Origin of the sequence: Bradyrhizobium sp. 139 (genome assembly GCF_023074175.1) — a bacterium.
Classification (GTDB): domain Bacteria; phylum Pseudomonadota; class Alphaproteobacteria; order Rhizobiales; family Xanthobacteraceae; genus Bradyrhizobium.
The window spans coordinates 1-112,358 of record NZ_JADPKS010000169.1; the positions used below are offsets into that span (position 1 = coordinate 1).

General features: G+C 63.5%; 101 protein-coding genes, 2 tRNA genes and 3 pseudogenes. 59 read left to right on the forward strand and 47 right to left on the reverse strand.

The features are described 5' to 3' along the window. Positions 1 to 204: 204 nt before the first annotated feature. From IVA80_RS35595 to IVA80_RS35605, 3 genes are all read left to right on the forward strand, one after another. On the forward strand, positions 205 to 1,887 hold the full coding sequence (locus IVA80_RS35595) for a DUF262 domain-containing protein (RefSeq protein WP_247439783.1): 1,683 nt from the start codon (positions 205 to 207) through the stop codon (positions 1,885 to 1,887). 197 nt (positions 1,888 to 2,084) lie between these two features. After that, on the forward strand, positions 2,085 to 2,954 hold the full coding sequence (locus IVA80_RS35600; protein ID WP_247439784.1) for a hypothetical protein: 870 nt from the start codon (positions 2,085 to 2,087) through the stop codon (positions 2,952 to 2,954). Between the two features lie 393 nt (positions 2,955 to 3,347). Beyond that, positions 3,348 to 3,476 carry an MbcA/ParS/Xre antitoxin family protein gene (locus IVA80_RS35605; protein ID WP_346348059.1) on the forward strand — a complete coding sequence of 43 codons (129 nt, stop codon included), beginning with the start codon at positions 3,348 to 3,350 and terminating at the stop codon, positions 3,474 to 3,476. Positions 3,477 to 3,989: 513 nt separating this feature from the next. On the opposite strand, the gene IVA80_RS35610 is transcribed toward IVA80_RS35605, so the two are convergent. After that, entirely contained in the window at positions 3,990 to 4,925 is a 936-nt protein-coding gene (locus IVA80_RS35610) for an AEC family transporter (protein ID WP_247439786.1), read from the reverse strand. Positions 4,926 to 5,296: 371 nt separating this feature from the next. Here IVA80_RS35610 and IVA80_RS35615 point away from each other — a divergent pair, with 371 nt between their 5' ends. Together IVA80_RS35615 and IVA80_RS35620 are read left to right on the forward strand one after the other, a co-directional pair. Beyond that, on the forward strand, positions 5,297 to 5,650 hold the full coding sequence (locus IVA80_RS35615) for a hypothetical protein (RefSeq protein ID WP_247439787.1): 354 nt from the start codon (positions 5,297 to 5,299) through the stop codon (positions 5,648 to 5,650). A gap of 432 nt (positions 5,651 to 6,082) precedes the next feature. Beyond that, on the forward strand, positions 6,083 to 6,760 hold the full coding sequence (locus IVA80_RS35620) for a ParA family protein (protein ID WP_247439788.1): 678 nt from the start codon (positions 6,083 to 6,085) through the stop codon (positions 6,758 to 6,760). Between the two features lie 130 nt (positions 6,761 to 6,890). On the opposite strand, the gene IVA80_RS35625 is transcribed toward IVA80_RS35620, so the two are convergent. The 5 genes from IVA80_RS35625 to trxB all read right to left on the reverse strand — a co-directional run bounded on the left by IVA80_RS35625 (position 6,891) and on the right by trxB (position 10,765). Then, on the reverse strand, positions 6,891 to 7,037 hold the full coding sequence (locus IVA80_RS35625) for a hypothetical protein (protein WP_247439789.1): 147 nt from the start codon (positions 7,035 to 7,037) through the stop codon (positions 6,891 to 6,893). Between the two features lie 131 nt (positions 7,038 to 7,168). Continuing rightward, complete coding sequence (locus IVA80_RS35630; RefSeq protein ID WP_247439790.1) at positions 7,169 to 7,318, reverse strand: hypothetical protein; 150 nt, start codon at positions 7,316 to 7,318, stop codon at positions 7,169 to 7,171. A 182-nt stretch (positions 7,319 to 7,500) separates the two neighbouring features. Beyond that, positions 7,501 to 8,409 carry a 4-hydroxy-tetrahydrodipicolinate synthase gene (locus tag IVA80_RS35635; protein ID WP_247439791.1) on the reverse strand — a complete coding sequence of 303 codons (909 nt, stop codon included), beginning with the start codon at positions 8,407 to 8,409 and terminating at the stop codon, positions 7,501 to 7,503. Between the two features lie 461 nt (positions 8,410 to 8,870). Then, the gene (locus IVA80_RS35640) at positions 8,871 to 9,794 is read right to left on the reverse strand and encodes a LysR family transcriptional regulator (protein WP_028172837.1); all 924 of its coding nucleotides are present in this window, start codon (positions 9,792 to 9,794) and stop codon (positions 8,871 to 8,873) included. Between the two features lie 5 nt (positions 9,795 to 9,799). Beyond that, on the reverse strand, positions 9,800 to 10,765 hold the full coding sequence (gene trxB, locus IVA80_RS35645; protein ID WP_247439792.1) for a thioredoxin-disulfide reductase: 966 nt from the start codon (positions 10,763 to 10,765) through the stop codon (positions 9,800 to 9,802). Positions 10,766 to 11,029: 264 nt separating this feature from the next. On the opposite strand from trxB, the gene IVA80_RS35650 reads away from it, so the two are divergent. Continuing rightward, the gene (locus IVA80_RS35650; RefSeq protein ID WP_247439793.1) at positions 11,030 to 11,509 is read left to right on the forward strand and encodes an Lrp/AsnC family transcriptional regulator; all 480 of its coding nucleotides are present in this window, start codon (positions 11,030 to 11,032) and stop codon (positions 11,507 to 11,509) included. A 158-nt stretch (positions 11,510 to 11,667) separates the two neighbouring features. Here IVA80_RS35650 and greA read toward each other — a convergent pair whose 3' ends face one another. The 3 genes from greA to IVA80_RS35665 all read right to left on the reverse strand — a co-directional run bounded on the left by greA (position 11,668) and on the right by IVA80_RS35665 (position 17,129). Then, complete coding sequence (gene greA, locus IVA80_RS35655; RefSeq protein ID WP_027534300.1) at positions 11,668 to 12,141, reverse strand: transcription elongation factor GreA; 474 nt, start codon at positions 12,139 to 12,141, stop codon at positions 11,668 to 11,670. A 211-nt stretch (positions 12,142 to 12,352) separates the two neighbouring features. Further along, positions 12,353 to 15,817: a carbamoyl-phosphate synthase large subunit gene (gene carB, locus IVA80_RS35660; protein ID WP_247439794.1), complete on the reverse strand. Its 3,465-nt coding sequence runs from the start codon at positions 15,815 to 15,817 to the stop codon at positions 12,353 to 12,355. Positions 15,818 to 15,959: 142 nt separating this feature from the next. Next, positions 15,960 to 17,129, reverse strand: coding sequence for an MFS transporter (locus tag IVA80_RS35665; RefSeq protein WP_247439795.1), 1,170 nt, complete (start codon positions 17,127 to 17,129; stop codon positions 15,960 to 15,962). A 112-nt stretch (positions 17,130 to 17,241) separates the two neighbouring features. On the opposite strand from IVA80_RS35665, the gene IVA80_RS35670 reads away from it, so the two are divergent. Next, the gene (locus tag IVA80_RS35670; protein WP_247439796.1) at positions 17,242 to 17,619 is read left to right on the forward strand and encodes a transcriptional regulator; all 378 of its coding nucleotides are present in this window, start codon (positions 17,242 to 17,244) and stop codon (positions 17,617 to 17,619) included. 341 nt (positions 17,620 to 17,960) lie between these two features. On the opposite strand, the gene IVA80_RS35675 is transcribed toward IVA80_RS35670, so the two are convergent. Next, on the reverse strand, positions 17,961 to 18,662 hold the full coding sequence (locus IVA80_RS35675; RefSeq protein WP_247439797.1) for a class I SAM-dependent methyltransferase: 702 nt from the start codon (positions 18,660 to 18,662) through the stop codon (positions 17,961 to 17,963). 112 nt (positions 18,663 to 18,774) lie between these two features. Here IVA80_RS35675 and IVA80_RS35680 point away from each other — a divergent pair, with 112 nt between their 5' ends. After that, positions 18,775 to 19,299, forward strand: coding sequence for a DNA starvation/stationary phase protection protein (locus IVA80_RS35680; RefSeq protein WP_247439798.1), 525 nt, complete (start codon positions 18,775 to 18,777; stop codon positions 19,297 to 19,299). 123 nt (positions 19,300 to 19,422) lie between these two features. Here the strand turns inward: IVA80_RS35680 and IVA80_RS35685 are convergent, their stop codons facing one another. Then, entirely contained in the window at positions 19,423 to 19,944 is a 522-nt protein-coding gene (locus tag IVA80_RS35685; RefSeq protein WP_247439799.1) for a hypothetical protein, read from the reverse strand. Between the two features lie 218 nt (positions 19,945 to 20,162). After that, entirely contained in the window at positions 20,163 to 21,353 is a 1,191-nt protein-coding gene (carA, locus tag IVA80_RS35690) for a glutamine-hydrolyzing carbamoyl-phosphate synthase small subunit (RefSeq protein ID WP_247439800.1), read from the reverse strand. Between the two features lie 74 nt (positions 21,354 to 21,427). On the opposite strand from carA, the gene IVA80_RS35695 reads away from it, so the two are divergent. The 6 genes and pseudogenes from IVA80_RS35695 (at position 21,428) to IVA80_RS35720 (ending at position 26,479) form a co-directional block, all read left to right on the forward strand. After that, entirely contained in the window at positions 21,428 to 22,228 is an 801-nt protein-coding gene (locus IVA80_RS35695; protein WP_346348057.1) for an alpha/beta hydrolase, read from the forward strand. A gap of 33 nt (positions 22,229 to 22,261) precedes the next feature. Next, positions 22,262 to 22,717 carry a GatB/YqeY domain-containing protein gene (locus IVA80_RS35700; RefSeq protein ID WP_247439802.1) on the forward strand — a complete coding sequence of 152 codons (456 nt, stop codon included), beginning with the start codon at positions 22,262 to 22,264 and terminating at the stop codon, positions 22,715 to 22,717. 130 nt (positions 22,718 to 22,847) lie between these two features. Next, positions 22,848 to 23,987, forward strand: coding sequence for an epoxide hydrolase family protein (locus tag IVA80_RS35705; protein ID WP_247439803.1), 1,140 nt, complete (start codon positions 22,848 to 22,850; stop codon positions 23,985 to 23,987). 131 nt (positions 23,988 to 24,118) lie between these two features. After that, entirely contained in the window at positions 24,119 to 25,729 is a 1,611-nt protein-coding gene (locus tag IVA80_RS35710) for an acyl-CoA synthetase (RefSeq protein WP_247439875.1), read from the forward strand. Between the two features lie 37 nt (positions 25,730 to 25,766). After that, positions 25,767 to 26,023 (forward strand): annotated as a pseudogene (locus IVA80_RS35715) (DUF2189 domain-containing protein); the annotation flags it as partial. 276 nt (positions 26,024 to 26,299) lie between these two features. Further along, positions 26,300 to 26,479 carry a hypothetical protein gene (locus tag IVA80_RS35720; RefSeq protein ID WP_247439876.1) on the forward strand — a complete coding sequence of 60 codons (180 nt, stop codon included), beginning with the start codon at positions 26,300 to 26,302 and terminating at the stop codon, positions 26,477 to 26,479. 18 nt (positions 26,480 to 26,497) lie between these two features. Here IVA80_RS35720 and IVA80_RS35725 read toward each other — a convergent pair whose 3' ends face one another. Genes IVA80_RS35725 through IVA80_RS35735 form a run of 3 tightly spaced genes read right to left on the reverse strand, consistent with a single transcriptional unit; the run spans position 26,498 to position 27,784 of the window. Continuing rightward, the gene (locus tag IVA80_RS35725; protein ID WP_247439804.1) at positions 26,498 to 27,010 is read right to left on the reverse strand and encodes an SRPBCC family protein; all 513 of its coding nucleotides are present in this window, start codon (positions 27,008 to 27,010) and stop codon (positions 26,498 to 26,500) included. Beyond that, positions 27,007 to 27,477, reverse strand: coding sequence for an SRPBCC family protein (locus IVA80_RS35730; RefSeq protein WP_247439805.1), 471 nt, complete (start codon positions 27,475 to 27,477; stop codon positions 27,007 to 27,009). Before IVA80_RS35730 ends, IVA80_RS35725 begins: the two co-directional genes overlap by 4 nt. Continuing rightward, positions 27,470 to 27,784 carry a helix-turn-helix domain-containing protein gene (locus tag IVA80_RS35735; protein ID WP_247439877.1) on the reverse strand — a complete coding sequence of 105 codons (315 nt, stop codon included), beginning with the start codon at positions 27,782 to 27,784 and terminating at the stop codon, positions 27,470 to 27,472. Before IVA80_RS35735 ends, IVA80_RS35730 begins: the two co-directional genes overlap by 8 nt. Positions 27,785 to 27,978: 194 nt before the next feature. On the opposite strand from IVA80_RS35735, the gene IVA80_RS35740 reads away from it, so the two are divergent. The 3 genes and pseudogenes from IVA80_RS35740 to IVA80_RS35750 all read left to right on the forward strand — a co-directional run bounded on the left by IVA80_RS35740 (position 27,979) and on the right by IVA80_RS35750 (position 29,692). Next, positions 27,979 to 28,599 (forward strand): LysE family translocator, encoded by a 621-nt coding sequence (locus IVA80_RS35740; RefSeq protein WP_247439806.1) that lies wholly within the window; start codon positions 27,979 to 27,981, stop codon positions 28,597 to 28,599. A gap of 138 nt (positions 28,600 to 28,737) precedes the next feature. Beyond that, positions 28,738 to 29,103 (forward strand): annotated as a pseudogene (locus IVA80_RS35745) (DUF3592 domain-containing protein); the annotation flags it as partial. A 46-nt stretch (positions 29,104 to 29,149) separates the two neighbouring features. Further along, the gene (locus IVA80_RS35750; protein ID WP_247439807.1) at positions 29,150 to 29,692 is read left to right on the forward strand and encodes a DUF3592 domain-containing protein; all 543 of its coding nucleotides are present in this window, start codon (positions 29,150 to 29,152) and stop codon (positions 29,690 to 29,692) included. Here the strand turns inward: IVA80_RS35750 and IVA80_RS35755 are convergent. Next, positions 29,689 to 30,492: an N-formylglutamate amidohydrolase gene (locus IVA80_RS35755; RefSeq protein WP_247439808.1), complete on the reverse strand. Its 804-nt coding sequence runs from the start codon at positions 30,490 to 30,492 to the stop codon at positions 29,689 to 29,691. The two genes, IVA80_RS35750 and IVA80_RS35755, sit on opposite strands and share 4 nt — an antisense overlap. A gap of 205 nt (positions 30,493 to 30,697) precedes the next feature. Here IVA80_RS35755 and IVA80_RS35760 point away from each other — a divergent pair, with 205 nt between their 5' ends. Further along, positions 30,698 to 31,096 (forward strand): gamma-glutamylcyclotransferase family protein, encoded by a 399-nt coding sequence (locus IVA80_RS35760; RefSeq protein ID WP_247439809.1) that lies wholly within the window; start codon positions 30,698 to 30,700, stop codon positions 31,094 to 31,096. Here IVA80_RS35760 and IVA80_RS35765 read toward each other — a convergent pair. Beyond that, positions 31,093 to 31,656, reverse strand: a complete 564-nt coding sequence (locus IVA80_RS35765; RefSeq protein ID WP_247439810.1) for a chlorite dismutase family protein — start codon at positions 31,654 to 31,656, stop codon at positions 31,093 to 31,095. The genes IVA80_RS35760 and IVA80_RS35765 overlap by 4 nt on opposite strands. Positions 31,657 to 31,974: 318 nt before the next feature. On the opposite strand from IVA80_RS35765, the gene dnaG reads away from it, so the two are divergent. Continuing rightward, positions 31,975 to 33,990 carry a DNA primase gene (gene dnaG, locus IVA80_RS35770; protein WP_247439811.1) on the forward strand — a complete coding sequence of 672 codons (2,016 nt, stop codon included), beginning with the start codon at positions 31,975 to 31,977 and terminating at the stop codon, positions 33,988 to 33,990. 374 nt (positions 33,991 to 34,364) lie between these two features. Further along, the gene (rpoD, locus tag IVA80_RS35775) at positions 34,365 to 36,521 is read left to right on the forward strand and encodes an RNA polymerase sigma factor RpoD (RefSeq protein WP_247439812.1); all 2,157 of its coding nucleotides are present in this window, start codon (positions 34,365 to 34,367) and stop codon (positions 36,519 to 36,521) included. Between the two features lie 107 nt (positions 36,522 to 36,628). On the opposite strand, the gene IVA80_RS35780 is transcribed toward rpoD, so the two are convergent. Next, positions 36,629 to 36,865: a hypothetical protein gene (locus IVA80_RS35780; protein WP_247439813.1), complete on the reverse strand. Its 237-nt coding sequence runs from the start codon at positions 36,863 to 36,865 to the stop codon at positions 36,629 to 36,631. Positions 36,866 to 37,379: 514 nt separating this feature from the next. On the opposite strand from IVA80_RS35780, the gene IVA80_RS35785 reads away from it, so the two are divergent. The 5 genes from IVA80_RS35785 (at position 37,380) to IVA80_RS35805 (ending at position 41,916) form a co-directional block, all read left to right on the forward strand. After that, positions 37,380 to 38,186 carry a lytic murein transglycosylase gene (locus tag IVA80_RS35785; protein WP_247439814.1) on the forward strand — a complete coding sequence of 269 codons (807 nt, stop codon included), beginning with the start codon at positions 37,380 to 37,382 and terminating at the stop codon, positions 38,184 to 38,186. A 238-nt stretch (positions 38,187 to 38,424) separates the two neighbouring features. Next, positions 38,425 to 38,799, forward strand: coding sequence for a response regulator (locus IVA80_RS35790; protein ID WP_247439815.1), 375 nt, complete (start codon positions 38,425 to 38,427; stop codon positions 38,797 to 38,799). A gap of 55 nt (positions 38,800 to 38,854) precedes the next feature. Then, positions 38,855 to 39,466 carry a LysE family translocator gene (locus IVA80_RS35795; RefSeq protein WP_247439816.1) on the forward strand — a complete coding sequence of 204 codons (612 nt, stop codon included), beginning with the start codon at positions 38,855 to 38,857 and terminating at the stop codon, positions 39,464 to 39,466. Between the two features lie 580 nt (positions 39,467 to 40,046). After that, a complete protein-coding gene (locus IVA80_RS35800) occupies positions 40,047 to 41,270 on the forward strand; it encodes a GGDEF domain-containing protein (RefSeq protein ID WP_247439817.1) in 1,224 nt (407 codons plus the stop codon). Between the two features lie 25 nt (positions 41,271 to 41,295). Further along, positions 41,296 to 41,916 carry an N-acetylmuramoyl-L-alanine amidase gene (locus IVA80_RS35805; RefSeq protein ID WP_247439818.1) on the forward strand — a complete coding sequence of 207 codons (621 nt, stop codon included), beginning with the start codon at positions 41,296 to 41,298 and terminating at the stop codon, positions 41,914 to 41,916. Between the two features lie 124 nt (positions 41,917 to 42,040). Here the strand turns inward: IVA80_RS35805 and rpoH are convergent, their stop codons facing one another. Together rpoH and IVA80_RS35815 are read right to left on the reverse strand one after the other, a co-directional pair. After that, positions 42,041 to 42,940: an RNA polymerase sigma factor RpoH gene (rpoH, locus tag IVA80_RS35810; RefSeq protein WP_247439819.1), complete on the reverse strand. Its 900-nt coding sequence runs from the start codon at positions 42,938 to 42,940 to the stop codon at positions 42,041 to 42,043. A 219-nt stretch (positions 42,941 to 43,159) separates the two neighbouring features. Further along, positions 43,160 to 44,167 (reverse strand): RluA family pseudouridine synthase, encoded by a 1,008-nt coding sequence (locus IVA80_RS35815; protein WP_247439820.1) that lies wholly within the window; start codon positions 44,165 to 44,167, stop codon positions 43,160 to 43,162. Here IVA80_RS35815 and IVA80_RS35820 point away from each other — a divergent pair. From IVA80_RS35820 to IVA80_RS35835, 4 genes are all read left to right on the forward strand, one after another. Then, positions 44,166 to 44,510 (forward strand): hypothetical protein, encoded by a 345-nt coding sequence (locus IVA80_RS35820; protein WP_247439821.1) that lies wholly within the window; start codon positions 44,166 to 44,168, stop codon positions 44,508 to 44,510. The genes IVA80_RS35815 and IVA80_RS35820 overlap by 2 nt on opposite strands. Positions 44,511 to 44,567: 57 nt before the next feature. Continuing rightward, positions 44,568 to 44,642, forward strand: a tRNA-Glu gene (locus IVA80_RS35825). 85 nt (positions 44,643 to 44,727) lie between these two features. Then, on the forward strand, positions 44,728 to 46,284 hold the full coding sequence (locus IVA80_RS35830) for a site-specific integrase (RefSeq protein WP_346348058.1): 1,557 nt from the start codon (positions 44,728 to 44,730) through the stop codon (positions 46,282 to 46,284). Positions 46,285 to 46,534: 250 nt separating this feature from the next. Then, positions 46,535 to 47,884 (forward strand): hypothetical protein, encoded by a 1,350-nt coding sequence (locus IVA80_RS35835; protein WP_247439823.1) that lies wholly within the window; start codon positions 46,535 to 46,537, stop codon positions 47,882 to 47,884. Between the two features lie 255 nt (positions 47,885 to 48,139). Here IVA80_RS35835 and IVA80_RS35840 read toward each other — a convergent pair whose 3' ends face one another. Together IVA80_RS35840 and IVA80_RS35845 are read right to left on the reverse strand one after the other, a co-directional pair. Next, positions 48,140 to 48,886 carry a ParB/RepB/Spo0J family partition protein gene (locus IVA80_RS35840; RefSeq protein WP_247439824.1) on the reverse strand — a complete coding sequence of 249 codons (747 nt, stop codon included), beginning with the start codon at positions 48,884 to 48,886 and terminating at the stop codon, positions 48,140 to 48,142. Continuing rightward, positions 48,883 to 49,533, reverse strand: coding sequence for a hypothetical protein (locus IVA80_RS35845; protein ID WP_247439825.1), 651 nt, complete (start codon positions 49,531 to 49,533; stop codon positions 48,883 to 48,885). Before IVA80_RS35845 ends, IVA80_RS35840 begins: the two co-directional genes overlap by 4 nt. Positions 49,534 to 49,788: 255 nt before the next feature. Here IVA80_RS35845 and IVA80_RS38485 point away from each other — a divergent pair, with 255 nt between their 5' ends. The 4 genes from IVA80_RS38485 (at position 49,789) to IVA80_RS35860 (ending at position 52,195) form a co-directional block, all read left to right on the forward strand. After that, entirely contained in the window at positions 49,789 to 49,920 is a 132-nt protein-coding gene (locus IVA80_RS38485) for a hypothetical protein (protein ID WP_256467579.1), read from the forward strand. A 46-nt stretch (positions 49,921 to 49,966) separates the two neighbouring features. Continuing rightward, positions 49,967 to 51,178 (forward strand): hypothetical protein, encoded by a 1,212-nt coding sequence (locus IVA80_RS35850; RefSeq protein WP_247439826.1) that lies wholly within the window; start codon positions 49,967 to 49,969, stop codon positions 51,176 to 51,178. Positions 51,179 to 51,371: 193 nt separating this feature from the next. Beyond that, positions 51,372 to 51,551, forward strand: coding sequence for a hypothetical protein (locus IVA80_RS35855; protein WP_247439827.1), 180 nt, complete (start codon positions 51,372 to 51,374; stop codon positions 51,549 to 51,551). A gap of 287 nt (positions 51,552 to 51,838) precedes the next feature. Continuing rightward, entirely contained in the window at positions 51,839 to 52,195 is a 357-nt protein-coding gene (locus IVA80_RS35860; protein ID WP_247439828.1) for a hypothetical protein, read from the forward strand. Positions 52,196 to 52,234: 39 nt separating this feature from the next. Here IVA80_RS35860 and IVA80_RS35865 read toward each other — a convergent pair whose 3' ends face one another. Further along, positions 52,235 to 52,789, reverse strand: a complete 555-nt coding sequence (locus IVA80_RS35865) for a recombinase family protein (protein ID WP_247439829.1) — start codon at positions 52,787 to 52,789, stop codon at positions 52,235 to 52,237. Between the two features lie 229 nt (positions 52,790 to 53,018). Here IVA80_RS35865 and IVA80_RS35870 point away from each other — a divergent pair, with 229 nt between their 5' ends. Both IVA80_RS35870 and IVA80_RS35875 read left to right on the forward strand, forming a co-directional pair. Next, positions 53,019 to 54,299, forward strand: coding sequence for a hypothetical protein (locus tag IVA80_RS35870; RefSeq protein ID WP_247439830.1), 1,281 nt, complete (start codon positions 53,019 to 53,021; stop codon positions 54,297 to 54,299). Positions 54,300 to 54,527: 228 nt separating this feature from the next. After that, positions 54,528 to 54,602, forward strand: a tRNA-Glu gene (locus IVA80_RS35875). Between the two features lie 107 nt (positions 54,603 to 54,709). Here the strand turns inward: IVA80_RS35875 and IVA80_RS35880 are convergent. The 4 genes and pseudogenes from IVA80_RS35880 to IVA80_RS35895 all read right to left on the reverse strand — a co-directional run bounded on the left by IVA80_RS35880 (position 54,710) and on the right by IVA80_RS35895 (position 59,187). Further along, positions 54,710 to 55,738, reverse strand: a complete 1,029-nt coding sequence (locus tag IVA80_RS35880; protein WP_247439831.1) for an alpha/beta fold hydrolase — start codon at positions 55,736 to 55,738, stop codon at positions 54,710 to 54,712. 753 nt (positions 55,739 to 56,491) lie between these two features. Beyond that, positions 56,492 to 56,560 (reverse strand): annotated as a pseudogene (locus IVA80_RS38815) (SEC-C metal-binding domain-containing protein); the annotation flags it as partial. Between the two features lie 138 nt (positions 56,561 to 56,698). Further along, entirely contained in the window at positions 56,699 to 58,123 is a 1,425-nt protein-coding gene (locus IVA80_RS35890) for a hypothetical protein (RefSeq protein ID WP_247439833.1), read from the reverse strand. 692 nt (positions 58,124 to 58,815) lie between these two features. Continuing rightward, positions 58,816 to 59,187: a hypothetical protein gene (locus IVA80_RS35895; RefSeq protein ID WP_247439834.1), complete on the reverse strand. Its 372-nt coding sequence runs from the start codon at positions 59,185 to 59,187 to the stop codon at positions 58,816 to 58,818. Positions 59,188 to 60,249: 1,062 nt separating this feature from the next. Between IVA80_RS35895 and IVA80_RS35900 the strand changes: the two genes are divergently transcribed. The 3 genes from IVA80_RS35900 to IVA80_RS35910 all read left to right on the forward strand — a co-directional run bounded on the left by IVA80_RS35900 (position 60,250) and on the right by IVA80_RS35910 (position 64,043). Next, entirely contained in the window at positions 60,250 to 61,458 is a 1,209-nt protein-coding gene (locus IVA80_RS35900; protein WP_247439835.1) for an alpha/beta fold hydrolase, read from the forward strand. Between the two features lie 164 nt (positions 61,459 to 61,622). Beyond that, the gene (locus IVA80_RS35905) at positions 61,623 to 63,113 is read left to right on the forward strand and encodes an amidohydrolase family protein (RefSeq protein ID WP_247439836.1); all 1,491 of its coding nucleotides are present in this window, start codon (positions 61,623 to 61,625) and stop codon (positions 63,111 to 63,113) included. Positions 63,114 to 63,116: 3 nt separating this feature from the next. Next, positions 63,117 to 64,043: a GTP-binding protein gene (locus tag IVA80_RS35910; RefSeq protein ID WP_247439837.1), complete on the forward strand. Its 927-nt coding sequence runs from the start codon at positions 63,117 to 63,119 to the stop codon at positions 64,041 to 64,043. Positions 64,044 to 64,053: 10 nt separating this feature from the next. Here the strand turns inward: IVA80_RS35910 and IVA80_RS35915 are convergent, their stop codons facing one another. After that, on the reverse strand, positions 64,054 to 64,431 hold the full coding sequence (locus tag IVA80_RS35915; RefSeq protein ID WP_247439838.1) for a tautomerase family protein: 378 nt from the start codon (positions 64,429 to 64,431) through the stop codon (positions 64,054 to 64,056). Between the two features lie 110 nt (positions 64,432 to 64,541). On the opposite strand from IVA80_RS35915, the gene IVA80_RS35920 reads away from it, so the two are divergent. The 3 genes from IVA80_RS35920 (at position 64,542) to IVA80_RS35930 (ending at position 70,615) form a co-directional block, all read left to right on the forward strand. Further along, the gene (locus IVA80_RS35920) at positions 64,542 to 65,141 is read left to right on the forward strand and encodes a TetR/AcrR family transcriptional regulator (protein WP_247439839.1); all 600 of its coding nucleotides are present in this window, start codon (positions 64,542 to 64,544) and stop codon (positions 65,139 to 65,141) included. Between the two features lie 190 nt (positions 65,142 to 65,331). Continuing rightward, on the forward strand, positions 65,332 to 68,637 hold the full coding sequence (locus IVA80_RS35925) for a carboxyl transferase domain-containing protein (RefSeq protein ID WP_247439840.1): 3,306 nt from the start codon (positions 65,332 to 65,334) through the stop codon (positions 68,635 to 68,637). Between the two features lie 109 nt (positions 68,638 to 68,746). Beyond that, positions 68,747 to 70,615, forward strand: a complete 1,869-nt coding sequence (locus IVA80_RS35930; RefSeq protein ID WP_247439841.1) for a sigma-54-dependent Fis family transcriptional regulator — start codon at positions 68,747 to 68,749, stop codon at positions 70,613 to 70,615. Between the two features lie 200 nt (positions 70,616 to 70,815). Here IVA80_RS35930 and IVA80_RS35935 read toward each other — a convergent pair whose 3' ends face one another. Together IVA80_RS35935 and IVA80_RS35940 are read right to left on the reverse strand one after the other, a co-directional pair. Beyond that, positions 70,816 to 71,370, reverse strand: a complete 555-nt coding sequence (locus tag IVA80_RS35935; RefSeq protein ID WP_247439842.1) for a flavin reductase family protein — start codon at positions 71,368 to 71,370, stop codon at positions 70,816 to 70,818. A 57-nt stretch (positions 71,371 to 71,427) separates the two neighbouring features. Continuing rightward, complete coding sequence (locus IVA80_RS35940; RefSeq protein ID WP_247439843.1) at positions 71,428 to 72,525, reverse strand: LLM class flavin-dependent oxidoreductase; 1,098 nt, start codon at positions 72,523 to 72,525, stop codon at positions 71,428 to 71,430. A gap of 238 nt (positions 72,526 to 72,763) precedes the next feature. On the opposite strand from IVA80_RS35940, the gene IVA80_RS35945 reads away from it, so the two are divergent. From IVA80_RS35945 to poxB, 3 genes are all read left to right on the forward strand, one after another. Then, positions 72,764 to 73,678, forward strand: coding sequence for a 2-dehydro-3-deoxygalactonokinase (locus IVA80_RS35945; RefSeq protein WP_247439844.1), 915 nt, complete (start codon positions 72,764 to 72,766; stop codon positions 73,676 to 73,678). Between the two features lie 13 nt (positions 73,679 to 73,691). Then, the gene (locus IVA80_RS35950; RefSeq protein ID WP_247439845.1) at positions 73,692 to 74,324 is read left to right on the forward strand and encodes a 2-dehydro-3-deoxy-6-phosphogalactonate aldolase; all 633 of its coding nucleotides are present in this window, start codon (positions 73,692 to 73,694) and stop codon (positions 74,322 to 74,324) included. A gap of 80 nt (positions 74,325 to 74,404) precedes the next feature. After that, a complete protein-coding gene (gene poxB, locus IVA80_RS35955) occupies positions 74,405 to 76,141 on the forward strand; it encodes a ubiquinone-dependent pyruvate dehydrogenase (RefSeq protein WP_247439846.1) in 1,737 nt (578 codons plus the stop codon). An 88-nt stretch (positions 76,142 to 76,229) separates the two neighbouring features. Here the strand turns inward: poxB and IVA80_RS35960 are convergent, their stop codons facing one another. Further along, a complete protein-coding gene (locus IVA80_RS35960; RefSeq protein WP_247439847.1) occupies positions 76,230 to 76,595 on the reverse strand; it encodes a hypothetical protein in 366 nt (121 codons plus the stop codon). A gap of 67 nt (positions 76,596 to 76,662) precedes the next feature. Beyond that, complete coding sequence (locus IVA80_RS35965; protein ID WP_247439848.1) at positions 76,663 to 77,571, reverse strand: PaaI family thioesterase; 909 nt, start codon at positions 77,569 to 77,571, stop codon at positions 76,663 to 76,665. A gap of 148 nt (positions 77,572 to 77,719) precedes the next feature. Between IVA80_RS35965 and IVA80_RS35970 the strand changes: the two genes are divergently transcribed. After that, positions 77,720 to 78,037: a hypothetical protein gene (locus IVA80_RS35970; RefSeq protein ID WP_247439849.1), complete on the forward strand. Its 318-nt coding sequence runs from the start codon at positions 77,720 to 77,722 to the stop codon at positions 78,035 to 78,037. Between the two features lie 162 nt (positions 78,038 to 78,199). Here the strand turns inward: IVA80_RS35970 and IVA80_RS35975 are convergent, their stop codons facing one another. Further along, a complete protein-coding gene (locus IVA80_RS35975) occupies positions 78,200 to 79,669 on the reverse strand; it encodes an amidase (protein ID WP_247439850.1) in 1,470 nt (489 codons plus the stop codon). A gap of 111 nt (positions 79,670 to 79,780) precedes the next feature. Next, entirely contained in the window at positions 79,781 to 80,890 is a 1,110-nt protein-coding gene (locus IVA80_RS35980; RefSeq protein ID WP_247439851.1) for a ring-opening amidohydrolase, read from the reverse strand. Between the two features lie 317 nt (positions 80,891 to 81,207). Here IVA80_RS35980 and IVA80_RS35985 point away from each other — a divergent pair, with 317 nt between their 5' ends. The 4 genes from IVA80_RS35985 (at position 81,208) to IVA80_RS36000 (ending at position 86,176) form a co-directional block, all read left to right on the forward strand. Beyond that, positions 81,208 to 83,544, forward strand: a complete 2,337-nt coding sequence (locus IVA80_RS35985) for a Tex family protein (RefSeq protein ID WP_247439852.1) — start codon at positions 81,208 to 81,210, stop codon at positions 83,542 to 83,544. Positions 83,545 to 83,858: 314 nt separating this feature from the next. Continuing rightward, positions 83,859 to 84,323, forward strand: a complete 465-nt coding sequence (locus tag IVA80_RS35990) for a hypothetical protein (protein WP_247439853.1) — start codon at positions 83,859 to 83,861, stop codon at positions 84,321 to 84,323. A gap of 97 nt (positions 84,324 to 84,420) precedes the next feature. Further along, a complete protein-coding gene (locus tag IVA80_RS35995) occupies positions 84,421 to 85,113 on the forward strand; it encodes a response regulator transcription factor (RefSeq protein WP_247439854.1) in 693 nt (230 codons plus the stop codon). Further along, positions 85,100 to 86,176 carry an ATP-binding protein gene (locus IVA80_RS36000; RefSeq protein ID WP_247439855.1) on the forward strand — a complete coding sequence of 359 codons (1,077 nt, stop codon included), beginning with the start codon at positions 85,100 to 85,102 and terminating at the stop codon, positions 86,174 to 86,176. The genes IVA80_RS35995 and IVA80_RS36000 overlap by 14 nt, the downstream gene beginning before the upstream one ends. Positions 86,177 to 86,188: 12 nt before the next feature. Here IVA80_RS36000 and IVA80_RS36005 read toward each other — a convergent pair whose 3' ends face one another. Then, positions 86,189 to 86,560, reverse strand: a complete 372-nt coding sequence (locus IVA80_RS36005) for a helix-turn-helix transcriptional regulator (protein WP_247439856.1) — start codon at positions 86,558 to 86,560, stop codon at positions 86,189 to 86,191. Next, a complete protein-coding gene (locus IVA80_RS36010) occupies positions 86,557 to 87,423 on the reverse strand; it encodes a S1C family serine protease (protein WP_247439857.1) in 867 nt (288 codons plus the stop codon). The genes IVA80_RS36005 and IVA80_RS36010 overlap by 4 nt, the downstream gene beginning before the upstream one ends. Positions 87,424 to 87,784: 361 nt before the next feature. Between IVA80_RS36010 and IVA80_RS36015 the strand changes: the two genes are divergently transcribed. Together IVA80_RS36015 and IVA80_RS36020 are read left to right on the forward strand one after the other, a co-directional pair. After that, positions 87,785 to 88,660 (forward strand): dihydrodipicolinate synthase family protein, encoded by an 876-nt coding sequence (locus tag IVA80_RS36015; protein WP_247439858.1) that lies wholly within the window; start codon positions 87,785 to 87,787, stop codon positions 88,658 to 88,660. 150 nt (positions 88,661 to 88,810) lie between these two features. Further along, positions 88,811 to 91,132, forward strand: coding sequence for a xanthine dehydrogenase family protein molybdopterin-binding subunit (locus IVA80_RS36020; protein WP_247439859.1), 2,322 nt, complete (start codon positions 88,811 to 88,813; stop codon positions 91,130 to 91,132). Between the two features lie 94 nt (positions 91,133 to 91,226). Here the strand turns inward: IVA80_RS36020 and IVA80_RS36025 are convergent, their stop codons facing one another. Genes IVA80_RS36025 through IVA80_RS36035 form a run of 3 tightly spaced genes read right to left on the reverse strand, consistent with a single transcriptional unit; the run spans position 91,227 to position 94,446 of the window. Beyond that, positions 91,227 to 92,423 carry an acyl-CoA dehydrogenase family protein gene (locus IVA80_RS36025; RefSeq protein WP_247439860.1) on the reverse strand — a complete coding sequence of 399 codons (1,197 nt, stop codon included), beginning with the start codon at positions 92,421 to 92,423 and terminating at the stop codon, positions 91,227 to 91,229. 15 nt (positions 92,424 to 92,438) lie between these two features. Further along, on the reverse strand, positions 92,439 to 93,587 hold the full coding sequence (locus IVA80_RS36030; RefSeq protein WP_247439861.1) for an acyl-CoA dehydrogenase: 1,149 nt from the start codon (positions 93,585 to 93,587) through the stop codon (positions 92,439 to 92,441). Between the two features lie 4 nt (positions 93,588 to 93,591). Further along, entirely contained in the window at positions 93,592 to 94,446 is an 855-nt protein-coding gene (locus IVA80_RS36035) for an enoyl-CoA hydratase (RefSeq protein WP_247439862.1), read from the reverse strand. Positions 94,447 to 94,620: 174 nt separating this feature from the next. Between IVA80_RS36035 and IVA80_RS36040 the strand changes: the two genes are divergently transcribed. The 3 genes from IVA80_RS36040 (at position 94,621) to IVA80_RS36050 (ending at position 96,768) form a co-directional block, all read left to right on the forward strand. Then, positions 94,621 to 95,223, forward strand: a complete 603-nt coding sequence (locus tag IVA80_RS36040; RefSeq protein WP_247439863.1) for a LemA family protein — start codon at positions 94,621 to 94,623, stop codon at positions 95,221 to 95,223. Between the two features lie 132 nt (positions 95,224 to 95,355). Further along, the gene (locus IVA80_RS36045) at positions 95,356 to 96,267 is read left to right on the forward strand and encodes a YgcG family protein (RefSeq protein ID WP_247439864.1); all 912 of its coding nucleotides are present in this window, start codon (positions 95,356 to 95,358) and stop codon (positions 96,265 to 96,267) included. Positions 96,268 to 96,270: 3 nt separating this feature from the next. Further along, positions 96,271 to 96,768, forward strand: a complete 498-nt coding sequence (locus tag IVA80_RS36050; protein WP_247439865.1) for a TPM domain-containing protein — start codon at positions 96,271 to 96,273, stop codon at positions 96,766 to 96,768. Positions 96,769 to 96,901: 133 nt separating this feature from the next. On the opposite strand, the gene IVA80_RS36055 is transcribed toward IVA80_RS36050, so the two are convergent. Then, positions 96,902 to 97,714: an MBL fold metallo-hydrolase gene (locus IVA80_RS36055; protein WP_247439866.1), complete on the reverse strand. Its 813-nt coding sequence runs from the start codon at positions 97,712 to 97,714 to the stop codon at positions 96,902 to 96,904. Further along, positions 97,711 to 98,082, reverse strand: a complete 372-nt coding sequence (locus tag IVA80_RS36060) for a Crp/Fnr family transcriptional regulator (protein ID WP_247439867.1) — start codon at positions 98,080 to 98,082, stop codon at positions 97,711 to 97,713. Before IVA80_RS36060 ends, IVA80_RS36055 begins: the two co-directional genes overlap by 4 nt. A 289-nt stretch (positions 98,083 to 98,371) precedes the next feature. Here IVA80_RS36060 and IVA80_RS36065 point away from each other — a divergent pair, with 289 nt between their 5' ends. The 3 genes from IVA80_RS36065 (at position 98,372) to IVA80_RS36075 (ending at position 101,190) form a co-directional block, all read left to right on the forward strand. Beyond that, the gene (locus IVA80_RS36065) at positions 98,372 to 99,355 is read left to right on the forward strand and encodes a hypothetical protein (protein WP_247439878.1); all 984 of its coding nucleotides are present in this window, start codon (positions 98,372 to 98,374) and stop codon (positions 99,353 to 99,355) included. Between the two features lie 93 nt (positions 99,356 to 99,448). Beyond that, positions 99,449 to 101,008: a hypothetical protein gene (locus IVA80_RS36070; RefSeq protein ID WP_247439868.1), complete on the forward strand. Its 1,560-nt coding sequence runs from the start codon at positions 99,449 to 99,451 to the stop codon at positions 101,006 to 101,008. A 17-nt stretch (positions 101,009 to 101,025) separates the two neighbouring features. Further along, a complete protein-coding gene (locus IVA80_RS36075; protein WP_247439869.1) occupies positions 101,026 to 101,190 on the forward strand; it encodes a hypothetical protein in 165 nt (54 codons plus the stop codon). Between the two features lie 94 nt (positions 101,191 to 101,284). On the opposite strand, the gene IVA80_RS36080 is transcribed toward IVA80_RS36075, so the two are convergent. After that, positions 101,285 to 102,490, reverse strand: coding sequence for a CoA transferase (locus tag IVA80_RS36080; protein ID WP_247439870.1), 1,206 nt, complete (start codon positions 102,488 to 102,490; stop codon positions 101,285 to 101,287). Positions 102,491 to 102,601: 111 nt separating this feature from the next. Then, positions 102,602 to 105,601: a bifunctional proline dehydrogenase/L-glutamate gamma-semialdehyde dehydrogenase PutA gene (gene putA, locus IVA80_RS36085; protein WP_247439871.1), complete on the reverse strand. Its 3,000-nt coding sequence runs from the start codon at positions 105,599 to 105,601 to the stop codon at positions 102,602 to 102,604. A 114-nt stretch (positions 105,602 to 105,715) separates the two neighbouring features. Between putA and IVA80_RS36090 the strand changes: the two genes are divergently transcribed. Continuing rightward, entirely contained in the window at positions 105,716 to 106,177 is a 462-nt protein-coding gene (locus IVA80_RS36090; protein ID WP_038954741.1) for an Lrp/AsnC ligand binding domain-containing protein, read from the forward strand. A gap of 171 nt (positions 106,178 to 106,348) precedes the next feature. Here the strand turns inward: IVA80_RS36090 and IVA80_RS36095 are convergent, their stop codons facing one another. The 4 genes from IVA80_RS36095 to IVA80_RS36110 form a co-directional block, all read right to left on the reverse strand. Then, positions 106,349 to 106,549, reverse strand: a complete 201-nt coding sequence (locus tag IVA80_RS36095) for a cold shock domain-containing protein (protein ID WP_007596519.1) — start codon at positions 106,547 to 106,549, stop codon at positions 106,349 to 106,351. Between the two features lie 208 nt (positions 106,550 to 106,757). After that, positions 106,758 to 107,066, reverse strand: a complete 309-nt coding sequence (locus IVA80_RS36100; RefSeq protein WP_247439872.1) for a cytochrome c — start codon at positions 107,064 to 107,066, stop codon at positions 106,758 to 106,760. Positions 107,067 to 107,079: 13 nt separating this feature from the next. Beyond that, positions 107,080 to 108,279 carry a molybdopterin-dependent oxidoreductase gene (locus tag IVA80_RS36105; protein ID WP_247439873.1) on the reverse strand — a complete coding sequence of 400 codons (1,200 nt, stop codon included), beginning with the start codon at positions 108,277 to 108,279 and terminating at the stop codon, positions 107,080 to 107,082. Positions 108,280 to 108,603: 324 nt separating this feature from the next. Then, positions 108,604 to 110,337, reverse strand: a complete 1,734-nt coding sequence (locus tag IVA80_RS36110; protein WP_247439874.1) for an adenylate/guanylate cyclase domain-containing protein — start codon at positions 110,335 to 110,337, stop codon at positions 108,604 to 108,606. A gap of 371 nt (positions 110,338 to 110,708) precedes the next feature. On the opposite strand from IVA80_RS36110, the gene IVA80_RS36115 reads away from it, so the two are divergent. After that, positions 110,709 to 112,241 carry a glycosyltransferase family 39 protein gene (locus IVA80_RS36115; protein WP_247439879.1) on the forward strand — a complete coding sequence of 511 codons (1,533 nt, stop codon included), beginning with the start codon at positions 110,709 to 110,711 and terminating at the stop codon, positions 112,239 to 112,241. The last annotated feature ends 117 nt before the right edge of the window (positions 112,242 to 112,358 follow it).

A 112,358-nucleotide genomic window follows, 5' to 3' on the forward strand; every position in this document is an offset into this window, starting at 1 on the left:
TGCTGCCTTGGGACTGGAAGAAAACCCCTGTTCAGTCCGCGGCCTGATCGGGCCACCGCGCCAACGCGGTTATCCCGCGGCCCTCACCGGACGGTTACCTTCGCCCTCGCTTCAATCTTGTTCGTATTCTTCGACGTCCACTCGCAACCGCTAGCTGTGATCGACTATCGTCCCCAGCCAATAAATCGTTGCAGAGGGGGCAGCATGGCTGGAGGCAAAATCGGTTTTGAGTACACGGGTATCGGTGCCCTGTTACGCAGTGGGCGTCTAACTGTGCCTCCCAACCAGCGTTCGTACGCATGGGAAGAAGATCATGTGCTCGACCTTTTCACTGATCTCTCGGGCGCGATCAAGGACGGCGATACCGATTATTTTCTGGGAACGGTCGTCCTGACGGGCGAGGGAGTGCCGGACGTCTCTGATGGTCAACAGCGTCTGGCTACCACCTCCATTCTACTCGCCACGATACGCGACTATTTTCAGAAAGAGGGAAAGCCAAAGAAGGCGCGGCAAATCGATCAAGATTATCTACGCACGATCGACTTGAAAACGGATGAAACGAAACCGCGTCTTGGCCTCAATGCTGATGATCAGCAATTCTTCATCAATAATGTCCTTCTCGATGCAGAGGAAAGGACGGAGGTCGCGCCGCACGAGAACTTGAAGGAATCTAACCATCGCATTCTGCGCGCGGCTCAACTCGCTCAGCAGCATATCGCAAAAATAGTCGCCCCCTACAATCTCAAGGATGCCGAGGAAGTTCTTGTCCGTTGGGTCACTTTTCTGGACGAGAGCGCGAAGGTGGTAGTCGTGCGCGTCACCGACAGTGCTTTGACGTATCGTATGTTTGAGACGCTTAACGATCGTGGGCTTCGGGCTTCTCAAGCAGATTTGCTGAAGAATTACTTTTTCAGCAAGACAACCAAGATTGAGGAAGCCAATGCAAGATGGTCCTCGATTGCCGGCGCTGTTGAGTCAGTGGGCAGCGACGACCTACTTGTTACATATATACGTCATTTTTGGATTACGCAGCATGGCCCCACGAAGGAAAGAGAGCTAGCTGACAGCATCCGCAAAAAAATCTCCGGCGACCAGAAAACCAGAGACTTTCTGCGGCAGCTTGATGAGGCTGCACCCGATTACGTGGCGCTATTCAACCCCGGTCACAGCAAATGGAATAAGTACAAGGGCGTGGTAAGAACATACGTGCAGAACATCGATCAAGATTTAAAGGTCGAGCAAATCCGTCCCCTCCTCTTCGCCGTGGCAAGGAAGTTTTCTCCTGAGGAAGCTGTCAAAGCACTCAAGATGCTTGTTAGCTGGTCGGTCCGGTTTTTGATTTCGGGAGGAAGAGGCGGTGTTCTGGATCGCAATTACTCGCTACGCGCCCACGAAATTGGAATTGGGAAGATTACCAAAGCTAAGCAATTGCTTGCAGCGATGAAGGACCTGATCCCGAACGACGCAACATTTGAGGAAGATTTCAAGAAGGCGCGAGTGTCACAAGCGTTTTTGGCGCGCTACTATCTCCGAACTCTCGATCGCAAAATGCGTGGCGAAGATGAGCCGGAGTATGTTGCAAATCCCGAGTCCGACGTGATCAACCTCGAGCACGTAATGCCGAAAACGCCCAGCCAAGCTTGGAAGGTTGATCCCGAAGTTGCGGCAGCGTGCGAGCGCCGGATCGGAAACATGGTTCTTCTTCAGGCCACGAAGAATGTCGCGGCAGGAAACTCCTCCTTCTCCGACAAGAAAAAGACCTATCAGCAATCTAATTTTCTCGTCACCAAGGAGATTGCCAAATCTTCTGCTTGGTCTCTAGAGCAAATAAACGCACGACAAAGCAAGCTTGCCAAAATAGCCGTTAAGACTTGGCCGATAGGGTAATTATGGGACTGCGCGACGTTCGTCGCCTTGTAATGGCGCATGGGCTACTCCGTGGTTACGGGAGATGTCAGCGTATGCCATTTCCGCGGTGTCCAAGAAACTGCCGCTCCCGGACGCCGACACGATCAATCGAAGGTTTTAACAGCGGTTAACCCAGCTCAGGCAAGCTGCGGGTCACAAAAAGAGGGCAGGGCAAAATGGCGCTCGAACTGAAGAAGATATCTCCGGTCGAATTGCGTTCAGTTGGTCTGAACGAGAAGTGGCTACAGGAACAGATCAAGGCCGATACGACTATTCTCGGCCTCGGTGAACTCGACATCATCGGGAAAGAGCACAAACAGCAGCCCGGGGGGCGGATCGATTTCCTAATGCATCACGCCGACACTGATCTCTTCTATGAAGTCGAGATCATGCTAGGCACCCTCGACGAGAGCCACATCGTACGCACGATCGAATATTGGGACGTGGAGCGGCAGAGGCGGCCGCAATCCGATCACCGAGCCGTCATCGTGGCTGAGAACATCACCAGCCGGTTCTTCAACGTCCTCCGCTTGCTCAACCGCTCCGTCCCCATGATTGCGATCCAGCTGAGTGCGTTCAAGCTGGATGACAATAAGATCGTGTTGCACGCTGTAACCGTCCTCGACGTCGTTGAAGAGATCGTGGAGGAGGATGGCCCCGAAGAGATGGAGGAGACCGATCGGGCTTACTGGGAGAAGAAGCGCGACCCCGGGTCTATCTCTGTTGTGGACAAAATCGCCAGTGCTCTGCGAGCATTGGGAGTTGATTTGCAAATCGCTTACAACAAACACCACATTGCACTGCGTTCGACAGGCAAGAATTTCTGCTGGTTCCGCCCTCGGAAAACCCCGGGCTATTGCCATGTTGATTTCAAGCTCACTCCGGACGTTCGCGATCAAGCATTAGCCGCTATGCAGGCGAGGGGCATGGACGCGTCGTCACGAGGCGCGAGCCGCGTTACGTTCAGCATCACCAATAAGGCAATCGACGATCATCTTGAAATGGTCGTCGATGAGCTGAAAAAGGCGGAAGTTCTAAGCTTGTAGAGCGAGCGGTTAGTCATGACAATGATGGGCCAAGATGAGGTTGCGCAATATTTGAACGATCACGTGCAGCAATCATGGGATGCCGACGAAGATGATCGGGATTACTCAACGCCCGAAGAGATGATGACTTGGCCTAAAGACTATTTACGTGGGCGTCCGACAGCTTATCGGTCAGGAAACCCGAGAACTCTCCAATCATATTTGGAATTACGGTGACAGTGCACAAAACGTCCCAGGCCAGCATATTTATAATTGGCCGGACTGTGCTTGAATGGACCTACGGATGGCTATCGGGAGGCGAGACGTTAATGGTCGAAGACAGCGGTAAAGCCATACGGCTGGCGCGGGTCGATCGCCTGGCCGTCAACGTGTTCAGCGATACGGCCAAGGCACATCGCTGGTTGCGCAAGTCCAAGAAAGGCCTTGGGCGGCGAGACGCCGCTCGCTTACCTCGCGACGGAGGCGGGGGCGCGGGTCGTCGAGGAGATGCTGGATCAGATCGATCACGGCATTTGGGCGTGAGGCACTGGCGGATCTCCAATTTCGCCGGTCTGTCGGCGTGGTCGCCAAGTCGCCGGCTCACTGCGCCGGTCGGCATCGCCGCGACCAGCGCGACCATGCTGGCGGCCAGCGGCGGGCAGGTGCCAGTTTTGCCAGCACGAACGCGGCCGCCGGCATCGCCAGCAGTTTGAGCGCGCACGCCGCAACGATCAGCGAACGAAGTTAGCGTCTATGCCTGATCTCGTTGAGGTTGTGAGTGCGCGACATTAGCTCTGCTGGCCGTGTTCGGCTAGACCATGTTCAGCATTTGGAGTACCCTTTGGATACAGCAACATGTCAGCGGAGGTCCTCCGTGGAACATCGCGGCGTAAGCTTCTCGATCGTTGAAATGAGCTATTTGTCCGGTTGGCAGTGGACTGTCGGAAAGGGCCGTACAGTGTCAGTCGGTGTCTGTGCGACGAGGCGGGATGCGATTCGCCAAGCTCAGACCTTCATTGACGCGATTGTGGACTGGGCTGCCTAAGCGGCGCGGCGCTACTTCACCCCCGCCACCATCATCACCACCACCGGCAACGTCACCGCCGCCAGCAGCGTCCCCAGCGCCACCGCGCCCGACACCGGGTTCACCAGTCGCTGGTACTGAACCGCAAAAATATACGCGTTCGCGCCGGTCGGCATTGCCGCGAACAGCACGACCACGCCGGCAGCCGTCGGCGGCAGGTCGAGCAGCTTGGCCAGTGCGAAGGCGGCCGCCGGCATCGCCAGCAGTTTTAGCGCGCTCATGGCGAGGATGCCGATCTTCTCGCCCCTGACCTCGAACCGAAACAGGTTGATGCCGAGTGCGATCAGCGCCGCCGGCGATCCCGCCTGCGCCAGCAGTTCGATGGTCTTGTCGACGACGGGGTGAAGGCCGACGCCCGTGAAGCGCCAGAGCAGGCCGAGGCCGATCGCCAGCATGATCGGGTTGCGCGACAGATCCACGAGCACCGGCAGGATGACCGAGAGCGCCGAGCCGGTCTGCTTGCGGCTGACCCATTCCATTTGCAGCGAGCCGCAGAGCCAGAGCAGCGGCGTGTTCACCGACAGGATCAGCGCCATCGGCCCTGCGGCCTCGTTGCCCAGCGCCGAGAGCGTCAGCGGAATGCCGAGCATCACGATGTTGCCGTAGACCGAGCCGATCGCGAACACGACGCCGTCGTCGCGCCGCTGGCGCAGCAGGGCCGACAGCGCCAGTGCCGCGATCCAGGTGATCGCGAGCGCGCCGTAATAGGCGCCCCACATTCGCCAGGAGCTGACGTCGGAAAATTCCGACACGACGATGGTGCGGAACAGCAGGGCGGGGATGGCGATGCTGAAGGCGAATTCGGAGATGCCCTTGTGCGCGGTCTCGGAGACGAAGCGAAACAGCACCGCGGCATAGCCGGCCGCGATCAGGGCAAACACCGGCGCGACGATCAATACGGTGGCCATGCACCCCTCAACCTCACGGGGACATCAGCTGACCACCCCACACATCCTCGACGATGGCATCATGCCCCTGTTTTGCCCGACGAGTCAAATCGACTTCGTAAAATCCGTAAAGCGCAATCCGCGCTTGGACTTGGCTACTGTGCATGGGGTTGTTTTCGCGTTTTTTTGCCGGACGGCCGCTGAAGCCGCGGGCGGACCCGATCTCGCACGTCTTGCCAAAGGGTTGGCTGTCCGCCGCGGGATCGTGGCTGGTGCCGGGCTGCCGGCCTGTTGCCGAGAGCGCACAGCCATCGGGTTTCGCATCCCGGCTCGGTTGCCAACCAACCGGTGTTCACCCACTATCCGCTCCGACTCGACATTTGGGGGCATCGATGCTGGCGTTCCGTTTTCAGAAGTCCTTGGCTGCGGCCGTTGCCGGGATCGCCCTCGCCATCCTGGTCCACCCCGGCGCCGGCTTCGCCTACACGCCGGAAGAGCAGCAGGCCTGCACGCCGGATGCGATGCGGCTGTGCGGCGAGTTCGTTCCGAACGTCGACGCCATCACCGCCTGCATGATCCAGAAGAAGACGCAGCTCTCGCCGCAGTGCCGGGCGTTCTTCCGGCCGGGACCCGAGCCGGGCGAGGACCGCGCCGGCAAGCCGACCAGCATCGCGCCCAAAGCCGCCAGGAAGAGCACCAAGCCGGCGCCGAAGGCGGCCAAGACAAAGAAATCCAGCGAAGGCTGAACGGGGGGCTGCGTTCCCGCTTTGAAACTCGTCTCATCGGGCAAAAGCGCGAAAGCGTCTTGGCGTGGACGCCCCGGGCATTTGCGTGTCCGGCATCAGCTCCGCGACAGCCACCGGACTCCTTTTGTTCGCCTCCCGCGTGCGGACGCTTGCGACGATGACGAACGCGTTCGATGAAAGAGAGCTGCGAGAGGGAGTGCGCGGCGAGGTTGTATTCCATTTTTTCCCACGTCGCTGCTCAAAAAGCGCACGATCGCCGGTGTGAAGGGCGCTTCATTGCAGTTTGTGCCTTCGTCGCGCGAAGCAGTGTGACTCAAAAGCCAACACGCTTTGTTATTTCGTGGCTTCGACGCAACTCCCGATAAATTTTTCTTTCGCGAATCAGTGTGGTGATTCATTTTCGTCATCTGGGGTCAATCTGGAGGCAGAGGTATGAACGTTATTGTTTTTGCATCGCGTAAAGGTGGCTCGGGCAAGAGTACCCTGGCCGCACATCTCGCCGCGCAGATCAAGGCGACGAAGCCCATCCTGCTCGTCGATGCGGATCCGCAAGGCTCGCTCACATTGTGGCACAAACTGCGCGGCACGAACGAGCCGCCGATCAAGGCTGCCGTGAACTCGGTCAGCGGCATCGTCTCCGCTGCCAGGCGCGACGGTTATGAATGGGTGTTGATCGACACGCCGCCGAACCTGTCGGCCGTCGTCGACGACGCGATCCGCAATGCGACGATGGTGATCATTCCGGCGCGTCCCGGCGTGTTCGACGTCAACGCGGTGCAGGAAACCATCCAGATGTGCCGTGCGGCGCGCAAGCCCTATGCGGTCGTGGTCAACGGCGCCCCGGCGCGGCGCGACGAGTCCGAAAGCCCGATCGTCACCATCGCCCGCGAGGCGCTGGCGAAATTCCGTGCTCCGGTGTGGGGCGGCCAGATCACCAACCGTTCGGATTTGCTGATGGCGCTCAGCCACGGCGAAGGCGCGCGCGAGTATCAGGCCGAGAGCCGTGCGGCCCAGGAAATCGCAAGGCTGTGGGCGGCGATCGAGCGTTCCGTGAAGGCTATTCGCGGCACGGCGTCGGCATCCGGCGCAATGCACAAGCAGGCGGCATAATTTTCATAAATCATTCCCCGGACGAAAAACGCGCGGACGTCCGCGCGTTTTGCGTTTCTGGGCGAGCGCGATCCGGAAAAGTGTGCAGCGGTTTTCCGAAAAGATCGTGCTCAAAAAGTAAGAATGTTGGTCACGCCACCATCAGCATGTAGAACACGATGACCGGCGACAAAGTGAGGATCACCGACCAGATGCCGGCGGCCCAGAGAATGTCCTCGGTGGTAAAGCCCTGCTGTCCGGCGCCGTAATGCGACACCACTTCATTCTGAGTATTCACGAAACGCCCCCGCGATTTCTTCGCTTATGGACGTCAGTGATAGGCGGGATGTTTTAAGATTCCGGGGCGCAATTTCGTGGGCATTCGAACACAGGCGGTACCACGGATTAACCATCCGCGCGGTGCACGCTTCAGCCGGCCAGCCAGATGCGAAACACCAGCACCGGCATCAGGCCGAGCATCACCGCCCAGAACCCGAATGACGACACCACCAGAATTCCCTGCAAGAGATCGGCGGGCGCGAATTGGCTCGCGGCCGTAGGCCGGGTGCGATGCCCCATGGTTATTCCCCCTTTGGAAGACTTTGAATGAAAACGATAGGCGCGATTGCGTAAACGAGGCGTGGATGCGCTATGCCGCAGCAGCGAAGCCGATTGGGGCGAGGTTAACCACGGATTCCGCTCTCTCGCTCCCTCTCCCCGTTCTGACGGGGAGAGGGTGGGGTGAGGGGAGGGTAAGCAAGCTACGCCGCGACTTTCATTCGCCGCTCGATTTCGCGATCGAGCGCGGCGGCGAGCTCGCTGCCGACTTCGATCATCGGCAGGCGCACTTCGGGGCTGTCGATGAGGCCGCATCGCCATAGCCAGTACTTCGCCGGCGCCGGGCTCGGCTCGGCGAACAACAGGCGCGTCAGCTCCGCGACCTCGTGCCAGCGCGCCAGTGCCGCGTCGTGGTTGCCTCGCTTCAACTCGGTGTGCACAGCCGCAAATGTCGCGGTCTCGACATGCGCGGACAGCACGATGCCGCCGTCGGCGCCGTCGGTGAGTGCCTCGAGATAGTTCGCATCCTCGCCGGTGAGCACGCGAAAGCCCTTCGGCCGGTCGCGCAAGAGCGCGATGGATTGCTCGCGGCTCGCGCCGCAGTCCTTCAGCCCGACGATGTTGGGATGCTCGGCGAGCCGCAGCAGCGTCTGGTTCGTGATGTTGACCGAGGTGCGATAGGGAATGTTGTAGAGCGCCAGCGGCCAGGCGGCGTGATCGGCAAGCGCCTCGAAGTGCGCCAGGAGTCCGCGCTGCGAGGGCCGCACGTAATAGGGGCTCGCGATCAGATAGCCGTCGATCGGCCAGTCCGCGGTTTCATCGAGGCGATCCTTCAGCCGCGACGTATCCGCGCCTGACAGGCCGAGGCAGATCGGAATGCTGCGGCGGCCTGCGGCCATCTCGTCGCGCACGATGGCAACGAGGCGTTCGAGCTCGGCGTCCCTCAGCGTCATGCCTTCGCCGGAGGTCGCCCCCAGGATGAAGCCGTCGACGGCTTGCGTGCAGTAGTGCCGCGTCAGCCGCCGCAGCGACGTCTCGTCGAGGCGGCCGTCGCGAAACGGCGTCACCAGCGGCAGCCAGAGCCCGTGCAAATGATCTTGTAGGCCGGTCATGTTCCATCTCCTTCTCGTAAAAAACCTGAGACGGAGGGCACATCAAAAAACCCCGTCCAGGCGGCGGGGTTTTCGAAGAGTGCTTGCGATGACGAAGCTGGTCTAGCGCGCGCAACAATCCGAGGTCCCCGAATGGGGGCCTTTTTTCGAGGCGATTGCCTTCGCCAGGATTGCGCACGACTTCGTGATCATTCGCAAATGATGGGGGGTAGACGTGGAACTGTCAATACACGCAGAACGTGAAGCCGAACGGAACAAAAAAAAGCCGGGCTCAAGCGAGCCCGGCTTAAGGTATTGGCCACGTGAGGCCGACACAATCACCTTCCAAGAGGGATTACTGAACTCCCGCGCCACTGGAGGAGGGGGACAAATGCGCAACGCGAAAGCTCAGCGTGCAAGCAGTATGGGCTTGACGAGCGCCATGCATCAACCGTCCAAGCCGCATGTCAGACATGCGGAAATCAGGACGGCCAGCGCTGCGCCTTGCTCACTACGAAGTCGCGGAACACCTGCACGCGCGCGACTGTTTTCAATTCCTCGGGATAGACGAAATACGTGTCGAGCTGGATCGAATCCGATTCGCCGAACAGCTGCACCAGCCGACTCTGTTCTTCGATCAGATAATCCGGCAGCGCCGCGATGCCGAGGCCTTGCTGGCAGGCGCGCACGAGGCCGAGGATATTGTTGACCCTGAAATAGGCCTCGCGCGGACCGCTGCCGTTGCGGCCGGCCTCGACCAGCCAATTGCGGTTCTGAAGATGCGGCGCGAACGTGCCGTCGGAGAGCGTGATGATGCGATGGGAGTCGAGCTCCTCGAGCGTGCGCGGCGTGCCGAAGCGCTTGATGTAATCAGGCGAGCAATAGGCGTGGAATCCCATCGCGAACAGCTTGCGCTGGATGAGATCCGGCTGGGTCGGCTTGCGGGTGCGGATCGCAACGTCGGCCTCGCGCATCGACAGGTCGAGCTCCTCGTCGGTGACGATCAGCGAGATCCGAATCTCCGGATAGAGCGCGGTGAACTCGCCGAGCCGCGGGATCAGCCAGTTGATGCCGACGCCGGGCGTGGTGGTGATCTTGAGGTCGCCGCTCGGCCGCTCGCGGCTGTCGGTCAGCTTGGCGCGCGCCGCCTGGAGCTGCATGAACACGTCATGCGCGGTGCGGAACAGCAGGTCGCCCTGCTCGGTGAGGATCAGGCCGCGGGCGTGGCGGTGGAACAGCGAGACCGAGAGCTCCTGCTCCAGCGCCGAAACCTGGCGCGACACCGCCGATTGCGACAGGCCGAGCTGCTCGCCCGCATGCGTGAAGCTGCCCGCTTCCGCCGCCGCGTGAAACACCTTCAGCTTGTCCCAATCCATATCCGTAAATCCATCGCGTGTTCGAGGCATGATCTTTATTCCGCTGCCGCGCGCTCGCTGGCGCGCAGGGCCAAGAAACGTTCGGCTTCGAGCGCGGCCATACAGCCGAGGCCGGCGGCCGTTACGGCCTGGCGATAGGTCTCGTCGGCGACATCGCCGGCGGCGAACAGGCCGGGCACCGAGGTCGCGGTCGAGTTCGGGGCGACCTCGACATAGCCCGACGGTTTCAGCTTGACCTGGTCCTTCACGAGCTCGGTCGCCGGCGCATGGCCGATGGCGATGAACACGCCGTCGGCCTTCAGTTCGGTCAGCGCGCCGGTCTTGACGTTCTTCAGGCGGACATGGGTGACCTTGCCCGGATTCGTCTCGCCGCAGATTTCGTCGATGGCGTTCTCCCAGACAACCTTGATCTTGGGGTGCTTGAACAGGCGGTCTTGCAGGATGCGCTCGGCGCGGAAATGGTCGCGGCGGTGAACGATGGTCACCTGCGAGGCGAAATTGGTCAGGAACAGCGCTTCCTCGACCGCGGTGTTGCCGCCGCCGACCACGATCACGTCCTTGCCACGGTAGAAGAAGCCGTCGCAAGTGGCGCAAGCCGAGACGCCGAAGCCCTTGAAGGTTTCCTCTGAGCCGATGCCGAGCCAGCGCGCCTGGGCGCCGGTGGCGAGGATGACGGTATCGGCGAGATAAATGTCGCCGCTATCGCAGGTGAGGCGAAACGGCCGCTGCGAGGTGTCGAGCTTGATCACCAGATCGGTCTTGATCTGGGTCCCCACGTGCAGCGCCTGCTTCTCCATCTGCTCCATCAGCCATGGGCCCTGGATCACGTCGGCGAAGCCCGGATAGTTCTCGACATCGGTGGTGATGGTGAGCTGGCCGCCCGGCTGGATGCCCTGGATCAGGATCGGCTCGAGCATCGCGCGCGCGGCGTAGATCGCCGCCGTGTAGCCGGCGGGGCCGGAGCCAATAATGACGACCTTTGCATGGACAGGGGCGGGCATGTCGACGGACGCCTTTCACGGGGGATTGCAGCGCGGGCGCGGAACGTGCCGGGAGGCCTCGCGGAGGCGCTGAAATATCAGAGCTAATCTAAGCCTTCTGGTGAGCCATGCAAGAATTGCATTCCCTGTCGGCGGATTTTTCCAACAAGGAACAAAAGTCGATTGCGCTGCACGCGCAATAAAATTGCGCAATCGCTGCGGACTGGCTATGAGGATTGCCAGAAATTCACCCGATGCCCCCGCAAGGCCAGGAGTTCCAATCACGTGTCGCGGAACCTAGACGAGATCGACTTCAAAATTCTCGCCGAGATCCAGGCCGATGGTCGAATCACCAATGTCGAGCTGGCCAAGCGCGTCGGCATCTCGCCGCCACCTTGCCTGCGCCGCGTCCGGGCGCTGGAGGAGGAGGGCTACATCCACGGCTATCGCGGCCTCCTGGACGCCCGCAAGCTCGGCTTCGACGTCACCGTGTTTGCCGCGGTGCACCTATCCAGCCAGGCCGAGGCGGATTTGCGCGCCTTCGAGGAGTTCGTCCGCGCCGAGCCCCTGGTGCGGGAATGCTGGATGCTGTCGGGCGAGGTCGATTTCATCCTGAAATGCGTCGCGCCCGACATGGCCACCTTCCAGGATTTCGTCACCCACCTGACCGCGGCGCCCCATGTCCGCAACGTCCGGACCTCGCTGGTGCTGCATAACTCGAAATACGAGGCGGCGGTGCCGCTGGACGTGAAGGGACGACGCTAAGGCGGTCGGACCGAGCGCTGCTGTCACCGCGACGCCGGTGCGCTCCCTCTCGCGCAAGCAGGAGAGGTGCAGCGAGTCCGCGGCAACACGCAGAGACAAAAAAGGCCGCGCGAGGCGCGGCCTTTTTCAATTCGTCATCACGCGGCAACGGCAAATCCCTACCGCCACTCCACCTTGGTGATCTCATACGCCTTGGCGCCGCCGGGGGCGTTGACCTCGACGGTTGAGCCCTTCTTCTTGCCGATCAGCGCGCGCGCGAGCGGCGAGGTGATGGAGATGCGGCCCTTCTTGGCGTCGGCCTCGACCTCGCCGACGATCTGCCACACCGCCTTTTTCTCGGTGTCCTCGTCGACCAGCGTCACGGTGGCGCCGAACTTGATGGTGTCGCCGGACAGCTTCGAGATGTCGATGATATCGGCACGCGCGAGCTTGTCCTCGAGCTCGGCGATGCGGCCCTCATTGTGGGACTGCTCTTCCTTCGCGGCATGATATTCCGCGTTCTCCGACAGGTCGCCGTGGGAGCGCGCCTCCGCGATATGCTCGATGATGCGCGGACGGTCCTCCGACTGGCGCTTCTTCAATTCTTCCCCGAGCGCGGCAAACCCGCCCGCTGTCATCGGAACCTTTTCCATCTTCTCTCTCGTCCTTCGATCGTGCGCTCCAAAACGCGGATGGGCGCCCGCAACCTTGATTGGTCGGTCTTCCGGGGCCTAAGACAGGGCCGCCGGAGGTTGACAGATAGGGGCTGGGCAACGGAACAGAACTACCCCACGACCGGACAGTTCCTCCGGCCATTGTGGCTTCATCGCCAATCACTTAGCGGAGGCTTTGCCCCGCCGATGATCAGGTGTCCGAAAAATAGCTCTGCAGGGTACGAACCTCAAGGTCCCCGCCCAGATAGGCCCGGATGCCCTGCGCGGCCGCCACGGCCCCGGAAAGAGTGGTGTAATACGGCACTTTATGCAAGAGGGCCGCGCGCCGCAGCGACCGGCTGTCGGCGAGTGCCTGCGGGCCTTCGGTGGTGTTGAAGACGAGCTGGACGTCGCCGTTGGTGATGGCGTCGACGATATGCGGCCGTCCCTCCAGCACCTTGTTCACCTTCTCGGTCGGGATGCCCTGGTCAGTCAGGAAGCGGGCTGTACCCGAGGTTGCCAGCACCTTGAAGCCGAGCGAATGCAACTCGCGAACAGCCTCGGCGATGCGCGTCTTGTCGCTCTCGCGCACCGAGACGAACACCGTGCCCTTGCGCGGCACCCGCGTGCCGCCGCCGAGCTGGCTCTTGGCGAACGCCACCGCGAAGGAGCGGTCGATGCCCATGACCTCGCCGGTCGAGCGCATCTCGGGGCCGAGCACGGTATCGACGCCGGGGAAACGCGCGAACGGAAACACCGATTCCTTCACGCCGACATGCTTGAAGTCCGCCTTCTTCAGTTTGAAGTCGGCGAGCTTCTCGCCGGCCATGATGCGCGCTGCGATCTTGGCGACCGGCGTGCCGACCACCTTGGCGACGAACGGCACCGTGCGCGAGGCGCGCGGGTTGACCTCGAGCACGTAGATATCGCCGTCCTTGATCGCGTACTGCACGTTCATCAGGCCGACGACATCAAGGCCGAGCGCGAGCTCGCGCGTCTGCCGCTCCAGCTCCCCGATCATCCTGGCATCGAGCGAGTGCGGCGGCAGCGAGCAGGCGCTATCGCCGGAATGGATGCCGGCTTCCTCGATGTGCTCCATGATGCCGACGATGAAGGTGTCCTTGCCGTCGCAGAGGCAGTCGACATCGATCTCGGTCGCGTCAGACAGATAGCGGTCGAACAGCAGCGGGTTCTTGCCGAGCACGGTGTTGATCTGGCCGGTCTTGTCGTTCGGGTAGCGCGCCTTGACGTCGGCCGGCACCAGTTCCGGCAGCGTGCCGAGCAGGTAATCACCGAGCTGGTTCTCCTCGCGGATGATCTGCATCGCGCGGCCGCCGAGCACATAGGAGGGGCGCACCACCAGCGGCAGGCCGAGATCGGTTGCGACCAGGCGGGCCTGCTCGACCGAATAGGCGATACCGTTCTTCGGTTGCTTCAGGCGAAGTTTGTCGAGCACGCGCTTGAAGCGGTCGCGGTCTTCCGCAAGGTCGATCGCGTCAGGCGAGGTGCCGAGGATCGGCACTTCGGCGGCTTCCAGCGCACGCGCCAGCTTCAGCGGGGTCTGGCCGCCGAACTGCACGATCACGCCGTGCAGCGTGCCGTTCGTACGCTCCTTCGCGATGATCTCCAGCACGTCCTCGGCGGTGAGCGGCTCGAAATAGAGCCGGTCGGCGGTATCGTAGTCGGTCGACACCGTCTCCGGGTTGCAGTTGACCATGATGGATTCGTAGCCGGCGTCATGCAGCGCGAAGCAGGCGTGACAGCAGCAATAGTCGAACTCGATGCCCTGGCCGATGCGGTTCGGGCCGCCGCCGAGGATGATGACCTTCTTCTTGTCCGACGGCGTGCTTTCGTCCGCAGGCACACCCGCGAACGGCGCTTCGTAGGTCGAATACATATAGGCGGTGGGCGAAGCGAATTCGGCCGCGCAGGTGTCGATGCGCTTGTAGACAGGGCGGACACCGAGCGCGTGGCGCTTCGCCGTCACCTCGGCCTCCGTCGTCTCGGCGAGCACCGCAAGCCGTGCGTCGGAGAAGCCCATGGTCTTGAGCGATCGCATGGCGAAGGCGTTGCCCGGCAGGCCGTTCCTGCGGACCTTCTCTTCCATTTCGATGATGCCGCGCATCTCGCTGAGGAACCACGGATCGATCTTGCAGGAGTTGAAGATGTCCTCGTTCGACCAGCCGAGCCGCATTGCCTGGGCGACCTGGAGCAGCCGGTTCGGCGTCGGCGTGCCGAGTGCGGCGCGGATCGCGTTCTTGTCGTCGCCGCGGCCGAGGCCCTCGATCTCGATCTCGTCGAGGCCGGTGAGGCCGGTTTCGAGCCCGCGCAATGCCTTCTGAAGGCTTTCCTGGAAGGTGCGGCCGATTGCCATGACTTCGCCGACCGACTTCATTGACGTGGTCAGCGTGGTGGAAGCGCCGGGGAATTTCTCGAAGGCGAAACGCGGCACCTTGGTGACGACGTAGTCGATGGTCGGCTCGAACGAGGCCGGCGTGGCGCCGCCGGTGATGTCGTTGGCGATCTCGTCCAGCGTGTAGCCGACGGCAAGCTTGGCGGCGACCTTGGCGATCGGAAAGCCGGTGGCCTTCGAGGCCAGCGCGGAGGAACGCGACACGCGCGGGTTCATCTCGATCACGACCATGCGGCCGTCTTCGGGATTGACGCCGAACTGCACGTTGGAGCCGCCCGTCTCGACGCCGATCTCGCGCAGCACCGCCAGCGAGGCGTCGCGCATGATCTGGTATTCCTTGTCGGTCAGCGTCAGCGCCGGCGCGACCGTGATGGAATCGCCCGTGTGCACGCCCATCGGATCGAGGTTCTCGATCGAGCAGACGATGATGCAATTGTCTTTCTTGTCGCGCACGACCTCCATCTCGTACTCTTTCCAGCCGAGCACGGATTCTTCGATCAGCACTTCGTTGGTCGGAGACGCGTCGAGGCCGCGCTCGATAATGTCGAGGAACTCTTCCTTGTTGTAGGCGATGCCGCCGCCGGTGCCGCCCATCGTGAAGGAGGGGCGGATGATCGCGGGCAGGCCGATTTCGGAAAGCGCCATCAGCGCCTGTCCCAGCGCATGTTCCTGATAGCGCTTGCGGCGGTCGCTTTCGCCGAGCGTCCACTGCCGCTCGAGTTCTGCGAGCGCTGCACCGGAGGCCTTCGCGCGCTCCGCCTGGTACTTGTCGCGGAAGGACTTCTTCAGGGCGGAGGCGTTGGCGAGCCGCGACTTCGGCGTCTCAAGCCCGATCTTGGTCATCGCCTCGCGGAAAAGCTGGCGATCCTCGGCCTTGTCGATCGCGTCCGCGGTGGCGCCGATCATCTCGACGTCGAACTTCTCCAGCGTGCCCTGCCGGCGCAGCGACAGCGCGCAGTTCAGCGCGGTCTGGCCGCCCATGGTCGGCAGCAGCGCGAAGCCGCCGGGAACGACGTGGCGTTCCTTCTCGATGATTTTTGCGACGATCTCGGGCGTGATCGGCTCGATATAGGTCGCATCCGCCAATTCCGGGTCGGTCATGATGGTGGCCGGGTTGGAATTGACGAGGACGATGCGATAGCCCTCTTCCTTCAGCGTCTTCACCGCCTGGGTGCCCGAATAATCGAACTCGCAGGCTTGGCCGATCACGATGGGACCGGCGCCGATGATCAGGATGGTGGTGATGTCTGTACGTTTGGGCATCAACTCTCGCCGGACTGGAAGTTGGGCACAAAAAAAGGGCGCGCTAGCCGCGCGTCCCTGAGCCGAGAGCGCGGGGGTCTCCCTCGCGCGCGGGTGGGTCTTAGACCAGTTTTCAGGGCGGCGAAACCCCGAAAAACGCCCATCAACCGGCAATTTTGACGGGTTTTGGCCGCGCCTGCCAACCTCGGGCGAGATGCACCAGAAGCGAGGCCGCAACGCTCGATCCGCCGATCCAGCCAAGGTCGGTCGGCGAGAGGGTCGCCAGCACCGTCCCGCCCAGCGCCCCGCCGATGGCGAAGCCGAGATACATCGCGGAGGCGTTGAGCGAGAGTGCGATCATCGAGGCCTGCGGCTCGATCCGGATGATGCTGGCAATCTGGGCCGGATAGAACGCCCAGCCCGAGATGCCCCAGAGGAAGATCGCGCCCAGCACGGCGTAATGCGCCTGACCCGGCATCAGCTTCAGGACCAGCGAATGCAGGATCAGCGCGCTCGCCATGCCGGCGAGGCCGAGGGCTGCGGTCGCGCGCGTGCCGAACCGGTCTGCCAGAATGCCGCCGAGCATATTCCCGATCGCCGCCGCGCCGCCGAACACCAACAGTGCGAGGCTGATCTGCGTGGCATCGAAGCCGAGGCCGCGCAGCGGGACGGCGAAATAGGTGAATACGGTGAAGCCGCCGAGCGCCCATAGAATCGTGATCACAAGCGCGACCAGCACGTGGCTGTGGCGCGCCACTGCAAGCCGTTCGCTGAGAGAGGCTGTGTTTCGCGGCAAACCGCGGGGCAGCCCGAGCAGAAGCCCGGCAAGCGCCACCGCGCCGATCAGGGCAACCATGGCAAAGGTCGCGCGCCAACCGAACAGGCTGCCGACGAGATTGCCGAGGGGAACACCGACGACGGTCGCAACCGTGAGGCCCGACGTGACCAGCGCCACCGCGCGGCCGCGCCGTTCGGGCGCGGCAACGGCTATCGACACCGCGAGCGCCGTCGGCATGCACAGCCCGGAGCCCAGCGCCATCAGCATGCGTGAGGCCAGCAGCAGGGCGTAGCTGGACGCCACCACCGCCGCGAGGTTTCCGGCGATGAAGGTCGACAGCGCCAGGGCCAGCACGGTGCGGCGGTCGATGTTGTTCAGCGTCACCGCCAGGATCGGCGAGCCCACCGCATAGGTGAGGGCGTAGGCGGTGACCAATTGGCCCGCGGCCGAGACCGAAATCGACAGGTCGGTGGCGATTGCCGGCAAAAGCCCAGCAATGACAAAGCCTTCCGTGCCGATCGCAAACGCCGCGAGGGCCAGCCAGAACACGCTCATTAGAACAAAATCCCTATGTTCAACGTTTATTGAACTATGAATGTTGAGGTGTAGGAGTCAATTGGTTCAAGAACTATTGAACATGTTGGCCGCTTCGCTATGATTTCGGACCATGAGCCGCACGCCCCTTCATCCCACCCGCGAGCAGATCGAGCTGCCGATGGTTCTGGATTGCCTGAGCGATCCGATCCGATTGGCGATCGTCTACCAACTTGCCCAGCAGGAACGTGTCAGCAGCGAACTGCGCTGCGGTGACTTCTACGCGCTCAGCGGCAAGTCCAATCTCGCCTACCATTTTGCCAAGCTGCGCGAATGCGGCCTGATGCTGACGCGCGTGGCGGGCACGAACCGCTTCATGCGGCTCCGCCGCGAGGATCTGGACGCACGCTTCCCCGGCCTGCTCGATGCGGTGATCAGCTCCGCGGCGAAGGATGCCGATCGGCTTCAGCTGCTGTCCGACTGCGAAATGGTCGCCGCGGACCGAAACTGAGATGATTGCGCGCGGCGTCCGATTTGCCCGGCAGGTCAATGCCTTCAAGATCCAGCGAGCATCGCGCCGAAAGTCACCGGCTACTTTGCATACGGGTTGTTTTCGAGATCTTGTTTTGGTCGGGGCCGACCGAAGCCCGGCTTCGTCCTTCGGGCTTCGCCGCGGCGGCCTTCGCTAGGATAGGGCCTGCCGAGCCGAAGTCGGCGAAGGCTGGAGACCCGGCCTGGATTTGAACCAGGATAAAGAGCGATGCACCGCCCTCGCGTAGACGCTTCCGCCACCGGGCCGCGCTGATCATTGCCGATCGGCGTGTCACAAGCCACCTCAGGCAATCGTTATGCTTAACGGAGCAGAGGCGGCCGCGCGATGAAGGTCATGCGCCAGCGATTATGGCCGATATTGGTGTGGGCGCGCTGGGCAGCGAAGCCGGCCGCGGTCAGCTTGGCGACGATCTCGTTCTCGCTGTAGCGCTGAAGTCCGATGCGCGTGCGCAGATGACGGTAATCAGACAACGCGGTGCTGATCAGCCCGATCAGAGCATCCTTGAGGAAGCCGTGACGCAGGCCGAAACCGAGCAGCGCCATCACGTCCCTGATCATGCCGACATTGGGCTGCAAGATATCTCCGAGTACCAGCTTGCCGGATGGGGTCAGCAATCGCCTGATGTTGATCAGCGCGGCATCGAGCTCCTCGCCCGTCATATATTGCGCGACCGAGTTCATCACCGCGAGGTCGATGGACTGGTCCTGCATCTTGCGGATGTCGTCGAGCGAGCGGACGCGGATCTTGGTGTTCGGGGCATACCGCGCGATCAATCGGCCGCGCACGCCGGGGGCAGGCTCGGCCAGAATCAGCTTGCCGCAGGCCGCGGCCACCTGGCTCGCCGACAACGCCTCACCGCAGGCATAGTCGAGCACGGTCGCATCGGGCGATGAGATGTAGCCGATGATGTCCCGCGCGATGATCTGGAAGTGCAAATCGCGATGCAGCTTGCTGACATAGATCGTATGCGTGGAGTCGTAATAGTCGATCCAATCGTCCATGGTATCGAGGGCCCCGGCCAAGCGGTTCCGTTAAAGGAACAGGCGCTGCCCGCCTGCGTTAGGGGTGCGGCGGCGCGCCGTCAATGTCAGCGTCCTAACAGGAAGGTTTCCCGTGAGCAAAGCCCCCAGCAAGGTCTCGCCCGACCTCGACACTCCCACCGATCTGTCGCCCCAGGCGGTCAACAAGGTTTCGGAGGCGCTCAACGTGCTTCTGGCCGACGCCTTCGCGCTGTATCTGAAGACCAAGAATTTTCACTGGCACATCAGCGGCCGGCATTTTCGCGACTACCATCTGCTGCTCGACGAGCAGTCCGATCAGATATTCGCGACCACCGACCAGCTCGCCGAGCGGGTCCGCAAGATCGGCGGCGTGACGCTGAAGTCGATCGGCCAGGTCGCCAAGCTCCAGACCATCAAGGACAACAACGAGGACTACGTCCCGCCGCGCGAGATGCTGCGCGAGCTGATGCAGGACAACAAGCATGTCGCAGCTGCGATGCGCAAGGCGCACGATGTCTGCGACGAAGCCGGCGATGTCGCCAGCGCCAGCATCCTCGAAAACTTCATCGACGAGACCGAGCGCCGCACCTGGTTCCTGTTCGAGGCCACCCGCCAGGAAGGCGGCAACGAGGCGTAGGGGCACGGTGCCGTAGGGGGCAAAGGCGCGCTCTTGCGCGCCGTGCCCACCAAGTATCCTTACGGCTTAAGTCGATTGGTGGGCACACTTCGCTTTGCCCACCCTACGGCATCGCGCTTGTAGCTACCGCCACAGCCGCATCATCGCACCATCCTTGCCCGTGACCGGATCGGCGGGCGGCAGCGCCACCTTCGGAATCGTCGTCAACGCCCTGGCGTGGTTCTCGGGCGTTGCTCGCGTGATCTCCATCTTTGCGCCCGGCGGGTAGGCGCCGATCACGCAGAAATCATCGCTTGCGTTGATGCATTGGTGACCGGTACCGGCGGGCAGGATCGCGACGTCGGCCGACTTGATCTCCAGCTCCTGGCCATGGTCGCCGCCGAAGCGGACCCGCGCGCTTCCCCGCGCAACACCGAGCACCTCATGCACGGTCGCGTGGTAGTGCAGATAGTCGTAGACGCCATTGCGCCACGTGCCGCCCCAGCCGTTCGCTTCGAACAGGTTTTCGATGGTCTCTTCAGGGCGCTCCGGATCGAGCTTCACCGCGCCCTGGTAGACCAGGAACGGGAGGACGTTGTTCGGCACGAGCCCGTCATCCTCAAACACGATGGAGAGCGGTTCGGCGTTGTCGCGGACGACGGACATGGCGGGGCTCCTGCGTGAGCGTAGCAGGGATCAACGAGGGGTGAGAGACGATGTTCCTCACTCGGTGGTCGTTCCGGGGCGACGCGCAGCGTCGAGCCCGGAATCCATTTCGCCGCTGAGCGTGCTGTCTGATGGATTCCGGGCTCGCGCTACGCGCGCCCCGGAATGACAAAAAAGCCCGGGCTTTTGTGGTGGAAGCGTTTGCGCGAGAGCGCGCCTTACGCGCTCTTGTTCTGCCGCATCAGGTCGGCGAAGCGCCGGAACAGATAATGCGAGTCGCGCGGGCCGGGCGAGGCCTCGGGGTGGTACTGCACCGAGAACACCGGTTTGCCGTCGAGCCGGATGCCGCAATTGGAGCCGTCGAACAGCGAGATGTGGGTCTGGGTCGCGCCCTTCGGCAGCGTGTTCTCGTCCACGGCAAAACCGTGGTTCATCGAGGTGATCTCGACCTTGCCGGTGGTCTCGTCCTTGACGGGATGATTGGCGCCGTGATGGCCCTGATGCATCTTCCTGGTCTTGGCGCCGACGGCGAGGCCGAGCATCTGGTGGCCCAGACAAATGCCGAAGGTCGGTGTGCCCGACTTGATCACGTCCTGGATCACCGGCACGGCATATTTGCCGGTTGCGGCCGGATCGCCCGGGCCGTTGGACAGGAACACGCCGTCCGGCTTCATCGCCAAAATGTCTTCGGACGAGGTCGTTGCCGGCACCACCGTCACCTTGCAGCCGACGCCGGCGAGCAGGCGCAGGATGTTGCGCTTGATCCCGTAGTCGATGGCGACGACGTTGAACTGAGGCTCGTCCTGGCGGCCAAAGCCCTGGTCCCATGCCCACGGCGTTTCGTCCCAGGTGAAGCGCTGGCCGGAGGTGACCATCGGCACGAGGTCCATGCCCTCGAGGCCCGGCCATTCGCGCGCTTCTTCCTTGAGGCCGTGCAGGTCGAACTCGCCGTTCCTGGCGTGCGCGATCACGGCGTTTGGCATGCCCTTGCTGCGGATCAGTGCGGTCAGTGCGCGAGTGTCGATGCCGGAAAGGCCGATGATGCCGCGGGCCTTCAGCCACTGGTCGAGGTGCTTGGTGGCGCGGTAGTTCGAGGGATCGGTGATCGCGGTCCGCAGGATCACGCCGCGCGCGCCGGGCGTCGCGGCCATGTTCACCGTCTCGATGTCGTCGTCGTTGGTGCCGACATTGCCGATATGCGGGAAGGTGAAGGTGATGAGCTGGCCGGCATAGGAGGGATCGGTGAGAATCTCCTCATAGCCGGTCATGGCGGTGTTGAAGCAGACTTCACCGACGGCGTGGCCTTCGGCGCCGAGGCCAAAGCCTTCGAGCACCGTGCCATCCGCAAGCACCAACAGCGCGGTCGGTTTGTGGTCCGGCCAGGCGAGATCGTTGTCATGTTGTGTCATGAGCCCGGTTCATAGTCCCCGCGTGGGCCGCCGTCAAAGCGGGAAAGGGCGGATTCACATGCGTTTTTGCATATTTGACAGGTCGTCTCGGGCACTTAAGCTCGGCAGCACAATTTCCGACAAATTCCGGGGCTTGGGAGGCAATAATGGACCAGACGACGCCGATTGTGCTGGTTCCGGGGTTGGCCTCCTCGGCCCGCATCTATGCCCCCGTCGTCCCGGCGCTCTGGCGGTTCGGTCCGGTGATGGTCGCCAACCATATCCGCGACGCCAGCATGGCGGCGATCGCCCGGCGTATTCTGAGCGAGGCGCCGCCGCGGTTCGCGCTCGCGGGTCATTCCATGGGCGGCTACATCGCGCTCGAGATCATGCGCCAGACGCCCGAGCGGGTTTTGAAGCTCGCGCTGATCAACACCCAGGCGCGGCCCGATACGCCGGAAGCAACCGCACGTCGTCGCGGCCTGATGGAACGGGCCAGGCGCGGCGAGCTGCGTGCGGCGCGTGAAGAGATGTTTCCCGAGCTGGTGCATCCCTCACGCCGCGACGACGCCCGCATTCGCCAGCTCGTGCATGAGCAGGGCGAGGACGTCGGCGTCGAAGGCTATCTGCGGCAGCAGACCGCGATCATCGCGCGGGTGGATTCACGGCCGACGCTTGTGACGATCAAATGCCCGACGCTGGTGCTCACCGGCGATCAGGACAACACGATTCCGAATGCGTTCTCGAAGGAGATGGCGGAGGGCATTGCCGGCGCGAAGCTGGTCGTCCTCAGCGATTGCGGACATCTGCCGCAATCGGAGCAGCCCCAAGCCACGACCCGGGCGCTGGTCGAATGGCTGGGAACCCCGGTTGTCTCGGGGCCGCGAACGGCCTAGATCAGGCGTCGGATATTCGAAGGGATCACGATCATGCTGCGCGACGACATCAACAATGCGGTCAAGGAGGCCATGAAGGCCAAGAACGAGCGCAAGCTGTCGACGCTGCGCATGGTCAACTCGACCATCAAGAACGCCGACATCGCCGCGCGTGGGGAGGGCAAGCCGCCGCTGTCGGACGCCGACCTGCTTGGCGTGTTTCAGAAAATGATCAAGCAGCGTCAGGAATCGGTCGAGCTCTACGACAAGGGTGGCCGCGCCGAGCTCGCCGCGCAGGAGCGCGAGGAAATCGCGGTGATCTCGGCCTATCTGCCGAAGCAGATGTCGGATGACGACGTGAAGAAAGCGATCACGGCCGCGATCGGCGAGACCGGTGCTGCCGGCATGAAGGACATGGGCAAGGTCATCGGTGTGCTGAAAACGAAGTACGCCGGGCAGATGGATTTCGGCAAGGCCAGCGGCCTGGTGAAGGCCGCGCTGACGGGCTAGCTCTCGTCATTCCGGGGCGTGCCTCTTGGCGCGAGCCCGGAAGCCATCATACGGCGGGCTCTGTTGCAAAATGGATTCCGGGCTCGCGCTCCGCGCGCCCGGAATGACAAGAAGACGTGGGGAGCAACAGATGACCGGCGCCATCAATCCGTTTCGCATCGCCGTTAGCGAGGACATCCTCACCGACCTCAAATCCCGCCTTGCCCGCACGCGCTGGCCGGAGGCAGAGCTCGTCGATGACTGGAGCCAGGGCGCGCCGCTGAAATGGATCCAGGATATCTGTACCTACTGGGCCAACGACTACGACTGGCGCGCCCGCGAGGCCAAGCTCAACCGCTTCGACCAGTTCACGACCGAGATCGACGGTCTCGACATCCACTTTCTGCATGCGCGCTCGAAGGAGGCTTCGGCGCTACCGCTGATCATCACGCATGGCTGGCCGGGCTCGATCGTCGAATTCCAGAAGGTGATCGCACCGCTGGTCGATCCTGCCGCGCATGGCGGCAATCCTGCGGATGCGTTTCATGTGGTATGCCCCTCGCTGCCGGGCTTCGGCTTCTCCGCCAAGCCAAAGACCACCGGCTGGGGCGTCGACCGCATCGCCGCGACCTGGGCGAGGCTGATGGATCGGCTCGGTTACGCGCGTTACGGCGCGCAGGGCGGCGACTGGGGTTCGGCCGTGACGACCTCGCTCGGTATGCAGGATGCCGAGCATTGCGCCGCGATCCACATCACGCTCGCCTTCAATGCGGCGCCCAAGATCGAGGGCGAGCCGACGGCGGAGGAGAAGCGCGCGCTCGCCGGCCTCAAGCATTACGTCGACCTCGATTCCGGCTATTCGAGGCAGCAGTCGACCCGGCCGCAGACACTCGGCTACGCGTTGGCGGACTCGCCGAGCGGGCAGGCGGCCTGGATTTTGGAAAAGTTCTGGGCCTGGACTGATTGCAACGGTCATCCCGAGAACATCTTCACCAAGGACGAGTTGCTCGACAACGTCATGCTCTACTGGACGACCGAGACGGCGACGTCATCGGCGCGGCTCTATTGGGAGAGCTTTGGCAAGCGTCGGACCACGCCCAAGGTCACGGTGCCAACAGGTGTAGCGGTGTTCCCGAAGGAGATCATCACGCCGGTGCGGCGCTGGATGGAGCCGAATTTTACCAACATCACGCATTGGAGCGAGATGGAGAAGGGCGGCCATTTCGCCGCATTTGAACAGCCGGAGCTGTATGTCGGCGAGGTCAGGAAGTTCTTCCGAACGGTACGGTAACGGCGCACTCCGCCGTCGTGCCCGGGCTTGTCCCGGGCATCCACGAGCTTAAACTGGCTGCAAGAAGCAAGCGCGTGGATGGCCGGAACAAGTCCGGCCATGACGCCGAGAACACGGAAACGCCCGCCGCCATGCTCACCGAAGCCAAGACTTACGACGAGCTCTATCGCAACTTCCGCTGGGATATCCCCGAGCGTTTCAACATGGCGGAGGCCTGCTGCGATCGCCATGCCGACGGCACCGGCCGCCTCGCGCTGGTCTATGTCGACGAGAACGGCGCCATCACGCGCACATCCTTCGACGAGGTCGCGGAGATGTCGCGCCGCTTCGCCAATGTGCTGAAGGCGGATGGTCTTGCCCGCGGCGACCGCGTCGCGGTGTTCCTGTCGCAATCGCTGGAGCTGCCGATCGCGCACATGGCGGCGTTCCGTTCGGCGATGATCTCCATTCCGCTGTTCGCACTGTTCGGCGAGGACGCGCTGGAATTCCGCCTGTCGAACTCGCAGGCCAAGGCGATCGTCACGGACGAGGGTGGCTGGGAGAAGCTTTCGAAGATTCGCGACCGCCTGCCGGAGCTGAAGAATGTCTACATCGTTGGCGAACGAACGCCGGCGGGCACGAAATCGTTCTGGCATTCGGTCAAGGCTGCATCGCCCGACTTCGCGCTGGTGGACACATCTGCGGACGATCCCGCGCTGATCATCTACACCTCGGGCACGACAGGCAATCCGAAGGGCGCGCTGCATGCCCATCGTGTCGTGCTTGGCCATCTTCCCAATGTCGAGATGTGCCACAACTTCCTGCCGCGGCCGGGCGATCTGATGTGGACGCCGGCGGACTGGGCCTGGATCGGCGGTCTCGTCAACGGCCTGTTCGCGTTCTGGTATCACGGCATTCCGCTGGTCGGCCATCGCGCGCGAAAATTCGAGCCGCAGGCGGCGATGCAGATGATGGCCGAACTCGGCGTCCGCAACGTCTTCCTGCCGCCGACGGCGCTGAAGCTGATGCGGCAGGCCGGGGTGAAGCATCCGGGCGTCAAGCTGCGCAGCATTTTCACCGGCGGTGAATCGCTCGGCGGCGAGCTGCTGGGCTGGGTGCGCGAGACCTTCGGCGTCGATGCGCATGAAGTGTTCGGCCAGACCGAGTGTAATCTCGTGATCGGCAGCAACTCCAACCTGTTTCCGATCCGCCCCGGTGCGATGGGCAAGGCGACGCCGGGGTTTGACGTCCGCATCGTCAACGACAAGGGCGAAGAGCAGCCGCGCGGGCAGCGCGGCATCATCGGCGTGCGCCAGCCATGCCCGTGCACGATGCTCGAATACTGGCGCAATCCGGAGGCCACTGCGAAGAAATATGCCGGCGAATTCCTGCTGACCGGCGATCTCGGCGTGAAGGATGAGGACGGCTATTTCTGGTACGTCAGCCGCGAGGACGATGTCATCACCACCGCCGGGTACCGCGTCGGCCCGTCCGAGATCGAGCACACCCTGATGAAGCATCCGTCGGTGGCGATGGCGGCGGTGGTCGGTATTCCAGATCCGATCCGCACCGAGTCGATCAAGGCTTGGATCGTGCTCCGCCCCGGCTTCGCAGCTAGCGACACACTCGCGCGCGAGATTCAGGAGTTCGTCAAGGTGCAGCTCGCCGCCCACGAATATCCGCGCTTCGTGGAATTCGCGGAGACGCTGCCGATGACGGCGACCGGCAAGGTGCTGCGGCGCGAGCTGCGGGCAAGGGGTTAGGCAGGATGTAAAGGCCGGCATCTCGGGTCGAGGGCGAGCGGCCGGCGCGATCTGGTCGGCGACAAGTTCGCGAAGCGAAATCGGCTGGATGGCCTTCGTCACGCGGTTCGTGTTCGTGATCTGGACGGTGCGGCTGTTGATCGCGCTACTGCTCGTCCTGCGCGCTTCGTTCTCGAGCCTCCAGGAATTTATGACCGTAGGGCTGACGACCGCCTGCTGTTTCTCGCCATCGGCAACGCGGTCGGTGCGGCGCTGTGGCTGATCCTGTTCTTGCTCACCGTGGAGTCGCTTCCGAAGGCTTCGACGGTCTTATTCGGTCGAAAGCGGTATTTCGCGCTTCAAAGGCGCGGCGCGGGCGAGAAAACGATAGCTAATTGCAGTGATTGCGCGCACGGTGAGCCAATGTGGGAAAGAGCGGTCGTCTCTGCGCCCATGCGGCGCCACGACGATACATGCGCGACGCGACGCGGCTGCATCCTCGCACTTCGTGCTGCGGACACCCGCAAGATACCACTGCGGTTCGATATGAGATCGAACGCCAACCGAAAGCACCCAATGGAAGCTCTACCGATGCAAACTCTCTCCCCACGGCACGTCAAGACAGACGAAGCGCTTCGGCTCGGCGTGGAGTCGGGCTGGTACGCGATCAAGGTCAGCGGGACCTTTGTCTCAGGCCCGCACGGCTCGGAAGGGGATTGCCGTCGCAAGATCGACGAGATTCATCCGCCGCTGGTGAAGAAGAAACGATGAGGGCGCAGATTCCGGTCGCTATGGCGTCTTGATCCCCATCGCCTTCAGCGCCGCCAGCATCTGCGCCGGCGGTGCCATTTTGATCTGCGGCGCCTGCCCCGTCTCGAGCAGGCTCTTCAATCCCGACAGGATCGCGGGCCATCCGGTGCGGCCACCGGAGAGAATGTCGTCGCTGAGCGGGTGGTCGTGGCGTTCGCTCATGGTGAGGCGGACGGCTTCGCCGGCGGGCTCGATCTCGTAGGTGACGAGCGTGGTGCCGAGCCTTTCGACGAGCTCGGGCCAGTTGACGTTCCACGTCACCGTCAGCTTTTTTGGCGGGTCGTATTCGAACACTTCACCGATGATGTGCTCCGAACCGTCAGGCGCGCGCACGATGAACGTGCCGCCGAGCTTCGGCTCCATTTCGACCGCAAAGCCGGAAAAGTATTTGCGGCTGAACTCGGCCGAGGTCAGCGCTTCCCAGACCTTCTCCGGCGTCGCAACGATATAGATGGTGTAGACCGTCAGCGGCTTGAACCGATCGATGTTCATTTCGCGTCGAATCCCTTGTTGAGCGCGGCGCGGGGAATAGCCAGCACTTTGCCTCTCTCCAAGAGGCTCTTGAGCCCGGACAGGATCGCCGGCCAGCCGTTGGAGACGGCGCCGAGATATTTGCCGCCCTCGACGAAGCCGTCATGCAGCACGGTCAAACGCACCAGCGAGCCGAACGGTTCGATGGTGAAGACGACACGTGATATCGGTTCACCACGCAGTTCCTCGTATTTCTGGTGTTTGAAGCTGTAGGACAGGCGGCGCGGCGGATCGGCCTCCAAAATCTCGCCGGAATCGGTGATCTCCCCGTCCAGCGTGAGCGCGAAGGACGAGCCGATCTTCCAGTCCGACCGGATCTCGGCGCCGAACCAGTATTGCCTGGTGAATTCGCTCGACGTCAGCGCCTCCCACAGCTTCTCCGGCGTGGTCTCGATATAGCTCACATAGACGAATTGCGGCTTACTCATCGCGCTTCTCCAACTGACGTTTCAACTCGCTGAGTGCGGCGAGCTTGCCGCGCTCGAATTTCCTGATCCAGCGTTCGCCGATCTGATGGATCGGCACCGGATTGAGGTAGTGCAGCTTCTCGCGGCCATGCCTGATGGTCGTGACCAGGTCGGCCTCTTCGAGAATGACAAGGTGCTTGGTCACGGCCTGGCGTGTCATCGCGAGGCCTTCGCAGAGTTCGTTCAGCGTCTGGCCGTTTTTGGCGTGAAGCCTGTCCAGCAGCGACCGTCGTGACGGATCGGCGAGCGCTTTGAAGACCTCATCCATGGCAGCGATAATACGCAACCAAATGGTTGCATGTCAAGGTGCTGTCTTTGGCGCCCGCACATCGCTGTGCTAGCCTCGAAGCTCAGCCAACACAGATTGGAGACGCAGGAGATGAAAACGTGAGTGACGGCGGCGGTAGACGGAAACTGAGTGCCATGCATTAATACCCTCAACCGCCCACGCGAGTCCTCCCCATGATGTCCATGCAAGCCTATCTCGCCTTCGTCGCCGCCTGCATCGCGCTGGCGCTGCTGCCGGGGCCGATCGTCACCCTCGTCATCGCCAATGGCCTGCGCCACGGCACGCGCGCGGCGCTGACCAATGTCGCGGGCGCGCAAGCCGGCCTCGCCATCGTCATCGGCATCGTTGCGGTGGGCCTGACCTCGCTGATGGCGACCATGGGCTACTGGTTCGACTGGGTGCGCTTTGCCGGCGCCGCCTATCTGATCTGGCTCGGCATCAAGCTGATCTGGGCGCCGGTCGAAGGCCTCAATGTCGACGAGCCGCCGGCGCCGCCGCGCGGCGGGTTCTTCCTGCAAGGTTTCCTTGTGCTGCTGTCGAACCCGAAAGTGCTGATCTTCTTCGGCGCCTTCATTCCGCAGTTCATGGACATGAACCGCGACCACTTCCCCCAAGTCGCGTTGCTGGGCGCCACATTCATGGTCACTGCGGCGATGACCGATGCGCTCTACGCTCTCGCCGCCGGGCGCGCGCGAAAATTCTTCTCGGCGCGCCGGACGCGGCTGATGTCGCGCATCTCCGGCGGCTTCATGATCGGCGGCGGTATCTGGCTGGCGCTGACCAGAGCAAAATAACAGCCCCAAAATACTCTCCCTCGCACCGGTTCGCGCTTGAACCCTTCGCGGCGGCGCTGCGTCCAATTGCGTCCAATCGGGCGTTGCCGCTGACGAAGGATTTTGGCCGTGCCCGATCTGCCCTGGTTCGTCTATGCGATGCCGCTCGCACCGCTCGGGCTGCTATTGGTCGCCGCCGTTGTGAAGACCTGGCAGGCGCGCGTGGCGCGAAGCTGGCCGCAGGCACCACGCAAAATTGTCCGTTCGGTCGCTGAGGTGCGCGAGGTCAGGGTGTCCGACGGCGACCGCGAGGAAGGCTATCGGCTCGAGAGCCGCAATTTTGCCAACGTGACCTACGAATACTCGGTCGGCGGCCGCAAGCTGCGCTGCAGCCGCATCTCGATCGGCGAGGATCTCGGCAATTTTCAGGTCGTCGAGAAGCTCGCAAAATATCCCGCCGGCAGCATCGCCACCGTCTACTACAATCCGCGCCATCCTGATCAGGCCGTGCTCGAGCGCGACCTGCCCAAGGGGTTGTGGGGGTGCCTCGGCATCGGCACGGTGATCGCGCTTGGCATCGTGTTCGGCTCGGGCGTTCGGGCTCAACCAGACTTATGCCTACCTCGCGCACCACATCGGGCGGCCCGATCTCGCGGGCCTCGTGGTCGGCTTCGCCGCATTCGGCTTCGTCATCGCGCTGATGGGGTATGCGGTGCGGCGGCAGGCCTCGATGACGACGCGCTGGCCGGTGGTGCCGGGCACGATCAAGCTGTCGGGAATCGAGGAATATCACGAGGCCAGCGAACCGGGCGAACGCCGCGGCACGGAGATGTTCGGCAAGCGCGTGACCTACAGCTACTTTTATCGGAACGTCAGCTATACCAATGAATGCGCGCGCGTCGCGGCCGGAACGCCGTCGGGGTCCGATGAGATGTTGAAGAAGCTCATGTCGCGCTATCAGGACGGCGCGACCGTCGAGGTTCGCGTCAATCCCGACAACCCGGCGGAGGCAACGCTAGATGCAAGCGGCGCCGGCCACATCGCCTGGGTGCTGTGGGGCATCGCCGCCATCTTCGCTGCGCTCGCACTATTCGTCGCGACGCGCGGCAGCTAGACTTGGCTCTCCACCATGAACTCCACCTCGATCTGCGCGAAAATCCTCGCCAGCCGCTCGGCCCATTGCTGCTGGCCGGACTGGTCTGCGATCAGATCCTGGCGGATCTCGATGCCGGTGTTGACGAGGCCGCGGGCTTCGCCGTGGACGGGAATGGTATAGTCGCTGAGGTCGCTCACCGCATAGGGCTGGTTGTCGCCGACGACCAGATCGCTTTCGGCGCGGAGGCCTTTGAGCAGGAGCTGCGGCAGCACGGTGTCACGGTTATACAGCGCGCCAATGTGCCAGGGCCGCGCGACGCCGGCATAGACCGGCGTGAAGCTGTGCAGCGACACCAGCACCGTCGGCCGCTTGTCGTGCAGGCGGCGGTCGATCGCGGCATCGATGCGGCGGTGATAGGGCTCGAAGATCTCGCGCCGGCGCGCCGCGCGCTCGCCCTGGGAGATGCCCTCATTGCGCGGGATTGTGGTCGCTTCGGATATCAGGGGGATCGAGCTCGCAACGCCGAGTGGGCGGTTGCAGTCGATCACGAGCCGCGAATAGCGCTGCGCGATCAGATGCGCATCGAGCATTTGTGCCAGCCGCTCGGCCACGCCGGCAATGCCGATGTCCCAGGCGATGTGCCGCGTCAGCTCGCTTTCCGCAACGCCGAGGTCGCCGAGCGCGCGCGGCAAAATCCGTCCGTAGTGATCCGAGGTGAGCAGAAAGGGCGATGTCCCTTCCGCATTCGTCTCATGCACGGGCGGAATATCGCCGTCGCCGAGCAGTTGGTCGGCCGCCTCGGCTGTATCTAAAGTCATCCTGATTGCCTATGGAAAAAGCAGTTGCCATCTAAAATTGGGCAGCAATCGCTTGCGGGTCGATTGACCCAAAATCATCATGATCGCCAGACGATGCCGCTGCTTTCGATTCATCACAAGAGCGAATATCGCTTGCCCCCGGGCTTCGCTGGACGAAGGAGATGTGCGGCTGTCGTTTCGCTTAATTGACGGCTATAGACACCCCATGAACTCCGATCGTCTTTTCGTCTACGGCACCCTGATGCGCGGCTTCGACCATCCGATGGCGCGGCTGCTTGCGGGACATGCGGACTTTTTGAGCGAAGCGACCTGTTGCGGCCGGCTCGTTCTCGTGAAGCACTATCCGGGCCTATTGTTGTCGGACGCGGCCTCCGACATCGTGCACGGCGAACTCTTCCACCTGCGCGCTCCCGACGAGCTCCTGCGCGAGCTCGACATGTACGAAGCCTGCGGCGAAGGCTTTTCGGAGCCGACCGAATATCTGCGCAAGCTGATCGACGTGACTGGCTCGGACGGCACCACCGGCAAGGCCTGGACCTACATCTATAACTGGCCCGTCACCGACCTGCCGCGCATCGAGACCGGCCGCTTCCTCGGCCATTAACCCGACAGCACTTCCTTCACCACGCGCACATCCACTTCGCGCTCGACGTAGGTCCACTCCTCGGTCCGCCTGAGCATCGCCACCAGTTCCTCGAACAGCGAAGCATGTTCGGGTGCGAACTCGAACCAGGTCAGGAAGTCGAAGGGCTCGCCGAGGTCGCGGCAGTGGTAGAGCTGCCGGGCGATAGCGGGGAGGTAACGCAGGCTGCTCGCAATGTGGTGCGACTTGTCCTCAAAGATCCTGCGCCGCTCTTCCTGCGTCAGCTCCCACCAGGCTTGCGACTTGCGGATCGGGATCAGCGCCGCAGAGGTTGCCTCGAGCCGGCCGAGGCCGGCCTGCACCGCAATGAGCTGCTGCTTCTCGGCCCGCTCGGTGTAGCGGAGCGAACTGGGGACGCCGACCAGCCGCCAGCCGCTGCGCGAGGGCACCAGCGGCAACGAGACGGCGTCGCTGTCGGTGACCGACAGCGCCGGCATGAAGGGCAGGGGCTCGCCCGTCACGGGCGAAATCGAGGTCACGCGCCAGCCCCCGCTCTGGCCGCCTCGAAAGGTCCTGAACATGGGGGGTATGGAAGCGTGGAACCGGGCCGGGTTCAAGTGTTCTTGTCATTCCGGGGCTGTCCAACCCGTCATCCTGAGGTGCGAGGCTTGTGATGCAACGCATCGCAGCCGAGCCTCGAAGGATGAACGGCCGAGATGCAGCCGGGCCGTCGCCCTTCGAGGGCCGCTGAAGAAGCGGCCACCTCAGGGTGACGGGGCTAAGCCCTGTGCATAGGTCGAATAACTCGGATAATCCTGACAAACCTGACTTTTAGGCAGGCCGCACCTATATGCCTGATCCTTCGCCCGACTCACCCCGGTTCGCGCTACACAGAGCTCATGCGCTTCACGCCGCAATTCCTCGACGAGCTTCGTGCCCGGATTTCGGTCTCCGAGGTCGTGGGCAAGCGCGTGAAGCTGAAGAAGGCGGGGCGCGAGTGGAAGGGGCTGTCGCCGTTCCAGCAGGAGAAGACGCCGTCCTTCTATGTCAACGACCAGAAGGGCTTTTACCACGACTTCTCTTCCGGCAAGCATGGCGACATCATCACCTTCGTGATGGAGACCGACGGCGTGCCGTTTGCGGAGGCCGTGGAGCGGCTCGCCAACATGGCGGGCCTGCCGCTGCCGGCGGTGACGCCCGATGCGGCGCGGCACGAGCAGCGGCGCCGCACGCTGCATGACGTCATGGATCTCGCCGCAAAATATTTCGCGGAGACGCTGGCTTCGCGCGTCGGCGCCAAGGCGCGCGGCTATCTTGCCGATCGTGCGATCGCGCCGGCAACGCAATTGCAGTTCGGCCTCGGCTATGCCCCGCCCGATCGCTTCGCGTTGAAGGAGCATCTCGGCAAGCTCGGCGTCTCCGTCGACGACATGGTCGAGACCGGCCTTCTGGTCGCCGGCAATGACATCCCGGTCCCCTATGACCGCTTCCGGGATCGCGTGATGTTTCCGATCGCGGATCTGCGCGGCCGCGTCATCGCCTTCGGCGGACGTGCGCTGGAGAAGGACGTTCCGGCCAAATATCTGAACTCGCCGGAGACGCCGCTCTTCCACAAGGGCGACAATCTCTACAATCACCAGACCGCGCGAAAGGCGACCCATGACGGCGCATCGCTGATCGTGGTCGAAGGCTATGTCGACGTCATCGCCATGGTCACCGCGGGTTTTGCAGGCAGCGTCGCGCCGCTCGGCACTGCGCTCACCGAGAGCCAACTCGCGCTGCTCTGGAAGATGGCGGACGAGCCGATCCTCTGCTTCGACGGCGACCGGGCGGGGCAGAAGGCCGCCTATCGCGCGGCCGACCTTGCCTTGCCATTTCTTGCGCCGGGCAAGAGCCTGCGCTTCGCGCTGCTGCCCGAGGGGCAGGACCCCGACGATCTCGTGCGCTCCAGTGGCCGCGGTGCGATCGAGGAGGTGATCGCGGCGGCGCGTCCGCTCGCCGACATGATCTGGTCACGCGAGCTCGAGGGCGGCAATTTTGCAACCCCCGAGCGGCGCGCAGCGCTGGAGGGGCGCATCAAGGAGCTTTCCAACGGCATCCGGGACGAGGTGGTGCGGCGCTACTATCGCCAGGATCTCGCCGAGCGGCTTCAGCGTGCCTTTGCCCCCGAAAGCGGCCGCGGCGGCTTTGCCGGCCGGGGCAATTTCCGTCCCGGTCAGGCCGGCCGCCCCTTCCAGCCGCGTGCCGGCGGGCAGGCGAATCGATTCGGCGGCCAAGGCTTTGGTGGCCAAGGCCGCCGCGGCCCGCCGGGTCCCATCCAGCTGCCTTCCGGCCCTTATCAGGCGGCGAGCCCTCAGCTGGCGGCGAGCCCGATCATGCGGGGCCAGCGCAGCGCCATCTCCCGCCGCGAAGCGCTGATCCTGCAAATCCTGATCAACCACCCCTGGCTGCTGCATGAGCATCTGGAGGAGGTCGCCGCCCTGGAGCTGGCCCATCCGGAGGCGCACAAGCTCCGGGCCGCCATCATTGCTGCCTTCGCCAACGACCATCACCACAACCCGGATCCTGGCGAGCAGGCCGAGAAGATGCGCTCCGACATCGAAAAAGGTGGATTTTCTCAGCTTCTTCAAAGAGTTGAGAATGGCATTACGACCCAGGCGGTGTGGGGCGCAAGAGAAGGCGCGGCACGGGACGACGTTCTCTCCACTTGGCACCAGCTCGTTGCCTTGCATCGGCAGTGGCATTCACTACTTAGGGAGTTGAAGGACGCTGAGCTGGCCTTGGGAGAGTATCCCAGCGAGGCCAATATGGCGTGGCTGCGTGACGTCAAGGCCCGGATGGCCGAGGTCGACGGCACCGAGGCCCTGATCGAGGGTTTTGGCGAGCTGTCGGGCCGGTTCCAGAAGAGCGTGTGATGAAAGAATCATGCGGACGGCCGGGACCGGAACCGCTAAAAGACTCGCCAAATCCAAGGTTTGGCGGCAAAAACAGGGTTAATCGAGGCTTAACGGTCTTGTAGCACTTTGGCCATCAGGCGGCCGCAGGCAGAACAGACGCGTCAGGAATGAATCCGCGCAATTGCTGTTGGCACTACACCTGCTTCCGCTGCGACAAAGAGGCTCACGAAGCGTTAGGCAAATCCGGCGAGAGAAGGGTCGGGGTGGCGAGAGATAGGCGCGCCGCCCTTTCCGTGTCGAGATCTGGCGAAGCGAGAGCGTCGAACAACAGGTTCAAGTGATTTCAGGCAGGCGCGGCGAGCGTCTGCATGAAGCGCGTTTAGGAGCAATGGATGGCCACCAAGGCAAAGACGCTGCAGGCGAAGGACAAGGAAAAAGACGACAAGGCAGCGGACGCGCCGGAGAAGGACTCCCAGGACGCGCCGTCGCCGTTGCTCGATCTGTCCGACGCGGCAGTGAAGAAGATGATCAAGCAGGCCAAGAAGCGCGGCTTCGTGACCTTCGATCAGCTCAACGAAGTTTTGCCGTCCGACCAGACCTCGCCCGAGCAGATCGAGGACATCATGTCCATGCTCTCGGACATGGGCATCAACGTCACCGAAGCCGACGACTCTGAAGGCGAAGAGGACAAGGACGAGGGCGGCGAGGACGAGACCGACAACGAGCTTGTCGAGGTCACCCAGAAGGCCGTCACCGAGGTCAAGAAGAGCGAGCCCGGCGAGCGCACCGATGACCCCGTGCGCATGTATCTGCGCGAGATGGGCACGGTCGAGCTCCTGTCCCGCGAAGGCGAAATCGCGATCGCCAAGCGCATCGAGGCCGGCCGCGAGGCGATGATCGCAGGGCTCTGCGAAAGCCCGCTGACCTTCCAGGCCATCATCATCTGGCGCGACGAGCTCAACGAAGGCAAGATCTTCCTTCGCGACATCATCGATCTCGAAGCGACCTATGCCGGTCCCGACGCCAAGGCCGGCATGAACAACGCCATGATCGGCGCTCCCACCGGCGAGAACGGCGAAGCGCCGGCCGAAGGCGCCCAGGCCGCTGCGGCGACGGGCGCACCTGCGCATGTCGCGCCGCCCGCAGCGCCCCCGTCGCCGACCCCGTTCCGGCCCGCGCCCGCCGCCGGCAATGGCGTCGAAAGCGAGAAGGATCCCGGTGAAGCCGCCGCCGAAGCCGACATGGACGACGACGACGAGTTCGAGAACCAGATGTCGCTCGCGGCGATCGAGGCCGAGCTCAAGCCGAAGGTCGTCGAGATCTTCGACAAGATCGCCGACAGCTACAAGAAGCTGCGCAAGCTTCAGGAGCAGGACATCCAGAACCAGCTCGAGAGCACCTCGCATGGGCCCTCGCTCTCGCCGCACCAGGAACGCAAATATCGCAAGCTGAAGGACGAGATCATCGTCGAGGTGAAGTCGCTGCGCCTGAACCAGGCGCGTATCGACAGCCTCGTCGAGCAGCTCTACGACATCAACAAGCGCCTCGTCTCGCACGAGGGCCGCCTGATGCGCCTTGCCGACAGCCATGGCGTCGCGCGTGAGGACTTCCTGCGCAATTACACCGGCTCGGAGCTCGATCCGCGCTGGCTCAATCGTGTCTCGAAGCTCTCGGCCAAGGGCTGGAAGAATTTCGTCCATATCGAGAAGGACCGCATCAAGGACCTCCGCCACGAGGTGCATCAGCTTGCGGCGCTGACCGGCTTGGAGATCGTCGAGTTCCGCAAGATCGTGCACTCCGTGCAGAAGGGCGAGCGCGAGGCACGCCAGGCCAAGAAGGAGATGGTGGAAGCCAACCTCCGTCTCGTGATCTCGATTGCGAAGAAATACACCAATCGCGGCCTTCAGTTCCTCGACCTGATCCAGGAAGGCAACATCGGCCTGATGAAGGCGGTCGACAAGTTCGAGTACCGCCGCGGCTACAAGTTCTCGACCTACGCCACGTGGTGGATCCGGCAGGCGATCACCCGTTCGATCGCCGATCAGGCGCGCACCATCCGCATCCCCGTGCACATGATCGAGACGATCAACAAGATCGTGCGCACCTCGCGTCAGATGCTCAACGAGATCGGCCGCGAGCCGACCCCGGAAGAGCTCGCCGAGAAGCTCGGCATGCCCTTGGAGAAGGTCCGGAAGGTCCTCAAGATCGCCAAGGAGCCGTTGTCGCTCGAAACGCCCGTCGGTGACGAAGAGGATTCACATCTCGGCGATTTCATCGAGGACAAGAACGCGATCCTGCCGATCGATGCAGCGATCCAGTCGAACCTGCGCGAGACCACCACGCGCGTGCTCGCCTCACTCACCCCGCGCGAAGAGCGCGTGCTGCGCATGCGCTTCGGTATCGGCATGAACACCGACCACACCCTGGAAGAAGTGGGGCAACAGTTCTCGGTGACCCGCGAACGTATTCGTCAGATCGAGGCGAAGGCACTGCGCAAGCTGAAGCATCCGTCGCGGTCGCGGAAGCTGCGGAGCTTTTTGGATAATTAGTTCAGTCCGTCATGCCCGGGCTCGGCCCACGGCATCCAATCAAACGAGAACGGCGGGCCAAAAGCCCGCCGTTTTCGTTTGTGCCGGTTGGCAGCCGATACGCGAGCCTACTTCTTCTTCGCGCCGACCCGCTCGAGGCTCTTGATCTCAAGCGTCGGGCGGCCGGACTTTTCGGCGATCTCGCGGTCCTGCTCCATGATGAACGCGCGGGCGGGCTCGTCGCCGTCGAGGCCTCCGAGCAGTTCCGCGGGCACGCGACGGTTGGAGCGTTGCGAGCCGTCTTCATAGAAGACATTAAAAAAGGCGAATTCGCCTTTGGGATTGGTTCCAGGTTTCTTGGCCATGGCCGGCTTGTCGTCGATCAGGGCGCCATAGTCAAATGGCTTGCGAGTTGCCGGGGCAGCGCGCCGAAGCGCGGGAGGCGCGGCGGGATCGATCGAGGATGTCTTCTTGCAGGATGGAAGCTGAGAGCCCTGCGGGTCCGATGCCGCCTTCCCTCCATAAACGGCGGGCCACGAAAGCCCGCCGTTTATTTTGGGTCTTCAGCGTCGCCCGGGGCTGGCGGGGCGACAACCTAAAATAGAAGACTATCGCATGCGCTCTGCGGTAGCAAGATAAATTGTGGGCACGTCGATGCCGCAGCGTGCGCATCAGACATGCGTTGGTCGCGACATCGAGTTTCGAGGCGCGTCCAGATTATTTCGCCGTCAAACCACTTTGTTCACATTCGCGATTCTCGCGACGCCGCGAGAGCGAGCCTCGTGCGCGCGCCGCGCCAGCTTCTTTGACGCGAATCCGGTTCCCGGGCATGATCGCGCGCCCCGCTTTCCGCGCTCATCCTTCAGAGGATTTTCCCATATGCTGAGACATGCCCTAGCCACCGCCGTCATCGTCTGTCTGGCCGGCGGATCGGCGCAGGCCGCGCGCTGCGGCGGCGACTTCAACAGCTTTGTCGCCGGCATGACCTCGGAAGCGCAGGCCGCCGGCGTCTCGGCAAGCGTGACCAGCGCGGCCTTCAGCGGCATCGCCCAGGACGGCGCGGTGCTCGCCTTCGACCGGCGCCAGCGCTACACCTTCAACAAGAGTTTTGAGCAGTATGTCTCGACCCGCGTCGGTCCCGGCCGCATCAATGGCGGCCGTGCGCTGCTCCAGCGTCACGCCGCGCTGTTGTCGCGCATCGAGCAGCAGTTCGGCGTGCCCCGCTATATCCTGGTCGCGATCTGGGGCCTGGAGAGCGATTTCGGCAGGGGCGATATCGGCAAGCTGCCGGTGATCCGCACGCTCGCCACGCTCGCGCATGATTGCCGCCGCACTGACCTGTTCCAGGGCGAGTTGCTCGCTGCGCTCAAGATCGTGCAGCGCGGCGACCTGCCGCTGCGCGATCTCATCGGCGCCTATGCCGGCGAGATCGGCCAGACCCAGTTCCTGCCATCGTCCTACATCAAATACGGCGTCGATTTCGACGGCGACGGCCATGTCGACCTCCGCCACAGCGTGCCCGACGTGCTCGCCTCGACCGCGAACCTGCTCCACACGAGCGGCTTCAAGATGGGTCAGCCGTATGGCGAAGGCACCGCCAATTTCGAGGCGATGCGCGAATGGAACAGGGCGGTGATCTACCGCAAGACGATCGGCTATTTTGCGGATCGGCTGATGGGGCAGTGACGAGGCGCACTCGGCCACCACCTTGTGTGGCGAAAGGAATCCAGAGTGTGGCCGCGGAAAGCTTCGTCGCAAGAGCTTCTCGCAATGACGAGCTTGTTGCACGAGCACCACGCCTCGCTGTTATTCCCCTCAAGCCCCTCGTGTGGAACTATGATTTACATTTTTTTCATAATCGACTGAACCGCAGGCCAATTGGCTCCTTAACATACGTTACGCAAGCCAGTATTGGGAGGTGCCCATGGGCCAAGCCGAACCACTTCGCGCAACTGCGCTGATCGTTGAAGACGATGTCATGCAGCGGGAGATGCTCAGTCTGCTGCTGGAGGAGAGCGGATACCTAGTCATCCAGTGCGAAAGCGCCGAGGCCGCCGAGCGCGTCCTTGACAAGAGCGCCGGCGCTTTATGCCTGATGATGACCGACGTGCAGCTCGCCGGCCGCATGAACGGGGTCGAGCTCGCGCACGTCGCCAAGGACCGCAATCCGAAGCTCGATGTCGTCGTCACCTCAGGACGCCCCTTGATGCAGCCCTTGCCGAACGGCGCAAAATTCTGGGCCAAGCCATGGGCGCCGCTCGACGTGCTTCGCGAGGCCGAGATCGCGCAGCTGTCCTGACGGTCGATCCGGCAGCCGGCTTTCGTGATCCGAAACGCGGTGATAAGGTCCGTTCATGACCCTATCCTTCCTGCTGACCTCGCTCATTGTCGTCGCCTCGCCCGGCACCGGCGTGCTCTACACGCTGGCTGCAGCGCTGACACGCGGCTCGCGCGCGAGCATAGCTGCCGCCTTCGGCTGCACCCTCGGGATCGTACCGCACATGATAGCGGCGATGCTCGGGCTTGCCGCGTTGCTGCACACCAGCGCGCTGGCCTTTGCCGCGCTGAAATGGGGCGGCGTCGCCTATCTGCTGTACATGTCCTGGCAGGCGCTGCGTGAGACCGGAGCGCTGGCGGTCGATGGCGAGATCAAGGAGCGGTCGAGCCGCCGCGTCATCGTCACCGGCTTCCTGATCAACATCCTCAATCCGAAACTGTCGATCTTCTTCCTCGCCTTTCTGCCGCAGTTCATTGCGGTCGATGAAGCCCATGTGCTGGCGCGGATGCTGGAATTGAGCGGCACCTTCATGGCAATGACCTTTGCGGTGTTCGTCCTCTACGGCCTCTGCGCCGCCTCTGTGCGCGAGCGCGTCATCTCCCGCCCGCGTGTCATGGCCTGGCTGCGCCGCAGCTTTGCCGCGGGCTTTGCCGCGCTGGGTGCCAAGCTCGCGTTCGCCGAGCGGTAGCTTCTCTGCCCAATAAAAAAGCGGGCCCCGGCCCGCCATCTTCAAACTCTCTCAACCTTGCCCGACGCCCGGGCGGAGCGAGGCTCCACCCGGGCAAAGAAAAAGAAGCCTCGTTACTTCTTCTTCGCCTTCTTGGCCTTCTTCGCCTTCTTCTTCGCCGCCTTCTTCGCTTTCTTAGCCATAGTATCCTCTTAAGGGTTCATGGTTAAACGCGACACGAGGGATGCTCGGCGGAGGGCCAGCCTCGCAACATCCTCGACGACAAACTCAGCAGATTCGCGGGCGGCTGCCCCGTGCTGTCACATCTGTGTCATCGCGTTATCCACAGCTCAGATGCGTTTTCGGGTGATTTTTGCCTGCGAATTCGCATCAGCGCCGCAGCGGCGACACATCAAGCCTTGTTTAACGATGCCGAAAACCGATCGCGATTCATCAATCCAAAACCAAAGCCGATGTTTGCGCGATTGCAGTGAGACTCCATTAAGTGCAACCCGCGCATTGTCCCGCGTAAGAACACGGGGGTGGGTATGGACGAACTGCCAGAGACGGGGGGCGCGACGCTGCGCGTGTCGCACGCGCCATGCTGAACGTACCGACACTCTGGACGGTCTTCGTCGTCAACTTCCTGGCGCTCGGCCTGATCTGGGCCTATGTGACGCGCTCCTATCCCAAATTCGCGGCCGCGCGGTTCTGGATGGCGTCGGCCTTCGTCGGCGCCACCGGCGCGATGACGGCCCTGGTCCGCCTGTTCGTCGATTCTCCCCTGCCGCTTCTGCTTGGCGCTGCCGGTGTCATCGCGGCAAGCTGCCTCGCCGCCATGGGCATTCAGCGCTTCTATGACCGGCCTGTCCCATGGCGCGTCATGACGGCAACGGGAGCGCTAAGCCTGGCCGGCATCGTGTTCTTCATGGTCGGCTTCGAGCACATGCAGCTGCGCATGCTCAGCTACACGCTCGGTCAGGCCGTGCCACTGGTGCTGGCGCTGCGTCTGCTGCTGTCGCCGCCTGAAGGCCGCGTCAGCCCGGGCGCGCGGCTGTCCGGCATCGTCATCCTCACCATCGTCGCGATCCTTGTGGTTCGCACGGCGGGCAATCTGCTCGGTCACGATTTCTCGGCGCGCGGCGGCGGTCAGGCTCATGCCGTCATGGTGCTGGGCCTCCTGTTCCTGTCGATGACGCTCAATTTCGGCTTCCTGCTGATGGCGATGGATCGGTTGCGCAACGAGGTCGCCGACCTCGCACTGCTCGACGATCTCACCGGCGTCGCCAACCGGCGGCATTTGTTGCAGCGCCTGTCCGAGGAATGCGCCCGTTCGGGGCGCAGCGGCGAGCCGTTCTCGCTGCTGGTGATCGATCTCGACGGCTTCAAGACCATCAACGACACCCATGGTCATGCCGCGGGCGATGCCTGCCTGCGGCATTTCACGCTGATGGCGCAGACGCGGCTGCGGCCCGGCGACATGCTGGCCCGCACCGGCGGTGACGAGTTTTGCGTCGTGCTGCCGTCCTCCTCGCTGCGCGAGGCTGCCGCGATCGCCCGCCGCGTGCTCGAGGCCTGCCGCCAGGATGCAGCGACCTGTACGGCCAAGGACATTCCGATCGCGATCTCGATCGGCGTCGCCGAATGGGACCGCGGCATCGGCCAGATCCCGGACCGCCTCATCGCCCATGCCGATCACGCGCTCTACGCCGCCAAGAAGAGGGGCAAGAACGACTTTGCCGTTTACGATCCGGCGCCGCCGCTCTCGCCCCAACCGGAGGGGCCGGTAGAGGCCCCGCGAAAATTCGCCCACGGGTTATGCTAGGCTGGATCCGCATTGGACGTGCACGATGATGTCTCGCCTGCTCGCGGCCATTTTCGCCGCTCTCCTGATCGCTCCCGCCGCTGCAACGGATGCCGAACTCGCAAAGATCGCGCGCGGCTCCGGCACGCCTGACATTCCCGGTCTGAAAATGGTCTGGCTCGCGCCGTGGGGCGATGTCGGCAACGCCCATGCCTGGCGCAACATCATCGTGCACCAGACCGAGGGGCCGGCAGGCTCGGGACGCGGCGGCGCGCAGGAGCAGGCGAAGAATCCGACGCGGCGCGGCGTCACGGTGTGGGTCGAGACCGACGGCGCGGTCTATTGGGCGGTCGCGGAAAATTTGGTGCCGACCCATGGAGACGGTGCCAACCGCAACGACAACAAGTATATCGACAACAGACCGACCTATCGCCAGGTGGTGCGCGATAATTCGATCGGCGTGGAGTTCGCCGGCAACTATCCCGATGTCACGACGGGCCCGACCGCGGCGCAGGTCGCGGCCTGGAAAATCCTGGTCCAGGTCCTGCGCGCGCGTTATGACATTCCGCTGCACCACGTCTACGCGCACAACTGGATCGACTACAAGGATTCGCGCTATTGCGAAGGCTGCTGGCTCGCGACGCTGGCACGGATTTGGGGAGAGTGAGGCGCTCACTCGCCATTCCGGGGCGCGCATAGCGCGAAGAAGTCATCCAAACAAAAAGCCGGCGTCACCGCCGGCTTTCTGTCTTTTGTCGATCCGCCAAACTCTTACAGCGGCGAAGCCTCGCTTAGAGCGCGGCTTCCAGCGCGGCTTGTTCCGCCCGTGCGATTGTGCCCTTGACCGCGGACTGCACCTTCTCGAAGGCGCGGACCTCGATCTGGCGGACGCGCTCGCGCGACACGCCGAACTCGGCGGCAAGGTCTTCCAGCGTCATCGGCTCATCTGCGAGGCGGCGGGCCTCGAAGATGCGGCGTTCGCGCGGGTTGAGCACGCCCATGGCGCCGTTCAGGGCGTCACGGCGATGATCATACTCCTCGTGCTCGGCCAGCATGGCTTCCTGGTTGGGCGAATTGTCGACCAGCCAGTCCTGCCATTCGCCGGCTTCGCCGTCGTCGCGGATCGGCGCGTTGAGCGACGCGTCGCCGCCGAGGCGGCGGTTCATGTCGATCACGTCCTGATCGGTGACGCCGAGACGCTTGGCAATGATCTTCACCTGGTCGGGGCGGAGATCGCCCTCGTCCAGCGCGTTGATCTTGCTCTTCGCCTTGCGCAGGTTGAAGAACAGCTTTTTCTGGTTCGCGGTGGTGCCCATCTTCACGAGCGACCAGGACCGCAGGATGTACTCTTGAATCGATGCCTTGATCCACCACATGGCGTAGGTGGCGAGACGGAACCCCTTTTCGGGTTCGAAACGCTTCACCGCCTGCATCAGGCCGACGTTGCCTTCCGAGACGACCTCGGAGATCGGCAGGCCGTAGCCGCGATAGCCCATGGCGATCTTGGCCACGAGACGGAGATGGCTGGTGACGAGTTGGTGTGCGGCGTCGCGATCATCGTGCTCGCGCCAACGCTTGGCGAGCATGTATTCCTGCTGGGGTTCCAGCATCGGAAACTTGCGGATCTCGCCGAGGTAACGGGAAAGGCCGGATTCTCCATTAAGGACCGGCAGTGCAGCGGTACGGGCCATAGTGCGCCCTCCAAACAGGTTCAGGCCCCCGATAGCGGCGGGCCAGGCAGACGACCGCTTGGTTAAAGCCGATCGGTGCTGCGATGTTCCGCGTTGGTCATTTCAACGCAAGCGCAATATACCCCATCGTGGGGCAAAAAGGGAAGGATTGCTGACGTCACGTCCCCGTGTGGCAGCTATAACTTTTTGTAATGTAAAGCATTTCTGAAACGGCCTGCGTCATAGCGCCGCTTTCAGGGCGCCCTGAAGGAGAAGCAAATCCCCCGGCAGAGGCGCCTCCCAGTGGAGAAGTTCTCCGGTCCTCGGGTGCTCCAATACCAGCAGATAAGCGTGCAGGGCCTGCCGCCCGAGAGCGGCCAGGACTGCTTGCGACCCAGGGCCAAGCTGGTTCGCCTTGGTCTTGAAATGCGGGCCGTAGACGGCATCGCCCAACAGGGGGTGGCCGATATGGGCGAGGTGGACGCGGATCTGGTGGGTGCGCCCGGTCTCGAGCTCGCAGGCGAGCAGGGAGGCAATCGGCTTGCCGTCCCGCCCGGCAAAACTTTCCAGAAGCTCCCAATGCGTCACCGCCTCTCGGCCGCCCTGGCGCACCGCCATCTTCTCCCGCGCATGCGGATGGCGATCGATCGGTGCATCGACGGTGCCGCGATGGCGGCCCGGAAGCCCCCAGGCGAAAGCCATGTAGCCGCGCCGCATCGCACCCGTCCGGCCGTGGTCGGCGAACTGCGCGGTGAGCGAGGCATGCGCGAGGTCGTTCTTGGCGACCACCATCAGTCCTGTGGTGTCCTTGTCCAGCCGGTGCACGATGCCGGGCCGGCGCACGCCACCGATGCCCGACAGCGAGCCTCCGCAATGGGCGATCAGCGCGTTCACCAGCGTGCCGGTCTCGTGGCCCGCCGCAGGGTGCACCACCAACCCCCTGGGCTTGTTGAGGACGACGATGTCGTCGTCCTCAAACACGATGTCGAGGGCGATATCCTCGCCTTTCGGCTCCGGCGGGGCCGCTTCAGGCACGTCGATTGTGATCGTATCGCCGGATGTGACGTGATAAGCGGGGTCCCGGAGCGCGGCGTCCCTCAGGCTCACCGCGCCTGCCAGGATCAGGGCTTTCAGCCTTGATCGCGACAGCTCAGCAAGGTGCACCGCCAGCACGCGGTCGAGCCGGGTCGAGCCCTCGTCTCCGGCGACGACAACCTCCAACCTTTGCACAGAGCCAAAATTTTCCATGACGACGTCTGATACCGCTGTTCCCGAACCGAGCCCCGAGCAGGCCGCGCTGTTCGCGCGGGTGCGGCGGATGATGCTGATCGCTGGGTTGACCACGGCGCTGGCAATCTGCGCCGTCCTGATCGCGGTGGGCTACCGCCTTTTCAAGTCGGAGGGAAGGGCGGTCGAGCCCGTCGGCGACATCACCGCAACCCTGCCGAAGGGCGCCAAAATCGTATCGAGCGGCGTGGCCGGCGATCTACTCGTCATCACGATCGAGATCGGCGGGATCACCGAGATTCGCACCTTCAACCCCCACACCTTGAAACCGGCCGGAAAGCTGAAATTTGCCAATGAGCCGTAAAACGCCCGTTCGGGTCCTTGCGGCGGACAAATTTCGAGGTTATTGGCTAACCCTCACGCTCCCTTCGTCTAGCGGTTAGGACGCGGCCCTCTCAAGGCTGAAACAGGGGTTCGATTCCCCTAGGGAGCGCCATTTCCCTCCTAATTGCCTGACATCGCAACATCTATTCGGTTCGGCTTCCTCGTTTGCTACGTCTTCGTGCTACGGGAAGCGACGAATGCCGCGTGTCTCTCACCTGATCAGGCGTAACGGTATCTATTGGTTTAAGATCGATCTGCCCGACGACCTTGCTGGTCGGGCACTTCCACATTCAATCCCAGACAACATCAAGCGACTAGTAAGCCCGCTCCGACGCGGTCACCTCAAGACAGCGGTGTGGCTCTCACTGAGGACCACGTTGGATCGAGAGGCCAAGCAGCGCGTCGGCATTCAGATCGCACAGCATGCAAGCCTGTTCGACGTGGCGAGAGCATTCCTGACCGGCAGCGATCAGCGCTCCGAAGAAGCGGTGAGGTTGGGAGGTCAGGATCAGTTGCCTGCAAAGCAAGGCGTTTGGATTGAACCCTGCGCGGTTCGCCTGCCTCTCCCAATGCCAGCCTGTGCCTCAATTGGCGCTGAGGCCATCAACGGACGAACGGGACCAACTGTAGAAGGCTTGACGATGAGCAAGGCATTCCAGTCTTGGTCGAGCGCGGGCGGTGTGAAGGGCGCAAAGAAGCCAGCCTCCAACACTGTCACCGAAGCTGACGCTGCTCGTCGCCGCTTCGTCGAATTGTTCGGAGACTTGTCCCTCCATCGCATCCACAAGGGGCATGGCCGCGAATACCGGGATGCCATCTCCAGAATCCCGAAGGGGCTTCCTGCCGAACTGAAACGGCTCCCATTGACGCAACTTCTGCAACGCGACCTGAGCGCCTACGAACCGCGATCTGCAACGACAATCAACAAGTCCTTGACCCTGCTCGGTGCCGTGCTTGCCCGTGCTGAACAGGATGGCTATTTCGACGGCACAGGATGGCGCAATCCCTTCGATGTGGCGTTCGAGGTTGATCCCGCAGATGAGGACTATTACGAACCGTTCAGCAAGGATGAGTTGAACTTGTTGATGGCAAGCCCTGTGTTCTCTGCCCGTGTGCGCCCGGTGCGCGGACGTGGTGAGACCGCAAAATGGGCACCGCTGCTTGCCCTGTTTCAAGGTGCCCGCCGCACCGAGGTGATTCAGCTATTGGTTCAGGACGTCGCCAAAGACCCCGACACCGACGTATGGACGCTTCGATTCGACCGCGAAGGTGACAAAAGGATCAAGACCGTGTCCTCGGTCCGGCGTGTCCCAATCCATCCTGAACTGCTGCGGCTCGGCTTCCTGTTGTTCGTGGAGGAGCGCCGCAGGGCGGTTGGGCCGCTAGCAAGCCTCTGGCCCGAGTTTGAGGACAGGTGCAAGCTTGCAAGCCGCGCCAACAAATGGAGCGAATGGTTCAACGCCTATCTCGCACAGCATGTCATTGATGACCCCGTGAAGAAGTTTCATTCCTTTCGAGGAACCTTCAAGCGGTATGGCCGTGCTGCCGGAGTGGATGAGGTCGTGATCAACCACCTCGTCGGCCACTCGAACAGCAGCGTGGGCGCTCGGTATGGCCGCAAGCGAGACGCAGACGGAGTCAGGGATACCGGCTATCCGCTGCCCCGGTTAGCGGAAGAGATTGGCAAGGTTGGGTTTGATGGGGTGAATTTCGGTAGTCATGATCGAGGCGAGACTCCACCCCCAGAGTCCTAGCGAATCCGTTGGCGAGTTTTTCCTGTTGCCGCACCTTGCTACCCAACAACCGCGAAAACGAATCCACGGCCTTGTCTGGTCGATTGAGAGTCACCTGAGGAGCGGCCAACCCTGTGCATTGGTGTCGATCTGTTGCACGATAGGTTCCCCGTGAAAGCCGAAGTGGATTCAGGCGACCATCGCCTCACCATAGCCATGTTCGAGGGATCGATGGCCCGCAGTTCGCTCCGACATGAGACCGCGCCCCCTGATGCTGGACAAGACCAAGACGCCGACCTCGAAGCGACCGAGACCAACCAAGCATCAATGGTTTGACCCATGGCTAATCGCCCGCGGCGAGCCATTGAAGCACCTTGTGCGGCAAGTCACCGCTCTCGCTCAAAGCCAAGAGCAGCGCCAGCGAGCGCGGCGTCCAGACGACCAGAGGAACCACCTGCGCATCATCGAGGGCGTGGTCTGCAATCTGGCTTACGCGGTCATCAGCCCGCCGCCTACCGGCTGGCTTGCCATCAACACCCGCAATGGTGAGCGCGGCAAGGGCAGATACGACAACAGAGCTTTCGGCACCACGTACAGGAACCTCTTGGCGCTGCTGGAGGCCAATGGCCTGATGCAGCGTCAAATCTCCAACGCGATACGGGGAGAGGTGAGTTCGATAAAGCCGACCCGGCGGTTTGCCGACATGGTCGCAGCGGACATCACATTCGCTCACTTCGCCCGTGATCCGGCGCAGGAGTTGCTGTTGCTCGCCCGCGTGACTCGGAAGCAGTCGCCGGAAAGCCGCAAATGGACGAAGACCAAGAAGTTGGAGGACTACGCGGACACGCCCGTTACGTTGAGCTACCGGGCAGCAGTTCGAGACCTGAATGCGTTCCTGGACAGCGCGGACATCTCTTTCATCGACGATGGCCTTGAACCTGCGGTTGACCCCCATGGCCGGACACTGACCCGGCGCTTCACAGTCTTCGACGCTCAGGAACATCGGTATGATCAGGTCGGGCGGCTGTTCGGCTGTTTCTGGATGACGATCAAGAGGGAGCGGCGGAAGCAGATCAGGATCGATGGCGAGCCAGTGGCCGAACTGGACTACTCGACCATGTTCACCAGACTCGCTTACGCTCACCTGCGGCTAACAGCACCAGAGGGCGATCTCTACGCGATCCCCGGCCTTGAAGCCCACCGCGACGGCGTCAAGCTCGCCATGAACTGCTTCCTGTTCGATGAGACCCCGAAGCGCAGGACGTGGCCGAAGGACATGAGCCTCACTGCCGAAACGGGCGCTGAGGCTACGGAGGAGGACACCTTAAAGGGCAAGCTCCCTGACCGCTGGACCGTCAGGAAGACCAAGAAGGCCATTCTGGCCGTTCATCCCGCTCTTGAGCGAGCGTGGGGCCGTGGGCTTGGCTATCGTCTGATGTGGCAGGAGAGCGAGATACTGCTGGCGGTTCTGCGTGAGTTGATGGAGCAGAACGTCCCCGCGCTTGGCCTCCATGATGGTCTGCTTGTTCCTTCATCCAAGACGGAGATCGCTCTCAAGGCGATGCGGGAGCAGTCGAAGGCTATTGTGGGAGTGCCGCTACCCTGCTCGCGCAAGGCTTGAGGAGGGACGATCCTTACGCTTCCCATACATGGGTAAGCAGTAGGTCTACATCGTTCACCGTGTTGGAGCGGTAGCCTTGGTCTACACTGCTCGCTCAGGCTCACCCCATCGAACTTGATGATTATGAGGCCATCTCAACGGGTGTGGACACCGTAGACATGGTGGACAGGTGAACATGCGTGAGGGGATCCCCGATCATCATCTCTATTGAGCGATACGTAGGCTCCCACTGTTCAATTTGAACAGATGGTTCCATCAGAACTCAGGTGGAGGAGGCTCGGTCCAACCCGGTGAACCCTCCATCCTATGCAGTAGCTCACGTACCTCCACGATCATGATGCCGCGCTGCTGCGGGTCGCTTACCGATTGGAAATGGGTAAGCAGTGCGCCAGCCAGCCTACTCGCGGTGTCGGGAAGTTCAGGTGCCTTGCTGGCACGGCGTTGCCCTTCATAGTCATCGCTCGCCGTACTTGCCCCTCCCATGGCCTTGGCGATGTCGGGGTAATGCTCAGTCATCCAGTTGCGGATGGTGCCGTGGGATCGATTGATGGGGAGTTCGGCAGCGATATCGCGATAGGACTTGTACTTGATCCCCGTTAGGCTCTTGGCTTTGATGTGCCGCTCCGTCGCGATGTAGTTCTTGAAGACGTTCAGATGATCCTGCCTGGACAAGGGCACGCCGTGCTTGGCATTGGCTATCGATGCTGCCCATCGGGCATCATCCCTTGTCATCGGCTCAATTTCGGCATCGACGTAAGGTCTACCGAGCCGCTTGAGAGCGGTGATCCGGTGCCAGCCGTCGATCAGCATCAACATGCCATCGACTTCGGCCACGCGAACGGGGTCAAGCTCCCGTTCTAAGCGATACGCCTCCCTGTACTGCCCGATGGCCTGTTCGTTCAGCTTGCTGCGTACTTGGAAGGTTGGATCGAGGACCAGTCGATCGATTGAAATGCGCTCGCACCGCACCGCATTAGTCATGTTCTCTTTGGTGATCATCATTCCACCTCCGAGAGCGCCTCGTAGTAGACCAGCCTTTCCTTGCGCTGCTCCTCCTCCTCACGCCGCTCAAGCTGTGCCACCCTCACTCCAGCAGGGCCGAACAATTCCACCAGCAGGCCGCTCAGATACTCAACGGTCCTTGGCTCCAGTTCCTTTATGGCTCGCCGCTCACGACCATCGCTGGCCCCGCTCCAATGGGAGAAGCTGGTGCTGGAAAGGGTTCGCACCCGTCTAACAAGCTGGGTGCGGAAGCCGATCTCGTTCTTGAACAGGCGAGGATCGTGATCCTGGAGCAGGTACATCGCGATGACGGTGACCGCGACCTCGCGGCCTGAGACCGTGTTCGCCAAGCGCACCAATTCCTTCGTTCCCGCTCGGACATAGCGGTAGATCGTCTTGGGAAGCTCTGCTCGCCATTGGGCGGTCAGCATGTCCCAGCGCTGATCGCAGATCGACCAGAGCTTGGCATCAGGCTGCTTGGTAATCCTCGCCTGAACCTTGTCGATGAACGGTCTCAGGTCCGTCTTGCTGATGGTCCGCTGTTCTTCGTGACCGTGACGGCGCTTGCGGGACCTGTGCTTCGAGCAGAGGAGTGAGTGACCGGCGCGAGCATTCGCGCAGCCGTTTACACGGCAGCGTGGCTTCATAGTAAACCTGTATCAGCTTCCTGATTTCTGCGGCCCTACCCCAACAGACAGACGCAAACTGCTGTGGTCAGGCCAATCGCGTTCCCTTGATAGCGGGAAAGCGCGGGGACTTTGCTTCGCCAGCCAATACCCACAAATGAAGGGGGTCGTCAAGAATAATCGTGTGTTCCCAATGGGTTATCCATGTGTGGATGGCATTTCCCGAACAAGTTGATAGGTTTACAGTGATCGGGAAAAGCGGCACCGGGTCAATCGATGAAGGGCTATCAGGTACAGCTTGAGAAGCTGCGGAAGGATGCGGCGGAATGCGATCTGATCCGCGACTTCGCTGTCGATAGTGTGAGCGTGATCTATTTGACCGACTCGCCGGTCAGACGCTTCTCATAAAGACGGATTGACCGAATCGCATGTCGTGCTTCCAAGGACCTTGCGGATGACCATGTCTCGGTGGATTGGTTTGGTGGAAGTGGTGGGTAGTGTGATCAGGCAATTGTGGAATGGAATGCTGTTTCTAGCCCTCGTCTTTCTGCCATGCGACATTGACGCTCAAGCGCAGTCTCGTCGTGCGGTTGATCAAAAGGCCAACGCTTCGGCCAAGAGTGCGCCTGCCACGATTACTTCGGCAGGACGAGGCGCGTCGGAAGTTGCCGAACGAATGCGGTTCGATGGAAGGCCACCTGATCCAAAGCTGATCTTTTTGGCCGGGAATGCGTGGACCATATACGCGAGCGGCCCCATCGACGCGGAAGCTGGCAAGCGCCTAGAAGCGTATCTGGCTGCGAACCGAGTTCCTATGCAATCCCACTTTTATTTCGACTCGCCGGGTGGCAGTCTTCTTGCCGGTATGGAGCTTGGGCGGGTAATTCGAAAGCATGAACTCAGAACGAACGTTGGCGCGGCGAGGGTAGACAATTTGACTGGGCACAGCGCGGGTCCAGGAGGATGCTTTAGTTCTTGCGCACTGGCGTTTCTGGGAGGAAAATTCCGCTTCTTGAACAAGGACGCACGATACGGCGTCCATCGCTTTTCATTCAAAACCCCTGTTGCCAGCGCGGTGGATGTCGCCCAAGTAGCGTCCGCTGCAATCGTCCAATATCTGCGAGATATGGACGTTGATACCGGGTTGTTCACCCTCGCGAGTTCAGTCGGCGAATCCGAGATTTTCGAGCCAACTCAATCCCAGTTGACTACGCTCAATGTGGTCAACAATGGCTTCACGCGCCCAGTATGGACCATTGAAAGCGCTCCAAACGGAGAAGGAATCTACCTCAAGGGAGAACGAGACACCGTATTTGGTATGAACAAGTTCATGTTGCTGTGTGACTCAAAGATCATTCTTCTCTACGCAATTTTTGATCCTCAACAGCGCGAGGCCGAAGTCCTTACGTTCCCGGTCGATTATCTGGTTGTAGACGGGAGGCAAGAACGGATCGATCAAGCCAGAATCTTCCGCAAAGAAGTGCGAGGATGGATCAATGCCTCCTACAAGCTAACGACGGCACAAGTCACAGCGATCTCCCGTGCGCACACTGTCGGGGTTGCAATGATGCCAAGAGAAGATTCTCCAGCTTTTTTGGGCTTCGATTCGATGCCGGTTGACGCTGGGACAGCAAAAATTCGAGGCTTCATCCAAGCCTGCAAATAGGTGGTGAAAGTCTCGGTTAGGGTTGCTGCGGGATTGTAAGCGAGGATGCTGGCCCACATTTCGCGCCTTAGTAGATTACAAACGTGGCAGAAGCTATGAAATGGATGCTGGTGGTATTGGTAGGCGGTGTCTCGCCCGTCAACACCGATCTGGTGTTTGATAGTTCAGCGACTGTCTCGCCGCTGAGGAGCAGATGCGGCAGCACTACGCTGATGCGTTCGATGCGTGGGACCGCGTGGCTGCGGCAAGGATCGACCGGCGCAGGGACTATAAGAAAGCCCGCGATGTCGAAGCCAAACGGCTCTTGAGCAATGTCGAGACGTGCGTCCCGCATGGTGGCGGCGATCAGCAGCGTGTCACTGCACCGCAGTAGCAAGCTCCCACTACATCGCCGCGGCAGCCTGCTACGTCAGTTCCGCAGCCTGAACCAGCACCGCAGCCGACGTCGCCGCGAACATAGTGGCAGCGACTTACAGGTGAGACGGCAGGTTCGCCGCTCTAGCTTCTGATGTCTGTGGCTGTTGCAAAGTGCTTGTCGGAAAAGTAAGAGCCGAAACCTTGGTTGATGGAGACCGCATGCCTCGAACTATATCTTCACTATTTGTCGTACTCGCACTCTCAGCCGTAATCACGACACCATTTCCCGCTTCCGCAGCAAGTATGATGGATGCGTTTGCAAGTCTTCTCAGCCAAGAGAAAACGCCGGTTGATCGGTTGTTTTTTGCTCTAGGTTTGGACCATGTGCACTGTTTCGCGGCTTGGGAATATGCCAGAGCGGCAGGAAATCCCGCGTTCGCGGTCGATAAATGTACATCGGACATCGGTAATACGGGCATTTCGGAGTTCAAGCCGAACCTGCGCAACTCGGAAACTGAAACTACGCTCAAGGAACTGGTCGTCTATTGGCGGGCCGAGTTGGCAAGCATGGGCTTAAAGGACTATTCCGAAGAGGTAGCAGTATTACGCCGCATCAAGAGCATGACAGAGCGTATTCGTGTCCAAAACGAATGGCGGTAGGTGCGGAATGAGGCTGTTGAGGGCTTCATCGTAGAAATACTAATTGGCGGCATAGGCGTTGAGCGCCTTGTAGATCGCGCCGCGAGAACATCTCAGCTGCTTGGCGATAGCGGTCGCACCAAGTCCCTGCGAGTGCAGTGTCCTGATCTGGGTGTGATCGAGGCTTATGGGGCGACCTTTGTAAATACCCTTGGCCTTGGCCTTGGCGATGCCAGCGGCCTGCCGCTCTTTGATGAAGCCCAACTCCATCTCAGCGACCATGCCAAGCACGGTGACCACCATGCGCCCAAGCGGCCCTGCGGTGCTGACCTCTGGCTCAAGAATGCGGAGCGATGCTCCCTTCTGATCCAATTCGTGGACGAGGTTCAGGGCGTCGCGAGTTGATCTGCCAAGGCGGTCGAGTTTCACGACCACAAGCGTGTCGCCCGGTCTGATGAAGTCAAGGATGGTCTCCAACTCGGTTCGGCCCTCGCGGCTCCTGCCAGACGCCTTCTCCTGCCTTACGATGTCACAGCCAGCGGCCTTCAAGCGCTCAAGCTGCGTGTCGGTCTTCTGGTCTGTGGTGGAGACACGGGCGTAACCGATGAGAGACATTGGGCAATCCTGTTCACGATGGGTACACCCGCAGTGAGCGTTCATGATGATGAACCAAAGCGTTCACTGTGGGTTGGCTAAAGATATAATGAACATATTCCCCATTGGGTCAAGAGGCAAAATCAACATATCGAGGACTGGTTGCTGTGGATACGCGGTGCAATCCCCCGCGAGCGACCTCGTTTCGATGTACCTTCCGGGCCTTGAATAATAAGGGAGTTTGCCAGCGGTGGTGAAAGCTGTCGAAGTTTTTACGCCTACTGACGTACCCACGATCACATACGTGGAACGTTCCGCAAAGGACTACGAACGAGAACTGAGAACAGCACTCTCGATTCCGAAAATGATTGTCTCGATTTCCGGCCCATCGAAATCCGGAAAAACAGTGCTGGTGCGCAAGGTTGTAGCGCCCGACCACCTGATCCACATCTACGGGGCAACTATCAAGCGCCCGCAGGATTTATGGGAGAACGCAATTGCCTGGATGGGTGGTCCGATACAACGGAGCCAAACCAAAGCCTCGAAGACGGCAGTTGACTTGTCCGCGACGGGAGGAGGAAAGATTGGAATCCCCTTCGTAGCCGAAGGCAAGGCCGACGTGAAAGCCGGTGTGGTGCGTGACTGGAGTGGAAGCTCCACCGAGACTTACGCTCCAGTTGGTATGGAAGACATTGCAAAAGAGATTGGTGGCAGCGAGTACATTCTGTTTATCGACGATTTTCACTACATCGAAAAAGATGTCCGTGAGGAAATTGGAAAGCAGATTAAGGCTGCTGCTGAGCGCGGAGTGCGAATATGTACCGCGTCAGTACCACACCGCGCCGACGATGTTGTGAGGAGCAATACGGAGCTTCGGGGCCGGGTGACGGCAATTGACATGACGTATTGGTCAGCAGGGGAACTTGAGCTAATTGCCTACCGGGGCTTTCGAGAACTCAACGTCGATCTAGCTCCCGATGTCCTCACCGCCCTAGCGCAGGAAGCGTTCGGCTCTCCGCAACTCATGCAAGCGATCTGCCTCAATTTTTGCTTCGATACTGAGATTCTTGAAACGCTTGGAAGCCATCAACGCATTCAGATTGATGGATCGACTCTCCGACAGATTTTTGAGAGAACTTCTACTACAACTGATTTCTCGACAATGCTCTCCACCCTCCACGCTGGTCCTAAGCTCCGCGGCACTGAACGAAAAATCTTCGGTTTCGGGGACGGGTCGCAGGGCGATGTTTACCGATGTGTTCTTCTAGCCATGAAAGCTGACCCATCTCGCCTGTCATTCCGTTACGAAGAAATGCTCAGACGGTCACGGGAGGTCTGTAAAGATGAGAGTCCCGTAGGCTCAAGCGTTTCGGAATCCCTGTCGCAAATGGCCAAGCTAGCCAAGACCATTCAAACCGCTCCAGTGATTGAATGGGACGAGGATGTTCTCGATATCGTGGAACCGTACTTCCTATTCTTCCTACGTTGGGCGTCGAGCCTGACGCTTCTCGCGAAGGACATGGGCGTCTGAATGACCCCTCCCAAGGGGGGACAACAGGCCTCGAAACCAGCCGCTGCAATCTCGCATTTTTGCGGAGTTTTTTTGAGCCATCTCCGCCGCTGTTGAGAAGCATTCCTTGCTTGCGTTGCTACGTTCTGCTGCTACGTTGCGCGTGATAGTGGACGATTGTGAACGCGAAAGCATTGGACCAAGCGAGGTGGAAGGAAGCGGGAAACGAGGCTATGTCCTCTCCCTCACGCTCCCTTCGTCTAGCGGTTAGGACGCGGCCCTCTCAAGGCTGAAACAGGGGTTCGATTCCCCTAGGGAGCGCCATTTCATACGAGACTGGGTACTCCAAACCCCCGGCTGTTTTTCCACCTGAAGCCGCAACGAGCGTGCGCATGAGCGGGCTTTTCGCATGGCTAGGCGCAGGCGCTCTCTTACGCAGTCGTGCCGGCGATCGAGCGGCGGATCTCCCGCTGCACTTCCGCGCTCGATAGAAACAGATCGTGATTGATGATGCTCCAGCCTTCCTGCGAAGCATCGACCACGCGCACGCCGAGCCGCTGGATGACTGCCTTCTCGGCGGCGCCGACCCTGGTCATTCCACCTGCGATTTGTCCCGATAGAGCCAGAGCGCGATCGTTCGTCGCGGCGATCACGGTGATCTTGCCGGCAAGCGGACCGATGCGGTGGATCGCCGACGCGAACACGTCCATGTCGATGTCGGGCGCGGCAAACACGACCGTGCCGATCTTGCTCGTAACAGTGTCGCCGTATCGCGCATAGAGCTGACGCAGGCTTTCGAGCGTCAGCATGGTTCCCATGCTGTGCGCAACGATGTGCACGCGGCCGGCGCCTGAAGCGGACACGAGGGAAGAGAGCACGCGTTCGAAATCGTCGCGAGACCACATCGCGCTGTCGCGGTCATAGGCATAGTCGAACAGTCCTGCCTTGGAGGGCCAGGAGAACATCATGGTCCGCCCGCGGAACTTGATCCCATCGGAGAGATGTGCGGCATCGAGCGCGGCGGTTTCGAATGTCTGCTTGAAGCCGTGCACATAGATCAGCACGTCTCCTCCTCCGCCGGTCTGCGCGAGAAGGTCGCCAATTTCGGCCTGCACCGGTTCGACCTGATCGAGCCGCCAATCGCCCAGTCCGACCGAGGCGAGAGAGAGACGGCTCTCGTCCGGCGCCACCAGCTTTGCCCGCGCGACTGTCATTGTGGTCGCGCGTTCCGACCCGAACCAAGGCTTCGTGCGACCACCCTTCACGGGCTTGCGTGTGGTGGTGACGAGCAATGTGGGGTCAACGGAGAGCGACGATGCGTCGTAGCGCGCGCCGGTCGCGCCCAAGCCTGCGCATCCGCTGAGCGCGAGAGCGCTGCCTGCCGACACAAGCCCGCCCAGGAGCGCGCGGCGCGAAAGAGAATGATCAGAGTCGCGTTGCGGTAAATGTCGAACGATCACACGGAACCTTTGGGAACTTTGCCCACCGTAGCGCCACCCCGCCTAACTCCCTGAATGACAATGGGGGCGAGAAGACGGCGGAGTGGCTTCGCGGTCGGTTGCATGGTCTCTTACCGTTCCGTTGGATCTTCTTCATCAGCGGTGCGAGCACTCTCGGCCCGTTTCGAGGTCGAAGCGCGGCGTCTGGATGTGCGTCCGCTGGTGACGGGATGGGACTCACTGAGGTCTGGCAGGGAGCGCCATTCCAGCCCGAGTGTGTTGACGGGCTGATCAGCCGGACTGAAGCCAATCGTCCGCGGTGAAAGCTTCCAGCTCGGCGAAATACGCCTCGTTCGGATCGGACCTCGCGTCGGGGTCGCCGCCCGATTTGGCTCCGTGGATCAGATCGTGCATGTGGGCGGCAAGCACCGAGCCGATCGCATGAATGGCTTCGTGGCGGTCGAGCCCTTCGGACATCAGCCGCTCGGCCGTGCCGCGCACCGGCAGCGCGGCATCGGCAATCTGGCTCTCGACGACGGCATGAAAGACGGCGTGAGCTTGCTCCCGCGGAAAGCGGATCCCGGCGCGCCGATGGTACGCGACGACGAGATTGATCCGTTCCTGCTCGTCCAGCGCAAGCCACTGATCCGGGTCCGGCTCCACGAATGGATCATACTCCAGCATCGCTTCGTCTTCCTGAAGCGCCCATCCGGCAACGTCCGAGGCCCGCGCATCGACTTGGGGCAATCCGGATGACGGCTCATCCAGCCTTTGTGAGATGAGGCAGCACTTCTTGAACTTCTTGCCACTGCCGCAGGGGCAGGGATCGTTTCGTCCCACCTTGTTTGAATTCATCATTGCGAACACCAGCGACAGGGTCGAGCGTAAAAATGCTCTGCCGAGCAAAGAGACAATATGCGCGCCGGCGGCGAGTTGAGCAACTCCCCGGCCGATGGCGCAGCAGCCATGCGGCCGTCTCGTTTACCGTCTCATTCCATCAAGGCCCAGTTCCTTCCACAGCCAACCGAAGCTGTAACTGGCCATTGCGCGGTTGTGATCACCGGATTTGGCCGTCATGTTCTCCATCATTTTGAGCCATTCGACGACCTGCCGTCGTCCGTTGTCCGTCTTGACTGCGGCACGGGGCGTCAGGCCGCCGAGCGTGCCGACCGGTTCATCGAGCACGCTGCGGTAGTGCCGATCCATTTGATCATGGATCAGCGCAGTTTGTTCCTCCTCGGAGAGATCGACTTCCCGGACCTCGGCGGCATGGCACGTGGCCATCATGTGCTCGACAGTTTCCGTCTCGATCGAGGGGTTGCCGACGCGCGAGCCGAGTAGCCGCGATAGCAGGGCGCAGCCGCGGTCGCAGCGCTCACGGGAGTTCACGCTGAGGACCACCGCCTTCTTCTCCAGCTTCAAATCGCCGAGCACGAGCGTGCCGTCGTCGCGCCAGGTCTCGAATTTCAACGTGCGCCCCGGCTGCTCGCCGGCACTCGGCGCGGCCGGTTGTTCGCTGGCGATCCAGCTCCAGGTGGTCTTACCGGTGGCGCGAAATTCATCATGAGCCAGCAAGACGGCGCGGATCTCCTTGCTCGTCGCGCCGGTCGCGTAGGGGTAGTGCGCCACGCACAGGACCAGTTCGTCTCCTTCCGTGTTGCGCAGTTCGGGAATTTCCGGCGCGCGAATCCGCTCGATCACGTCGATCAGCCAAAAGGTGGTGAACATCGAGCCGCTTGCGCGCGCCATCTCGGTGGGAGAGAGGGCGGCAATCTCCTCGTCCTCGACGTCTTCTCCAAAGGTCTCTTTCAGCGCTTCTTTCGCAATCTGCCGTCTTTCATCCTCGCCGAGCTCTGCGAATGCACGCCAGGCTTCGAGAAGGTCGTCGGCTGTCGCGGGGGCGAATACCAGCATGCCGCCGCCGATCTGCATTGTGGTGCCCACCTGCACGACGCGTGCGGCGATCCGGTCCCACGGCTTGAGGCTGCGGGTTGCGCTCCGTTCGCTGATCAGGACCGGTTCGCCGTCTCGCATGAGATCTCGGGCGCGAAACGACGTTCCGGGAACGACGTCGCTCACCTCGTAGAGGCGCATCGTCGAATGCCGTAGCGCCGCCATGTAGGTGCGGAGGGACGCAGTCTCCTTCCAGCCGCGCCGTTTCACATAATCGTCGATCGCGTTCTCGCCGTCGTCGAATTCGCGGGTCAGGAAGTCCTCGAACGCGCAGGGCCAGACCGTGCTCATGAACAGGTCCTCGCCGACGACCGACACGATATCCTCCATTTCGAGGCCGGTCTCGTCGCAGGCGGGCAATACATGGTCTGCCAGGATCTCTTCGAAGCGTTCGGCCCAGACACCGCGCATCGACCATTTGATCAGCCCATCGAGTATGTGTTTGCCGGCCATCGTCCCACTCACGTCATAAAGGTCATTCGTCGTGACCCGCGACAAGTCTATCAAGCATAGGCGGCCAGTTCGACCGGGAACCGCACCTGCCACGAGAATTCACAAGGTTCTTCGCGGGTTACCCGCACTCGTCTGGCCAATGAGGCCGGCGAAGTGGGGCGGCGAGTATGCTGGAGATTGGGTGGCACCTTCTGTACCGTAGCAGCCTCGCAGGCTTGCTGCGCGTGGCACGCCATCTCTCGAAGCTGGATTTGGTTGTTCTCTCCGAAGGAGTGAGCCTGTGGCATTGGCGATCAACATCCGGGCCGACAATCGTTCGGCGGACGAGATCGAGCGGCTGTGGGACCAGGTCGCTGCGCTCGAAGTCGAGCCGTCGATGCGTGCGCTCGGCTATCGGCCGCATTTTACATTTGCCATCTACGATTCTCCAGCGGTCGACGAGAAAGCTGCATGGGACGCGATGCTGAGCGCCGTCGCGGACGGGAAGCCGCTGCTCGCCGACGAGCGGCGTGACGAGGCCATTGCTTTCGCGCGTTCATTCGGCGGCAAGATTGAAGTGCTGTCGACGTCGTCGATTGCGTGGTCTTTCCGCCGGTCCGGGTCATCGCTGAGCGAAAATTACCGCTGTTGCCCGGCCTGTGACCTTCTTTGCGGCGTGGGCAGCCGCGTCGCTCTCATACGGCAGAGCCGGCTCAGCCGACGATTTCGATCGCATTGTGCGTACACCAATGGCGCGATGCCCGCTCCGTCGCCTCATTCTCGAAGGCACGCCAGCGATCGGTCGCGCCGCGTCGGGCGAGCAGGGTCTTGAACTTCGGATAGGCCCCTCGTTTGTTGAAGAAATAGCGGACGTCGTCGAAATCGTCCGCCAGAAACTCGCCGGCGAAATCGAGGACGAGCGACTTGCCCAGGCCGAGTTCGCGCTTGTCCGGCAGGGCGACGTACTTCTCCTCGTCCTCAATGTCCTCCGGCAGGTCGTCGTACAACTCCGCGGCGTCAGGGAAATCGGTTTGATAGTGAATTGTCCCGGTCCGCTTGCAGACGAAGGCGCGAAATTCTCCCAAGTTTCCGCCGGTGTTGGCGAACTCGAAGGCTTTCGATGATGTCCTCGAACTTCACTGGCATAATGTTTGATCGCCATGTACTCGCGACTGCATCGCCGGGCGAGGCTTGTTTCGCTGTGTGATCGTCACGGCCTGCGCAAGGCCTCGGCGGTGATATCTCCCGAGTTGCGGCAAAGATCGCTGGTCGAAACCTTGGCCATGGCAGTCTCTATTGATGCTGCAAAACACAGCAAATAAGTAAATGCTGCAAGAGATGGGAACCGGCGCAGCCCGTTGCCCGTCGGGCAAAACAGTCCATACCGCAGTCAACCTCCTTCTCTCAAAATATTCCGCTTTACCGAAATTCGGGTTTGTCGTATGTGTGTGCCATCCTAGCCCAGCAAAGGGGCGGTCGTACGTCGTCACGAACGCGGGCTGGAGTGCGGTGGACGCGGGCGGCGTTAAAGGCGCGATTGTGCGTGCAGGGCGAGATGAACCTCGTGAGCATGTCACGAACCGCTATCGACGGACGGCGCTCAAACTGGCGGAACCCTTAGGCGGAGCGGGACCATGTCCGGCGAAGCCGCTTGGCGAAGCCGGAAGCTCGCGTACGGCGAAACCGTGTGGTCCTGGCCGTCGTTGCTACGGTCAAGCTTTTGCGAAGGCGTCATCGCGTCAACCGGCGCGGTGCCGTGCATTTCGTGGAGGTGACGGAGGCAAGAAAGAATTCGTCTCCGGGGAGAGCGCGGCATAGGCCGTCAAACCATCGCGCAGGGAAGGCCTGGTCTCGGCTGCCCTGTGTCTCCCCTGTGCATTGCGTGTGCAGCATTTTCGCATAGGGGCTTTGTGGGTGCCAGTCGGCGCCCGGTCTTCCCTGCGCCCTTTCTTCGGAGAGGGGTGAAGCGAGAAGCATAGCTCGGGCAAAACATGCCGCGAGGCTGCGATCGCGTATCTGCGATCAGGCTGCGTCAATTGCACTGCACGCTGGTCTGGCGGGTTCCCGACTGGCCTGAGGCAAGGCGAAACAGAATCTCAACCGAAACCCGCTAGGTCTGGCTCATCCTCTCTCCACAGGTCTTCGCAATGAAATTATTCTGGCGCTCCTCGGCCGTTATTCTGCTTTTGCTGTTCCCGAATCTTTCCGCCCAGGCGCAGGAAGACCGGCTCGTCAAACTGTCGCCGAGCATCCAATATCAGCGCATCGCCCGCTGGGATGCCGATCAGCTGAACAAGATTCTGCAGGTCGATACCCCCGCCTTCGCCGGCATCACGGCGACCTACACTCCGGCGCGCAATGCTGTGCGGCTCTATCGCGTGACCTATTCGTCCGTCGTGCCGGAGCGCGGCAACAAGCCGACGGTCGCGTCCGGACTTCTTGCCATCCCTGAAGGCGAGGGCACGTCGTTTCCGATGGTGTCCTATCAGCATGGCACCGTTTACGGAAAGCAAGAGGTTCCCTCGTTCCCGGATCAGTCGCCGGAAACACAGCTCATGATCGCGCAGTTCGCCGGGCAGGGATATGTGGTCATTGGCGCCGACTATTTCGGGCTTGGCACGTCCTCCGAGCCGGAAGGCTACATGGTGAAAGCGAGCCACCAGCAGGCGACCTACGACATGCTGATGGCAAGCCGCGTCGTGCTCGATCATCTCAAGCTTGCCACGCCCAAGCTGTTTCTTGCCGGCTGGTCGCAAGGCGGGTTCGTGACCATGGCGATGCTCGAGAAGCTCGAGCAATCCGGCGTCAAGGTCGACGCGGCCGCGACCGCGAGCGCGCCGCTCGACGTGTTCGTTGCGCTGAACGGATTTCTCAGTTTCCCGCGCAAGAACGATGCGAGCTGGGTGAATTCGCTGTTCATCCTCTCGGCGTTCTCCTTCGAGAACTATTATGGCGTGCCCGGGCTCGCGCGCTCGCTGATCGCGGATGCCTATTATGACGTGTCGCGCAAGGCCTACATGCGCGAACCCTTCACTCCCGCCGACGTGCCGACCGATCTGCACAAGTTGATCCGTGCCGATTATTTCGATCCGCAGTTCTTCGCGGCATCGGCTTACGGCCGGCTCATCGCGCAGACACAGGCGTATCGCTGGATCGTCAGGAGCCCGGTCCGCAACTATTATGGCGAGACCGACGAAGCGATCAGTGTCGGGCTCGGCCAGCTCGCCATGACCTATCAGCGCGCGATCGGCAGCAGCAACCCGGCCGTCGATGCCGTCTCGACCGGCAGCACGAGCCATCGCGGCACCTTCGCGACGGCCGTGCCGAAGTGGAAATCATGGTTTGACGGGCTCTGACGGCACGCGCGATTCCGCATGATGCGTCGGCATCGGCGGAGGTGGTCGTCGCTCCCGGAATCTGCCTCAATGCGAATGGAGCTGGCCCTGTGCGGCCGGTCTCCGCCTCCGAAGCTGCTGCCGGGCCTTTGGAGGTTTTGGCATCAGCTTTTCGGAGTGACGATATGAGCGGTTTGGTGATCTCGGGCGGCCGGGTGGTGGATCCCGCGAGCGGGATGGACGCCGTCGGCGATGTGGCAATCGTGGATGGCAAGATCGCCGCGGTCGGCTCCTCGCTCGGCGGCGCCGAGCAGGTGATCGACGCGGCCGGGCTCGTGGTCGCGCCCGGCTTCATCGACCTGCATGCGCACGGCCAGTCGCTCCCGGCCGACCGCATGCAGGCGTTCGACGGTGTGACGACGACGCTCGATCTCGAGGCAGGCGTGCTGCCGGTTGGGTCCTGGTATGAGCGCCAGGCCAGGAAGGGACGCGTGCTGAACTACGGCGCCGCCACCAACTGGGCCTTTGCGCGCATCGGCGCGATGACAGGCTCGAACGCCGAGAGCTCGCTGGAGGCGTTCGGCAACGCGATGCGTGACCGGCGCTGGATGGACAACGTCGCGAGCGATGCGGAGGTCGCCGGCATTCTCGAGCGTCTTTCGCGCGGCCTGAACGAAGGCGGCATCGGCATCGGCATTCTCAACGCCTATGCGCCGGGCGCCGGCGTGCAGGAGCTGACCGCGGTGTGTCAGCTCGCGGCTGCGCAGGACGTGCCGACCTTCACTCATGTCGCCTACATGTCGCGCGTCGACCCCGAGAGCGCGGCGGAAGCCTATATTCGCCTGATCGGCTATGCCGGCGCCACCGGCGCGCACATGCATATCTGCCATTTCAACTCGTCGAGCAAGACCGACGTCGAGCGCTGCCGCGTGCTGATCGCGAAGGCGCAGGCCCAGGGCCTGCCCATCACGGTCGAGGCCTATCCCTACGGCACCGGCTCGACCGTGTTGGCGGCTGCCTTCTTCAGCGACCCCGAGTTCGTCGAGCGCAACGGCACCGGTTACGATTCGGTGCAGCGCGTGACCGACGGCCATCGCTTCCGCGATCGCGAGGAGCTGCTCAAGGCGCAGGCCGACGAGCCGTCGTCGCTGGTGCTGTGGCACATCCTCGACACCGAGAACAATGCGCATCATCGCGACCTCCTCGACATGTCGGTGCTCTATCCCGGCGGCGCGATTGCCTCCGACGCGATGCCGTGGACGACGTCGGACGGCAAGACCTACACCGGTGATGCCTGGCCGCTGCCGGATGACGCCACCTCGCATCCGCGCTCGGCGGGCTGCTTCACGAAATTCATCCGCGAATGGGTGCGCGAGCGCAAGACCGTGTCGCTGCTCGAAGGCGTGCGCAAATGCGCGCTGATTCCCGCGGAAATCCTGTCGCAGAGCACGCCCGCGATGCGCGCCAAGGGCAGGCTTGCGAAGGACGCCGATGCCGACATCGTCGTGTTCGACTACGAGAAGCTTAGCGATCGCGCGACTTTCACCGCGATGAACCGCCCGTCCGAAGGCGTGCGGCATCTGATCGTCAGCGGCCAGCCACTGATCAGCGACGGTGTGCTGGATGTGGCGGCGCGGCCCGGCCGTCCCGTGCGCCGGCCCGTCATTGAGGGCTGATCCATGCCGATCCCCATTCTCCTGGTGACGGGCTTTCTGGGGGCTGGCAAGACCACGGTCGTCAACCATTTGCTGGCGAACGCGGAGGGACGGCGGATCGCCGCAATCGTCAACGACTTCGGCGCGATCAACATCGATGCGGAGCTGATCGCGGGCGCCAGCGACGGCGTGGTCAGTCTCGCCAATGGCTGCATCTGCTGCTCGCTCGAAGGCGATCTCTTGCGTACGCTCTCGACGCTGCTGCGGCGTGATCCGAAGCCGGAGTACATCGTCATCGAAACCAGCGGCGTCGCCGATCCCGCCGACATCGTCCGCAACCTGATGGACCCCGTGATCCTGCGCGAGGCGCCGCTGGAGACTGTGCTCTGTGTGATGGACGCGACGACGCCGCCGACTGCCCTGGACGACGCGCTACAGCGCTCGCAATTGCGCGTCGCCGATATTGTGGCGCTGAGCAAATTGGATTTGGCAGGCGAGGGCGCGGGTACGCGGATGCGCGAGGCCATCCGGGCGCAGCGCGTCCCTGCCGTGGTGGTCGATGCGCGGCATGGCGAGCTTCCTGCCGCGCTGCTGTTTCCCGCGATTGCGGATCGCGCGCCCGCATCGCGCGATCCGGGACCGAAACGGCCGGCAGAGGAGCGCTTCGAGACACTGAGCTGGACCTCGGAGCGTCCCATCTCGCTGCCGCGCCTGCAGCAGGCGATCGGCCGGCTGGCGCCAAAACTGGCGCGTGCGAAAGGCCTGTTCGAGACCATCGAGCAGCCCGGCCGCCTGATGGTGTTTCAATTCGCCGCCGGCCGCGCGACGCTGGCCCCCGGCGATGCGCCGGCGCCGGGCGTGCCGCGGACGCGGATCGTCTTCATCGCCGAGCTCGGGGTGCTCTCGAAGGCGGAGCTCGACGGGATCATGGAGACGTGCGTTGCGGGGTGAAGCTGGGGCCTCAAGCGAATTGCGCGACGCCGTGGCCGACGGACCAGTTCTCTGCCGGCGCATCGAGCACGTTGACGAACACGTCTTCGGGACGGATGCCCGGATTTTCGCCGAGCAGGTCCGCGATCCGCCGGTACAGGGCCTTCTTCTGCTCAGGAGTGCGCGAGGCAAATACGGTGATCTGGATCAGCACGGCGTCGCCGCTGCGCGTGACGCCGTAGGCATTGCCGCAGCGGAAGTTTGCGGCGGCATGTTCGCTGATGGTCATGAACTCGTCGCCCTCGGGCACGTTCAGCGCCTCGCGCATGGCGCGGTACAGGCCGTCGAGGATCGCCTGCCGGTAGGCTTCCGGCTTTCCGGCGCGCATCGAGATGTGGAGGAGAGGCATCGCGAATTCCTCATTGACGAACGGGCGCATCGGCCCCAATTTGTTTTTGACGCAGTGTCAAGAAACCACGTTCTTGACGTCGTGTCAAATACTCTTGACGGGAGCAGAGCTTGAGGCCGCGCGAGTTCGACCACGACGACGTTCTGCGCATCGCGTTCGAGCAGTTCTGGCGCAAGGGCGTGCGCGGCACCTCGCTGTCGGACATCGCGCGCGACGCCGGTGTCCAGCGCGGCAGCCTCTACAATGCCTTCGGCAGCAAGGAGGCGCTGTTCCTCCAGGCCTATGAGCGCTATGCGGGCGACTATCTCGTCGCCCTGCAAAAGGCGCTCGGTGCGGGCTCATTGCGAAAACGCCTCATCGCGTTCTTCGACCTGACCATCACCAATTTCCGCTCCGGCACGCCGCCGCGGGGATGCCCGACCACGCGCGGATTGATGGAGCTCGGCGCGGCCGAAGGCGAGGGGCTGGATGAGGACGCGCGCCAGGCCTTCGCGAACCTCATCTCGCGCATCACCGCTCTGGTTCAGGATGCGTTGTCGGCGGGCGCAAAGCGCGGCGAATTCAGCGGCAACCCCGCGGCCGCAGCGCTGCACATCATCACCGTGACGCGCGGCCTCGCCGTAATCGAGCGTGCCTTCGGTGACGAGCCGCAGCTGCGCAAGATCGCCGCCCACACCGTCGATCTCGTGCTCGACAAAAGGGGCCGCTAGGTGTCAGCAGAAAGCGAGCGCGATGCAGCAGGCCGCGCAAGGCAGCGCGCGCGACCAACTGATATTCCGGCTCGCGGGAGCGGGCATCGCGACCGGCGTCCTCCACCCTTGACGACCTCGGCTAAAGTGACGAAGCAGGACCATCGAACCTGCCGACCCGCGCCTCGGCGCGCGGGCATGGAGACGCTGCATGTCGTTCAAGAAGCTTCTGATCGCCAATCGCGGCGAGATCGCCATCCGCATCGCGCGCGCAGCGGCGGACGCCGGCATCGCGACGGTCGCGATCCATCCCGCTGACGATGCGCTGTCGCTGCACGTGCGCGTTGCCGACGAGGCGACCGAAATCCCCGGCCGCGGCGCGCGGGCCTATCTCGACATCGAGGCCGTGGTGAAGGCGGCGAAGAGCGCCAGCTGCGATGCTGTGCATCCCGGCTACGGCTTCCTCAGCGAGAACGCTGCGTTTGCGAAGGCGTGCGCCGATGCAGGCATCGCCTTCGTCGGACCGAAGGCTGCGGCGCTCGAACTGTTCGGCGACAAGGTCGCGGCGCGGCAATTGGCAAGACGTTGCGGCGTGCCGATCATCGCCGGCACCAGCGGGCCCTCCTCGCTGGAGGAGATCACGGCGTTCTTCACCTCGCTCGGTAGCAATGCAGCGATCGTGATCAAGGCGATGGCCGGGGGCGGCGGCCGCGGCATGCGCGTGGTCGAGAACGCATCCGATCTCGTGGAGGCCTATGCGCGCTGCCAGTCCGAGGCCATGGCGGCGTTCGGCTTCGACGGTGTTTATGCCGAGCGCCTGATCCGGCCGGCCCGCCATATCGAGGTGCAGATCATCGGCGATCGCCATGGCGCGATCTCCCATCTCTGGGAGCGCGAATGCACCATTCAGCGCCGGCACCAGAAGCTGATCGAGGTGGCGCCGAGCCCGTCGCTCGGCGAGTCCCTGCGCGGCCGCATCATCGAAGCTGCGAAGCAGCTCGCCGCAGCCGCTTCTTACGACAGTCTCGGCACGTTCGAGTTCCTGGTCGACGGCAGCGCCGAGGACAGCTTTGCCTTCATCGAGGCCAATCCGCGGCTCCAGGTCGAGCACACCGTCACCGAGGAGGTGCTCGGTCTTGACATCGTCCGCGCCCAGCTCGCGGTCGCCGCAGGCAGTTCGCTCGCTTCCCTCGGTCTTGCGCAGGGCTCCATCCCCAGGCCGCGCGGCTATGCCATGCAGCTCCGCGTCAACATGGAGACGCTCGACGTAACAGGCGCGACCCATCCAACCGGCGGCGTGCTCGCCGTGTTCGAGCCGCCGTCGGGCCCCGGCGTCCGGGTCGATAGTTTTGGCTATGCCGGCTACAAGACCAGTTCCGCCTTCGACTCACTGCTGGCCAAGGTCATCGTGCACACGCCGGGTGAAGCCTGGCATGACGTCGTCGCAAAAGGCTCGCGCGCCTTACGCGAGTTCAGGATTGACGGCGTCGTCACCAACATCGCATTCCTCCAGGCCGTGCTGGCGCATCCCGATTTCAGGACCAACCGCATCGCGACCGATTTCATCGATCGCAACATCGCAAAGCTCGTCGAGGCGGCCGATGACGCGGCAAAGCCGCTCTATTTTGCCGCGACCGAGCGAAGCGGCGGTCACGGCACCGAGACGCACGCCGCGCAAGTCGTGCCCGAAGGCGCGGTGATGGTTGGAGCGCCCCTGCAAGGAACCATCGTCGCCATCCAGGTGAAGGAGGGCGAGATCGTGCGCCCCGGCCAGCAGCTCGCCGTGATCGAATCCATGAAGATGGAGCATCTGGTCATGGCCGAGCAGGGTGGCCGCGTCATGACGCTCGTTGCCGGCGATGGCGTCACGCTGATGCATGGCGAGCCCATCATGTATCTCGAGCCGCTCGATGTCGCCGCCGACGCGTCGGCTGCGGAAGCGGACATCGATCTCGACCATATCCGTCCCGATCTCGCCGAGCTGATCGCGCGCCAGGCCAATACGCTCGATGCGAATCGTCCGGCATCGGTCGAGCGCCGCCGTAACACCAACCAGCGCACCGCGCGCGAGAACGTCGCCCAGCTCGTCGACGACGGCTCGTTCATGGAATATGGCAGCCTTGCGATTGCGGCGCAGCGGCGTCGGCGCAAGCTCGACGATCTCATCAAGAGCACGCCGGCCGACGGCCTCGTGATGGGTGTTGCGACGGTCAATGCCGAGAAGTTCGGTCCCGAGGGCGGCCGCTGCATCGTTGTGGCCTATGACTACACCGTGCTCGCGGGCACGCAGGGTCACATGAACCACAAGAAGATCGATCGCATGCTGGGGCTTGCGGAAGACTGGCGCGTGCCGCTGGTGTTTTATGCCGAAGGCGGCGGTGGCCGGCCCGGCGACACCGACCGGCTCGGCATGACGGGCCTCGACGGCCCGTCTTTCGTGCAGTTCGCTAAGCTCTCCGGCCTCGTGCCTGTTATCGGCGTGGTCTCCGGTTACTGCTTTGCCGGCAACGCCGCGATGCTCGGCTGCTGCGACGTCATCATCGCCACCAAGAACGCTTCGATCGGCATGGGCGGTCCGGCGATGATCGAAGGCGGCGGTCTCGGCGTCTATCACCCGGCCGAGGTCGGCCCGGTCTCGTTCCAGTCACCGAACGGCGTGATCGATATCCTCGTCGAGGACGAGGAGGAGGCGACGCGGGTCGCGCAAAAATACCTGTCTTATTTCCAGGGCGCCGTCACGAAATGGGAAGCAGCCGACCAGCGCCTGCTCCGTCGTGCAGTTCCGGAAAACCGCCTGCGCGTCTACGACGTCCGCGGCGTCATCGACCTCGTCGCCGACAAGGACTCCGTGCTGGAGCTGCGCCGCGACTACGGCGTCGGTATGATCACGGCGCTGATCCGCATCGAGGGCAGGCCGTTCGGCCTGATCGCCAACAATCCGCGCCATCTCGGCGGCGCGATCGATGCCGACGCCGGCGACAAGGCCGCGCGCTTCCTCCAGCTCTGCGACGCGTTTGACCTGCCGATCGTCTCGCTCTGCGACACGCCCGGCTTCATGGTCGGGCCGGAAGCGGAGAAGACGGCGATCGTGCGCCACGTCTCGCGCATGTTCGTGACAGGCGCGAGTCTCACTGTGCCGCTGTTCGGCATCGTGCTGCGCAAGGGCTATGGGCTCGGGGCGCAGTCGATGATCGGCGGCGGCTTCCACGCCTCCTTCTTCACCGCGGCCTGGCCGACCGGTGAATTCGGTGGCATGGGTCTGGAGGGTTACGTCCGCCTCGGCTTCCGCAAGGAGATGGAGGCGATCGCCGATCCCCAGGAGCGCGAGACCTATTATCGCAACAAGGTCGCCGAGCTCTATGCCAACGGCAAGGCGGTCTCGATCGCGTCCGTGTTCGAGATCGACAACGTCATAGACCCCGCCGAGACGCGGCGCTGGATCATGGCGGGCCTGCGGTCGGTGCCGAAGCCGGCGGTGCGAACGAAGAAGAAGCGGCCGTGCATCGATACGTGGTGAGGGCGGTGCAACAATTCTGATCGGGCTTCGCTGGGTTCCCGGTTCCCGATTGACATCCCCGCCCGTGATGCCAGACTTTGCACAATAATACAGGGTGGAGACGTCCGCGATGGCCAGCCTTTCGGCCTCGAACCATGTCGCCCGTGTCTTGTCCGTCGCCAATCACGTGGCCGACGTCGATGCCTCCTCGCGCATCGCCAATTCCTGGCGGCGTTGCCTGATCAGCCACAAGCTCGACCCGGCCCGTCAGGGGCCGCCGCAGACGCTCACCGAAGCCGAAATCCGTCACGTCGCCGAGCCGATGGAAGAGATGATCCGGCTCGTCACACCCGAGCTCGACGATCTCGCCCGCGTGCTGCGCGATGCCGGCTATTGCGTCAATCTGGCTGATGCGAACGCGACCATGCTGTTCAGCCGTCTGCCCGGTGAGTCCGACGCACGGATGTTCATGGACTGGAAGATCTACACCGGCTCGAATTTTTCGGAGACCTTCGAAGGCACCAACGGGCTCGGCACCGCGCTTGCCGAGCAGAAACCGATCCTGGTGCATCGTGACGAGCATTTCCGCGAGCAGTGGCACATGTTCTCCTGCGCCGTGGCGCCGCTGTTCGACCAGGCCGGCCGTCTCGCCGGCGCTGTTAATATCACGTCCTGCCGTGAGGATCTCGAACGGGCCGCGCATCAACTCGCGCTCGCGGTGACGATGGAGGCGACGCGGCGGATGGAGGGTGCGATCTTCCGTGGCCATTTCCGCAATGCCTGGATCGCCACAGTGCCTGGTGACGGCGGCAGCGGCCTGCTCGCCTATGACGACGACCGCCGCATCGTCGGCGCCTGCCGTTCCGCGCGTGCACTGCTGGGACTCACCGACGGCCTTATCGCATCCGGCATCGACCTGTCGCGCTACATCAAGTTCGACCATCACGCGGCGCGCAGCGCCGACATGGTTGTCGAGCTGCGCCGCGCCGATGGCAGTGCGTTAGGACAGGGTCATGTCGCGCCGCCGCTGCGCGCGAGGTCATCGGCGCGTCCGCCCGCGCCGCGCCGCGACGCAGCCATCGATCGTTTCGACCCGCTGCAGCGGCTCGCCGGCCGCGATCCCGGCTTGATCAAAAGCGTGAAGCGGCTCAGGAGCATCGGCGATCACAACCTGCCGGTGTTGCTGCATGGCGAGACCGGCGTCGGCAAGGACGTGTTCGCGCGCGCGATTCATGCGGCGAGCAACCGCGCCCGCAACAACTATGTCGCGCTGAACTGTGCGGCGATGCCGGAGAGCCTGATCGACGCCGAGCTGTTCGGCTATGAGGCCGGCGCCTTCACAGGCGCGCGCCGCGACGGCTCGAAGGGTCTGATCGTGCAGGCCGACGGCGGCACGCTGTTCCTCGACGAGATCGGCGACATGCCGATCGCGCTGCAGACCCGCCTCTTGCGCGTGCTCGAAAACCGCGAGGTCTGGCCGCTCGGCGCGCTCAAGCCGGTACCGGTCGACATCCGCCTGATCAGCGCCACGCATCGCGATCTAGGCCGCATGGCGGAAGAGGGCGCCTTCCGCGCCGACCTCTATTTCCGCCTGCGTGGCATGGAGGTGCGGCTGCCAAGCTTGCGCGAGCGTGCCGACAGAGATGATATCATCCGCCAGATCGCGCGCGAGGAGGCGCCGAACTGCCGCCTGTCGGACGAAGCCTGGACGCTGCTGTCGGCCTATCCGTATCCCGGCAACATGCGCCAGCTCCGCCATGTGCTGCGGCTTGCCGGCTGCACGGCAGAGGATGGTGTCATCACCGATGCCGACCTCGATCTGCCGCCGTTCGGCGGAAGGGCGGCGGAGCCGGACCTCGCTGCCGCGGAGCGTGCGACGATCGTCGAGGCCTTACGCAAGCACAGCGGCCGCGTCACCGAGGCTGCGCGTGCTCTGAAGCTCAGCCGCGCCACGCTGTATCGCAAGATCAAGCAGCTGAAGATCGAGACGGCGCAGTAGTATCGTCTGCTGGAGACGAATCGCGGAGCGTGCTCCGGGTTTCGCCTCGCCCCGCTTGCGGGGAGAGGCCGACGCGCGAAGCGCGGCGGGTGAGGGGGAGTCTCCGCGAGTCCAACTGTCACCTCCCTCGTGGAGAGTCCCCCTCACCCCAACCCTCTCCCCGCGTGCGGGGCGAGGGAGCGCACCGACGCCGCCGCTCCTTACGAAAAATCGCTCCAGCTCAGATGCCGCGAATCAAGGTCGCCGACTGTGACGGTGCCGCGGATTTCGTGAGGCACGTGGAAACTGCTGCGCAGGTACACGAGCGGTGCGGTCCCGTCGGAATGCGATGCGCCGCGCACCTCGCCGACGAAGATCGAATGCGTCGTGGTTTCGAATTCCTGCGCCAGCACGCAGTCGAACGCGGCCACCGCGTCCGTCAGCACGGGCGCGCCGGTCACCCCACGCCTCCACTGCCCGAAGGCAAAGCGATCATCGCCGTTGACACCCTTCTGGCCGCTGAAGGTGAGCGCCAGCACGGCGTGATCGGCGTGCAGGAAGTTGATCGCGAAGGCGCCCTCCTCGCGGATTCGCGCATGTGCGCTGGCGTTGCGGTTGACGCAGACGATCAGCGACGGCGGACTGTCCGACAGCGAGCAGGCCGAGGTCACCGTCAGCCCGGTGCGCGTGCCGTGCTCGGCGCCGACCGTCACCAGCGCCACGGCGCCGGCGCATTGGCGCATCGCCTGCTTGAAATCCTTTGCGTCGACGCTCACGCCGAAGTCTCCGAAATGGATGCGGGTGCGGCACGATCGCGCCGCACCCGCGTCGGGTCAAGCCGCCTTCTTCGCGGAGCCGAGATGCTTCAGGCGCGGCATCACCTCGTTCTTAAGCAGCGAGAGTGAGTGGTACCAGGACTCCGGCTTGTGCTTGTAGTCGAAGCCGAACACGCAGAGCACGCCGAAGCCGCCGACCTCGTCGTAGATCTTCTCGATCTTCTCGGCGACGGTCGCGGGCGAGCCGACGATCCAGTTCCGCTTGGCGCAATATTCGACCGTGACGTCGCTATCGGGCACATCGGGCGCGTGCTTCAGATAGTCCTTGAAGCCGAAATGGCCGAGCAGCGGCAGGAAGTACTCGCTCATCATCCGCCCCATCATGTCGCCGGTTGAAAGCTTCCACGCCTCCTCGTCGGTATCCGCGACGAACACCTCGCGCACCAGCCGCCAGTCCTGGCGGTTCGGCTTACGGCCGGTCTTCGCGGCGCCTGCTACCACCGAGTCCCAGTGGCTCCCGACATAAGCCGGATTGAGGTTGAGGCTCATCGGAATGAAGCCGCGCTCGCCGGCGAGCTTCAGCGTGTCCGAGTTCTTCGACAGTCCGGCGACGCCGATCGGCGGATGCGGCGCCTGGAGCGGCTTGATATGGGGCTTGAGGAAATCGAACATCGTGTCCGGCTTGGTCACCGTCCAGAACTTGCCCTTGTAGGTCCAGGGCGCCGGATCGCTCCACATCTTCAGGATGATCTCCAGCGCTTCGCGGGTCATGTCGCGGTTCTGGCCGCTCATGCCGTCGACGTTGAACATCGCCCAGTCGCTCGGCAGGCCCGAGGCGGCGACGCCGAAATTGAGCCGGCCCTCGGAGAGATGGTCCAGCATCGCGACGCGATTGGCGAGCTCGGCCGGGTGGTGATAGGGCAGCAGGAAGCCGCCCGGTCCGATGCGGATCTGCTTGGTCTGCATCAGCGCCTGCGCGATCAGCAGGTCCGGCGTGGGATTGGGTTCCCAGGGCGCGGTGTGGTGCTCGCCGATCCAGGCCTCCTGATAGCCGAGCTCGTCGAGCCAGCGCAGGACCTGCAGGTCCCAGTCATGTCCTTCCTTCAGGCCGCACTCCGGCGGATGCGAAGGCATCGTGAAATAGCCGATCTCCATGGGTTTCCTCATCTGATGTTGACGCGTCTTGTTTCGCGTTCCTGGACTTGAACAGGGCAGCTTTAGCAAGCGGTGTGCCACCGCTTCGCAAGTGCTGTGCCAGCGCCGCGTCGCCTCAGGCCTGCGAGAAAAAGCTGGTTTGCGGCGGCAATAGCCGATATCCCGGGGCAGATTTGCGGGGCCTCGTCTCATTGTCGCGAGACGGCGTCTTGCCGGTGAGACGAGGATAGGCGTTGAGATGACCGAACCCGCCTATGTCGCGGTGGACTGGGGCACCAGCAGCTTCCGGCTCTGGCTGGTCGACCGTGCCGGCCTGATTTTGGCTGAACGCCGTAGCGACGAGGGCATGCTGGCTGCAGCGAAGACCGGTTTCCCCGCCGTGCTGCAATCGCATCTCACTGCCGTGGAGGCACCGGATCACCTGCCCGTTCTCGTTTGCGGCATGGCCGGAGCCCGCACGGGCTGGGTGGAGGCCGGCTACGTTGATACGCCGGCGCCACTTTCTGCGATCCTGAAGCAGGCCGCGCGGGTGCCGGGCGAAGTGCGCGATATCCGCATCTTGCCGGGTATCGCGCAGCGCGATACCAACGCGCCCGACGTGATGCGCGGCGAGGAAACCCAGCTGCTTGGCGCACTCGGCTTGGATGCCGCCGTCGAGGCGCTGGTCTGCATGCCCGGCACGCACTCGAAATGGGTGCGTGTGAAGGATGGCACGGTCGCGCATTTTTCCACCTTCATGACCGGCGAGCTCTTCAGCGTGGTCTCGCGCGAGACGATCCTGTCGCTCGCGGTCGCCGGCGCCGACGACGCCGAGGATGTCGCGAGTTTCAAGGCGGCAGTGAAAGCCGCGTACGATGCGCCTGCCTTTGCGGCCAATCTCCTGTTCGGCGCGAGGTCGCGGCAGCTTCTGTTCGGCGGCACGCCGGCCGCCGCGCGCGAGACGCTGTCAGGCACGTTGATCGGGATCGAGCTAGCGGCAGGGCTCTCCGGCACTGTGCCGAAAGCGGGCATCACCCTGATTGCTTCGGGGCGGCTCGCGATGCTGTACCGGCTCGCCTTCGATGCACTGTCGGTCACCGTGAACCCGATCGATGCGGAGGAAGCCGTTCGCCGCGGCCTCTCGATGGCCGCTGCCGCGATCTGGACAAAATGAGAGGAATCTTGAGATGAGCGTTCCCTTTCCGCCGATGAAGCGGCCGCTGGTCGCGATCCTGCGTGGCGTGAAACCCGAGGAAACCGAGGCGATCGTCGGGGTGCTGATCGAGGCCGGCATGACCGCGATCGAGATTCCCTTGAACTCGCCCGATCCGTTCCGCTCCATCGCAACAGCCGTGAAACAGGCGCCGGCCGGTGTGCTGATCGGCGCCGGTACGGTGCTAAGCGCTGCAGACGTCGATCGTCTCAACGACCTCGGCGGCAAGCTGATGGTCTCGCCGAATGTCGACACGGAGGTGCTGGCGCGCGCGCATCAGCACGGGATGGTAACGATGCCGGGCGTGTTCTCGCCCACTGAGGCGCTGCTCGCAGCGCGCTCCGGCGCGTCGAGCCTGAAATTCTTCCCCGCGAGCGTGCTCGGCGCATCCGGTATTTCCGCGATCCGCGCCGTGCTTCCGGCCGGCGTGGTGATCGCCGCCGTCGGGGGTGTCTCCGACCAGAATTTTGTCGAGTATATCAAGGGCGGCGTGACCGCGTTCGGGCTCGGCTCCAGCCTCTACAAGCCCGGCATGTCCGCCGCCGATGTCGCCGCCCGCGCGAAAGCGACGATCACGGCCTACGATCGGGCGATTGCGAAAGACTGAGCCGGCAATAAACAAGCCGTGATGCCGTCACGGTCGCCCGTTATCCTATCTTGCTGCAGCAGCGAGACCAGGAGGCCGACATGGCGATCAACAATGTAGCCGATCTGTTCGTGGCAACGCTCGAACAGGCCGGCGTCAAGCGCATCTACGGCATCGTCGGCGACAGCCTGAATGCGCTGACCGAAGCGCTGCGGCGGCGCGGCACGATCGAATGGATCCATGTCCGGCACGAGGAGGTTGCGGCCTTCGCCGCTGCCGGGGAGGCGGAGATGACGGGCAGCCTTGCGGTGTGCGCGGGCTCGTGTGGCCCCGGCAATCTGCATCTGATCAACGGCCTGTTCGATGCACATCGCAGCCGCGTTCCCGTGCTGGCGATCGCCGCGCAAATCCCGACCGCCGAGATCGGCAGCGGCTATTTCCAGGAGACGCATCCGCAAAACCTGTTCCGCGAGTGCAGCCATTATTGCGAGCTGGTCTCCGATCCGAGTCAGCTTCCTTACGTGCTGGAAAACGCCATCCGCGCCGCGGTCGGCATGCGCGGCGTTGCCGTCGTCGCCATGCCCGGCGACGTCGCTTTCCGTAGCCCACCCAAGCGCGCGCTGTCGACGGCGCGTGGCCTTACGCTGTCGGCGCCAAAGGTCGCGCCGCAGGCCGATGAACTCAAGGCGCTCGCGGACCTGCTGAACGGAGCCGAGCGCATCACCTTGTTCTGCGGTCGCGGCTGCGCCGGCGCGCATGGGCCGTTGATGCAGCTCGCGGAAACCCTGAAGAGTCCGATCGTGCATGCGCTCGGCGGCAAGGAACATGTCGAATACGAAAATCCCTACGACGTCGGCATGACCGGCTTCATCGGCTTCTCCTCGGGCTATGCCGCCATGCACGCCTGCGACGCGCTCGTGATGCTCGGTACCGATTTTCCCTACAAGCAATTCTTCCCGACCGATTGCCAGGTCGTGCAGATCGATATTCGTCCGGAAAATCTCGGGCGGCGCTGCAAGATCGATCTCGGCCTCGTCGGCGACGTCAAGCTGACCATCGAGGCGTTGCTGCCGCTGCTCAAGGCCAAGACGCAGCGCAAGCATCTCGACGATGCCATCGCGCACTACAAGAAAGCACGCGAAGGGCTCGACTCGCTCGCCAGGGGCACGCCGGGAGCCAAGCCGATCCATCCGCAATATCTCGCAAAGATCATCAGCGACCATGCCTCCGACGATGCCGTCTTCACCGCCGATGTCGGCACGCCGACGGTGTGGGCCGCGCGCTATCTCGACATGAACGGCCGCCGCCGGCTGATCGGATCGTTCGTGCACGGCTCTATGGCCAATGCGATGCCGCAGGCGATCGGCGCGCAGGCCGCGCAGCCCGGCCGCCAGGTCATCTCGCTCTCCGGCGACGGCGGCTTCACCATGCTGATGGGCGATCTGATCACGCTGACGCAAATGAAGCTGCCGGTGAAGGTGGTCGTCTTCAACAACGGTGTGCTCGGCTTCGTCGCGCTGGAGATGAAGGCGGCCGGCTTCGTCGATACCAATGTCGATCTGGAGAATCCGGACTTCGCGGCGATGGCGCGCGCGATGGGCATCTTCGCGAGGCGCGTCGAGGATCCCGGCGAGCTTCCCGGCGCCATGAAGGAGATGCTGGCCCATGATGGACCCGCGCTGCTCGATGTCGTCACGGCGAAGCAGGAGCTGTCGATGCCGCCGACCATCACGCCCGAGCAGATCAAAGGCTTCAGCCTCTGGGTCTTGCGCGCCGTGATGAACGGCCGCGGCGACGAGGTGCTCGATCTCGCGAAGACAAATCTGCTGCCGCGCTGAACTTACGTGGACTTTCGTTGAGTCGGTGCGAACCAGGAGCTCGACCCACTCTCCCCGACGGGGAGAGGTGAAGAACGGTAGTCATTCGTTAGCCCCGCTTCACCGAGGGCGCGGGCAGCCGCTCGTGGCGGTGCTGGAAGCGTTGCCAGTGCAGCACGATACCGATCAGCAGGGCCGGCACGAAGCCGAGCGCGATCAGGAAATGCGGCAGCTGCGTCGGCGAGATGAACGCCATGGCGATATCAGAGATCAGCCAGAGCGCTGCGAACATCACCGCAAAATCCGTGCGCGGGCAGCGCAAATAGTAGAACACGGCGGTGATAATCACGGCGGGTCCGATCGCAATGCCGATCATGATTGCCGTCAGTTCCGTCGGCGTCAGCGCGTCGAGCACCATCGATGCCAGCAGCCAGAGTGCGGCGAACATGGCGATGATGTCGAGCGGATGCCGCAATCCAATACCTCTCGCAGGAAACGCGCTATCGTTGTGGCGCGACCTTCCGCCGTCAAGTAAAATACGCCTATTCCTCGTCGTTTCCGGGCGTCGGCCGCAGCATGAAATGACCAAAGGCGGAGGCGATCGGCTTGCCCGGATCGTCCTGCCAGGCGCGCGCCTCGAAGGCAACGATGCGCCGGCCCTGCTTCACGATCGAGACGTTGGCAAAGGTGTCGAGCGCGCGGCCGGAGCGCAGATAGTTGACGGTGAGCCCGATCGGCTTGGGCAGCGCGGCGATGCCGAGCTCACGCCTCACGCCGAGGATCGCGGTGGTCTCGAGAAAGGCGCCGGTCATGCCGCCATGGATCGCGGGCAGGATCGGGTTGCCGATGATCTTTGGCGAGAACGGCATCGTCAGTGTGCCGTTGTCGTTGACGCAAATGCCGAGGCAGCGCGCGAACGGGCTGCTCGCGAACGGCCCGTCCGGATCGTCCGGCGCCTCCAGCGTCGGGATGCTGCGCGAATCCATCCTGCGGTCGGCGAGCATGTTGGTGCGGTTGGCGCCGATCATGAAGCAGGCGGTCGCGGTCGCCACCGGATCGTCCTCGGACTCCTGATAGGCGGTGGAGCGTACGAACGCGATCGAGCGGGTGGTGCGGTAGCAGACGGAATGCGCCTTGATGTCGAGGCCGGGCGTTGCCGGTTTTTGATAGTCGATGCGCAGATCGAGGGTCGCGATTGCGCTTGTGCCGTCGAGCGCAAGTTGCACCGCCATGCCGCAGCTCTCGTCCAGCATCGCAGTGACGACGCCGCCATGCAGCACGCCGGTCTCGCTGTCGCCGACGAAGACGGGGCGGTAGGGCAGGCTCGACCAGGCCTCGGCGGGTGCGAAGCGGTCGAGCTGGAGCCCGCTGATATGGCCGTAATCGGAGCGGCGGCCCTTGATCGCCTGGGCGAGTTCCTCGAACGGGAGCGTGGTCGGAGAGTCGGACATGGCAACCTTCTAGACCAGTGTCGGGCGTCGCGCAAAACGCCGAACAGGCTTCGCTCGGCAGGTCTGCCGGGGCGGTTTGGCCTCGACAGGGCGGGCCGAAGCAACGATGGTGGGCGCTTCGTCTATCGACTAGCCGTAAGGAGTGCCCATGGCCGACCCCGAAACGCCCGCCACCAATCAGGGGCCCGTCACCATTTCGAGCTCAAGCTCGGAGCGGGCGCCGATCATCTATTTCGACGGTGCATCCTGCTTCGGCCATCACAATGGCGCGATCCAGATCGAGCTCGCGGCGAACCTCCTGATGCCGGTCGGCGCCGCCGTCAGAGTCGACGTGGTCCAGACCGCCCATCTGCGTTGCAGCGTGGCCGCCGCGCTGGCACTGCGCGAAGCGCTCGACAAGGCGCTGGCGATGTACAGGCAGGGCCAGCAGCAGCCGACGGAGGAAATTCCGACGGTGAAGAATTGAGATCGGCATTTTGAAGAACGTGCCGGGCCTAATGGGTCGAGACGCGCCGTAAGGCGGCGCTCCTCACCTTGAGGGTCTCAGATGTCGCCGCGAAACAAGACCTCATCCTGAGGGCCCGCCAACGGCGGGCGTCTCGAAGGACGGGCTGCTGGGTGCGGTCCCTCAGCTCACATGCACCGTCGGCTTCTTGCCGCCGTTCCACTTGCCGTCCAGCGCGCGCTCGATCTGGGCGGCGAGCTGCAAGAGCATGCCGTCGTTGGCCTGCTTGGCGATGGCCTGGATGCCGAGTGGCAGGTCGTGCTCTTGAGTCCCCATCGGCATCGAGATCGCCGGCATGCCGCAGAGATTGGCGAGGGGAGTGAAGGCGAAAAAGCGCCAGAGGTTGCCGAACCAGTCGAGCACATCCGGATTGTCTGAGATGGTGAGATATTCCCTGGTGCCGACCTTCGGCGTCGGCAGCGCGGTGATCGGCGTCAGGATCACGTCCCACTGCTCGAAGAAAGCGCCGAAGCCGCGCGAGGTCGTGTTGAACACGCCTTGCATCTTCGCCCGCTCGGCGAAGCTCGTGTGCCGGCCGGCCTCCCAGATCCGGATGTTGACGGGCTCGATCAGATCCTCCGGCGGCATTTCCAGCCCGCGCGCGGCAAGCATGTTGGAGATCACCACGGCAAAATTCGAGATGTAGCAGGTGGTCTGCGCCTCGAACGCGGCGCGGAAGTCGAGCTCGGGCAGGGCATATTCGACGTGATGGCCGAGGCCTTCGAGGAAACGGCCAGCCTTCTCCAGTTCGGCGGCGATGTGCGGCGTCGCGGTGTAGTCGCCCCATGTGTGCGACAGCGCAATGCGAAGTTTTGACGGATCGCGCTTGATCATCTCGGAATAAGGCTGCGCCGTAGTCCAGAACGGCATGAACTCCCCGGGCGCCGCTCCCCTTGCATGATCGACGAAGGCGGCTGTGTCGCGCACCGAGCGCGATTGGCAGCCCTGGATCGAGACGAGGCCGGTGAGATCGGACATATGCGGGGCGAGCGAGAACACGCCGCGCGAGACTTTCAGGCCGATATTGCCGTTGACGCCGGCGGGAATGCGGATCGAGCCGCCGCCGTCGGTCGCATGAGCGATCGGCACTACGCCGGCCGCGACCATTGCCGCGCTCCCGGCGGATGAGCCGCAGGTGGTGTAATCGGTGTTCCAGGGATTGCGCGTGACGTAGACGGCGGGATTGTCGGCCGAGCTGCACACGCCGAATTCCGGCGTCGTGGTCCGTCCGATCAGGTTCAGTCCGGCATGGCGGAGTTTGCCGGTCAGGAACGTGTCGGCGCTGGCGCGGTTGCCGCGCATCAGCAGCGAGCCCATCTCCTGGAGCCGGCCCTTCATGGTCGGTCCGAGGTCCTTCATCAGGAAAGGCAGGCCGGCAAACGGGCCGGCGAGATTGGCGCCGTCCTTGGCCGGGTCGGCGATCACGTCCTCGAACAGCTCGACGACGCCCGACAGTGCCGGATTGACCTTGGCCACGCCCGCGGCGGCCTGGCGCGCCAGTTCCTTCGCCGTCAGCTCGCCCTTGCGAACGCGCACCGCCAGTCCGACGCCGTCGTGCTGCGCCCACTCGTTCCAGCTCATCGGCAAAGTCATCAAATCCAAATCCCTTAAGGTGCGGCGCCACCTTCTTCGCAAGAGCCCGCGCGAATCAACTGAGTCGGCGCGAAGGGCAGGGTTGCGCCGGGCGGAGAGGTCGCCGCGTCATTAAGACAGCCGCGCGATCACCGCAACCGGGCCGCCGCCGGCCGGCCCCTGATGCTCGGCGCCGCCGGAGACATAGATCGCCCCGGTGCCGGCGAGGCCGGCGATCAGGCCGCCGACGGCCGCGCGGGCATGGCGCGTCGAGCTGATGTCGGTATCTTCCAGCATGATGTGGCGGAAGCCCCGCACGCTGCCGTTCGGCGAAGCCTCGGCCTTGGCGAAGATGTTGACGAGCTCGCGGCCGGCCTCTGCTTGCAGCGCTGCGCCAAGTCCGACGCTGTTCAGCGCGGACATGACCGCGGCGCAATCGATGGCATCTTTCATCACGGCGTGGCCGATCTCGAATTCGCTCGCTGAAGACGCCGAGTTGCCGAGCACGATCACGACGTTATGCATCAGCTCGATCCCCGACGAGGTAGACGCAACAGATGAGAACAGATCGTAGCGCCTCAGCACGTCTTCGTTGCTTATGTCTGGTGCGATCTCACCGAGCGCGACCGCGACGCCGAGCGCGGAAGCGCCGCGCGAATAGGCCATCGAGTTGTACGCGCTGGTCGTAACCGTCTTGCTGCCGCGCGCGTTTGATGCTTCGACACGGTCGCTGGTGAGCAGCGGACACTTGATCTGCACGAAATGGACGTCGCCCGGGTCTGAAATGCCGGCATCCTCCATCGCGGCCTTCACGGCCTTCGCCGTCTCCGTGATCTGTGCCGAGCGGCCGATCTCCTCGGGCAGGAAATCGCGGGTGTGCGCCATGCCGATGCTCAGTCGCTTGTCGGACATGCCTGCCGGGCGCTGCGGGACGTGCTGGCGCGTGAACATGGTGATGTGCGGGCTGAGCACGCCCTCGGTGCCGCCGGACATCACGAAAGCGATGCGCTGTTCGACCTCGTGCGGCGATAGGTTGAGCCGTGGCGCCAGCGCCGTACACAGCGCAGCGACGGCATATTCCCGGGTGAAATCATTGACGCCGCCATTGCCTTCGGTCTTGCCGAGGATGGCCAGGATCGTTGTCGGGTCGATCGCGCCGGAGCCGATCATGGCCATGAGCCCGGAGACGTCGCCGGGGCCCTTGGTGGCAATTCTGACCACGCCGACCGATGGTGTCTGCATTACTGGTCCTCACAGGGAGTTCGGTGGTCCGGCGAGTCAACCAGCCGTGGAACCGCTGCATCTGTCAAGCCACATGCGGCCATCCCTCACCGTCACTCTGACAGGCTGTCAGGAATGACGGGGCTGACATCTTTGCCGAGGCAGGCGCCGCGGCTGCTGTCACCCGCACGATTGTGGCGAGATCGCATCGTCATAACAAAAAATCCTCTGTCGACGGTTGCGCGGCGCACCTTGATGAATCAGCCTGGGTTGGTCCATAAGCGGCGTCCCGCGGCCGGTTTCGGTTCGCGTTGCGTGCTTGGATAGGGGGCTCTCGCGTGGCGAATATCAACCAGAAGATTGCGCAGGAGCTTGGGGTTCGGGCAGAGCAGGTCGAGGCGACGGTGACGCTGCTCGACGGCGGCGCCACGGTTCCGTTTATCGCCCGCTACCGCAAGGAAGCGACCGGTGCGCTCGACGACGCGCAATTGCGCACCCTGGAGGAGCGCCTGGTTTATCTGCGCGAGCTCGAAGACCGCCGCAAGGCGATCCTCGAATCAGTCCGCGAGCAGGGCAAGCTCGATGCCGCACTGGAAGCCAGCATTCTCGCCGCCGACAGCAAGGCGCGCCTGGAAGACATCTATCTGCCGTTCAAGCCGAAGCGCCGCACCAAGGCCGAAATCGCCAAGGAGGCCGGCCTCGAGCCGCTCGCCAATCAGCTGATTGCAGAGCCCACGAGCGATCCGAAGATCGTGGCTGAGGCCTTCGTCAACGCCGAGAAGGGTATTGCGGACGTCGCCGCCGCACTCGATGGTGCCCGCGCCATCCTGGTCGAGCGCTTTGACGAAGACGCCGACCTGATCGGCGCTCTGCGCGAGGAGATGTGGACCAATGCGCGCATGGCCTCCAAGGTGCGCGACGGCAAGAAGACCGAGGGCGAGAAATTCGCGGACTATTTCGAGTTCTCCGAGCCGCTGACGAAGCTTCCGTCGCACCGCATTCTCGCGATGTTCCGCGGCGAGAAGGAAGAGATCCTCGATCTCCAGATCCAGGCCGAAGCCGAAGCGCCGCCGCCGGGCGTGCCGGGTGCCTATGAATTGAAGATCATGAAGCGGTTCGGCATCGCCGACCTCAAGCGCGCCGGCGACCGCTGGATGATCGACACCGTGCGCTGGGCCTGGCGCACCAAGATCCAGGTGCATCTCAACATCGATCTGCGCATGCGGCTGTGGAACGCGGCCGAGACCGAGGCCGTGCGTGTGTTCGCCTCCAATTTGCGCGACCTGCTGCTGGCCGCGCCCGCCGGCACCCGCGTCACCATGGGGCTCGATCCTGGCTTCCGCACCGGCGTCAAGGTCGCGGTCACGGATGCGACCGGCAAGGTGGTCGATACTGCCGTGATCTATCCGCACGAGCCGCAGCGGCAGTGGAACGAGTCGCTTGCGATCCTCGGCAAGCTCGCGCTGAAGCATCGTGTCGAGCTGATCGCGATCGGCAACGGCACCGCCTCGCGCGAAACCGACAAGCTCGCAGGCGATCTCGTGAAGGGCTTGGCCGAGCTGAAGATGACCAAGATCGTGGTATCGGAAGCCGGTGCGTCGGTCTATTCGGCCTCGGCGTTCGCCTCGGAGGAATTGCCTGATCTCGACGTCACCCTGCGCGGCGCGGTCTCGATCGCGCGGCGGCTCCAGGATCCGCTCGCCGAGCTCGTCAAGATCGAGCCCAAGGCGATCGGCGTCGGTCAGTACCAGCACGACCTTGGCCAGGCCAAGCTCGCCAAGTCGCTCGATGCTGTGGTCGAAGACTGCGTGAACGCCGTCGGCGTCGACGTCAACACTGCCTCGGCGCCGCTTCTTGCACGCGTGTCGGGCGTCGGCTCCGGTCTTGCCTCGAGCATCGTGGCACACCGCGACGCCAACGGCCCGTTCAAGTCGCGCAAGGCGCTCAAGGACGTGCCGCGCCTTGGCCCGAAGGCGTTCGAGCAATGCGCGGGCTTCCTGCGCATCCTCGGCGGCGAGGACCCGCTCGATGCCTCCGGCGTGCATCCGGAAGCCTATCCGGTGGTGCGCCGGATTCTCAGCGCCACCAAGAGCGACATCAAGGCGCTGATCGGCAGCAGCGAGATCGTCCGCACATTGAAGCCGAAGGATTTCGTCGACGAAACCTTCGGTCTGCCGACCGTCACCGACATCCTGCGCGAGCTTGAAAAGCCCGGCCGCGACCCGCGTCCGGCGTTCAAGGCCGCGGTGTTCATGGAGGGCGTCGAGGAGATCAAGCACCTCAAGAAGGGCATGATCCTCGAGGGCACCGTGACCAACGTCGCAGCCTTCGGCGCCTTCGTCGACATCGGCGTGCACCAGGACGGCCTGGTGCACATCTCGGCGATGTCCAAGACCTACATCAAGGACCCGCGCGAGGTGGTGAAGCCCGGCGACATCGTCAAGGTGAAGGTGCTGGACTTCGAGGTCGCCCGCAAGCGCATCTCGCTGACGCTGCGGCTCGATGATGAGGTCGGCGCCAAAAAGGAGGCGCCCGGCATGCAGCGCGACAACAATTCGCGCAACCCCGCCCGCATGACCTCGTCGGCACCGCGCAAGCAGGAATCCACCGGCGGCGGTGCCCTTGCGGAGGCGCTGCGCCGTGCGGCCGAGAAGAACGGCGGCAACCGGGCGTGAGTCGATTGGCGGCGAATGTCTCGCCGCTTGCTCAACTTCACCTCTCCCGCTTGCGGGAGAGGTCGACGCGCTGAGGGCGATGCGAAGCATCGTCCCGAGTGCGGCGGGTGAGGGCTCTTTCCACGATGGGGCTCTCAATTGCGGAGGTACCCTCACCTCGCCCGTCTCCCGCAAGAGGGAGTGCGAGAGCGCCTCGTCCCTAACTCGGGCGTCAGAATCTGGCGCATTTGTAAGTTGAAGGAGACGGGCCGTTCTCCTCATCTGATCGTCCTGGTCCGGCGCGGTGGCCGCCGTACTGCAAGGAGGATGGTTCGATGAACAATAGGCTTCTCAAAGGCCTCACTGCGACGACGATCGTTGCGTTGATGGCGATCACTTCACCCGTGCTTGCGCGCGGCGGCGGTGGCGGGCATGGCGGCTTTGGCGGCGGCGGGCATTTTGGTGGTGGAATGCACGCGGGCGGCTTCGGTGGAGGAATGCGCGGAGGCGGCATGCATGTCGGCGGCATGGGCGGCGCGCGTTTTGCCCATGTCGGCGGACCGGGCTTCGGCGGGGCGCGCTTCGCGCATGCAGCGATCGGGCCGCGCTTCGCCGGCACCGGCTGGCACGGCAGGCCTTTCATCGGCCGCCATGCCTTCTTCCATCATCGCCATTTCCGTCGTTTCGCCGCCTTCGGCGCGCCCTTTGTCTACACCGGCTACTACGACGGCTGCTGGCGCAGGAGCTGGACGCCCTACGGATGGCAATGGGTCAATGTGTGCGGAGACTCTTGGTACTAGCATCGCCGTACCGCACCATTGTCGCGATCGTCATCGGGCGGTTCCGCTCAGCCCCGGAACGGGATAGTCTGGTGGCGATCGTCGCGCGGAGTTTGTCATGACCGGAGGTCACCGCCGTATTCTGGTTGTCGAGGACGATCCGGAGACCGCAGGCCAGCTCGTCGAGGAGCTGACCATTTCGGGCTATGACGTTGATCTCGCCGCAACCGGCCGCGAGGCCTTGAGCCACGGCGCCGCGCGCGACTATGCCGTGATCACCATCGACCGCATGCTGCCCGACATCGACGGCATCACCGTGATGCGGCAGCTGCGCGACGACGGCATCGCCGCACCCTTCCTGATCATCTCCGCACTGGGTGAGGTCGACGACCGCGTGCGCGGCCTGCGCGCCGGCGGCGACGATTATCTGGTCAAGCCGTTCTCCTTCGTCGAGCTGCTGGCGCGGCTCGAGGCGCTGGGCCGCCGTAGCGAGACCATTGTCAAGGAAACGCTTCTGCGGGTCGGCGACCTCGCCATCGACCTGATCGCGCGCAACGCCAGCCGGCGCGGGCGCAAGATCCCACTGCTGCCCCGCGAGTTTCAGTTGCTCGAATATCTCGTCCGTAACGAGGGGCGCGTCGTCTCCCGGGCGATGCTGCTCCGGCACGTCTGGGACTTGCACTTCGATCCCTCCACCAACATCATCGACGTCTATGTCGGGCGCGTCCGCCGCAAGGTCGACGATGCCCAAGCCTACCCGCTGATCCATACCATCCGCGGCATCGGATATTGCCTCCGTGCTCCTGGCTAAGACGCTTCGTTCCTCGACCTTCCGTCTGGCGCTGATCGCGATCGCGGCGTTCGGGCTGATCGCCGCGGCGATCATGGCCTACGTCTATTTCGGCACGATCGCCTACGTGCAGGGCCGGGTCGGCGATGCCGGCGATCACAGCGGCTTCACCGCGATGATCAAGCTTGCGATGATGGCGGTCGCCGTGCTCATGGTCGTTTTGGCCGGTCTCGCCGCCGTGCTGGTGACGCGGCGCACGGTCGGGCGGATCGAGGAGATCAATGCGACCAGCCGCGCCATCATGCTGTCCGGTCTGGACCGGCGCATCCCCTTGCGCGGCAGTCACGACGAGTGGGACCGCGTCGCCGAAAACCTCAACCAGATGCTCGACCGCATCGAGACACTGATGGGAGAGGTCAAGCAGGTCAGCGACAACGTCGCCCACGATCTGCGCACGCCGCTGACGCGCATGCGCGGCCGGCTGGAAAAGGCCTATCACGCTTCGCGCAACGGCGAGGCCGATGCGGCGCTGATCGGCGACACCATCGCCCATCTCGATTCCGTGCTCGGTATGTTCGCTTCCATCACGCGGATCTCGGAGATCGAGACTCGCGCCCGCCGGAGCGCGTTTCGCACGCTCGACCTCGCCGAGATCGCGGGGGAAGTCGTCGAGCTTTACGACGCCGCGGCGGAGCAGGTTATGACCCGCCTTAGTCTTGGCGGCGACCGCGAGGTGGCGATTACGGGGGACCGCGACCTGCTGTTCGACGCCATCGCCAATCTGGTCGACAACGCGATCAAGCACGGCCGCGCGGGCGGGCAGGTCGCCGTGACCTGCCGCGGCGCCGGCGGCGGGGCGGTGATTGCGGTCGCCGACGATGGTCCGGGTATTCCCGCCGACCAGCGCGATCACGTGTTCAAGCGCTTCTACCGGCTCGAACAGAGCCGTTATACGCCGGGCAACGGTCTAGGCTTGAGCCTGGTCGCGGCCGTTGCCGGCCTCCATGGCGCCGAGGTTGCGCTGCACGACAACGCGCCGGGCCTCACGGTTCGGCTCAGCTTCCCGACGTCACCGGCCCGATAAAGCCCGACGGCATCATAGCTCGATCACGCCGCGGCGCGCCGCATGCGCCACCGCATCGGTGCGGCCGGTGGCATCCAGCTTGTCGAGCAGCGAGCCGACATGGAATTTTACGGTGTGCACGGAAATGCCGAGCCGACGTGCGATCATCTTGTTCGAGGCGCCCTCGGCCATCAGCGCGAGCACGTCCATCTCGCGCAGCGTCAGCGCAATGTCCTCGGGCATGATGCGCGGATCGCGGGCAAGGATTGTCGCCACGGCCTGCTCACCCGGCGCGGCGAGGCGAAGCCCGGCGATATTGCCGAGCAGCGACGCGAGCCGATCGGCAAGCGCGGGATCATCGATCTCCAGGGACAGCACGATCTCGGGCGCCTTGTCCTCGCTCACGACTCCGGCCTCTCGCCGACCGTGACCTTGAAGCTGACCGGCTCGCCGCCGCGGCGCGCGGCGACATCGACCACCGCGCCGACGCTCGCCGGGCCCAGCGTTCGCAACAGCGCGCGTACGCCGGAGAGCTTCTGGTCGTTGACCGCCACGATGACGTCGCCCTGGCGGATGCCGGCCGCAGCCGACGGGCCGGTCTTGTCGACACTCATCACCATTGCGCCGATACCGTCGTCGAGCCGCACCGGCTGGAGCCCGAGGCCGAGATACCCGCGGGCGATGCGGCCGCGTGTCTCGAGCTGCGCCGCGACGCGCTCGATTGTCGCCGTCGGGATCACCAGCACCCGCCGCGGCCCGAGCACGGCCATGCCGAAGGCTTCGCCTGAAGCGTCGAGCGCTAGCCCGCCTTGCTGGGCGAAGCGCAGGCGCACGTCGAGCTCGATCCGCGCATCGATGTCGCCGCCGCGCAGGCTGCGCCAACTTTTGCCGGACAGCGACACCATCCCAAGCGCCGCGCTCGGCGTATCGCGATTGGTGGCGACGACAACTGAGAGCGCGCCGAGGGACGGGATCGTGGTGGCCAGCTTGACCGGCGCGAGGCCGGCATCAATGCGCAGCAGCGCGATATCGGTCGTATGGTCGCGGCCGGCGATCGTGGCGGCCGCGGTGCTGCCGTCAGGAAGGCCGATCTCGACCTCGCCTTCGTCGGCCAAGGCCTCGTCGGCGGTGACGATCAGGCCGGGTTTCCAGACGAAGCCGGTGGCCCGGGAGCGATGTGAATGCACGGCGACGACGGAGGGCGCGGTGCGCGCCACGACATCCGCGAGCGTGGATGACAATGAAGACAGGGCGGCGGGATCGGTCATGGAAAGCTCCTGTAAATTGCCCTCAATCTGGGATGTCGCGGGCATTTGCGAAACTGGCCGGGTGGCCAGGACCGGCCTCCGCAGGACCACGGCCGACGAACATGTGATTGGGCGGTGCTCACGGGAACGTGTAGCAATCCGAAAATTGCGCCGCACGGACTTGAGCGTTTCCAGCGAGCCCCACCGATGACCAATGTCTGGCAAAGCCAGGGCGCCGGTCGACGCAAGTCACGGCGCTCGCGAACGGCGTGGAGGCCGTCGATCCCTGGGGCACGCGGGCGGCTGATCAGGGTTTGATCGCCGGCGCGCGCGTTGGTAAGACCGGTCAGGCGCTAGCCAGCTTCCGGGATTCACACCTGACATGTCCGATTTTCGCGGCGTCTTTCCCTATCTCGTCTCACCCGTCGATAGCGATGGCGCGGTGCGGACGAACGTACTCGCAAAGCTGTGCGACGATCTCATCGGCGCCGGCGTCCACGGCCTGACGCCGCTCGGCTCGACCGGCGAGTTCGCCTACCTCAATGCCGCGCAGCGCACGGCGATCGTGCAGACCACGATCGAGGCCGCGAAGGGCCGCGTACCCGTCGTGGCCGGCGTCGCCGCCACCTCGACGGCCGACGCGGTGGCGCAGGCAAAGGCGTACCAGAAGCTCGGCGCCGATGGCATCCTGGCGATCCTGGAGGCTTACTTTCCGCTCGCCGATGCCCAGATCGAATCCTATTTCCGCAGCATCGCTGACGCGGTGGACATTCCCGTTGTCATCTACACCAATCCGCAATTCCAGCGCTCCGATCTGACGCTCGACATCATCGCGCGCCTGGCTGAACACCCGCGCATCGGTTACATCAAGGATGCCTCGACCAATACCGGCCGGCTGCTCTCGATCATGAACCGCTGCGGCGATGGCTTACGCGTGTTCTCGGCCTCCGCCCATATCCCGGCTGCGGTGATGCTGATCGGCGGCATCGGCTGGATGGCGGGACCGGCCTGCATCATCCCGCGCCAGAGCGTCGCGCTCTACGATCTCTGCAGGGCCGGCCGCTGGGACGACGCCACGGCGCTGCAGCGCAGGCTGTGGCGGATCAACGAGGCCTTTGCCCGCTTCAACCTCGCCGCCTGCATCAAGGCAGGGCTCAGCCTCCAGGGCTACGACGTCGGCAATCCCGTCCCGCCGCAGGCCGCGCTGACGGCCGAGCAGCGCAAGGTGGTGGAAGCGGCACTAAGAGAGCTGGGCTGAGCTTTCTCCGATCGTCATGGCCGGGCTTGACCAGGACGAGCCCGGGCATGACGAAATCGTGGATATACCGCCCAAAACCGCGGCTGGTCTCGCCTGCCTCGATCCGCTAAAAGGCTGCCGCATTTCAAGAGACCTCGAGGACCCCACGGAATGAATATTCTTCCCGGCAATTTGCGTTTCGGAGCGGGCCAGCCCGTCAAGCGTTTGGAAGACCAGCGGCTGCTCACCGGGAAGGGCCAGTTCATCGACGACAAACCGGAAGACGGCGCGCTGTGGTTGCATATGCTGCGCTCGCCGCACGCGCACGCGAAGATCGTCTCGATCGACACCAGCGCCGCGGCATCGATGCCGGGCGTTATTGCGATCTACACCGGCGCGGATCTCGTCAAGGACGATATCGGCACCATTCCGACCCTGGCCATCTTCAAGCGCCCTGATGGCAGGCCGATGACGGTGCCGCCGCGCCGCCTGCTCGCCCATGAGATTGTCCGCTACGCCGGCGAGGCGGTGGCCGCAGTGGTGGCTTCGTCGCGGGCCGACGCGCAGAGCGCCGCCGAAGCCATCGTAGTCGAGTATGACGTGCAGCCTGCGGTGGTCGATCCCGTCGAGGCCGTAAAGCCCGGGGCGCCCGTGGTGTGGCCCGAGGCGCCCGACAATATCGTCGGTGCCATGAGCTATGGCGACGCGGCCAAGGTGGACGAGGCTTTTGCCAAAGCGGCGCATACCGTCGAGCTCGATCTCGTCAGCCAGCGCCTGGTGCCGTCGGCGATGGAGCCGCGCTCGACCATTGCCGAGATCGACAAGAAGTCGGGCCGTCTCCTCTTGTACGTGCAGTCGCAAACGCCGGCCTCGACTCGCGACGTGCTGGCGGAAGCGGTGCTCAAGCGCCCCAAGGACAGCGTCCGCGTGCTGGTCGGCGACATCGGCGGCGGTTTTGGCCAGAAGACCAACCTCTATCCGGAAGACGGCATCGTCGCCTATGCCGCGACCAAGCTGAACAAGAAGATCCGCTGGCGCGGCGACCGCACCGACGAGTTCGTCGGCGGCACCCATGGCCGCGATCTCACCTCGACGGCCTCCTTCGCGCTCGACGAAAAGGGCAAGGTGCTCGCCTATCGCGTCAAATCGATCGGCTGCACCGGGGCTTACTCCTCGGGTGCGGCCAACATCATTCCGCTGGTACTCGGGCCCTTCGTGCAGACCGGCGTCTACGATTTGCCGCTGGTGCATTTCGAGGTGAAGTCGGTGATGACCCACACCGCGCCTGTCGGGGCCTATCGCGGTGCAGGCCGCCCGGAGGCCGTGTTCATCGTCGAGCGCCTGTTCGACGCCGCCGCACGAAAGACCGGCATGGATCCGCGCGCGATCCGGAAAGTCAACTACATCAAGCCGGCGCAGCTGCCCTACACGAACGCAGCCGGCCAGGTTTATGATTCCGGCGCCTTCGCCCACATGCTCGATCGCGCCGTGAAGCTCGCGGATTGGGACGGTTTCGCCGCGCGCAAGAAGGCCGCGAAGAAGAAGGGCCTGCTCTACGGCCGTGGGCTGACCTCCTATATCGAGTGGACCGGCGGCCGTGCCCACACCGAAAAGGTCAGCCTGCACGCGACCTCGCAGGGCCGCGTGGTTCTGCACTCCGGCACCATGGCGATGGGGCAGGGGCTTCAGACCACCTACACCCAGATGATCTCCGATAGCCTCGGCATTGCCATGGACAAGATCGACATCGTGCAAGGCGATACCGATCTCGCCATGGGCTTTGGCAGCGTCGGCTCGCGCTCGCTGTTCGTCGGCGGCACGGCGGTCGCGGTCTCCTCCAACGATCTGATCCAGAAGGCGCGCGAGAAGGCGGCGAACGTGCTCGAGACCTCGGTCGATGACATCGAATATCGGGGCGGCATGCTCACCGTGGTCGGCACCGACCGCCGCATCAGCCTGTTCGATCTCGCCGAGAAGGAGGGCGGCGCCAAGCTCAGCGTCGATTCCGAAGGTGAGGTCGACGGCCCCAGCTGGCCGAACGGCACGCATATCTGCGAGGTCGAGATCGACCCCGAGACCGGCGTTTCCCGTGTCGTGCGCTACACCACGGTCGACGACGTCGGCGTTGCCGTGAACCCGATGCTGGTGACGGGGCAGATTCATGGCGGCGTCGCGCAGGGCATCGGGCAGGCGCTGTATGAAGGCGTCTCCTACGATGCGGAGGGACAGCTCCTCACCGCGAGCTACCAGGATTATTGCATCCCGCGCGCCGATGACGTTCCGCCGATCGTGGTGACGCTGGACGATTCCGCGCCGTGCCGCACCAACCCGCTCGGCGCCAAGGGCTGCGGCGAATCCGGCGCCATCGGCGGTCCGCCCTGCGTCACCAACGGCGTGATGGACGCACTCGCCGAGCTCGGCATCACCCAGCTCAACACGCCGCTGACGCCGCAGAAGATCTGGAAGGCGATCCGGGACGCGAAGGCGGGCTAGTCGCTCGGCCTGTAGCCCGGATGGAGCGAAGCGAAATCCGGGGCCGCTTGCGGTTGTTGTCCCGGATTGCGCTGCGCGCCATCCAGGCTACAAGCTAAATCCCCAACATCATCTTCGCGATAATATCGCGCTGGATCTCCGAGGTGCCGCCGAAGATCGTGTACGCCCGTCCGTTGAGATATTCCGGCACCACCGTCAGCATCTCCTCCGGAAGCGCCGGCTCATGGTTGAGCTTGTAGAGCGGGCGCATCGGCTCGACCGCGAGGGCGTCGTGGCCGATCACGTCGACGCCGAGCCGCGTCACGGCCTGCCGGATCTCACTGTTGCGCAGCTTCAGGATCGATGACACCGCGCCGGGATTTTGCCCGGTCTGGAGCGCCGACAGCACGCGCAGCTCCGTCATCTCCAGCGCGTCGATGTCGATTTCGACCTCGGAAATGCGCGTGGCGATATCGGGACTGCCGATCGCCCGTCCCGTCAGGTCCGACTCGGCGAGCTCAGCGATCGCCTTCAGGCCCTCGCGCAGCTTCGCCGACGCAATGCCGGAGCCGCGCTCGAACTCGAGCAAATATTTGCCGTAGGTCCAGCCCTTGCCCTCCTCACCGACGCGGTTGGCCACGGGCACGCGCACGTCGTCGAAGAACACCTGGTTGACCTCGTGGTCGCCGCCGATGGTGAGAATCGGGCGTGTGGTGATGCCCGGCGTCTTCATGTCGATCAGGACAAAGCTGATGCCGTCCTGCTGCCGCGGCCCGTCACCGGTGCGCACCAGCGCGAACATGCGGTTGGCGTGATGGGCATGCGTGGTCCAGATCTTGGTGCCGTTGACGATGTAATCGTCGCCGTCGCGCACCGCGCGCGTCTTCAGCGAGGAGAGGTCGGAGCCGGAGCCCGGCTCGGAATAGCCCTGGCACCAATAATCCTCGCCGGAGAGAATCCGCGGCAGGTAAAAGTTTTTCTGCGCATCGTTGCCGAAGCCGATGATGACGGGCCCTACCATCTTCACGCCCATGACGTTGACATTGGGCACGCCGGCCCGCGCGCTTTCGGTCTCGAAGATCCAGCGCTGCGCCGGCGTCCAGTCCGGCCCGCCGTGCTCGACCGGCCAGCCCGGCGCGCCCCAGCCCTGCGCGTGCAGCGCGCGCTGCCAGGCCATGCCGATGTCGGGATCGGAGAACACCGATGGTGTCAGCGCGGTCGCGCGCTTCATCTCGTCGGTGAGGTTCTTGGCGATAAAGCCGCGCACCTCGTCCTGGAAGGCGCGCTCTTCGTCGTTGAACGACAGGTCCATGATGCGCTCCTCTTGTCAGGCCGGCACGGTGGTGCGGCCAAGCTGGGCATGGCGGCCATAATGGTGCGCGCTGCCGCCGAACAGCGTGTCGAAGGCGACCAGCCGCTTGAAATAGGCGCCGACCTCGAGCTCGTCGGTGACGCCCATGCCGCCATGGAGCTGGATCGATTGTTCACCGACGAAACGCGCGCATTTGCCGATCTTCGCCTTCGCACCCGAGGCGGCCCGCGCGCGCTCGACCGGCGCGCTATCTGCCTTCAGCGCGGCGCGCAGCGCCATCGAGCGGGCCTCGTCGACCTGCATCGCCATGTCGGCGAGGCGGTGGCGGATCACCTGGTTGGCCGACAGCGGTCGGCCGAACTGTTTTCGGATCTTGGTGTATTCCAGCGTGGTCTCCAGCAGCGTCTGCATGATGCCGACGGCCTCCGCGCCGAGCGCGGCCATGGCGCGGTCGACGGCCCATTCGATCGCGGGCAGCGCGTCGTGGTCATCGCCTAGGAGGGCGTCCTCCTGCAGATGCACGTCGGATAGTTCAATGTTGCAGGTCCTCCCGCCGCCGAGGCGATGATAGTCGGACATCGCGAGGCTTCGCGTCTGGGCCGGCACCAGGAACAGGCCGATCCGTCCCGATGGCCCCTGATGGTCGTGGATATCGGCGGAGACGATGATCTCGTCGGCGGCTTGGCCGTCGAGCACGGCGACCTTGCTGCCGGCGAGGCGCCAGCCGTGCGCCGTCTTGTTGGCGATGGTTGCGACCTTGGCAAGATCGAACCGCGCCGTGCGCTCGGAATGCGCAAAGGCGAGTTTCAATGATCCGTCGGCGATCTTCGGCAGCCTCGCTTGTTTCTGCACGGCGTTGCCGCACCTCCCGATTAAGCCAGCACCGAGCACCACAGTGGCGACATAAGGCTCCGACACCAGCCCGCGGCCGAAGGCTTCCATCAAGATGCCGGTCTCGACCGCACTGCCGCCGAGCCCGCCAAATTCTTCCGCGATCGGCAGCGCCAGCCAGCCGAGCTCGGCGAACTGCTCCCACACCGCCGGGCTGAAGCCGGACGGATCGTTCGCCATCTTGCGGCGGTGATCGGCATCGTAGCTTTCGGCCACGAAGCGTTCCGCGCTTTCGCGCAGCAGCCGTTGCTCGTCGCTGAGATTGAGGTCCATGTCGTTACTCCGCGAGCGCCGGCGGCTTGCGCACGGAGGGATGCAGGCCGGATGGATCGACCACCATGCCGAACTCCTGAAGATTATGGGCGTGGCAGAGCTGATGCAGTGCAAAGGCCTGATCGATCGCGGCCGGCTGGCCCATCACGTCGACCGAGCGGTTCACCGCCTCCTTGGTCAGCTTCAATGCGAAGGATGGCTTTGCCGCGATCCTGCGCGCCAGCGCCAGCACGGATGATGACAGCTCCGCGCGCGGCACAATTTGGTTGACCATGCCGAGCTGATGCGCCTCCTGCGCGCTCCAGCTATCGGCGGTGAACAGGAATTCCTTGGCCTTGCGCGGGCCGAGCTCCCAGGGATGCACGAACCATTCGACGCCGCAGACGCCCATGGTCACCACGGGATCGCAGAACTGCGCATCGTCGCTGGCGACGATGAGGTCGCAGGCCCAGGCCAGCATCAGCCCGCCGGCGATGCATTTGCCGTGCACCTCCGCGATCATCGGCTTGGCGAGGTTACGCCACCGCCGCGTGATCTGGAGATAAATTTCCTGCTCGCGTGCGAAGCGGCCATGTGCATTGGGTTCAGCAAAGCCGCCCCAATTTCCAATCGGCGGAAAATCGACACCCGCGGCATTCTTGCCGCCCGGACGCAGATCGTGGCCCGACGAGAAATGCGGGCCGTTGCCCGCGAGGATGATCACCTTGACCGTGTCGTCCTGCACCGCGGCGTCGAAGGCGGCATTGAGATCGTAGGTCATTTGCAGGTTCTGCGCGTTGCGCGCGTCGGGCCGGTTCATCACGACCCGTGTGATTGCCGGCTCCGGCCTCTCCACGAGGATGGTCTCGAACGAGGACATCGCGTTTCCCCTGGGCATTTCCGGTTTGATCTTGTTGTTTCGCTAAGTTGACTATGTCGGGCAGTGATAGGCAAGAGGCTTGCGTCAATCGGCTGCTTTTCGCGCCTTCAAGACGTCTGGCGCCTCGCGTGCTCAATCTGATAGTTTGCGCCAGATTCCACCGGGAGAAATTTGATGCGCAAGATCCTGACCGTGCTGGCGGCGCTGGCCTCGCTCAGCCTCACCAATTGCGGCTACAACGCGATCCAGAGCGAGGACGAGCGGATCAAGGCCAACTGGTCCGAGGTCGTGAACCAGTATCAGCGCCGCGCCGATCTCGTGCCCAACCTCGTCAATTCGGTGAAGGGCTTTGCGCAGCAGGAAAAGGACGTGCTGCTCGGCGTCACCAATGCCCGGGCCAAGGTCGGCAGCATCCAGGCGACGCCCGAGGTGCTGAACGATCCCGCCGCCTTCCAGAAATTCCAGGCCGCCCAGGGCGAGCTCTCCAGCGCGCTGTCGCGGCTCCTGGTCGTCACCGAGAACTATCCTCAGCTCAAATCGGACGCGTTGTTCAAGGACCTGATGTCCCAGCTCGAGGGCACCGAGAACCGGATCACGGTGGCGCGCAACCGCTACATCAAGGCGGTGCAGGACTATAACGTCACCATCCGCTCGTTCCCGAGCAACCTCACCGCGATGATGTTCAGCTACAAGGAGAAGCCGAACTTCTCGGTCGAGAACGAGAAGGAAATCTCGACCGCGCCGAAGGTGGATTTCAATCCGGCGCCGTCGAAGTAGCACCGTAAGCTGAAAATGCGCACCATTCCCACCACTGTCATTCCCCGCGAAGGCGGGGAATCCAGTACGTCGCGGCTTCTCCGCATCGCGCCGCCGTCTCTGGAATACTGGATCGCCCGGTCAAGCCGGACGATGACAGCGAGGTTGTGGCGCGCTTGTTTTGCCTTCTCGCATGTTGCTCTCGTTGTCGCGCTCTTCCTCGCGATCGCGTCTGCTGCCTCGGCCGACGTCGCCGTACCGCAACTCACAGGTCGCGTGGTCGACCAGACCGGCACGCTTTCGAGCGCGGACGTCGCCGCGTTGTCGCAAAAGCTCCGTGACTTCGAGACGCGGAGGGGCAGCCAGGTCGCCGTCCTGATCGTGCCGACCACGGGCCCGGAGACGATCGAGCAGTTCTCGATCCGCGTTGGGGAAGCCTGGAAGGTCGGACGCAAGAAGGTCGACGACGGCGCGATCCTCGTCGTTGCCAAGAACGATCGGCATCTGCGGATCGAGGTCGGCTACGGCCTCGAGGGCGCGCTCACCGACGTCACCTCGCGCCGGATCATCGACGAGGTCATCACTCCAAAGTTCCGAACAGGAGACTTCGCCGGCGGCATCGCGGATGGCGTCGATCGCATGGTTCGCATCATCGACGGCGAGCCTTTGCCGGTTCCCTCGCGCAGCGTAAATTTCGGCAATTTGGAAAACATCGGGGCGATCATCCCGGTCACGCTGTTTGCCTCATTCATCGTCGGCGGAATTCTGCGCACCTTGCTGGGGCAACTGCTGGGCTCGGTCGCGACCGGCAGCCTGATCGGTGTTTTGGCGTTGTTCTTTGTCGGATCTGTCGGCGTTGCCGTGATCGTCGGGTTCATCGGTTTCGTCCTGGCGTTCATCGCCGATCTTTTTCCGAAATCCACGGGCCCATCGCGCGGCGGGTCCTGGTCGAGCGGTTCCTCATCGGGCGGCGGCTGGAGCAGCGGTTCGTCGTCCAGCGATAGCGGCAGCTTCAGCGGCGGCGGCGGCAGCTTTGGCGGCGGCGGTGCCTCGGGGAGCTGGTAGGTCATGAGCATCAGGCGCATTGGCAGGCATCTGCTCCAGCATCATTGGCGGGCAAAGCGGGTGTTTCCGAAGAGCGTGCTCGATCGCATCGAGCAAACGACCAAGCGCAGCGAAGCCACCCATTCGGGTCAGGTCCGCTTCGTGGTCGAAGGTGCGCTCGACGGCGCACCGCTGTTCCGCAACCAGCCGGCCCGCGCGCGCGCGCTCGACGTGTTTTCGCATCTGCGTATCTGGGACACCGCGCACAACAACGGTGTCCTCATCTATCTCCTGCTCGCCGATCGCGATGTCGAAATCGTTGCCGATCGCGGCATCGACGCGAAGGTTGGGACCGAGCGTTGGGAGAGCATCTGCCGTGAGATGGAGGTCGAGTTCGGGTCAGGCCAGTTCGAGCGCGGCGTCATCAAGGGGATCGAGGCGGTGTCCCGGGAGTTGGCAAAGCACTTCCCGCCGCAAGGTCCGCATCGCAACGAGCTGCCGGACGCACCGGTGGTGATGTAGCCCCGGCTGATAGCCCACACTCCGTCATTGCGAGCCAACGGGGCCGCGCTTTGCGCGGACCCGTTGGCTCGCAATGACGATGTGGAAGCGCCGTGCTCCGTTTTGCGAACAGGCACACGCGGCCGCACGCCCCCTAATCATCCAGCTTATTCAAATCCCGCACCGACTGCATGATCGGTTCGAAATTCGAGCGCGCATCCAACGCATCGAACAATTGCGCGGTGTCGTCCAGCAGACCGTGCGACCTCGCAATCGCGATGCGCACGTCTTGCTGTGGCGTATCCGACAGCCGCCCGTGTCCCGACAGCAGAATCTTGGTATCCAGCCCCTTGATGCGCTCCAGCGACTGGAGGTAGTCGGAGATGCTGCCCGAGCCGAACACGCCGCCCATCACGCCGCCGGGCATCAGGGTGTCGGCGGCGAACAAAAGGCCCTTGTCCTGGTCGAACAGCGTGATGCAGGCCGAGGTGTGGCCCGGCGTGTGCATCACGTTGAGGCGGAAATTGCCGAGATCGATCAAATTGCCTTCCTCGAGCCAGATGTCGACGTTGATCGGAACGTTTGGCTCGTTGAACATCTTTCGCAGCATCGAGAAATCGTCGCGCAGCATGATCTTGTTGGCGGCGAGGCGATGAGCCGCGATGAATGTGCGATGCCTATTGAAGTGCCAGGCGGCGCCGATGTGGTCGAGATGCTCGTGGCTCAGCACGACCATGTCGATCTTCTCCGGCGGGCAGCCGGCGAAGTTCAGGCATTCCACCATCGCCGGATAGTTCGATGACAGGCCGACATCGATCAGGATGCTGCGTGCCGAGCCGCGCACCAGATAGGCGTTGGCGGCGCGGTTGGAGAACCGGATCTGGTAGACGTTGTCCGCCGCCTGGATCAGCGAGCAGACGTCGTTCTTCATCAGGATCGGGAAGGCCGTCGGTTTGCGGTCGGTCATGACTGCGCTGCCCGGTAAGTGACGGCGTTGGACGCACGCAGGCGCCTGGAGAGTGCGTCCATCACCATCAGCGCAAACGCCGGCTGCTGGCTGACGAGATAGACGAAGCGGGCGTGGTTGATCCTCATCACCTTCGTGTTCGGCGCCGCCGCGATCGCGGTCGCCGAGCGCGCGGAGCCGTCGATCACGGCCATCTCGCCGAAGAATTCGCCCTTGCCGAGTTTGATGACGCTGGTCTTGCTGGCGCCGCTGATCTTGGCGATCTCGACCTCGCCTTCGAGGACGACGAACAGCTCGCGTCCGGTCGAGCCCTCCTCGAAGATGACGTCATCGACACCAAACTCGTTGATGCACTTGTCGATCGCCATGATACCCCCAAGGACCGTCTGGAGCCCTTCTGGCTGACGGGACAGACATGTTAGCCGGGTAACAGGGGCGGGCAAACAGCCTGTTCGGCGAGATCGTGGCCTGCCGCGGGGCAGCATCGGCTTACAATTTGTTGCGCGCCGCCACGCCGGTTCCACTTTCCGGGCCAAATTCGGCCCCGGATGAGTTCCTAAAACTTCGGTAAGCGGGTCCGAAGGTAAGGAATTCGCAAGCAATGAAAGTTACCAAAAGGTCAATCCAGACTGGAGTATTTGAGCCGTGAGCGAACCAATGCCCGAGCAGGCCGCCCAGGAAACTGCCGTCGAAGCCGCCGCTACCGCGCCGCAGGCCGTCGAGGCTGCCACGGCCAGCTTCGAAGCCCCCTCGATCGCCCCCGATCACGAGGCGCCGCCCAAGCCGGACGCCCCCAGGGTCGAGCCGCCCAAGATCGAGGCTTCAAGGATCGAAGTGCCGAAGTTCGGCGCCAAGCCTGAGGCCGAAGCCAAGGCCCGGATCACGCCCGAGACGAAGCCGGGCAAGCTCATCGTCATGGCGTCCTCGGAGCGCTCCTGGGAGCGCGAGGAGTTTGCCCCGCATGTGAAGGCGGACGAGGCGCGCGAGACCGGCGGCAAGCGCCGGCTGTCGGCGATGGCTGCGGTGGCGGCGATTGCTGCCACCGTCGGCGCCATCAGCGGCGCACTTGCGACCGTCGGCATGCTGCATTTCGCAGCCCCCGCGCCGGCGCAGGTCGCCGACACCAGCGCGCTGGATGCTTCTGTCGCCCGGATCGATGCCGATGTCGTCGCGCTGAAGGCCAACATCGAGCACACCTCCAAGACTGGCGTCAGTCAATTCAACCGGACCAACGACCGCCTCGACAAGCTCGAGAAGGCGCAAGCCGAGCCGATAGCCAAAATCGCAAAACTGTCCGAGACCGTCGACAAGCTCCGCGCCGCGCCGCCCGCCGTTCCTGCGCAGGCCGCCGCAGCCGCCGCGAAGGAGACCACCGGCTCGATCGCGCCGACCCAGGTTGCGACGGCCGCGCCGGCTCCGGTCCCCGCCGCCCCCAAGACCGAGGTCGGCCGGTTGCCGATGGTCGAAGGCTGGGTGCTGCGCGAGGTCACCAACGGCGGTGCGCTGATCGAAGGCCGTGGGGGCCTTTACGAGGTCTATGCCGGCGACCCCATCCCGGGAGTGGGCCGCGTTGATGCGATCCGCCGCCAGGACGGCCGCTGGGTCGTCGTCACCAGCAAGGGCCTGATCGTCGCGCGCTGAGCGTTCGATATCCGATCTTCAAAGAGGCGCTTCACCACCATGTGAAGCGCCTTTTTGCTTGAATAGGCCGGCTTGCACGGTGTTACTGGAGACATGAGCCGCGCGTTGCGAATTCTCGTTGTCGCCGCCGCATTGTTGGGCGGCGCCGTTTCGCTTTTCGCAGCGGAGAACGCGCCGCTGACGCGCGGCACCGCGATCACCGATCCCGGTCTCCTGCGCGAGCTCGACCAGCACGACGCGCTCACGATCTCCCGCTTGTTGTGGCCGGGGCGGAACGCGGACTTTCCGCTGACGACCGACCTGATGTTTTCCTGGCTGCCGCAGCTCAAGCAAATTCCCGCCGCGATCGACGCGGAGTTCGACCGCTACATCGCCCGGCAGAAGGCGGCCTATCCGACCGAGACCATCGGCGTCGGCGAAGGTTTTGACGTGCAGCTGTTCGACCGGGCCAATCTGAAAACCCGTGACACGCGCTTTGTCCTGGCGGGCATCATCAACCGCATGGACCGCGCCTATGTCGCGGAAGACTCCTGCGGCGAGATCCGGCTGATCTATCGGCTGGCGCATTTCGAGACCAGGCCAGACGGCAGCAAGACCGCAACGCGGCTACCGATGACGCTCAATCTGGTGGTGAAAGCCAGGGATGCGCGCCAGACGGACGGGAGCGGCAAGCCCATGACCTGTGCCGAGGTTGCGCGGCGCTGGCTCGAGAATGGCGACTGGCAGGGCCTGATCGGCAGCAGCTTTGATCCCTACGACGCCATGCTCGATCGCATCGAGACCGATATCCAGATCTCCATCGCGGCGAAATCGGCGCTGCACGATTTCCGCGCCGACTATCTGCTCAAAGTGTTCAAGTATGACGCCGCCAGGAAGCGGTTCGAGGAATCGACGCTGGAGAACCAGATCGACCGCGACAGGATCCTCGCCGACGACGCGCTCCGGCGCGACTTCAGGGACTGGCTGCTCGCGCCCGACCATCTTCGCGAGTTCGATCGCGGCACGGTGCTGATCCCTGAAAAATTCCTGGCCAAGGCCGCGGTGGTGCCAACGCCCGCCGGCCTCGACGCTTCGTCGTTGCAGCCGGAGTTCGGCATGATGCAAGGAGAAGGAACAGGGGAGGGCAGAGACAATAAGGGCGAGCCGGTCTTCACCGACAATGACGTGGTCGGCGCCCTGAAGCAGGCGGCGGCGCATGGCATCGATATGCAGAACATCCGCTCGGTCGCGGGCTTCCAGCGCCGCCTCAACGACGTCACCTGTGCCGGCTGCCATCAGACCCGCGGTATCGGCGGCTTCCATTTCCCGGGCGTCGACTGGCTTGCGGACAAGCCGTCCAATTCCAACATCGTGCCAGCCTCGCCGCATTTCTTCGGTGACCAGCTCCGCCGCCGCGATATCCTGACCGCATTCGCCGCGGGCAAACGCCCTGATTTCTCACGCGGATTTGCCAGCCGGCCGCAGACTCGCGGCGGCAGCGAACTGGCCAGCACCGAATATCAGGATGGCTGGGGCGCCCATTGTTCCCTGCAAAATGCAGGATCGGGAACGCTGGATAAGAGTTTTACGTCATGGAGCTGTGCTAAGGGTCTCGCCTGTCAGGCTGCCGCGGCCTCGAGCCGCATCGGCATGTGCTTCATCAAGACGCGCTAAACCGATTTGGATGACCCATGACTGATACCAGTGACGCCAACAAGGAGCGCAATCGCGAGATCGCGCGCAATGAGGAAGCCAAGCAGGTCACCGGCAGCATCCGCGTGAGCACCTGGGCGGTCGCAGTGGTCGTCATGGTCGGAGGGATTTTGTTCACGCTTGGCTGGCTGGCGTTGCGGTAACTGCGCTTTCTTTCGTCATGCCAGGGCTTGTCCCGGCACCACGCGAAGCGACGGGATACGTTGCCGATTGTTATACCGAGATGGTCCCGCGCCCTTACCCCACCGCTCCTTTCGACCGCAGCTGCTTGATCGCGTTCTCGTCGTATCCCGCCTTGCGCAAAATCTCGTCACTGTGCTCGCCGACGCCGGGCGGTTTGCGCGGCTGCACTTTCTTGGCGCCGTCGATCCAGATCGGGCTGGAGATGGTGAGCATGGTGTCGTTCTCGAACGGCACCAGCACCTCGTTGTCGAGCATCTGCTTGTCGTTCGGGATATCGTCCAAAATGCCGACGACGCCGAACACGAGGCCGTTGCCGTCGAGGATCTTGCGCCATTCGGCCAGATCCCTGGTGGCGAAGGTGTCGTCCAGAATCTTGATCAGCTCGACCGAGCGGGCATGGCGGTCGGCTTTGGTGGCGAAGCGCGCATCTGCGATCAGGTCTTCGCGCCCGAGGCATTTGGCCAGCGTCGGCCACTGCCTCTCCTCGTTGAGCAGCGACAGGATCAGCCAGCGGCCGTCCTTGCACTGGTAGTGGTTGGCGACTGCATTCAGTGCGCGCTCGCGCGGGCGCCGCTCGCCGAATTTGGCGCCGCAGAGTTTTGCCTGCGCCAGCACGCTCGCCGCCCACACCCCGTTCGCCATCAGATTGGAGGCGACATGCGAGCCCTTGCCGGTCTTCTCGCGCTGATAGAGCGCGGTGACGATCGCGCCGTAGAACGCCATGGCGCAGGGGTGATCGCCCATTCCGGCGACCGAGCGGGCCGGCGTCGTGTCGGTATCGGCGCGGACGAGGTCCATCAGGCCGGAGCGCGCCCAATAGGCGTTGCTGTCGAAGCCGGGCTTATTGGCTTCCTCGCCCTTCTCGCCGTAGCCGGTGAAGGAGGCGTAGATCAGCCGGTCGTTGAGATGAGCGAGGTGGTCATAGGTGATGCCGAGCTTGGCGCGCACCGGTGGCGGCATGTTGGTGATGAAGACATCGGCCTCTTCCACCAGCTTATAGAGCACGGCCTGCGCCTCCGGCTTGGAGAGGTCGAGCGCGAGACTCCTTTTGTTGCGGGCCTCCAGCAGCCAGGCGAAATTGTGCTCGCCGGTCGGATAGCCCGGCAGGTTGGGCAGATTGCGGTAGGGGTCGCCGGCGCCGGGCGGCTCGATCTTGACGACGTCGGCGCCGAAATCCGACAGCACGGTCGCAGCCGCAGGCGCAGCGATGAAGCTCGCGCAGTCCAGAACCTTCAGCCCGGCAAAAATGCCCTTTTCCATCGCGGCGCCGCTCCCTCGGTCTTGTCGTTTCCCGCGCGCTGGAATTGGCGCGGGCACATCATGGGAGCATTAGACTGATGTTTCGGTGGGATGCAACGCTCCTCGCGGGCCTCACTCCTCGCCCGCGAGCAGGGCAGCATTGCCGCCAGCTGCCGCGGTGTTGATCGTCACCGTCTGCTCGGTTGCAAAGCGCGCAAGATAATGCGGGCCGCCGGCCTTCGGGCCGGTTCCGGACAGGCCGTTGCCGCCGAACGGCTGCACGCCGACCACGGCGCCGATCATGTTGCGGTTGACATAGATGTTGCCGACCTGCATGCGGTCGATGATCGCCTCAACGGTGTCGTCGATGCGGGAATGGACGCCGAGCGTGAGGCCATAGCCGCTGCGCTCGATCGCTTGCAGCACGCCGTCGAGGTTTTCCGCGCGATAGCGCACGACATGCAGGATCGGGCCGAATACCTCCTCGGTGAGCTGGCTGGCTTCCTTGAGTTCGAAAATGTGCGGGGCGACGAAGCAGCCGTCGGGCGCGGTGCCGGCAAAGTGCAATCGCGCTTGCGACTTCGTCCGCGCAATATGCGCATCGAGGCGCTGCTTGGCCTCGAGGTCGATCACCGGACCGACATGGGTTGCGACATCGCTTGCATTGCCGATCCTGAGCTCGCGCGCCGCGCCCGCGATCATCTCGATCATGCGGTCGGCGACGTCCTCCTGGACGAACAGCAGCCGCAGCGCCGAGCAGCGCTGGCCGGCAGAACGGAAGGCCGATGTCACGACGTCGTCGGCGACCTGCTCGGGCAGCGCTGTCGCATCCGCAATCATGGCATTGATGCCGCCGGTCTCTGCGATCAGCGGCACGATCGGTCCGTCCTTGGCCGCAAGCGTGCGGTTGATCGCGCGGGCGACCTCCGTCGAGCCGGTGAAGACGACGCCGGCGATGTCGGCATGCGCAGTCAGCACCGCGCCGATGCGGCCGTCGCCAGTGACGAGATGCAGCGCGCTTGTGGGGATGCCGGCCTCGTGCAGGAGCCGCACGGCGTCAAGCGCGATGCGGGGGGTCTGCTCGGCGGGTTTCGCCACCACGCTATTGCCGGCCATCAACGCCGCCGTGACCTGGCCCAGGAAGATCGCCAGCGGAAAATTCCAGGGCGAGATCGCCACGAAGACGCCGCGGCCGCGCATGGCGAGCGCATTGCTTTCTCCGGTCGGGCCCGGCATCGCCGCCTCGCTGCCGAACAGCTTTCGGCCCTGCGCGGCATAATAGCGGCAGAAATCCGCGGCCTCGCGCAGTTCCGACAGCGCATCATCGAGCGTCTTGCCGCCCTCGACTTGCAGCAACGCGATGAAATGGGCGCTGCGGCTCTCCAGGAGATGCGCCGCCTGCTCCAGTGCCGCCGCGCGCGTGGCCGCCGGCGTTCGGCTCCACGCGGTAAAACCCGCGCGCGCGGCGGCCACCGCGGCACTCGCCCGATCCGGTGTTGCGTCGGCGACTGGATTGAAGTCGAGCGTCTCGGCCTTGACGTCCGCCAGCAGCAGATCGAGCGCGGCGCGCTCGCCAAATTCGATGCCGCGCGAATTCCGCCGCTCCGGTGCGAACAGGTCGCCCGGCAGGGGAATCTTCGCATGATGCGCCTGATCCGGCCGCACGATCAGGTCTGGCGGGCGCTTCAGCAGCGCCGAAACCGGCACCCGGTAATCTGCAGCCTGTGCCACGAAGGATGAATTGGCGCCGTTTTCCAGCAGCCGCCGCACCAGATAGGCGAGCAGGTCGCGATGACTGCCGACCGGCGCATAGGTGCGGTAGGCGATCTCGGGGTGATCCTTGGCAAGCTGCTCGTAGAGCGCTTCGCCCATGCCGTGGAGGCGTTGGAATTCGAATCCGCTGCTGCCGCCCGCAAGCTCCAGCACGGTCGCGACGCTCAGCGCGTTGTGGGTGGCGAATTGCGGGAAGATGCGCGGCCGCAAGGCAAGAAGCCTCGAGGCGCAGGCGACGTAGTTCAGATCCGTCATCGCCTTGCGCGTGAACACGGGATAGCCGTCGAGCCCGCGCTCCTGGGCGCGCTTGATCTCGGTGTCCCAATAGGCGCCCTTGACCAGCCGCACCATCAGCTTGCGGTCATGCGCGCGCGAGAGTTCATCGACATAGTCGATTACCGCGCTGGCGCGCTTCTGATAGGCCTGGACCGCAAGCCCAAATCCGTCCCAGCCCTCGAGCGAGGGATCGGCGAGCGTTGCCGCGATCACGTCGAGCGACAGCTCGAGCCGATCGGCCTCCTCGGCATCGACCGTGAAGTTGAGCTCGTAGGACTTGGCGCGCCTGGCGAGATCGAGCAGGAGCGGCACCAGCTCGGCCATCACACGCGCGCGACTGATCGCTTCGAAGCGCGGATGCAAGGCCGAGAGTTTGACCGAGATGCCGGGACGGTCGGGCAGGGCATGGCTGCCGGCCGCCTTGCCGATTGTTTCGATCGCGCTCGCATACGCGTCGAAATAGCGCTTCGCGTCCGCAGCCGTGCGCGCGCCTTCGCCGAGCATGTCGAAGGAATAGCGCGGCTTCTGGCCGGAGCGCGGCCGGCCCCGCTCCAGCGCCTGCTCGATGGTCTCACCCAGCACGAAATGATTGCCCATCAGCCGCATCGCCTGGCGCGTGGCGGTGCGCACCGCCGGCGCGCCGAGCCGCTTCACCAGCCGGCCGATGGTGCCGTCCGGCGTCTCGCCGGGCTGGATCACCCGCGCCGAGAGGCCGAGCGCCCAGGCCGAGGCGTTGACCAGGAAGGCGGTCGACTTGGTCTCGTGGTGGATGAAATCGCCCTCGCCGAGCTTGTCCTCGATGAACTGGTCCGCCGTGCGCGCGTCCGGCACGCGCAGCAGCGCCTCCGCCAGCACCATCAGCGCCAGCCCTTCCTTGGTCGAGAGTGCGAACTCCCGCAGCATGTCCTCGACCCCGCCAAGCCCATCGTCCCGCTTGCGGATCGCCTCGACCAGCCGCGTCGCGGTGCGGTCGATCCGTGCCTCCTGCGGCGGGGACAGATGCGAGGCCGGCAAGAGGCGCGCGGCAATGTCGGCATCATCGGGCGCGTAGGGGGCGGAGAAGGGAGGCGGGATGTTCGGCATGGCATGTCCTGTCGTTGAGATCCAGGATAAGATCCACGTTACCGTAGTTCGATAGACAATTTAGCCATTTTGCCTTAGAAAATGAAGACCATATCCACCTCGGCCGTATAATATATGGAACTCGATCGAATTGACCGTAAAATCCTCTCGATTTTGCAGCAGGACGGGCGAATCGCCAATGTCGAACTCGCCGAGCGCATCGGGCTGTCGCCGACGTCGGTCGGTGAGCGGCTGAAGCGCTTGCAGCGTGAGGGCTTCGTCGAGGGCTATGGGGCACGGCTCAATCCGCATCGGCTCGGCCTTGGGCTTCTGGTGTTCGTCGAGGTGCTGCTCGACAAGACCACGCCCGACAATTTCGAACGCTTCGCGCGCGCGGTGAAACTCGCGCCCGAGGTGCTGGAGTGTCACATGGTTGCAGGCGGCTTCGACTATCTTGTGAAGGCGCGGCTCGCGGACATGACCGCGTATCGGCGCTTCCTCGGTGAGACCCTGCTGTCGATGCCGGGGGTGCGCGAGACGCGCACCTATGCGGTGATGGAGGAGATCAAGCGCGACGCCCCGTTGCCGGTGGACTAACGAAGTGCCGCCGCGATTGTCATTGCTGTGGCGTTGAACAAGCGGTCTTCGCAGAAAAAATAGCTCTCCTCGTGCAACCACAACGCCTGTCGTCGAATGCACTGACCGTCTTCTAAAATTGTCTTGGCCCGTTCCCGGACAAATCCGGGAGGCAGAAAAAGGCTGGCGGGCTTATACTTTGAGGTTCTCCGCGGAGCTCTTGCCCCGGTTTGCGATCTCTTCGTATTCCACCGTCTGTCCTTCGTTGAGCGAGGACAGGCCGGCTTTTTGCACTGCCGAGATATGCACGAACACATCCTTGCCGCCCGACGCAGGCTGGATAAATCCATAACCCTTCGTCGGGTTGAACCACTTGACCGTACCTTTAGCCATCACGTCTTCTCCGCGGGTCTTCCTCCGAGATCTCGAACCGCCAGTCCCCGCCAACCGGCCGGTTCGGTCCTAACACGATACGCGGAATGTGGCCGGCTTGGTAGCTCAAACCACATCGGCATTTTGCCGAATTCCGCTCAACTTCGCGGCGTTTTTGCCGAGTTTGCCCGTTTCGCGGTCAATTGATCCGCACGCCGCGAGCCATCGGTCAATAAGTCGCGGCCAGATAGTCGACGATCTTGCCGACATCGGCATCGTCGATCGGGGCGCCATAGACCTTGATCATCTTGGTCACCTCGGCCTGCCAAAAACCTTTCTTGTCCTTCATCGGCGGCTGCGTGTTGATGTAGTCGGCCGAGTGGCAGGCGCTGCAATTGCCTTGCACCACCTCGAGATTGGGACCGGGCTTGAAGGCGGCGATCTCGTCCGGAAGCTGGTAATTGACGGGCGCTGCGGTCACGGCGCTGATGCCGGCGGCGAAGGCGAGCGAGATGGCGAGGAGAACGGTGCGCTGCATGATCAATTCTCCCTCAGGCCACGCTGACGCGGACGGTTTCGACGACGTTGCGTAGATAACCCGCCGGATTCCAGCGCGGCGCATCCGGCTGGGTCTCGCCGCCATTGCCGGTGGCGCGCACCTTGAACTCGTAGGCGCCCGCCGCGAGCTTCACCGGCAGTGTCCATTCACGGAATGAGTATTTGCCAAGATCCTTGCCGAGCTTGGCGCTCGTCCAGGTCTTGCCGCCGTCGGTGGAGACCTGGACGTCCTTGATGCCCTTGCCGCCGTCGAAGGCGATACCGCGCAGCGTCGTGCCGCCTGCTTTCAGCTTGGCCCCGTCACTGAGACTGGTGATGAAAGAGCGGATGGTGAAGCGGTTGATCGGGATCGTCGCCTTCGGTGCGGTGCCCGGCTCGACCGCATTGTTCGGCGTGTCTGGAATGCGATAGGCCGACTTCATCCAGAAGCCGTCATAGATGGTGTCGACGACGGTGATCTCGTTGAGGTGCTTGACCCAGTAGGTGCCGTAATAGCCGGGCACGATCAGGCGCAGCGGAAAGCCGTTGAGGAACGGCAGGTCCTCGCCATTCATGCCATAGGCCAGCATCACCTCGCCATCGGTGGCGTGATCGATATCGAGGGCCTTGACGAAATCGGGTGTCTTGTCGCTGGCCGGGCCGTCCATGCCGTTGAAAGCGACCTGCCTGGCGCCGCTCTGCACGCCTGCCATCTCCAGCACAGCCTTGAGCGGCACGCCGCGCCAGCGCGCATTGCCCATCGCGCCGTTGGCGAGCTGGCCGCCGGCGACGCGCGGCTCGAAGAAGCCGCGGCTGTTGCCGGAGCACTGGTTGACGGCGACGATCTCGCTCGCCTTCATCTTCCTGATGTCCTTGAGCGACAACTTGAGCGGCTTGTCGACTTTGCCCTTGACCTCAAGCGTGAACTTGTCGGGGTCGAGATTGTAGGGCAGGTCCGAGAGGTGGTAGCGCACGAAGAACGCGCTGTTCGGCGTGATCGGACCGTCGTTGAATACTGCGAACGGCGTCTCGAGCTGCGGCGGCCGGCTGGTCAGTCCGATCATGGGCCGCTTCTGCGGAAACTTTACCAGCGGCCGCTCGCCATTGGCGAAAGGCAGGGTGACGGTATCGAGAGCCAGCGCCTTGGGTGAATTCAGTGTGGCCGCAATAGCGGCGAAGCCCGCTCCTTTGAGCAGGTCGCGTCGATCGAGCATGTGGTCTCCTCCCGGAGTTTTTCGTTGGATGGCGGTCATCATCGCCATGCCGCGCTCATCTGTCGCAACGACGCAGATGAAGTCAATTCGTGCTTTCGCAGCAGGCCCATGCCGCTGCGTTGCAGCAACCCGGTGTTACGCTGCGATTTAGTTTGGTCGAATCAATTTGGCCGCGAGCTCGCTGCACCTCTCCCGCTTACGGGAGAGGTCGGCGCGTAGCGCCGGGTGAGGGCTTTCTTCTCTAGGGGAGTGTCTCGTTGCGGAGATACCCTCTCCCCGACCCTCTCCCGCAGGCGGGAGAGGGAGCGCACCTTCGCACGTGGCTTAGGCCGCGACGCGCGCACCGACGTCGACGAGCGCCGACAGCTCCCTGGCGTCCGCGACGACGCGCACGGCCATCGGCTCGTCGCGGCCGCGGATCGCGACCTCCTGTTGTGGCAGCGCGTCGTCGGCAAGGCCGGCGGTGCGGCAGACTTCCTCCGAGACCACGGCTTCGCAGGCCAGCGTCTTGGTCATGTCCTGGAGTCGGGCGGCGACGTTGACGGCATCGCCGAGCGCCGTGAACACGATGTGATCGCGATAGCCGATGTCGCCGATGATGACTTCGCCGCCGTGAAGGCCGATGCCGAAGCGGATTGGCTGACGCAGATCGTGGCTCAGGAGCTCGTTGAGTTCGTCGATATGCGTGGCAATGCCTGCGGTGGCCTTCAGCGCCTGCCGGCAGGCGGTCTGCGGATCGGCGGTGAGGCCGAACAGCGCCAGCATGCCGTCGCCGACGAACTGGTTCGGCTGGCCGCCGTTCTCGATCACCGCCTGCGAGACGGCGCCGAGAAAGCGGTTGACGATGAAGACGGTGTCGAACGGCAGCCGCTTCTCGGCAAGCTGCGTCGAGCCGCGCATGTCCACGAACAGGCTGACGAGATAACGCTCCTGGCCGATCCGCGCCGGCGCGGAAGCATGCGCATTCGCCGACAGCGTGTGCGGCATGAAGAGCTGGAAGAAGGAGAGGTCGGAGTCCGGCCGCAGCTGGCAGGCGAGCCTGATCGAGGGATCGGCGGTGCCGACGCGCGCGAGCACGAAGGCTTCGCGCTGCGACGGCTCGGGCAGGGCGGCATGGTCGCCGATGATGCGGATGCGGCAGGTCGAGCAGCGAGCGCGGCCGCCGCAGACGCTGGCATGCGGCACATTGTGACGCAGACTTGCCTCCAGCACGGAGAGGCCCTTCGGCACGCGCACTGTCTTGCCATTGCCGTAGGACAGCGCGATCATGCCGCCGCGGCGTTCGCGCAAGGCGCGTACGCCGCGCGCCCCTAGCGCCAGCCCGAGCAGTCCCAAATAGCCGATGGTGAGACCGCCGGTGATGCGGTCGAGCGTCTCGGCCTCAGCCGTCGTGCCGAGCTGGCGGCGGGTGAGATTGTGCGTGCGCCACTCCCCGTCGTCGGCCTCGGCTATGACGCTGCGTCCGCCCTGGTAGACGCCGAGCAGCGCCAGCGCCGGGATCAGCACGGCAGCCGCGAGCAGATAGGGCGCGGCGCGCGTGAAGAACGGCTTGAGGCGGACCCAGAAATAGATGCCGATGCAGCCGTGTATCCAGGCGATGATCAGCAGGATTGTCATGGTCCAGATGCGGTTCGACGCGACGAAGAACAGATAGAGCTCCTGCGGATAGAGCTTCTGGTGCCCGTACAGCGTCTGTCCGAGCCTTACGCCGATCACATGCGCCATGACGAGTGCAGGAATGCTCAGTCCGAGCACGAGCTGGAGCGGCTCGATCGTCTTCCAGCGGAACTGCCGGCGCTGGTACAGCGCGTAGACGCCGAGCCCCATATGAACGATGGCGGCGCCATAGAACACGATCGCAACAGGCAGGAACTGCCAGAACAGCGTGTGGTAGTAGACCCCGATCTCCATGGCATCGACTGAGATGTTGCCGAGCGCGTGGTTGAGGAAATGGCTGACCACGTAGGAGAACAGGATGATGCCGCAGACTAGCCGGACCTGCCGCAGGCTGGTCGCGCGGGAAAGTTCGGACAATCGTGAGGGTGCGGTGGCGGCCATGATTCGCTTGTATCAGTTCATCAAGGAGAACAGCCAGCGTGGCGTTTAATTCCGGGGGCGGACAGCTCGCCCGATCACATGCGCGGCCGGCGGGTCAACACTCCGCCGTCGTCCCGGACAAGCGCCGCATAGCGGCGCGCCGATCCGGCACCCATAGCCACAGGGAGTAGTGTGGCGCCGGCTGGTAACCGCGACTCTTCGCCAAACCCCTGCCTGTGGCTATGGGTCCCGGCCTCGCGACTACGTCGCGCCCGGGACGACGGTGGCCCCTCGCATTGACTCCCCCACCCAGGTTGGCGAAAAGCGCGGCCGTGACGACAGCCCCTGACATCACCGTGCCCCCCAACGGCGCCGCGCGCCGTTCCCTCGTCATGGCCGCGCTGATCATCGCCGCGATGACGGTGCTGCGCATCGTCTACGCCTCAGCGATCGAGCTGCGCACCGACGAGGCCTATTACTGGACCTGGTCGAAGGAGGCCGCGTTCAGCTTCCTCGATCACCCCCCCATGATCGCCTGGTTCATCCGTTTTGGCACCGCGATCTTCGGCGACACCGCTCTCGGTGTGCGCTTCGGCGGCATCGTCGCGATGCTGGTGATGCAGCTGCTGCTCGCTGGCATCGTCCGCCGCCTCACCCATGATGTGCGCGCCGTTGTTTTCGCGGTGCTGATGCCGGAGGCCGCGCTCTATTACGGCCTGCTGATGGCCAAGGTCGCGCCCGACGTTGCCATGATCCCGTTTGCGGTGGCCATGATGTGGTCCCTGGTGCGGCTCGCGCAGGGCGGCCATGGACGCTGGTGGCTGGCGGCGGGCCTGTTCGCCGGACTGTCGATGCTGTCGAAGTTCACCGCGGTCATGTTCGCGCCGGCGGTCGCCGCGTTTCTGCTGGTGCCGGATTGGCGCTGGCGCTGGCTGCGCAGTCCCTACCCTTATCTCGCGGTACTGGTCGCAATTGCCGTGTTCTCGCCGGTGCTGATCTGGAATGCGCAGCACGATTGGGCTTCGTTCCGCTTCCAGGGCGTGCGCGCGACCGCCAATTACGGCATCTCGCTGCGCACGATCGGCGATTACATCGGCCTGCAATTCGGCCTGGTTGGCTTCGTCATGCTGCCGGTGGTGTTGACTGGCCTCGTGATGACGGCGTGGCGCGGCTATCGCACGCGCGAGCCGGTCGCGATCTTGCTGTCAACCGCGGTGCTGGTGCCGTTCCTCTATTTCTTCTTCAAGTCGATGACGCTCAGGGTCGGCGACACTTGGCCGATGTTCATGTGGCCGGTCGGTTTTGCCGCTGCCGCTGTCAACCCTGTCATGCTGTCGCGTGAAAACTGGTCGGCGCGGATGATCCGGTCGAGCATTTTCTGGATCAGAACGGCCATCGTCTCGGGCATCGCCTTCGTCGTGATCGTGTTCCTCTACTACGTCGCCGCGCCCTGGAATCTCCTGGGCAGGATCGATCCGATCGGCGCCGAGGCCGGCTACGAGCAGGTCGCGGCGCGTGCGCAGGCCGCGCTCGACCAGACCGGTGCGACCTGGATCGCGACCACGGACTACCGCACCTACGCCATGATGCGTTGGCTGTTCAGGGGCCGCGTGCCCGTGATCGAGATCAACGAGCGCGGCCGCTTCCAGGATTTTGGCGATCCCGGCATGGACCGAATCAGCGGGCATGCGGGCATCTATGTCGGGCGAGAGCCGGACAATCGTTCGTCGCTGTGGGAGAATATCCCCGCCAGGCGCGAGCCGCTTGGCCAAGTCGAACGATGCTGGCGCGGCCTGGTGATCGACACCTATGTGCTTGAGAAGCTGACCGGCTGGACGCCGGAGCTGTCGCCGCCGAAGAACTCGCCGCTGTTTCAGTGGCGCGTGTTGGCGGGGGAATTTACATCGCTCGCGACATTTGCGTAGGTCGGGAAGCAGTAACCTTGTCCAGCGGATGGATGGGTAACAGAACAGACCGGATGGATGGGTGACATTGGTTCATGGTTTGGTCGGCTGCGGCGCTGCGCTAGCGCAGCGCCACAA

Excerpts from the sequence above, each read along its gene's own strand:
- IVA80_RS35595 (WP_247439783.1), top strand. The coding sequence starts at position 205 with ATGGCTGGAGGCAAAATCGGTTTTGAGTACACGGGTATCGGTGCCCTG.
- IVA80_RS35600 (WP_247439784.1), top strand. The coding sequence starts at position 2,085 with ATGGCGCTCGAACTGAAGAAGATATCTCCGGTCGAATTGCGTTCAGTT.
- IVA80_RS35610 (WP_247439786.1), bottom strand. The coding sequence starts at position 4,925 with ATGGCCACCGTATTGATCGTCGCGCCGGTGTTTGCCCTGATCGCGGCC.
- IVA80_RS35615 (WP_247439787.1), top strand. The coding sequence starts at position 5,297 with ATGCTGGCGTTCCGTTTTCAGAAGTCCTTGGCTGCGGCCGTTGCCGGG.
- IVA80_RS35620 (WP_247439788.1), top strand. The coding sequence starts at position 6,083 with ATGAACGTTATTGTTTTTGCATCGCGTAAAGGTGGCTCGGGCAAGAGT.
- IVA80_RS35630 (WP_247439790.1), bottom strand. The coding sequence starts at position 7,318 with ATGGGGCATCGCACCCGGCCTACGGCCGCGAGCCAATTCGCGCCCGCC.
- IVA80_RS35635 (WP_247439791.1), bottom strand. The coding sequence starts at position 8,409 with ATGACCGGCCTACAAGATCATTTGCACGGGCTCTGGCTGCCGCTGGTG.
- IVA80_RS35640 (WP_028172837.1), bottom strand. The coding sequence starts at position 9,794 with ATGCCTCGAACACGCGATGGATTTACGGATATGGATTGGGACAAGCTG.
- trxB (WP_247439792.1), bottom strand. The coding sequence starts at position 10,765 with ATGCCCGCCCCTGTCCATGCAAAGGTCGTCATTATTGGCTCCGGCCCC.
- greA (WP_027534300.1), bottom strand. The coding sequence starts at position 12,141 with ATGGAAAAGGTTCCGATGACAGCGGGCGGGTTTGCCGCGCTCGGGGAA.
- carB (WP_247439794.1), bottom strand. The coding sequence starts at position 15,817 with ATGCCCAAACGTACAGACATCACCACCATCCTGATCATCGGCGCCGGT.
- IVA80_RS35665 (WP_247439795.1), bottom strand. The coding sequence starts at position 17,129 with ATGAGCGTGTTCTGGCTGGCCCTCGCGGCGTTTGCGATCGGCACGGAA.
- IVA80_RS35670 (WP_247439796.1), top strand. The coding sequence starts at position 17,242 with ATGAGCCGCACGCCCCTTCATCCCACCCGCGAGCAGATCGAGCTGCCG.
- IVA80_RS35675 (WP_247439797.1), bottom strand. The coding sequence starts at position 18,662 with ATGGACGATTGGATCGACTATTACGACTCCACGCATACGATCTATGTC.
- IVA80_RS35685 (WP_247439799.1), bottom strand. The coding sequence starts at position 19,944 with ATGTCCGTCGTCCGCGACAACGCCGAACCGCTCTCCATCGTGTTTGAG.
- carA (WP_247439800.1), bottom strand. The coding sequence starts at position 21,353 with ATGACACAACATGACAACGATCTCGCCTGGCCGGACCACAAACCGACC.
- IVA80_RS35700 (WP_247439802.1), top strand. The coding sequence starts at position 22,262 with ATGCTGCGCGACGACATCAACAATGCGGTCAAGGAGGCCATGAAGGCC.
- IVA80_RS35705 (WP_247439803.1), top strand. The coding sequence starts at position 22,848 with ATGACCGGCGCCATCAATCCGTTTCGCATCGCCGTTAGCGAGGACATC.
- IVA80_RS35710 (WP_247439875.1), top strand. The coding sequence starts at position 24,119 with ATGCTCACCGAAGCCAAGACTTACGACGAGCTCTATCGCAACTTCCGC.
- IVA80_RS35720 (WP_247439876.1), top strand. The coding sequence starts at position 26,300 with ATGCAAACTCTCTCCCCACGGCACGTCAAGACAGACGAAGCGCTTCGG.
- IVA80_RS35725 (WP_247439804.1), bottom strand. The coding sequence starts at position 27,010 with ATGAACATCGATCGGTTCAAGCCGCTGACGGTCTACACCATCTATATC.
- IVA80_RS35730 (WP_247439805.1), bottom strand. The coding sequence starts at position 27,477 with ATGAGTAAGCCGCAATTCGTCTATGTGAGCTATATCGAGACCACGCCG.
- IVA80_RS35735 (WP_247439877.1), bottom strand. The coding sequence starts at position 27,784 with ATGGATGAGGTCTTCAAAGCGCTCGCCGATCCGTCACGACGGTCGCTG.
- IVA80_RS35740 (WP_247439806.1), top strand. The coding sequence starts at position 27,979 with ATGATGTCCATGCAAGCCTATCTCGCCTTCGTCGCCGCCTGCATCGCG.
- IVA80_RS35755 (WP_247439808.1), bottom strand. The coding sequence starts at position 30,492 with ATGACTTTAGATACAGCCGAGGCGGCCGACCAACTGCTCGGCGACGGC.
- IVA80_RS35760 (WP_247439809.1), top strand. The coding sequence starts at position 30,698 with ATGAACTCCGATCGTCTTTTCGTCTACGGCACCCTGATGCGCGGCTTC.
- IVA80_RS35765 (WP_247439810.1), bottom strand. The coding sequence starts at position 31,656 with ATGTTCAGGACCTTTCGAGGCGGCCAGAGCGGGGGCTGGCGCGTGACC.
- dnaG (WP_247439811.1), top strand. The coding sequence starts at position 31,975 with ATGCGCTTCACGCCGCAATTCCTCGACGAGCTTCGTGCCCGGATTTCG.
- rpoD (WP_247439812.1), top strand. The coding sequence starts at position 34,365 with ATGGCCACCAAGGCAAAGACGCTGCAGGCGAAGGACAAGGAAAAAGAC.
- IVA80_RS35780 (WP_247439813.1), bottom strand. The coding sequence starts at position 36,865 with ATGGCCAAGAAACCTGGAACCAATCCCAAAGGCGAATTCGCCTTTTTT.
- IVA80_RS35785 (WP_247439814.1), top strand. The coding sequence starts at position 37,380 with ATGCTGAGACATGCCCTAGCCACCGCCGTCATCGTCTGTCTGGCCGGC.
- IVA80_RS35790 (WP_247439815.1), top strand. The coding sequence starts at position 38,425 with ATGGGCCAAGCCGAACCACTTCGCGCAACTGCGCTGATCGTTGAAGAC.
- IVA80_RS35795 (WP_247439816.1), top strand. The coding sequence starts at position 38,855 with ATGACCCTATCCTTCCTGCTGACCTCGCTCATTGTCGTCGCCTCGCCC.
- IVA80_RS35800 (WP_247439817.1), top strand. The coding sequence starts at position 40,047 with ATGCTGAACGTACCGACACTCTGGACGGTCTTCGTCGTCAACTTCCTG.
- IVA80_RS35805 (WP_247439818.1), top strand. The coding sequence starts at position 41,296 with ATGATGTCTCGCCTGCTCGCGGCCATTTTCGCCGCTCTCCTGATCGCT.
- rpoH (WP_247439819.1), bottom strand. The coding sequence starts at position 42,940 with ATGGCCCGTACCGCTGCACTGCCGGTCCTTAATGGAGAATCCGGCCTT.
- IVA80_RS35820 (WP_247439821.1), top strand. The coding sequence starts at position 44,166 with ATGACGACGTCTGATACCGCTGTTCCCGAACCGAGCCCCGAGCAGGCC.
- IVA80_RS35815 (WP_247439820.1), bottom strand. The coding sequence starts at position 44,167 with ATGGAAAATTTTGGCTCTGTGCAAAGGTTGGAGGTTGTCGTCGCCGGA.
- IVA80_RS35830 (WP_346348058.1), top strand. The coding sequence starts at position 44,728 with ATGCCGCGTGTCTCTCACCTGATCAGGCGTAACGGTATCTATTGGTTT.
- IVA80_RS35835 (WP_247439823.1), top strand. The coding sequence starts at position 46,535 with ATGCTGGACAAGACCAAGACGCCGACCTCGAAGCGACCGAGACCAACC.
- IVA80_RS35840 (WP_247439824.1), bottom strand. The coding sequence starts at position 48,886 with ATGATGATCACCAAAGAGAACATGACTAATGCGGTGCGGTGCGAGCGC.
- IVA80_RS35845 (WP_247439825.1), bottom strand. The coding sequence starts at position 49,533 with ATGAAGCCACGCTGCCGTGTAAACGGCTGCGCGAATGCTCGCGCCGGT.
- IVA80_RS38485 (WP_256467579.1), top strand. The coding sequence starts at position 49,789 with ATGAAGGGCTATCAGGTACAGCTTGAGAAGCTGCGGAAGGATGCGGCG.
- IVA80_RS35850 (WP_247439826.1), top strand. The coding sequence starts at position 49,967 with ATGACCATGTCTCGGTGGATTGGTTTGGTGGAAGTGGTGGGTAGTGTG.
- IVA80_RS35855 (WP_247439827.1), top strand. The coding sequence starts at position 51,372 with ATGCGGCAGCACTACGCTGATGCGTTCGATGCGTGGGACCGCGTGGCT.
- IVA80_RS35860 (WP_247439828.1), top strand. The coding sequence starts at position 51,839 with ATGATGGATGCGTTTGCAAGTCTTCTCAGCCAAGAGAAAACGCCGGTT.
- IVA80_RS35865 (WP_247439829.1), bottom strand. The coding sequence starts at position 52,789 with ATGTCTCTCATCGGTTACGCCCGTGTCTCCACCACAGACCAGAAGACC.
- IVA80_RS35890 (WP_247439833.1), bottom strand. The coding sequence starts at position 58,123 with ATGGCCGGCAAACACATACTCGATGGGCTGATCAAATGGTCGATGCGC.
- IVA80_RS35900 (WP_247439835.1), top strand. The coding sequence starts at position 60,250 with ATGAAATTATTCTGGCGCTCCTCGGCCGTTATTCTGCTTTTGCTGTTC.
- IVA80_RS35905 (WP_247439836.1), top strand. The coding sequence starts at position 61,623 with ATGAGCGGTTTGGTGATCTCGGGCGGCCGGGTGGTGGATCCCGCGAGC.
- IVA80_RS35910 (WP_247439837.1), top strand. The coding sequence starts at position 63,117 with ATGCCGATCCCCATTCTCCTGGTGACGGGCTTTCTGGGGGCTGGCAAG.
- IVA80_RS35915 (WP_247439838.1), bottom strand. The coding sequence starts at position 64,431 with ATGCCTCTCCTCCACATCTCGATGCGCGCCGGAAAGCCGGAAGCCTAC.
- IVA80_RS35925 (WP_247439840.1), top strand. The coding sequence starts at position 65,332 with ATGTCGTTCAAGAAGCTTCTGATCGCCAATCGCGGCGAGATCGCCATC.
- IVA80_RS35930 (WP_247439841.1), top strand. The coding sequence starts at position 68,747 with ATGGCCAGCCTTTCGGCCTCGAACCATGTCGCCCGTGTCTTGTCCGTC.
- IVA80_RS35940 (WP_247439843.1), bottom strand. The coding sequence starts at position 72,525 with ATGGAGATCGGCTATTTCACGATGCCTTCGCATCCGCCGGAGTGCGGC.
- IVA80_RS35945 (WP_247439844.1), top strand. The coding sequence starts at position 72,764 with ATGACCGAACCCGCCTATGTCGCGGTGGACTGGGGCACCAGCAGCTTC.
- IVA80_RS35950 (WP_247439845.1), top strand. The coding sequence starts at position 73,692 with ATGAGCGTTCCCTTTCCGCCGATGAAGCGGCCGCTGGTCGCGATCCTG.
- poxB (WP_247439846.1), top strand. The coding sequence starts at position 74,405 with ATGGCGATCAACAATGTAGCCGATCTGTTCGTGGCAACGCTCGAACAG.
- IVA80_RS35965 (WP_247439848.1), bottom strand. The coding sequence starts at position 77,571 with ATGTCCGACTCTCCGACCACGCTCCCGTTCGAGGAACTCGCCCAGGCG.
- IVA80_RS35970 (WP_247439849.1), top strand. The coding sequence starts at position 77,720 with ATGGCCGACCCCGAAACGCCCGCCACCAATCAGGGGCCCGTCACCATT.
- IVA80_RS35975 (WP_247439850.1), bottom strand. The coding sequence starts at position 79,669 with ATGACTTTGCCGATGAGCTGGAACGAGTGGGCGCAGCACGACGGCGTC.
- IVA80_RS35980 (WP_247439851.1), bottom strand. The coding sequence starts at position 80,890 with ATGCAGACACCATCGGTCGGCGTGGTCAGAATTGCCACCAAGGGCCCC.
- IVA80_RS35990 (WP_247439853.1), top strand. The coding sequence starts at position 83,859 with ATGAACAATAGGCTTCTCAAAGGCCTCACTGCGACGACGATCGTTGCG.
- IVA80_RS35995 (WP_247439854.1), top strand. The coding sequence starts at position 84,421 with ATGACCGGAGGTCACCGCCGTATTCTGGTTGTCGAGGACGATCCGGAG.
- IVA80_RS36010 (WP_247439857.1), bottom strand. The coding sequence starts at position 87,423 with ATGACCGATCCCGCCGCCCTGTCTTCATTGTCATCCACGCTCGCGGAT.
- IVA80_RS36015 (WP_247439858.1), top strand. The coding sequence starts at position 87,785 with ATGTCCGATTTTCGCGGCGTCTTTCCCTATCTCGTCTCACCCGTCGAT.
- IVA80_RS36020 (WP_247439859.1), top strand. The coding sequence starts at position 88,811 with ATGAATATTCTTCCCGGCAATTTGCGTTTCGGAGCGGGCCAGCCCGTC.
- IVA80_RS36025 (WP_247439860.1), bottom strand. The coding sequence starts at position 92,423 with ATGGACCTGTCGTTCAACGACGAAGAGCGCGCCTTCCAGGACGAGGTG.
- IVA80_RS36030 (WP_247439861.1), bottom strand. The coding sequence starts at position 93,587 with ATGGACCTCAATCTCAGCGACGAGCAACGGCTGCTGCGCGAAAGCGCG.
- IVA80_RS36035 (WP_247439862.1), bottom strand. The coding sequence starts at position 94,446 with ATGTCCTCGTTCGAGACCATCCTCGTGGAGAGGCCGGAGCCGGCAATC.
- IVA80_RS36040 (WP_247439863.1), top strand. The coding sequence starts at position 94,621 with ATGCGCAAGATCCTGACCGTGCTGGCGGCGCTGGCCTCGCTCAGCCTC.
- IVA80_RS36045 (WP_247439864.1), top strand. The coding sequence starts at position 95,356 with ATGACAGCGAGGTTGTGGCGCGCTTGTTTTGCCTTCTCGCATGTTGCT.
- IVA80_RS36050 (WP_247439865.1), top strand. The coding sequence starts at position 96,271 with ATGAGCATCAGGCGCATTGGCAGGCATCTGCTCCAGCATCATTGGCGG.
- IVA80_RS36055 (WP_247439866.1), bottom strand. The coding sequence starts at position 97,714 with ATGACCGACCGCAAACCGACGGCCTTCCCGATCCTGATGAAGAACGAC.
- IVA80_RS36060 (WP_247439867.1), bottom strand. The coding sequence starts at position 98,082 with ATGGCGATCGACAAGTGCATCAACGAGTTTGGTGTCGATGACGTCATC.
- IVA80_RS36065 (WP_247439878.1), top strand. The coding sequence starts at position 98,372 with ATGCCCGAGCAGGCCGCCCAGGAAACTGCCGTCGAAGCCGCCGCTACC.
- IVA80_RS36070 (WP_247439868.1), top strand. The coding sequence starts at position 99,449 with ATGAGCCGCGCGTTGCGAATTCTCGTTGTCGCCGCCGCATTGTTGGGC.
- IVA80_RS36075 (WP_247439869.1), top strand. The coding sequence starts at position 101,026 with ATGACTGATACCAGTGACGCCAACAAGGAGCGCAATCGCGAGATCGCG.
- IVA80_RS36080 (WP_247439870.1), bottom strand. The coding sequence starts at position 102,490 with ATGGAAAAGGGCATTTTTGCCGGGCTGAAGGTTCTGGACTGCGCGAGC.
- putA (WP_247439871.1), bottom strand. The coding sequence starts at position 105,601 with ATGCCGAACATCCCGCCTCCCTTCTCCGCCCCCTACGCGCCCGATGAT.
- IVA80_RS36090 (WP_038954741.1), top strand. The coding sequence starts at position 105,716 with ATGGAACTCGATCGAATTGACCGTAAAATCCTCTCGATTTTGCAGCAG.
- IVA80_RS36095 (WP_007596519.1), bottom strand. The coding sequence starts at position 106,549 with ATGGCTAAAGGTACGGTCAAGTGGTTCAACCCGACGAAGGGTTATGGA.
- IVA80_RS36100 (WP_247439872.1), bottom strand. The coding sequence starts at position 107,066 with ATGCAGCGCACCGTTCTCCTCGCCATCTCGCTCGCCTTCGCCGCCGGC.
- IVA80_RS36105 (WP_247439873.1), bottom strand. The coding sequence starts at position 108,279 with ATGCTCGATCGACGCGACCTGCTCAAAGGAGCGGGCTTCGCCGCTATT.
- IVA80_RS36110 (WP_247439874.1), bottom strand. The coding sequence starts at position 110,337 with ATGGCCGCCACCGCACCCTCACGATTGTCCGAACTTTCCCGCGCGACC.
- IVA80_RS36115 (WP_247439879.1), top strand. The coding sequence starts at position 110,709 with ATGGCCGCGCTGATCATCGCCGCGATGACGGTGCTGCGCATCGTCTAC.